Origin of the sequence: Brevibacterium sp. 91QC2O2, assembly GCF_024580695.1 — a bacterium.
GTDB classification, from domain to species: Bacteria; Actinomycetota; Actinomycetes; order Actinomycetales; family Brevibacteriaceae; genus Brevibacterium; species Brevibacterium moorei.
On the sequence record NZ_JANIJY010000003.1, the window covers coordinates 107,192 to 222,534 of the forward strand.

Sequence of the window (115,343 nt, forward strand, 5' to 3'; positions counted from 1 at the left end):
CCGTCCACTGGGAGATCTCCCCCGCGTCCATCCCGTTGAAGTAGATCGCCATGGCCAGGGCCGCCATCTGTTCGTCCGCCACGACCCCGCGGGTGTAGGCGTCGACCACCCAGGCGATCTGCTCGGCCGCCAACCGCCTGCCGTCGCGTTTGGCGGCGATCACATCGACCGCATCGAAGGGTTCGACCATTCTCATTCCTCCCTCAGGTGCGCCGGCCCGAACGCATCGGGCAGGACCGCGTCCATCCGCTGCGGGCCCCGCGGCATATCGAGTACCAGCTCGGGGCCGCCGTGTTCATAGAGCAACTGGCGGCAGCGGCCGCAGGGCACCAGTTTGTTGCCATGGCCGTCCACGCACGCGAAGGCCACCAGGCGGCCTCCGCCGGTGCGGAACAGGTCGGAGACCAGGCCGCATTCGGCGCACAGGCCCACTCCGTATGCGGCGTTCTCGACATTGGCCCCGGAGACTGTGCGACCGTCGTCCACCAGCGCCGCGGCACCCACCGGGTAGTGCGAATAGGGCGCATAGGCCCCCGCCATCGCGGTGCGCGCGGCCTTCCGCAGCCCCTCCCAGACCTCGGCGGGAAAGACCCGGATACTGGTTGCCTCACTGCTTGGCATAGGGCTGCCCCTCCGCCGCGGGTGCGCGCACCCGGCCCACGAAGCCCGCAACGGCGAAGATCGTCACGATGTAGGGCAACATGCTCAGCAGGTCCGAGGGCAGCGGCGAGCCGATGGCCTGCAGCGCATTGCCCAGGTTCGTCACGAAGCCGAACAACAGGGCCGCGAACAGGGCACCCAGTGGGTTCCACTTGCCCAGGATCATCGCCGCCAGGGCGATATAGCCCTGTCCGGCCGACATGTCCTTGGCAAACGCCAGGCCGGAGCCGATCGTCAGGAAGGCCCCGCCGAGGCCGGCGAAGGCGCCGGCGATGAGGGTGTTGATGACCCGCCAGCGGTTGACCTTGATGCCCACGGTGTCCGCGGCCTTGGGGTGTTCGCCGATCGCGCGCATCCGCAGGCCCCACTTGGAGCGGAAGACCAGGATGTGCAGGGCGATGACGACGACGTACATGAGGTAGACCAGCAGGTTCTGATCGAACAGCACGGGACCGAGCACCGGGATCTGCGCCAGACCGGGGATCGGCAGCTTGGGCAGTTCGAAGGCGGTGTTCCAGTGGCTGGAGTCCTTGGCCAGCACGCTGGAGAACAGGAAACTGGTGATACCGGTGACCAGCACGTTGATGACCACGCCGATGATGATCTGATCGACCCAGTACTTGACCGCGAAGAACACCAGGATGACCGCGACGATGATGCCGCCCAGGGGTGCGGCCACGAGGCCCGCGTAGGGATTGCCCGCCAGCGAGGCGGTGACGGCGGCGACGAAGGCCCCGGCCAGCAGTTGGCCCTCGATCGCGATGTTGACGATGCCCGAGCGCTCGCCCACCAGACCGGACATGGCCCCGAAGATCAGCGGGACGCTCAGCGTCAACCCACCGGCCAGCAGGCTGGTGGTGGCGATGACACCATGGTCGGCCCCGGCCCAGGCCAGGAACCCGAAGACGAAGAGCACGCCGAAGACGATCGGCAGCCAAACGCCGGTGCGCACGCGCCGGGCCACGGACCACCAGGAGAAGCCGGCGAGCGCCAGCAGGACGATGCCGACCGACAGCGTCGCGGCCTTGGCCCCGACGACCAGGTCGGGCAGCCGGAGGAAGTCGCCGTCCTTGGAGAAGCGGAAGACGGTGTGTGCGCCCGCCTGGGCGCCCAGGCCGAACCACAGCACTGCCACGAGCGCCAGGATTCCGTAGACCACCGGCATCTTCCAGTTCCGCGGCGCCAGCAGGGCCGCAACGGACGGATCGGGGGTCGTGGGCTGGGTGGAAGGGGTGAGCGCGGTGCTCATGCGGCCTCCTTCTTCGCGGGTGCGGGCAGTCGGAAGATCGCGCGCACCAGGGGCGGTGCCGCGATGAGCAGGACGATGACCGACTGCACGACCAGGACGATCTCGATCGGGGTGCCGGTCTGTGCCTGCATGAGGTAACCGCCGGCCTTGAAGGCGCCGAACAGCAGGCCTGCGAAGAAGGTCCCGACCGGTTTGGAACGGCCCAGCAGGGCCACCGTGATCGCATCGAAGCCGATGGACCCGCCAACGCCCTCGGCCAGGGAGTGTTCGGTACCCAGCGACTGCATCGAACCGCCCAGGCCGGCCAGTGCGCCTGCCATGGCCATCACCAGGATCGTCACCTTGCCCACGGAGATGCCGGCGGTGCGCGCGGCCTGCGGGTTCTCCCCCACCGCGCGGAACTCGAAGCCGATGGTGGAGCGTTCCAGCAGCCACCAGACGGCCCAGGTGACGAGGATCGCCAGGAGGAAGCCCCAGTGCAGCCGGAAGGGCGCCGGCAGAATCGTGGCCAGGGCCGCGTTGTCGTCGATCGAGGTGGTGATGGGCGTGTTCTGCCCGGTCTGGGTGAACCAGCCCTGTTTGAGCAGATAGGTCAGTAGGAAGCCGGAGATCGAGTTGAGCATGATCGTCACGATCACCTCATTGGCCCCGGTGCGCGCTTTCAGGACGCCCGCGATCGAGGCCCACAGTGCGCCGCCGAGCAGGCCGCCGAGCAGCGCCACCAGCACGTGCAGGCCCACCGGCAGGTGCAGTGCGTAGCCGAAGAAGCAGGAGATGATCGCGCCGAGCACGACCTGTCCCTGCCCGCCGATGTTGAACAGGCCGGAGCGGAACGCCAGGGTCATACCCAGGCCGGTGAAGATCAGGGGCGAGGCGTAGACCATTGATTCGGTCAGCGGCCGGATCGAGCGTTCGAAGTTCGAGGCCTTCCAGTCGAACACCGCCCCGCGCAGCAGCGCCATATAGGCATCCCAGACACTGTGCCAGGCAGCTGTGAAGAAGTCGCTGGGGCGGGCGAAGAAGTAGCCCATGGTCGCGCGCACGTCCTCATCGGACAGGGCGATGAGGACGCCGCCGATGATGAGGGCGATGACGATGGCCAGGACGGACACCAGCCAACTGCCACTGAGGATGTCCTTGAGGAGCGCTTCCCGCGCGCCGGGTGTCTCCTCCGCCTCCGGCGCCGGCCTCTTCGGGGCCTCGGTGGTGTTCTGAGTCATCGGCTCTCCTCCCCTGTGTCGGGGTCTGTCTCTTCGACTGCGCTGATCTCCGTGGCGCCGGTCCCGTCGGCGATCCTGTCCAGGGCCTCGGATTCCGGGACGCCGGCCATCATCAGGCCCAGCACGTCGCGTGGGGTGTCGCCGGGGACGATGCCGACCATCGTGCCGCGGTACATCACGGCGATCCGGTCGGCCAGGGCCAGGACCTCGTCGAGTTCGGTCGAGACGATGATGCAGGGGGTTCCGGCATCGCGTTCGGCCACAATGCGGCGGTGGACGAATTCGATCGAGCCGACGTCGAGGCCGCGGGTCGGTTGGCTGGCCACCAGCAGCCGGAGCTTACGGCCCAGCTCACGGGAGAGCACGACCTTCTGCTGATTGCCACCGGAGAGGGTGGAGATGGGATCGTCGATCGAGCCCAGGCGGATGTCGAACTCCTCGACCTTCTCCCGGGCTGCCGATTCGATCACCTGGGGCTGCAGGGCCAGGCCCTTGGCATAGGGCTCCTGGTCGTACCAGTCGAGGATCATGTTCTCGCGGATGGCGAACGGGCCGATGATGCCGTCTTCCGTCCGGTCCTCCGGCACGAAGCCGATGCCGGCCAGCAGGCGCTCCTTGACGCTGAGGTGGCCCAGCTCGTTCCCGTCGAGGGTGATCGTGCCGGCGCGCGGGCGGACCAGCCCGATGATGGCCTCGGCCAGTTCGGACTGACCGTTGCCCTGGACGCCGGCGACGGCCAGGATCTCGCCGCGGCGCACTCCGAAGCTCAGGTCGTCGACCACCGGGAGCCCGGTCGAGTCGAGCACCGTCAGATCGCTGACCGTGAAGGTCTCATCGCCGGGCTGTGCCGGGGCCTTGTCGATTCCCAGGTTGACCTCGCGGCCGACCATCAGCCCGGCGAGTTCGGATTCCGAGGATTCCGGCGAGGCCGTGCCGACGACCCTGCCGCGGCGGATCACGGTGATCGCATCGGCCACAGCGCGGACCTCGCGCAGCTTGTGGGTGATGAAGACGATCGAGGTGCCGCGGGCCTTGAGCTGGCGCATGATCTCGATCAGCTCGTCGGTCTCCTGCGGGGTCAGCACGGCGGTCGGCTCATCGAGGATCAGGACCTCCGCATCCCGGGAGAGCGCTTTGATGATCTCCACGCGCTGCTGCGCGCCGACCGGCAGGTCCTCGATCCGGGCGTCCGGGTCGATCTCGAAGCCGAAGCGCTCGGAGATCTCCCGGACCTTGGCCCTGGCGGTCTTGAGGTCGAGCAGGCCCAGTCCCCGCGTGGGCTCGTAGCCCAATGCCACGGACTCCGCGACGGTGAAGACCGGAATGAGCATGAAGTGCTGGTGGACCATGCCGATGCCGGCGGCCACGGCATCACCGGGACCGGAGAAGGCGACGGGCTTCCCGTCGATCAGGATCCGTCCCTCGGTGGGTTCGTAGAGCCCGTAGATGACGTTCATGAGCGTCGACTTCCCGGCACCGTTCTCACCCAGCAGGGCGTGGATCTGTCCGGGTTCGATGGTCAAGTCGATGGCATCGTTGGCGGTGAAGGACCCGAATCGCTTCGTGATCCCGTCGAGCTGGAGCCTCACGCGGTCGTTCTCCTCGCAGAGTGTGGCGGAAACGCCCGGGCCCGCCGCCGGCCAGGTGGACCGGCCGGCGGCGGGCTCGGGCAGGTGGAATCAGTCCGCCGTGGGGGCGTTCTTGGAGTCGAGCTTGATCGTGCCGTCTGCGACCTGCTTCTTGAGGTCTTCGACCTTCTTCTTCAGATCGTCCGAGAGCTTCGAGTCGAAGTCGTGGTAGGGGGCGATGCCCACCCCGTCATTGGCCAGCGTGCCGATGTAGGCCTCGGACTTGAAGTTGCCGTCCTTGCCCTCCTTGGCCGTGTCGTAGACGGCGTTGGAGATCTCCTTGAGCGTCGAGGTCAGGATGATGTCCTTGTAGTCGGCTGCGGATTCGTAGCCGTCGGAGTCGGTCCACACCACGGCGTTGTCGCCGCCTGCCTTCTTCACCGCTGCGGCGGCGCCCAGGTTGACGGGGCCGGCGACCGGCATGATGACGTCGGCGCCCTGGCTGAGGAACTCCTCGGCCAGCGTCTTGCCCTTGCCCTGGTCGTCGAAGCTGTTGGCGAAGGAGCCCTTCTGCTTGTCCTTGTCCCAGCCCAGCAGTTTGACGGACTTGCCGTTGTCCTTGTTGAACTGCGCGACGCCGTCGGCGTAGCCGTCCATGAACACGGTGACCGAGGGGATCTCCTGGCCGCCGAAGGTCGCGATCTTGCCCGACTTGCTGTAGCCGGCGGCCACGTAGCCGGCCAGGAAGCCCGCTTCGTTCGACTTGAACAGCAGCGGCTTGGCGTTGTTCAGGGTCTGCACCGCGCCCTTGGCATCGGTGAACGGCGAGTCGATCAGCGCGTAGTTCAGATCGGTGTTGTCCTGTGCCGACTTCGTCATCGTGGCGGCCAGGTTGAAGCCGACCCCGTAGGTCAGCTTGCAGCCCTGCTGCACCATCTGGTCGACGTTCGAGGTGTAGTCGGACTGGTCCTTCGACTCCGCGTCCGATTCATCCAGGCCGAATTCCTTGACGGCCTTGTCGAAGCCCTCTTTGCCCGACTGGTTGAACGAGTGGTCGTCCCAGCCGCCGGCGTCGGAGACCATGCAGACCTTGTAGTCGGACTTTTCGCCGCCGGCGCTGTCCTCCGGGGCACTGCCGCAGGCGGTCAGGGTCAGGGCGGACACCGCGGTCAGGGCCGCAGCGGACGAGAGAAGCTTGATATTCACTGGAGAACTCCCGGTTCTAAGTACCTCACGGCCCAAACCACTCACCTTCACAGCGAGCACACGGACCGCGAACATGTCAGTCACAGACTACCCGCCCCATACCAGTTTCACACAGCCGGTACCGTGCGCGTCCGCACTGTGGCGCCCGGCGCGCCCGGATTCACCCGCACGTGAAAGAACTTGGCCCGTTTACCAAATTGCAACCCAATGTCCACGACGGGTAACGTATCAATAACGAAACCCACGAGTGTGAAAAACAATTCACACAGTCACGGCTAAGCCGAGGCCCAGGGATTTTGCGAATTCAATCATTTATGCTTTACACATGGAAACCATAGTTCCCTCAGACTTCCGGAGTGTTATGAGCTCTGCTTCACCAGACGACCAGTACGACGCGGGCGCGGTCCCGCCGCTGTTGGACCTGGTCCACCAGATCGGCCTACTCGGCTCCCAGCAGTGGATCGCCGGTTCCAAGTTCGCCCAGGCGCGCAACCTGAACTTCATCGACTTCTCAGTCCTCAGCCTGACTCTGTCGGCTTCCTCCGAGCTCGACACCCCGCCGACCCCGGGATACCTCAGCGACCGTCTGGCGCTCTCGGCTTCCACCCTGACCTCGATCCTGGAGCGGCTGGCCTCGGCCGACTACATCACGCGCGAACGCGATGCCGCCGACCGCCGCAGAATCTCCATCATGCCCACTCAGAAGGCCAGGGATCTCATCACCGATTACCATGCGGCCATCTTCCAGTCCTTCGAAAAGACCATGGGGGATCTGGGCAATGAGGAGGTCATGCGGATGATCCTGACCCTGCGTGGCCTCATCAAACCCGCCGAAGCCGCTCTCGAGGCCCTCGACGCCCGCCCGCCCCGGCACCGCAAGCGGACTGCCAAGGAGGAGAAGCTCGTGGCCATCGCCCGGCCCAAGAACACCTGAGAGCACTGACCGCACCGGCCGGAGTCGTCTGCTCCGGTCCGCCGCCCCGGAGGGACCAGCGTCCGCCCGGGGCGGTTCGCTGTTCCGGGGCCGATTCAGCCCTCGAGGGCCTCAGAGGCCTCCAACCAGGCCAGTTCCAGTTCGTCCTTCTCCTCCAGCAGGTCCTGTCGCTTGGCGTTGAGCTCCGCCAGGCCACTGAAATCCGACTGGTCGTGGACGGCGAAGGCGCCGTCCAGCTTCGCCAGTTCGACCTCGACCCTGTCGATCTTGCGCTGCAGCGCGTTGACCTCCTTGGTCAGTCGGCGGTGCTCCGCCGGACTCAGCCCCTGCTCCTGCCCGGCCGGCGCCTCATCCCCCGACGCCGCCTCCTTCGCACTCCCGGTTCCGCCGTGGCGACCGGTTGCGGCAGCCGCAGCCAGTTCGAGGTATTCGTCGACCCCGCCCGGCAGGTGCCGCACCCGGTGATCCATCACGGCGTACTGATCGTCGGTCACCCGTTCGACGAAATAGCGATCGTGGGAGATCACGATGAGGGTACCGGGCCATTCGTCGAGCAGGTCCTCCATGGCCGCCAACATGTCGGTGTCCATATCGTTGGTCGGCTCGTCGAGGATGAGCACATTCGGTTCGTCGAGCAGAATGAGCAGGAGTTGGAGCCTGCGCGCCTGTCCGCCGGAGAGGTCGCGCACCCGCGACTGCAGCGCATCACCCAGGCCCAGGCGCTCCAGCAGCTGAGAAGTGCCCAGTTCGCCGCTCGCCGTCTTGACCTCGGTGCGATGGCGCGCCAGGATCTCGTGGAGTTTGAGGTCCAACAGGTCATCGAGTTCGCGCAGCTGCTGGTCCAGCAGGGCGATGCTGATCGTCTTACCCCGTTTGACCCGGCCGGTCGCGGGCTCCACCTCGCCCGTGAGCAGGCCGATCAGGGTCGACTTGCCCGCGCCGTTGGCCCCCAACAGTCCCAGCCGGTCGCCTGGACCCACGATCCAGTCGGTCGGCTCGATGGTCGGTGCCGACGCACCGGGATATGTGGCCGAGGCGCCCTTGAGTTCGAAGACGTCCTTGCCCAGCCGGCTGGTCGCCAGGGCCGTCAGCTCCAGCTTGTTCCGAACCGGCGGCACGTCCGATATGAGTGCATTGGCCGCCTCGATGCGAAATTTCGGCTTCGAGGTCCGCGCCGGCGCACCGCGGCGCAGCCAGGCCAACTCCTTGCGCGCCAGGTTCTGCCTGCGCGCCTCACTGGCCGCGGCCTGCCTGTCACGCTCGACCCGCTGCAGGACGTAGGCGGCATAGCCGCCCTCGAAGGCGTCGACCGTCCCGTCGTGGACCTCCCAGGTCAGGGTGCACACCTCATCGAGGAACCAGCGGTCGTGGGTCACGACCAGCAGCGCGCCCTGACCCGCCGGCCAGCGCTTGCGCAGATGGGCGGCCAGCCAGCGCACGCCGGTCATGTCGAGGTGGTTGGTCGGCTCGTCGAGGATGAGCACGTCCCAGTCCCCTGCCAGCAGTGCCGCCAGGGCGACGCGGCGGCGCTGCCCACCGGACAGGCCACCGACTTCCGCCGAGAGGTCTAGATCGCCGATCAGCCCGCCGACGACGTCGCGGACCTCGGCCCGGGAGGCCCACTCGTGATCGGCCAGGTCGCCCAGCACCGTGTGCCTGACCGTCTGGGCATCGTCCAGATCGTCGGCCTGGCGCAGATAGCCCACCCGAGTGCCACCGCGTTTGGTGACCCGACCGGTGTCCGGTTCGAGGTCACCGGCCAGGATCCGGATGAGGGTGGACTTGCCATCGCCGTTGCGGCCCACGATGCCGATCCGGTCCCCAGCCGAGACCCCGACGGTCAGGTCCTCGATGACCTGGCGGTTCGGATAGGACAGACTGATCGCCTCGGCGCCGAGCAGGTGCACGTGGACTCCTTCTTCGAATGGTTCAGGTGGCCCCGATGGGCCCCGACCAGTCTAGTCGAGCACCCCTGCCGGTCCGGCGGGGCCCGTGGTGCGCAGCACCCGGGCCACGCCCGGGGTGGCCTCGAGCATCACGGCCAGGTCGAGCGCATGGTGCGCATCGCGGACCGGAAAGACCACGGTGGGCCCTGAACCCGAGAGCAGCGCGGCCAGGGCGCCGGCATCGCGCCCGGCCCGCATGATCGGCTCGATCCCCGGTTCCAGGTCGAGCGCGGCCGGCTCCATATCGTTGTGCAGCACCCCGGCCAGCCGTTCCGGGTCGCACCCGGCCAGGGCCTCCAGGACGGCGTCGCGCCTGGCCGCGGTGCGCTCGGCTGAGTCCACTGCGACACCGGCGGCACGCAGTTCGTCGAGTCTGCGGTAGACGGCCGGGGTGCTCAGCCCGGTGCCGGCGGTCGCGACCACCCAGTGGAAGCGCTGCCGGGTCATCACGGGGGTGAGCAGGTCTCCCCGGCCGGTGCCCACCGCGGTGCCGGCCCGCAGGGCGAAGGGGACATCGGCGCCGAGTCCAGCCGCGACCGCGTCGAGGCCGCCGGTGAAACCGCTGAGCCGTTTATAGGCCAGCAGGGCGGCGGCCGCGTCCGCCGAGCCCCCGCCCATCCCGGCGGCCACCGGCACGTTCTTCTCGATCTCGATCAGCACGGGAACTTCCGGTGCTCCCGCGGCGATCAGTGCCCTGATCGCCGCCAGGGCCAGGTTCGATTCGTCCAGCGGCACCGTGGGATCGGCGAACCGACCGCTCAGCCGCACCTCGAACTCCACTGCCGGCGTCAGGGTGATGGTCTCCGCGAGGTTGAGCGACTGGAAGACGCTCGTGAGGTCGTGGTACCCGTCGGAGCGCCGCGCACCGACGGCCAGCAGCAGGTTGACCTTGCCGAAGGCACGCGCGCTCACCGGCGCCGGCACCGCGGCCGGCGCTCCCACCCTGTGCGCCCGGGTCATAACGACTCGGCTCCTCCGGCCGTGGGTCCTACGGCAGGTGCCGGCCCTCCGGCGGGGACGATGGTCCGGCCCGCGGCGGCGATCCGCACGAAGTCGTGGACGTCGAGGCGCTCCCCGCGGGTCAGCGGGTCTATCCCGGCCGCCTGCAGCACCTCGCCCGCGCGGGCACCGGAGCCCACCCAGCCGGACAGGGCCGCGCGCAGCGATTTACGGCGCTGGGCGAAGGCCGCATCGATGAGCGTGAAGACCTCGCGCCGGCTCACCCCGGCCCGACCGGCCTCGCCCGCGGGATCGTCAAGGGCCGTGGGGTGGACCGTGATTCCCACCAGTCCCGAGCCCACATTGGGCGCCGGCCAGAAGACGTTCTTGCCGATGTCCGAACCGCGGTCCACCGTGCCGTACCACTGGGCTTTGACACTGGGAACCCCGTAGACACGGGACCCGGGAACGGCCGCCAGGCGGTCGGCGACCTCGGCCTGGACCATCACGAGCACCCGGCGCAGAGTGGGAAAGGTCTCGAGCATGTGCAGCAGAACGGGCACCGCCACGTTGTACGGCAGGTTCGCGACCAGGGCGCTGGGCGCGCGACCAGGTTCGGCCTCCGGCAGCTCGGCGACCCGCAGCGCGTCCTGTTCGACGAGTGCGAACCGGGCGCCGGGGCCGGCGTGCTCGGCGACGGTGGCCGGCAGGCGCCCCGCCAGCAGCCCGTCGATCTCGACGGCGGTGACCGGGTGCCCGGCGTCCAGCAGGCCCAGCGTCAGGGAGCCCAGGCCCGGGCCCACCTCGACCACGGGCTGCCCGGGTTCCAGGGCGGCCTCGGCGACGATCTTGCGCACCGTATTGGGATCGATGACGAAGTTCTGCCCCCGCTGTTTGGTGGGACGCAGGCCGAGCTCCGCGGCCAGGGCGCGGATGGTGGCGGCGGTCAAGAGTTCACTCACGCCTCAACCCTATGACATCGTGGCCCGGCACGGCTCGGTCGGCGGGGAACGAGGCGCCCGATAAGCTGGGGACATGGAACCGGACACTCTGCGCGCCCTCTTGGATCCCGCCTCCCTGGCCCTGCTGGACGGGGTCGAATACGAGCGGGGGCGGGAACTGCAGATCGCCACCCGATTGCGCTCGGAGCTGGCCGAAAGGGGGCTGCCGGCCGGCCTGGCCGCGGCCCTGGTCACCCAGGCGGAACTGCGGCAGGCCGCACCGGCGAAGTTCGGCCCCTTCGCGGATTCCCTTCTCTTCACCCGGGATGGTCTGGCCCAGGCCACCCGCCTGCCGGTCGCGGCCCACCACGCCGGGCGAATGCGGCAGGCCGCACTGCGCGCCGGCCTGGACTTCGAGTCCGCTCCGATCGCCGATCTGGGCTGCGGCATCGGCGCGGATTCCCTGGCCTTCGGTGGGCTGGGGGCCCCGGTGATCGCCATCGACGCCGATGAGGTCACCGCAGCCCTGGCCGCCTATAATCTGCGCCACCTGGAGAAGGTCACCGTCGAACACGGGCGGGCCGAGGATTTCGACCCCGAGCGCGCCGAACTCCTGTGGCTGGATCCGGCCCGGCGCTCCGGCACCAAGCGCGGCGGGCAGGCCCGCCGGCTCAACGACCCCGAGGACTTCTCCCCCAGCCTGTCCTGGGCCTTCGGCGCGGCGGCGGACTATGCGGGCACCGGAATCAAGCTGGGGCCGGCCCTGGACCACGGGCTGATCCCCGCGGGCTGGGAGGCCCAGTGGGTCTCACACACAGGCGATGTGGTCGAGGTCGCCCTCTACCATGGGGCCGCCGCCCGCGCCCCCGGCCGCACCGCACTGGTGCTGGGCCCGGCCGGCGCCGCCGAGGTGTCCCAGGCCGACCTGCCCGCGACCGCGACCCCGGAGGACGGACTGGGCACCCTGGGCACGTATCTGTTCGAGCCCGATGGCGCGGTGATTCGGGCGGGACTCGTCACCGCCCTGTGCGGCCCGCTGGGCGCCCACCGGCTGCACGAGCAGATCGCCTATCTCACCGGCGAGCGCCCGGCCGGGGGAACCGCCGCCCGCCTGGTGCGCACCTTCCGGATCGTCGACACCCTGCCCACCAAGGTCAAACCGCTGCGCGCCGAACTCATTCGGCGCGGTGTCGGGCGGGTGGTGATCAAGAAGCGGGGCGCCGACATCGTCCCCGACGTTCTGCGCAGACAGCTCCGCCTGCCCGCCGGTGATCCGGCTACCCTGGTATTCACCCGGTTGGGCGATCGGCACATCGCCCTGCTGGTCGAAGAAGTCGTCGAGGAAACGAAGGACCGTCCATGACCCGTCTGCCCACGCTCATCTCACCGGCCGAACTCGACGAGCTGTTCGCCGGGGCCCGTCCCCCTGTCGTCCTCGACGTCAGATGGACTCTGCCGCGCCCGGACGGACGCGAGGACTTCATGCTGGGCCATATCCCCGGCGCCCTCTACGTCTCGCTCGATGACGAACTGGCCGCCCCCGCACATGACGACCCGATGGCCGGCCGACATCCGCTGCCCGATCCACAGGGCTTCCAGGCGACGGTGCGGGCCTGGGGCGTCGACGAGGACTCCACCGTCGTGGTCTACGACGACAACCAGTCCCTGGGCGCGGCCCGCGCCTGGTGGCTGCTGCGCTGGGCGGGCAAGACCGATGTGCACGTGCTCGACGGGGGTCTGGGCGCATGGCAGCAGGCCGGCCTGCCCCTGGCGGGTGGGCCCTTCGTGCGACCGCGGCTGGGGACCTTCACCGTCACCGGTGGACACCGCCCGGTGATCGACGCCGCGGGTGCTGCGGATTTGGGCGCCAGGGGCCGGTTGATCGACTCCCGGGCCCCTGAGCGCTACCGCGGGGAGGTCGAGCCGATGGATCCCCGGGCCGGTCACATCCCGGGAGCCCTGAACCGGCCGACGACGGAGAACATCGATCCGTCCACCGGTAGGTTCAAGGACCCCGCGACCCTGCGCGCCGAGTTCGAGCGGGTCGCCGGCGCCGACACGCTTGCGGGCGCCGCCTCGGCCGCGGCCGCCGCTGCGTCCCCGCAGGAGCCGGCCGGTGAGCTGGGTGTGTACTGCGGCTCCGGGGTGACCGCCTGCCACAATCTGCTGGCCCTCGACACCCTGGGTGTGACCGCCGCCCTCTACCCCGCCAGCTGGTCCGGCTGGTCTGCCGACCCGCAGGCGCCTGCCGCCACCGGCGACTGAGGCCACCCGCCCCGCTCACCGTCCCACCGACTCACCGAACGCTAGGATCTACTCATGGTGACTTTCGCGCGTTCAGCCCGTTCCACCCTCGGCGTCGAATGGGAGCTCGCCCTGCTCGACCGCCACTCGCTCGACCTGGTCCCCGCGGCCGCTGCCGTGCTCGAGCGCACCGCGCAGGTCCCCGCTCTGGAACGCAGTGTGGTCGGCGAGATGCTGACGAACACCGTCGAGGTGGTCTCGGGAGTGCACACGGACGTCTCCGGGGTGATCGGCGACCTGCGCGGGAAGGTTGAGGCTCTGACCCCGCTGACAGATGCCCTGGACATCGACTTGATGTGTGCGGGCACCCACCCCTTCGCCCTCTGGCAGAACCAGACGGTCACCGACAAGGACCGCTACGCCGAACTGATCAACCGGACCCAGTGGTGGGGCCACCATATGCTCATCTACGGGGTCCACACGCATGTGGGAATCGACTCGCGCGAGAAGGTGCTGCCGATCCTGGGCGCGCTGCTGGCCTATGTGCCGCACCTGCAGGCCGTCAGCGCCTCGAGTCCGTTCTGGGAGGCGACCGACACGCGCTACGCCTCGAATCGCGCGATGATGTTCCAGCAGCTGCCGACCGCCGGGCTACCCTTCCAGTTCGAGACCTGGTCGGCCTATGAGAAGTACGTCGCGGACATGATGCACACCGGGGTGATCGACGAGATCAACGAGATCCGCTGGGACATCCGGCCCTCGCCGGGCTGGGGCACGATCGAGGTGCGGGTGTGCGACGGCATCCCCACGCTGGACGAGATCGCCGCGGTCACAGCCTTCGTCCAGTGCCTGGTCGACGATTTCTCCGAACGGCTGGACCGCGGGGAGACCCTGCCGCGGATGCCCGACTGGTTCCATGTGGAGAACAAGTGGCGGGCCGCCAGGTACGGGATGGAGGCGATCATCATCGAGAACGCCGCCGCCGAGGAGCGGCTGGTCACCGAGGTGATCGCCGACGAGGTCGCCCGCCTGGAGCCCGTCGCCGAGCGCCTGGGCTGTGCGGAGGAGCTGGCGGGCATGCTGCGCTTCGCCGAGGTCGGGGCCAGCTACCAGCGCCAGCGCGCGGTGTTCGAGCGCACGGGCGACCTCAAGGAGGTCGCCCGCCTCCTGGTCGAGGAGTTCAAGACCGGCGCCATCTGACCGGACTCCAGCGGTGGCTCCACAAATACATGTGTGGCTCGAAAACTCATGAGTTCGCGAGCCACACGCGTATTTGTGGAGCCACCGTCAGGCTTTTACAGACCGCCCTGGATCTTCGCCGCGTGGCCGGCCCACTCCTTCGCGCGCAGGGCCTGCTTCTGGGTCTTGCCGCCGCCGGACTTCGCCAGCACGGGCACGAACTCGATCTCGCGCGGGTTCTTGTACCGTGCCAGATGACCGCGCAGGTGCTCCAGGATCTCCTCGGCCGTGGTCTGCACACCGTCTTCGAGCACGACGAAGGCCTTGGGGCGTTCGCCCCAGTGTTCGTCGGGCACCCCGATGACGGCAACATCGGTCACGCCCGGGAAGGCGTTGATAGCCTGCTCGACCTCGATGGTGGAGATGTTCTCACCGCCGGAGACGATGATGTCCTTGGCCCGATCGCGCAGTTCGATGTAGCCGTCCGGGTGCATAACCGCCAGGTCGCCGGAGTGGAACCAACCGTGGGCGAACGCCTTGGCGGTGGCCTCGGGGTTCTTGTAGTAGCCCTTCATGACGTTGTTCCCGCGCATCACCACCTCGCCCATCGTCTGGGCGTCGGCGGGCACGTCGACCAATTCGCCGTCCACCGGTTCCCGGTAGACCACGCGCACGGGGTCGAAGGTCACCATGCCAACGCCCTGCCTGGCCTGCTTGGCCGCACGGGCATCGGCGTCCAGGTCCGCCCAGGGGCTCTGCCACTGGTTGTACGTGTAATTGCCATAGGTCTCCGTGAGCCCATAGGAGTGCTGGACCGTGAAGCCCATATCGTGGATCCGCTTGAACATCGTGGGACTCGGCGGAGCGGCGGCGGTGCCGATCACCAGTTCGTAGTCCAGCCGGTGGGCCGCCGGATCGTTCATCAGGGTGGAGACCACAGTGGGCGCACCGTTGAGCCGGTTGATCCCGTGCAAGTCGATCAGCCGCCAGATCTCCGGGCCGCGGACCTCGCGCAAGCACACCTGCTTGCCCCCGACCGAGGCCACGGCCCAGGAATTGCACCAGCCCTGGCAGTGGAACATCGGCAGGGTCCACAGCAGGTTGGTGTCCATCCCGAAGCGCAGGTGGACCACCTGGGACAGGGCGTTGAGGTAGGCGCCGCGGTAGCTGTACTCCACGCCCTTGGGCGCGCCGGTCGTGCCCGAGGTGTAGTTGATGGACAGCAGCTGGTTCTCATCGCGGACCGTCCAGTCCAGTTCGGAGCCGTCCGCCTCCCCAGCGGCCAGGAACTCGGGTGCCCGGACGACCCGCACCCCGGCGGGATCGACTGGGAGCTCCGGCTGGTTCGCATAGAGCTCGTCGCGGGCCAGCACCACCGTGGTGGTGGTTTCCAGGTCTGGCACAATCGCCGCGATGTCCGGCCAGTACTGGGTATCGCACACCAGCAGTTTGGCGCCCGAGTGGTTGAGGATGTAGCGGACCTCATCGGCGGCCAGCCGGGTGTTGATCGGGACCAGGACCGCATCGATCAACGGAACCGTGAAGGTCGAGTAGAAACTCACCGGGGTGTTGGGCACCATATAGGCGATCCGGTCCCCGGGTTCGATCCCGGCGGCCAGGAAGGCGTGTGCCCAGCGTTCGACGTCCTCCCGCACCTGCCGATATGTCCAGGCCGAGTCACCGTACGCCAGCGCGGTGCGCTCGGCGAAGACCGAGGAGGAACGCTCAAGGAAGGAGATCGGGGTGAGCTGGGTGGTCCAGGGGTTCATGCCGGCCTTTCTAAACAGGGATCCGCACAGCTTCTCACGCCGCGGGTTCCCCCTCAGATTAGGCCGGGTGTGCACCGGGCCGGTCATAAACCGTCATGTTGTGTCATGCAGTTCCCATCCCCCGGTCCGCGCGGCTCCCCCGGTCTCAGCCCTTCACGCGCCTCGTGTGGCCGCCCCATTCCCGTTCCCGCAGTGCGTACTTCTGGATCTTGCCCGTCGAGGTCTTCGGCAGGACCGGCACGAACTCCACATCGCGCGGGTTCTTGTAGCCGGCCAACCGCTCGCGCAGGAACTCGCGCACCTCCTCGGCGGTGGCCGCGGATCCCTCGGCCAGCACGATGAAGGCCTTGGGACGCTCGCCCCATGTGTCGTCGGGCACTCCGACAACCGCCACATCGGTCACTCCGGGGAAGCCTGCAATGGCCTGCTCGACCTCGATGGTGGAGATGTTCTCACCGCCGGAGACCACCACGTCCTTGGCCCGATCGCGCAGTTCGATATAGCCGTCCGGGTGCATCACGCCCAGGTCGCCGGAGTGGAACCAGCCGCCGGCGAAGGCAGCCTCGGTCGCCGCCGGGTCGGCGTAGTAGCCCTTCATGACGTTGTTCCCGCGCATCACGACCTCACCCATGGTCGCCGCGTCTGCCGGCACATCGACGAGTTCCTCACCCGGTACCGCCGGAGCCACGACGCGGGCGCGTTCGGCGACGATCATCCCGACCCCCTGCCTGGCCTGCAGGCCGGCCCGGGTCTGCTGATCGAGTTCTGCCCAGGCGTCCTGATACTGGTTGACGGTGTAGGGGCCATAGTTCTCCGTGAGTCCGTAGACGTGGACGACCGAGAAGCCCATGGCCCCCATCCGGGTGAGGATCGTGGGGCTGGGCGGGGCGCCTGCGGTGGTGATGGTCACCGCCGCCGCCAACTCATGGGACTCGGTGGCATCGAGGATCGTCGAGACCACCGTGGGAGCGCCGTTGAGGTGGGTGATGCCGACGGTGTCGATCAACCGCCAGATCTCCGGACCCCGGACTTCGCGCAGACAGTACTGGGTGCCGCCGGAGGCCACCAGCGCCCAGCCCGTGCACCAGCCGTTGCAGTGGAACATCGGCAGGGTCCACAGATACCGCGAGTCGGTGTCGAACCCGGAGTGGACGATCTCCGAGAGCGCATTGAGGTAGGCCCCGCGGTGGGTGTACATCACGCCCTTGGGCTTGCCGGTGGTCCCTGAGGTGTAGTTGATCGACAGGGTCCGGTTCTCGTCGTCGACGCTCCACTCCACTGGACTGGCGTCGCCCGCGGCCCCCGCGAGGAATTCCGCGCGTGTGAGTACCCGGGTGCCCGCCGGGTTGGCCCGTGGCGCCGGGCGTTCGGCGTATTGTTCATCGTCGATGAGCACGATCGTCTCGACCGTACTCAATTCGGCGGCCACCGCGGTCACCGCAGGCCAGTACTGGCTATCGATGACGAGGACCTTCGCACCCGAGTGGTCCGCGATATAGCGGACCTCCGCGGGCGCCAGCCGGGTGTTGACCGGCACCAGCACGGCATCGATCAGCGGCACCGCGTACATCGACATGAGTGTCTCCGGCAGGTTCGGCATCATATAGGCCACCCGGTCCCCGGCCTCGACTCCCAGCGCGCGCAGGGCCCTGGCACGGACCTCGACGGCCTCGCGTAGTTCTGCATAGGTCAGGGATTCCGTTCCGTGGACCAGGGCGGGTTTGGCCGGGAAGACCTCGGCCGAACGGGCGAGATAGGACAGGGGTGTGAGTTGCGTGATCCAGGGTTGCATCATGGCCTCTCTGTCAGTGATGTGCCCTTCAGTGTAATTCGGACCACTTGCCCAGCTTCGGGGAACGACATCTGCGGTCATCTTTCCATATACTCGATTATGACAACCTCCATTGATGGAAAGGCATATCATGGGCCACCGACGACACACAGCCATTGCGGCCGCCGCGCTCATCACAACCCTCGGACTCACCGCTTGCTCGGGCGGACGGGCCGAATCCCAAGACGACGGACAGACCGCTCCCGAGGCCGCACAGGCCCCCAGCGGTTCCGCCGACCAGCCGGTCGACTCCCCGGCCGCGGAGCAGGGCGACGGAGCCGCTGCCCCGGCAGACGACGATGCGGCCGCCGGCGGAGCGGTCCCCGCCTGGGCCAAGGAGCCGACCTCCGGCGGTGAGGAGATCGCCTCAATCGACGCAGGAGACGTCAATGTCAAGGTCTTCCAGATGGGCGTGGAGAAGGCCCCCAAGGAGGGCCGCTGGGTCGACCCCGACACCAAGAAGCCGTTGATCGCCAAGGGCGACGACATCGTTTTCGTCAACTACGTCGTGACCAACAACGGCGATCCGATCGATCTGGGTTCCAGCCTGGTCAAGGTCACCCCCAAGTACGACGACTGGAAATACGCCCAGGGAATGGGTGGGATCACCGACAGCTCACTGTCGAAGAAGGTGGGCATCGAGACGAGTGCGATCGCCAACCGGGCCGATCCGACCGTCTATCCCTTCGCCAAGGGGGAACATTTCAGTTATGGGGAGAACTTCCACTACCAGAAGAATTCGCCCATCACATTCAAGGTCAGCATCACCCCGGTCGACGATGCGGGCAAACTCGTCCACGCTGAGCGGACCGAGCAGGAGGGCAAGGGCACCATCGCCTGAACCCGCCCACAGCGCTGCATGTGCAAGGCTCCCCCTGTAACCTCCAGGGGGAGCCTTGCACATGAGACGGCCCGGGCCCGTGGGCCGCGGCGGCTCAGACAGTCAGACTGCGGCGGAGTTCGGGCCAGGCGGCGGCGAACCCGGGGTGCAGATCGTAGTCGGCCACCTCGTTAAGCGGCACCCAGCGCAGTTCGACGCTCTCGGCGTCGGTGATCGTCTCCTGCAGCCGTGCGGTGGCCCTGGCCACTACGGTCGTATAGGACCAGCCGTGCTTGTCGACCACATGGGTGTCGATGATCTCGATGCCCGTGCCGTCGAGATCCGGCACGCCGGCCTCCTCGTTGGATTCGCGGATCGCGCCCTGCACCGGGGTCTCGCCCTGGTCGATCGCCCCACCTGGCACTCCCCAGGTTCCGCCGTTGGCCGACCACCAGATCCGATGCTGGAGCAGCACGCCGCGCGCGGGATCGTGGATGAGCAGGCCGGCTGCCCCGTACAGACCCCAGAACCTGCCGTCGGGGGTTTCGGTCCAGCCGTCGCCCGACCGGCGGCGCGCCCGCAGACCGGCGTGTGAGGGACGTGGCGGATTTCCCAGGGGGAAGTCTGCGGTGGGCGGGTGATTGTCGGCTGAGAAACGCGACCAATCGGCCTGTGCGAAGCGCTCCTCGATGCCCTGGGACCTATCTGGGGCCGGACCGGCCCCGCGGTACCCCCTCCCGCCGCTTGCGCCGGCGGGGGAAGTGGGCCGGCTGGAATCGGACCGGGTGGGTTCGGCGGGAGAATCAGACACAGACGTCCTCGACTTCCAGAGAGGAATCGACTCCGAAACCGAAGTCGCTGGCGGGCAAACCGCGGGAGACTATCTCGGCGCCCAGCGCCGCGACCATCGCCCCGTTGTCCGTACACAGGTCCAGGGGCGGCACCCGCAGCGTCACCCCGTGCTTGGCGCAGGCCTCGGCCAGGGTTTCGCGCAGGCGGCGGTTGGCGGCTACTCCCCCACCCAGCAGGACGTGGTCGATCCCCGTATCCTCGGCGGCCATGAGCGTCTTCCTCACCAGCACGTCGACGATCGCGGTTTCGAAACTGGCTGCCACATCGGCCAGCCGGGTCCGGTCCCCGCCGGCGTCGACCCTGGCGCGGTCGGCGGTGACATAGCGCAGCGCGGCGGTCTTCAGCCCGGAGAAGGAGAACGAGTACCGGCGCTCGGGCCGGCGCAGATCCTTCGCATTCATCAGACCCCGGGGGAATGCCACCGCAGCGGGGTCGCCCGGCGTGCCGGGACCCGCGGGACCGTCGAACCCGCCCAGGGCGGCCTTGGAGATATTGGGACCGCCCGGATAGTCCAGGCCCAACAGGCGGGCCACCTTGTCGAAGGCCTCTCCTGCGGCATCGTCGATCGTCGAGCCGAGCATGGTCACGCCCGAGACGATATCGGTGATCTTGAGGATCTCCGTATGCCCCCCGGAGACCAGCAGCGCCAGGGTCGGGGTGACCAGTCCGGGCGAGTCCGGGGCGACCAAGTCCACGGCCACGTGGGCGGCCAGATGGTTGACCCCGTACAGGGGCTTGCCGGTGGCAGCGGCCAGGCCCTTGGCCGCGCACACGCCCACCAGCAGGGCACCGGAGAGCCCGGGGCCGGCGGTGACCGCGATCGCGTCGATCTCGTCCAACCCCACCTGGGCCCGGTCCAGGGCCGCCCGGATCACCGGGGTGAAGGATTCCACATGGGCACGGCTGGCGACCTCCGGGACGACCCCGCCGAAGCGGACGTGTTCGTCCATCGAGGATGCCACGGAGTTCGTCAGCAGGGTGTGCCCGCGCACGATGCCCACCCCGGTCTCATCGCAGGAGCTTTCGATGCCCAGGACGAGGGGGCCCTGTGCGCTGTCAGTCATCATCGTCATCTTCTTCGTGTATCGAGATTTTCCCGGGGACGGTTCCCGTCCTCAGGCCAGGGGCTCGCGGGCCAGCTGGGCGTAACGCGCGCTCAGCGCGTCCTCCCCCGGGTCGGCCATTCCGGTGCCCAGGGCCGAGGCCAGCATCCGCAGGTGCGTCTCCCACACCGGGCCGAACTCGGGGGTGGCGGCGCGGGCGGCCGATTCGGTTTCGAAAGTCTGGGCCAGGGAGACCCGGGTGGCGGTGCCGTCCGCCGTGGGTGCCAGAGACAGGCCGACTCGGCCGAGGCCGGCCAGATCGAGTAGTACGTGAACGCCCGCCACACAGCTGAGCACCTGAGCGGCCAGGGTTTCGGCGGGGCCGAAGACGAAGGCGATCCGCTCCGGATCGTCACCGCCGGTACCACCGGTGGCGTCCCCGGTGCGCTGCCAGACCGCGAACCACTCCCCGCAGCGCACGGGGTCCGTGGCCAGCAGCCAAACATGGGCCGGATCGGCCGCGACGTCGACGCGCAGGAGCAGATCGACTCCGTCCTCCCAGGACGACAGTTCGGCGGCGATGTTCACGGTCGTGGGCGCCGGCGGGTCGCCGAGATAGCCGGAGGAGGAGATCATAGCCTTCAATCTATCAGCAGCGCGCGCATCACAAGCGCGTCCGCGTCATGGTAGTAGCCCGGCCGCCGGCCCAGCTCGGCGAAGCCCAGGGAGCGGTAGAGGCCCAGCGCCGGGGAGTTGTCATCGCGCACGTCGAGGTAGACGGCCTCGGCCCCATTCGAACGGGCCAGGTCGATCAGCCCGGTCAACAGCGTGCGCGCAATCCCCCGACCGCGAGCGCTCGGGGCGGTGGCGATGGTGAGAACCTCGGCCTCCCCGCCGGCCACGCTCAGCCCGGCGTAGCCCAGCAGCTCATCGGTACCGGCATCGCGCACCACCCGGAAGTGGTTCCCCGGTCCGGCCAGCTGGGCCAAGAAGAACTCGGTGGTCCAGGTGTCAGGCCCGAAGGCGAGCCGGTCCAGGGCCACGACCTCGTCGACGTCGAACCACCGCATCCGGCGGATGATGGGATCAGGCGTGCAGGGGCTTGGCATCCGGTTCCCGCAGGTACAGGGGAGTCACCGGCAGCAGGTCACGGCCGGCGGCCCGGGCGCGAAGTGCCGCGCGCGCCACATCGGCGGCCAACGGTTCGGCGCACTGCGGGAAGTCCGAGGCTCCCAGCAACTCCGTGTAGAGATCGAAGCCGATACCGGCGTGCAGCACCCCTGCACGCGGGTGGACGGCCGCCAGGTCGGCGGGCTTGGAGACGTCTGGGCCGGAGACCACCACGGGCAGGCCGGCCTCGTCCAGCCCCCGGTACAGGGTCCAGTAGACCTCTTTGCGGCGCGCATCGGTGGCCACCAACAGGGTCCGCCCCGCGGCCTGCGGACGCCCGTAGACGCGCAGCGCCAGACCGTCGTGGCTGGGCCAGCCGGCGATCGGCACGTCACGGCCGACGGCAGCGCCCAGTCCCATGGCGATCCCGGCGCGCAATCCGGTGAAGGGCGCGGGTCCCACGCCCACGATCACCTGATCGATGGAGGGCGCGGCGGCCAGGAGTTCCTGCAGCGCCGGGCCCAGGTGTTCCGCGTGCTTGCGGGCATGGGTCTCGCTCCACTGGGCCACGACGGTTTCGCCGTCGAGGATCGCGGCCGAGGCCGCCCCCGATGAGTCAAGGGCCAGGGTGATCATTTTTCGTCTTCCTTCGTTTCCTTCTGCACGTGCGGTTCGCGCGCGCCCGCATCCTGTGGCGGGGACGCCAGCAGGGTCAGTCGGTGGGCCCACGGGGCACCGCGGCCGGTGAGGACCACCGTTCTGCGTTCGGATTCCGGATCCTCGTCGGGGCGGTCCAGCACGATCTCCAGGCGCTCGTCATCGAGCTGTTCGGCCATCCCCGCGCCCCATTCGACGATGGTGATGGATTCTTCGAGTTCGGAGTCCAGGTCCAGATCGGCCAGCTCCGTCTGTCCGTCCAGCCGGTAGGCGTCAACGTGGACGAGGTTGGGTCCGGTACCGCGGGACTTGTGTTCACGGGCGATGACGAAGGTGGGCGAGGATATCCGCCCTTTGACGTTCAGCCGCGATCCCAGCGCCTGGGTGAACGTCGTCTTGCCCGCGCCCAGATTGCCGGTCAGGATGATGAGGTCGCCTGCGCGCAGGAGTGGGGCCAGGCGCGCCGCGAAGTCCTCCAGCGCCTCGAGGTCGGCGATCTCGAGTGTCACGGTCAGCTGATCGGTCATGCGCCCTCCCCGGATTCCCCTGCCACGCGGGCCACGCGCCCGGAGATGCAGGTGACGAACTCGTAGTTGATCGTCTCCGCCCAGCCGGCCCAGTCGTCGGCGGTTGGGGCACCGGCATCGGGGCCGAACAGCACGGCCTCGTCCCCGGGGGCGACGCCGTGGTCCGCCGGCCCCAGGTCCACGATGAACTGGTCCATCGCGATCCGGCCCACCTGCGGGTAGCGGCGGCCGCCGATGAGCACTTCCGCCCGGCCCGAGACCGTGCGCGGGATGCCGTCGGCATAGCCGCCGGCCACCAGGGCGAAGCGGGTGTCCTGCGGTGCCCTGTACATGTATCCGTACGAGGCCCCGTGACCGGCGGCTACCTCCTTGACCGTCAGGACCCGTGAGCGCAAGCTCATGGCAGGGCGCAGGCCCAGATCCGCCGGGGTCTCCTCGGGGAACGGGCTGAGCCCGTAGATGCCCAGGCCCACCCGGGCCATGGTGCCGGGGAACGGATCCAGCGCCAGCGCGCCAGGGGTGTTCGCAGCGTGGATGTCGAGCTCGTCTGCGGCTCCCAGCCCCGGATGGGCCTCGAGCAGGGAGCGGATCCGGCCGATGAAGGCCTCGAAGACCTCGAGCTGCTCGGCCGTGGCGGGGTCGCCGGGTTCGTCCGCCTTCGCCAGGTGGGTCATGATCCCCACGATCCGCAGGGGCGCGCCGGTCACGTCCGCGCCGGCAGCCGGGGTGCCGGCCGCGGGGGCGGCGTCGAGCGCGCTCAGGGCGGGGAGGAAAGCGGCCAGCTGTTCGGGGGTGAAGCCGTTGCGTCCCAGGCCGGTGTCGCATTTCAGGTGGACCCGCGGGACGACCCCCGCGGTCCGGCCGGCCGCGATGATGGGGTCCAGGGCCCAGGCCCCGGGCAGGGCCAGTTCGATCCCGGCGGCCACGGCCTCGGCCAGGTCGGTGCCGACGTCGTAGAGCCAGGCCAGGATGCGGGCCTCGGCGGCTCCGGGGGTGCCGGCCGCGGCGAGTTCGCCCAGCAGATCGGCCAGCTGCAGGGCCTCGGGCACGGTGGCCACGCCGAAGTCGCGCACTCCCCCGGCCAGCGCCGCCGGCACCACATGGGCGATACCGTGGCCGTAGGCGTCGGCCTTGACCACTGCCATGAGTGTGGCAGGGGCGATCTGGGCGGCCAGCACGCGCACATTGTGGGTGATCGCCGATTGGTCGATCCGGGCTGTGCAGACGGTGGTGGCGTATTCGGTGACGGGTTTCATCGTGTCCTCGATAGATGGGAGGGGATGGTGGGTGCCGGCCGCATCGGATTCGGTGGCAGGCATGTGGCGATGCGCTCGATGAAGGCCCGTGCATGGGTGGGCGTGGGCCCGGCCGCGGGCCGCGTGCCTATCCGGTTGTGCAGCAGCACGCCAGCGGCGGCCAGCAGGGCCGAGGTCTGGTTCCCACGGTGGGCGCCGGTGGCCAGCAGGGCGCCGAGGATGCCGGCGAGCACATCGCCCGAGCCGGCAGTCGCCAGGTTCGCGGGTCCCGGGGTCGGAGCGTAGACGGCGCCGGCCGGGGTTGCGATGAGGGTCTGGTGGCCCTTGAGCAGGACGACGGCTCCCACGGCCGCGGCGATCCCCCGGAGCGCGGCGAGGCGCTGCTCGGGGTCGTCCAGGTCCGGTCCGGTGGGCGCGTGGTCGGTGCCCGGGCCCTCGGCTCCGCCCGGTGCCGAACTCCGATCCTGGTCTGCGGCCGCTTCCGGGACGGGGGACGGCTCCAGCAGGCCGGCGCGGGCCAGTCCCGTGTACAGGGTGCGGAACTCCCCCACATGCGGGGTCAGAATGGATCCGGCGGGCAGGGCCGCTCCGGCGCCCAGCAGTGCAGGAACCTGGAGCAGGGCACCGGCGTCGAGCACGAGAGGAGCATTGGCCTCGATGGCGGTGGACAGAAGTTGGGCGACCTGCACCTCGTCCGGGGCGCCGGGGCCGGTCAAAAAGGCCCGACAGCGGCCGGGGGCGTCCAGCTCACCCGGCACGGCCTCGGGCACCGTGTCGATGATGGCACGGCGCAGCTTCTTCGCACCGAACACCCGCACCATTCCCAGGCCGCATGCCACGGCTGCGCCGGTGGCCAGCCGTCCCGCGCCCGGGTATTCGGGGGAACCTGCCAGCACACCCAACACCCCGCGCGAATACTTGTGGTCAGCGGGTCCCGGATAGGGCAGGAGTCCGGCCAGGTCCGCATCCTTGACTTCGGCGATGGTCCGGGACTCGGGCACCCGGCTCAAGTCCAGTCCGATGTCGATGACCTCCGTGGGCAGGCCGGCCAGCACCAGGCCGGCTTTCTGCGCGCCGAAGGTCACGGTCAGATCGGCCGGCACGTGGACCGTTGCCCGGCGACCGGTGGACGCGTCCACGCCGGTGGGCACGTCCACGGCAACGATCAGGGGCAGGGGCCCGCAGCGGTGCGCCGGATCGTCCCACGTCTTTAGCCAGGCGGTGATGAGGTCTGCGATGGGGCCGGTCGGCTCCCCGGTGGCCCCGGTGCCCAGGATTCCGTCGATGACCAGATCCGCACAGGCCAGCGGGCCACGGGCCAGGGCTTCCCAGGGCGCGGTTGCCGACTCCGTGGAATCGGCATCGGTGAGGGCCGCGGTGGACGCCCGGTCCCCGGTCAGAGCGGGGGTCTCCGGTGCGGAGTAGAGCAGGGCACCGGCCGAGCGTGCCGCGGCCAGACCCGCGGGGTGGACGGTACCGAGCACCGGCACGATCGTCACCTGGGCCCCGCGCGCGGCCAGATTCGCAGCGACGTACAGGGCGTCTCCACCGTTGTTACCCTTGCCGGCCAGGACGACCACGCGGGCGCCGGTGACCGCCCCGCGGTGGGCGATGAGCAGTCTGCGGCAGGCACTGGCCAGTCCCGCTGCGGCCCGACGCATCAGGGCCCCACCCAGCCCGGCGTCCAACAGGGGACGTTCCGCGGCGCGCACCTGGGTCGCGGTGTAGGCAATCTGCATACTTCCCAGGGTAGTACGTGCCGCGCGCCACAGCAGGGTTGGCCGTGTCCCGGTCCCGGCACGCCGCAGCGTCTTCCAGTGTCGACACAGTCAGGACCGTGCGGACACAAGCCGGGTTCGGTGGTGTCGCAAAAGTAGGAAGGTGTCATAAAAGGGTGATTCGCACTCCGATTCACCAGAACTTTGTGACACCTTCCTACGTTTGCGCCTGTGGACTGATCTGCGACCACGGCTTCGGGGGCTGGGGATACTCAGGCCGTTTTCCACAACCCGGCCTACATGCCTTGGAGCGCAGTTGCGATTCGACCATGCTGACCAGATGACCGAATCCCAGGAAGAACTCCGAAGGAAGTTCCCACCGCGCTACTGGGCGCCGGGCGTGCGCCGCTTCAATGCGCCCTTCCTCATCACAACGGAGCAGGCCCGAGACTTCGGCGTCACTTCGCACCAAATGAAAACTCGGCAGGCCGCACCCGTGCTCCACGGCGTCCGGTCGGTTCCGGGACGTTTCGAAGAACTCCAGGTGCCCGACTGGGCCGATGCCCGATGGGAGGAACTGCATACCAGGGCCCGGGCCTTCCAGCTCCTTCATCCGCGGTCCGTTGCAGGTGGATTGTCCGCGGCGTTCCTCTACGGCTATCCGCTCCCCCTGAGCGCAGATCTGGACAACCTGCACGTCACCGTACCGGGTAGTGCCGAACGCCACCGGATCACCGGGGTGACCAGTTCCCGGTCCAAGCTGTTTTGGCCGGTCGAACGTTATGGCATTCGACTCAATGCGGGTCCGTACATGTTGATGGAACTGGTCGACGAACTCGCAGAAGACGAGCTGATAACGGTCATCGAAGCCGTGGTCGGGGGCTGGCGGGGCCCGCCAGAGCTATCCGTGGCCGATCTGCGCGAGCGCATCGTGTCCGCGCCACACGACCGTCGCACATCCCGGTTGCTCACGACCGTCGACCGTGCCAGAGACGGGGTCCGGTCGCCGAAGGAGACCGAATATAGATTGGCCTGCGTCGCAGCTGGGCTGCCCGAGCCCATACCCAACTTCCTGGTCAGGATCGCTTCGGGCAGAGTCCGCGAGGTAGACCTGGCATTCGAGGACTACCGGGTCGGTTTCGAGTACCACGGACGTGATCACTTCAACGATCGAGCTGCCCGCACCCTTGATGCGAACAGGGCGGACGATCTGCGAAACGTCGGATGGCACATGATCGACGGCTATGGCGGAACCCCTGTATCCGACTACCTCGCACGAATCGAACGTGCGCTGAGACAGCGGGGGTGGCCGGGCCCACCGCACCTCCCCGGTTCGGTGGTGTCGCAAAAGTAGGAAGGTGTCGTAAAAGGGTGGTTCGCACTCCGATTCACCAGAACTTTGTGACACCTTCCTACGTTTGCGCCACCGTCCTATCGCTAGACCAGCAGCCTGCGGCGGGCGAGCTCCGCCAGGAACAGCGCATGGTCGGCCAGTGCCGTATCCGTATGGCGGGCCCTGGGCGAATGATTCGCCTGCCAGTCCTGCGGGTCCACATCCGCCAAAGCCGCCCCGAAATGGCCATAGGATCCGGGGACGGCCTGCAGCACACGGGAGAAGTCCTCGCTGGCGGTGCGCGGATGCTCCATCGTGTGCACCCGCTGCGCCCCGAACAGCTCCCCTGCGCACTCCAGGTAGAAGTCGGCCTCCGCATCGTCATTGATGGTCGCGGGCACCACGGTTGCGAAGTCGACCTCGGCGCGCAGTCCATGTGCCGCGGCCGCCCCTTCGATCAGCCGGGGCAGTTCCCGTGCACAGTATTCGGTCGTCTCCTGGGAGAAGGTCCGCACCCCGGCGATGAAGGTCGCCTCGTCGGGGATGATGTTCGGCGCGGTCCCGGCGTTGAACTGACCGACGGTCAGCACGATCGGGTCGAAGGGGTCGATCCGGCGGGTCACCCAGACCTGCAGCTGCCCGATGATGTCGGCGGCCGCCTGGATCGGGTCGAGCGCGGCATAGGGCCGGGCGGCATGTCCTCCGCGCCCATGCACCGTGACGTTCAACCGGTTGAAGGCCGCCATATACGACCCGCGGCGCGAATACACGTTCCCGGCCGGCTGATCGGCGGACACATGCACTCCGTAGGCCGCGATGACGGGGACCCCCACCACGTCCAGCAGGCCCTCGGCCAGCATCCTGCCCGCTCCGTCCTGGCCCTCCTCGCCCGGCTGGAACATGAACAGGACGTCGCCGGCCAATTCCCCGCGGATCGCGTGGAGCAGATGGACCGCGCCCACCAGCCCGGTGGTGTGCAGATCGTGGCCGCAGGCGTGCATTGCCCCGTTGGTCGAGGCGAAGTCGAAACCGGTCGCCTCCGTCACCGGCAGGGCGTCCATATCGGCGCGCAACAGCACGGCCCGAGGGTGTTCCGGATCCCGCCGGCCGCCGCGCAGCACGATCGCCAGCGAGTTCAGCCCGGTGCCGCGGGTGATCTCCAGTCCGTCGAGGCCGGCCAGCGCGTCGAGCACCGTCTGCTGAGTCCGCGGCAGCTCCAGGCCGATCTCCGGATGGCCGTGGATGTCGCGGCGCAACTCCACCAGCCGGGGCTGTAGTTCGGTTGCGCGGGCGCGCTGTTCGGCACATGTGTCAGACGTCATGTTCACGACTCTAGTGCAGCCGGTGCCCGCACCGCCGACCGGCTCCCGACCAACATCCCGTTGTGCGGTCCCCGGGTCAGTCGGTCTTCCCGCGAGCGACGTCACGAGCGGCCCGGAGCTCGGCCTTGGCGGCCCGCGCCCCGGCGCGGAATTCGGCCAGCCGGGCCAGGGCCTCGGGCGAACCGGGGAGCAGTGGCTCCGGCTGGTCGACCGGCGGATGGCCGGCCAACAGCTGGGAGTCGCCGGTGCCCTCGGCCACGACGAAGGTCATGGTGCGATCCGCATCGTGGGTGATCGACAGGTGCAGGCGCTGCCCGCCCATCGTCCGGAAGTGCTCGAGGACCCAGCCGGTAAGCCGGAAACTGGGCGCGCCGGAAAAGGCGGAGACGACCTCGGCCTCGTGCCACGGGATGATCTGCGGCAACCGCAGCGCCTTGACCAGGGCCTCCTTGGCGGAGAACCGTGCGGCCAGGGACTCCGCGGTGCGCAGCTTCCCGTTCTTCTTCAACTGCTCGGCCGGCGTCAGCAGCCTGTCGAGCAGTTCGGGCACCCGCTCGATGTGCTCGGCGAACCGGGGCACATCGGCGATGTCGACGCCCACTCCGATGATCGGCATTATTCGACGGTGACCGACTTGGCCAGGTTGCGGGGCTGGTCGACGTCCAGGCCCTTGGCCGTGGCCAGTTCCATCGCGAAGATCTGCAGGGGCACGGTGGTCAGCAGCGGGGCCAGCAGGGTCGCCGTGGCCGGCACGTAGATGACCTCGGAGGCGAACTGCTCCACATCCGTGTCGCCCTCCTCCGCAATGACGATCGCGTTCGCCCCGCGGGCGCGCACCTCCTGAATATTGGAGATGACCTTGTCGTGCAGGTTGTCCCGGCCGGAGCGGTTGGGCACGATGATGAAGACCAGCTGGCCCTCGTCGATCAGGGCGATCGGACCGTGTTTGAGTTCGCCGGCGGCGAAGCCCTCCGCGTGGATATAGGCCAGTTCCTTCAGTTTCAGCGCGCCCTCGAGGGCGACGGGGAAGCCCACGTGCCGACCCAGGTAGAGCACCGATTCGGTGTCCTTGAGGCGGCGCGCCAGATCCAACACCTGGTCCTTGTGGTCGTCGAGCAACGACTGGATCTTCGCGGGGATCTTCTGCAGTTCGCCCAGGATCAGCCCGATCTCGTCGCGGTACTTGTTCCCGCGCAGCTGCGCTAAGTACAGGCCCAGCAGGTAGCAGGCGACGATCTGGGACAGGAACGCCTTGGTGGACGCCACCGCGATCTCCGGGCCAGCGTGGGTGTAGAGGGCGGCATCGGATTCACGCGGAATGGTCGACCCGAAGGTGTTGCAGATGGCGATGACCTTGGCGCCCTGCTGGCGGGCGTGGCGCACGGCCATGATCGTGTCCATGGTCTCGCCGGACTGGCTGATCGCCACGACCAGGGTCTTCTCGTTGACCACGGGATCGCGGTAGCGGAATTCGTGGGCCAGTTCGACCTCGGTGGGGATACGGCACCAGTGTTCGATCGCGTAGCGGGCGACCTGGCCGGCGTAGGCCGCGGTACCGCAGGCGATGACGACGATCTTGTCGATCGATTTCAGGATCGACTCGTCGATGCGCATTTCGTCCAGGGTCAGCCGGCCCTCGGTGTCCATCCGGCCCAGCAGGGTGTCCGCGACGGCCTGCGGCTGATCGTGGATCTCCTTGTCCATGAACGAGGCGAAGCCACCCTTCTCCGCGGTCGCCGGATCCCAGTCGATCTCGAAGGACTCGCCCTCGACCGGCGCGCCGGATTGGTCGATGATCGCAACGCTATCGGGGGTGATCGTGACGACCTCGTCCTGACCGATCTCCACCGCCGAACGGGTGTAGTCGATGAACGCGGCGACATCGGAGCCCAGGAAGTTCTCGCCCTCGCCCAGGCCGATGACCAGCGGGGAGTTGCGACGCGCGGCGACCACGGTGCCGGGCAGGTCCGCGTGGACTGCCAGCAGCGTGAAGGCGCCTTCGAGCTGCGTGGTGGTGATGCGCATGGCCTCGGTCAGGTCACCGGTGGCACGGTAGTTCTTGGCCAGCTGGTGGGCGGCGACCTCGGTGTCGGTCTCCGAGGTGAACTCGACACCCTCTGCGAGCAGACGCTCCTTCAGGCTGGCGAAGTTCTCGATGATGCCATTGTGGATGACCGCGAGCTTGCCGCCATCGGCCAGGTGGGGATGGGCGTTGACGTCGGTGGGCCCACCATGGGTGGCCCAACGGGTGTGACCGATTCCGGTCTGGCTGGCGGTGACCGGCTGTGCTTCGAGCAGTTCGGCCAGATTGCTCAGCTTGCCGGCCTTCTTCCGGCTCTCCAGGGCCCCGTCTTCGGTGACCACGGCGATACCGGCGGAGTCGTAGCCCCGGTACTCCAATCGTTTGAGACCGCCCATCAGGACGTCGACGGCGGTGTGCTGGGCATTCGCCAAGGGCACACCGGACACATAACCAACAATTCCACACATGGGTCCAATGGTATCGGTAGTGGCGGACCTCCGCGGCCGAACCCGCGCCCCACCCTGTGTGAACAGCGCGGATGATGGAATAATCGATTGCGGAAAGTGTGTGCGCCACCACCGGGCGGCGCCTCGACCCGAGCGTGCCGAACGCGGCACAGACAGGATCATCATGACCATTCCGAACGTAGAACTCAACGACGGCAATGTGATCCCCCAGCTGGGATTCGGCGTCTGGCAGGTGTCCGACGAAGAAGTCGTGCCCGCCGTGGCCAAGGCCCTCGAGGTCGGCTACCGCCATATCGACACTGCCGCGATCTACCGCAATGAGAAGGGCGTGGGGCAGGCCATCGCGGACTCCGGCATCGCGCGCGAGGACCTGTGGGTGACCACCAAGTTGTGGAACGACCGCCACACCGACGCCCGCGCCGCGCTGGAGGAGAGCCTGGAGAAGCTGGGCCTGGACTATGTCGACCTGTACCTCATCCACTGGCCGGTGCCCGGGCAGGACAAGCGCCTGGAGGCCTGGGAGGCGATGGAGCAGGCCAAGGCGGACGGCCTGGTGAAGTCGATCGGCGTGTCGAACTTCCTGCCGCACTTTGTCCGCGAGGTCCTCGACGCCGGTTCCACCGTGCCCGCGGTCAACCAGGTCGAACTGCACCCGACTTTCCAGCAGCGCGATGTGCAGTCGATCGACGCGAATCACAGGATCGTCACCGAAGCGTATTCGCCCCTGGGCACCGGTGCCGACCTGAGCAACGGCACGATCGGCGAGATCGCCGCGCGCCACGGCAAGACCCCCGCCCAGGTCATCATCCGCTGGCACCTGCAGGCCGGCCGGATCGTCATTCCGAAGTCGGTCACGCCCGAACGCATCGCCCAGAACTTCGACGTCACGGACTTCGCACTGTCCGCCACGGATCTCGAAGCGATCGACGCACTGGACTCCGGCAACCGCGTCAACGCGAACCCGGACGAGTTCGGTCCGCAGTAAACAGCTGCGACCCGCAGCATCCCGCACGGCCGAGGCCGCACCCGGGTGACACGATTCGTCACCGGAGTGCGGCCTCGGCGTTCGATGCGGTGTGCGCGATGGCACATGAGCCGTGGCAGAATTGTCTTCCGTGACTGATGACGCTCATGATTTCGGACTCGAACCCGCCCGCCGGCTGGCAGGCCTGCTGCCCAAGCGCAGGGCGACCGCCACCCATACGCTGAGCCCCTTCTGGCAGTTCGATCGCGAATCGTGGGCCGAGCTGGCCCAGGCCATCTCCCAGCCGCTGACCGACACGGACGTCGAACGGCTGCGCGGCCTCGGCGACCGGATCGACATGGCCGAGGTCGCGCAGATCTACCGGCCCCTGTCGCGCCTGCTGAGCATGCACGTGGCCGCCCGCGCGCACGAGCACCAGATGACCCGCGACTTCTTCTCCCCCTTGACCAAGACGGGGAAGAACCCGGTACCCGAGCGCACCCCCTACGTCATCGGGGTGGCGGGCTCCGTGGCAGTGGGGAAATCGACCACCGCGCGCGTGCTGCGCGAGATGATGGCGCGCTGGGAGAACACCCCGCGGGTCGAACTCATCACCACCGACGGCTTCCTGTTCCCCAACGGGGAACTCGAGCGCCGGGGGCTGGCCGACCGCAAGGGGTTCCCCGAATCCTACGATCGGCGGGCGCTGCTGCGCTTCCTCCAGGAGGTCAAGTCCGGCGCCCCCGAGGTCCGCGCGCCGATCTACTCGCACCACACCTACGACATCGTGCCCGGTGCGCAGGTCACGGTGCGCCGGCCCGATGTGCTCATCGTCGAGGGCCTCAACGTGCTCCAGCCGCCCACGCCCGGCTATGACGGGAAGCTGGGCCTGTCGGTCAGCGACTACTTCGACTTCTCCATCTACGTCCACGCCAAGACCCAGTACATCCGGCAGTGGTACATCGAGCGCTTCATGCATCTGAAGGAGGGCGCGTTCACCAAACCGGATTCCTACTTCCACCGGTTCTCCGCCCTGGATGCCGCCGAGGCGACAGCGTTGGCCGGAGAGATCTGGGATTCGATCAACGCGCCGAACCTGCGGGAGAACGTCCTGCCCAGCCGGGGTCGGGCGGATCTGATCCTGCACAAGGGAATAGATCATTCGGTCAAACGCGTTCAGTTGAGGAAACTGTAAAGGCACTCGATAAGACAATCGAATAACGGGAGGCCCATGTCCACGCCTTCACCACAGATGATCCTGCGCCGCACCGTGAAAGCGGAGGACTTGCGCGGGACCCAGGTCACCTTCAATCGCGCGACGCTGGCCCGGATCTGGGGCTTCGTCGCAGGCCAGAAACGGCCGTTCGTCCTCTTCATCCTCGTCTCGATCGCAGCCGCGGGGATCGGCGTTATCACGCCGGTGCTGGCCGGCGACATCGTCAATGCGATCAACGCCCGCGGCCCGCTTCGCACGGTCGTGTGGCTGTCCATCATCATCGGCGTGATCGCCCTGGTCGACGCCGGCCTGTCCCTGGCCAGCCGGTACTTCTCGTCCCGCGTGGGCGAAGGACTCATCTACTCCCTGCGCACCGCCGTGTTCGACCATGTGCTCAGCCTGCCGGTGGCGTTCTTCTCCCGGACCCGCACCGGCGCCCTGGTCTCACGCCTGTCCACCGACGTCATCGGCGCCCAGCGCGCCTTCTCATCGACCCTGTCATCGGTCGTCTCGAACCTGGTGACACTGCTGTTGACCCTGGCCGTCATGTTCTCCATCTCGTGGACGATCACCCTGGCCTCGCTGGTGCTGCTGCCCGTCTTCCTCATCCCCGCCCGCTTCGTCGCGCGCCGTTTGGGCGCCCTGCAGACGCGGGCGGCGAACCTCAACGCGGACATGTCGACCCGGATGACCGAACGCTTCTCCGCCGGCGGCGCCACGCTGATCAAGTTGTTCGGCAGGCCCACCGCGGAGTCCGAGGAGTTCTCCCTGCGGGCCGGCCGGGTGCGCGACATCGGCGTGCGCACGGCAGTGCTGCAGGGGACCTTCGTCGCAGCCCTCACCCTGGTGTCGGCCCTCGCGGTGGCCGTGGTCTACGGGATCGGCGGTTGGCAGGCCGTCGTCGGCAATCTCAGTGCCGGCGCCGTGGTCACCCTGGCGATGCTGCTGACCAAGCTCTACACGCCGCTGACGATGCTGGCCAACGCCCACCTGGATGTGGTCGCGGCACTGGTCAGCTTCAACCGCGTGTTCGAGGTCCTCGACCTCAAGCCGCTGATCTGCGAAGCGGAGAATCCGCGGGAGCTGCCCGCCGGGCCCAAGGGACTGCGGTTTACGCACGTGGACTTCACCTATCCGACCGCCGCACAGACTTCCCTTCCGTCCTTGGAAGAGGGCGAGGGCCGGGTCGCCCAGCACGAGGGTGGTCAGGTGCTCCACGATATCGACTTCGAGGTCCCCGCCGGTGGGACCGTGGCCCTGGTCGGCTCGTCCGGTGCGGGCAAGTCGACGATCGCCTCGCTCATCCCCCGTCTCTACGACGTGGATTCCGGGCGGGTGTCGATCGGCGGGGTCGATGTGCGGGAACTGAGTTTCCGCACACTCAAGGACGCCGTCGGCATGGTCACGCAGGATGGTCACCTGTTCCACGACACGATCCGCGGGAACCTGCTGCTGGCCCGGCCCGATGCCGGCGATGAGGACCTGGCCGATGCGCTGGAGCGCGCACAGCTGTCCCGCCTGGTGGCGGCCCTGCCCGACGGAGTGGACACGATGATCGGCGAGCGCGGCTACCGCCTGTCCGGCGGCGAGCGCCAGCGCCTGACGATCGCCCGGCTGCTCCTGGCCGAACCCGAGGTCATCGTCATGGACGAGGCCACCTCGGCCTTGGACAACACCTCCGAGGCCGCGGTGCAGGCGGCACTGGACGAGGCGATGGCCGGCCGGACCTCGGTCGTCATCGCCCACCGGCTGTCGACCGTGGTGGGGGCGGACCTGATCCTGGTGGTCGAGGATGGCCGGATCCTCGAACGCGGGGACCACTCCTCCCTGATGGCCACCGACGGACGTTACGCCGAGCTCTACCGCACCCAGTTCGCCCACCTGCCGAGCTGAGACCGGGGTTTGAGAGTGGCCCGGGCCCGTCCCCGGGCCCTCAGCGCACGGTGGTGCGGGAGACCGCGACGAAGGCCAGGGCCGCGGGCACGCAGATTAACAGCAGGCACAGCCCGATCGTCATTGCGGAGTTCAGCCAGAAGGACACCAGCACGTAGACGATGATCGGGGCGGTCAGCGCCAGGAAGGCAGCGGTCAGCCAGCGCCAGGCGCCCACCGATCCCCCGGCGGTCCGACCCTGCCCGTTCACCCCAGTACCCGGAAAGTGGATCCGGCCCCGGGTGAAGCCGACGACGTAGTTGATCACGGTGGCCAGCGCCCCCAGGACCAGCATGGACCAGGCCAGGGATGCCATATTCTGCCAGAACACCGGCAGGCCGCCGGCAGCGCGCAGGCACAGCAGGACGATCCACCAGATGATCGTGACACCGGCGGTCAGACCGCCGGAGGTCAGTCCGGAGCGCAGCGCCAGTTCGGTTCCGGCGTTGCTCTTGCCGGACCCGGCGGAGCCCCGGCCGGCGCTGCTCTTGCCGGCGTTCACACTGCTCCCATGTTCACTGCACCCTCACATCTCCGCGCCCGCGCGATCACAGTGCCAGGAGGCGTTCGACGTGACCTGCCAGGCGTTCGGCCTGGGCGCGGGCGACCTCGGCGGTCTTCGCCTCGACCATCACGCGGATGACCGGTTCGGTGCCGGAGGCACGCAGCAGCACGCGACCGGTGTCGCCGAGTTCGGCCTCGACCGCGGCGATCTCCACGGCCAGTTCCGCATCATCGGTGCGGGCCTTGTCGACCCCGCGCACATTGATCAGCGTCTGCGGCAGCTTGGGGATCTGCGCTGCCAGATCCGCCAGGGTCCGCTTCGAGGTCGCCACGCGGTGCAGCAGGTGCAGCGCGGTCTGCACGCCGTCACCGGTGGTGCCGTGGTCGAGCATGAGCACGTGGCCGGACTGTTCACCGCCCAGGTTGTAGCCCGAGGCCAGCATCTCCTCGAGCACATAGCGGTCGCCCACCGCGGTCTGCACGGTCTTGATGCCGTGCTTCTCCATTGCCAGGCGCAGGCCCAGATTGCTCATCACCGTGGTCACCAGGGTGTCCTGGGCGAGCTTGCCCTCTTCGTGCAGGGCCAGGGCCAGGATGCCCATGACCTGGTCACCGTTGACCTCGCGGCCCACGGCGTCGACGGCCAGGCAACGGTCCGCGTCGCCGTCGAAGGCCACGCCGGCGTCGGCCTGGTGTTCGACGACGGCCTGCTGCAGATGCTCGATGTGGGTCGATCCGACCCCGTCGTTGATGTTCTCGCCATTGGGCTCCGCGCCGATCACGACGACCTCGGCCCCGGCCTGGCGCAGTGCAGCGGGCCCCACCACGGACGATGCGCCGTTGGCGCAGTCGATGACGACCTTGAGTCCTGCCAGGGGCAGCTGGTCGGCTACGTCGCCAGCGCCGGGGATGACGCCCACGCCGGACACCAGGTGCTCGGTGAAGTTATCGCTGGCCGCAGGGTAGCGGGAGATCCGGCCCACCGCGGCGCCGGTGGGGCGGTCCCATTCGGCGTCGAGCAGTTCGAGGATCTGGTCCTCGACCGCATCGTCGAGTTTGGTTCCGCCGAAGGCGAAGAACTTGATGCCGTTGTCGGGCATCGGGTTGTGGCTGGCCGAGAGCACCACGCCGAAGGCCGCGCCGGTGGCCTTGACCGCTTGGGCCACACCGGGGGTCGGGATGACTCCGGCGTCGCGCACGTCGACCCCGGTCGAGGCGATGCCAGCGGCGATCGCCGAGGACAGGAAGTCGCCGCTGATCCGGGTATCGCGCCCGACGATCGCGAAGGGCTTCTTCTGACCCGCCGTGCGGTCCTCCGGCTTGCCCAGCACGCGGGCGCCGGCGACTCCCAGCTGCAGCGCCAGGCGCGCCGTCACGTCGCGGTTCGCCAGTCCCCGCACTCCATCGGTTCCGAATAGCCTGCCCATGTCCACTTCTCTCCACGCTGCTGCGGGACCGCTGCTTCGCACACGTACGGTCCCCTGCCAATCCGGAACAAGTTTATCCGTTCACAACCAGTGGAGTGCCCACCGCGTTCCCAGATTGAGGCAAGGGCACCGCGAGGTCGACGGTGAGTACCCCGGAATCCACTCGCGCGCACAGTTCGGCACCGCGTACGTCGGCGCGGGCGCGCAGGCTTTTGACCTCCGCTGCCCCGGCCGAGGCCGCACGCAGACTGTTGCGGGTGCGCAGTCCCAGCCGGCCGGCTCGGGTCTCGACGAACAGTGCGGGGACGGGTGCGGGACCTGCGTGTTTGAGGATGTTCGTGGCCAGTTCGATGATGAAGAAGTTCAGGTCCGCCGCCAGGTCGGGGGTGATCCGGGTCCGGCTCGAGTCCCGGTCGATGTCCGTATGGATTTCCAGCGGGCGGCCGGCGGCGTAGAAGGTCGCCTCGAGGTCGTCGATCGTCGTCTCGAGCACCTCGTGCAGGGGACGGTCGACGGCCACGGGGGTCGAGCCCAGGCCGGCCAACAGTTCGCGCAGCCGCTGTTGGGTACCGCGGTTGTGCAGTGTCAGCTGAGCCAGGCGTTCACGCTGTTGCGGATCCTCGGCCTCGGCGAGCAAAGAGGTGATCATGAAGTACTCGGCGGTCAGCCCGTGGGACACGGTGTCGTGGGCGTCGATGGCGAAGCGCTCCCGCTGTTTCTGCCGTTCGCGTTCGGCCACGACCGCCTCGGCTGCGGATTTCGCGATGAGGAACTGAATACGACCCTCGGCCATATGCGAGGCCAGACCCAGCCCGCCCAGGAGGATCACGTCCGCGCTCATATAGAGCACGCCCTGCCACGTCAGGTCCCCCGCAGGACCGACGGCGGTGACAAGTGCGAGTCCTGCGAAGGTGAACGCGCCCAGGACCGCGCTCCGGACCCGGCCGTAGGACATGAGCATGGCGATCGCAGCCGCCACCGGAATGTCATAGGAGACGACACTGGGTTCGAAGACCGCGGTGACCACCGTGGCCAGAGCAAGCAGCCCTACCAGAGAAACGCCGGGAGCGAAGCCGGCGAGGCAGACCAGCAGGCCAGCGGCGAAGTCCAGCGCCCCATGCAGTCCGCCGAGCAGTTCGGGAAGGGCCACCGCCGACAGGTACAGGCCGTAGCCGATCAGCAGGCTGCGCGCATAGGGATCGATGAAACGGCTGCCGCGCAGCATCGCGCGCATGTGCATGCGGGGACTCTCCTGTGATGGGAAGGGCACTGTTTGGAAAGGAGGGGCGCTGAAATGGGCGCTGAGAAGAATGTACGCCATTCAGCGTATACGGTGGCCGCTGAACCCGACATAGGTTGGAGCCACAGGCCGGAAGCCGTACCCACTCCCGGCGCCGGCCCCTTTGAGAATCAAGGAGTACCAACCCATGCGCACCACCGTCGTCAATCTGGCTTTGGCTACCAGCATCCTCAGCCTCACCGGGTGCACGATGATCCCCAGCCGCCATTTCGACATCGTCGATCGGGAAGCTCTGCACCTTGATACAGGGGACGTCTACTCCGTGTTCATCAGCCCGCCGAACCGGAGCATGGACCGAGGACCGGGCACCAATACCTCTTATCTGACCCTCATCGACGAACAGGGACATATAAGGGCTATACGCACGAGTCCGATGGACCGCGGGACGCCATTGTGGAATTCGTCCGGCCTCTATATGTCCGACCGTGACCAGGACTTCTCCTTGACACCGCAGATGCAGGTGTCGAAAAACAAGAAACCCGAGCTCTTGGAGTCCACCGGTTTCAGCGACGACGGACAGTCCATCCTGTCGCTGTACAACGAGGGTTGGGAGGACGACGGTCATTACAGCATGATCGCCGAATTCCGGTCTTCATCCACTTTCGCCCGGGGCAGAGCAGACGGCTTGTACTTCACGAACAGCATCTGTGGCGATGCCATGTACGGAGTCGGCGAGTCATTTGCCGAAGGTCACGACCCGGAAGTGGGGAGTCCGATCGCTTTTTCCACAGTAGTGGAAAAGGATCAGACGAACGAGAAGATCATCAAGACGTATGCCCCGGATGACGATGTCAGCGAAGGCGGACTCCTGCAGTCACCATGCCATGAAAACACCATCTACACATTGGCCGACTTTCCCGAAACAGATGCACGAGACCACCACGGAACGGCTCGAACATGGAATGTGGAAACCGGACAGAGGTCGGACGCACGACTCGTTGCCGAAGACGGCTCCCGATTCCCCCTCCCCACTCTCGACTACTTGGACCGCTCACATTACAACAAGCACACCTACGCAGACGGTCGGCTCCAGTGGCTGGCCCCTGACAGCATCATGTGGGAGACCGATATGAGCACGGACAGGACCCACCGGCTGTACAGCATCGACGTCGACACGGACATGGGCAGTGATGGTGACACTTCCTTCGACATCAGCCCCCATCACATATTCGTCTTGGCCTCCAAGGGGTCGAAGTCCACGATCAAGACCTTCAGCCGGACCGACGGGCATCTGGAGTCCGAACTCAAGATACCCGGCCTGGGTCGTCTGACAGGCGAGTACCGCTGGGCACAGGGCTTCGCCTACAACCCGGCCATAGGATGATCGCATGAGCACCGTGATCATCGTCGATGACGATCCCTATGCCGTGCTAGGAATTCGCGCCACGCTGGAGGCGGCCGACGATTTCGAAGTCGTGGGAACAGCGAACACCGGCACCGATGCCGTGACATTGGCAGCCGAGTTCGCGCCCGATTTGGTGCTGATGGATCTGTCCATGCCCGGTGGGATCTCCGGCATCGAGGCCACCGCCCGGATCATCGCCGCCCGGCCCCGGGCACTGGTGGTCGTGCTCTCCAGTTCTTCACCGGGCCCCGGCCTGGCGCGCGCCCTGGAGGCCGGGGCCAGGGCGACGGTGCGCAAGACCGCTCCCCCGCCCAAACTCGTCCGCACTCTGCGCCAGATTCTGGCCGGCGATGAGATCCCCACCATGTCCTATCTGGCCCACGACATCCTGGTTGCAGGGGATCTACCGGAGTCGGACCTGCCTGAAAGCCCACCGACGGAGCGGGAACTCGACGTCCTGAGCTGCGTCTGCCAGGGTATGGGTCCGGCCCAGATCGCCACTGAGCTCTTCCTGTCACCGGCCACCGTGCGCACGCACATCGGCCGGCTGCATCGGAAACTGCATGCGGGTACCGCCGCCCAGCTGATCGTGCGCGCCCTGCAGTTCAAGTACTTCACGCCCGCTTGACTCCGCATCCGGATAAGGAGACAGCCATGTCAACACCCACCGTCGCCCGCCCACCCACGTCCCCGAGTCCAAGCGATGGCCGAAGCACACCTGCACACGACGGGCTCTCCGCGGTCGGCTACAACCGCCTACTGACAGGATCCCTCCTCATCACCGCCGGCACGGCGCTGATCACTTCGGTCTTCGCAAATATGACGGCTGAAGCAGACGACACGGGTTTCACCGGTGACCCCCTCTTAACGGGTGCGATCACCCTGTTCCCGGGTATCGTGGCCGTGCTCCCGTGCATCCTGCCCGCCGGGCGCCACCCGAATCGTATCCGCCAGCTCTGTGCGTGGATGGCCTTCGCCTGCACTGTGGGCTTATTCGCCCTGTACCCACTGACCGCGCCAGATGCCGACGCCTGGCTTCCCCTGCCCGCTATGCTGCTCGCGTTCGCCTTCCTGGCCGTCAGCGGGTCTGTGGCGAACCTTCTATCGTCCAAGCCACTGGACTCCAGCCGCGGCATCCGGATCACCGGGCGAATTGCGGGCGGAATCCTCATCGGCCTGCCTGCAATCGGCTTGGTGTCGATGATGGACGGGTCTTCGACGATCGGCGAGGTCGTGGAGACCGGGCTCATATGCCTGGTCCTGCTGGCTGTGGGTTTGGCCGTCGCCTGCGATGTACGGCCCTGGGGCCTGCCCATCGGAATCCTGCTCACCGGTCTGCTGGGACTGGTGATCATGGGAATGGGGCTTTCCAACCTGTCCATCGTCACCTGGCCGTTCTGGCTGTTGGGCTCCTTCTACCTGTGCCTGAGCCTGTTCGCTCTGGCCGTCACTCCCAAAGAGGCGCCGAGCCTTCAGCGCCTCTGACTCACGGGAGCCGCACCGCTGGCCGCCCGGCACGAACTGAGATCCTACGGGTTTGAGGGTGTGGGAAGCGTGTCCGACCGGGGCGCTCTTCCCGTGTTTCAGAAGGGTGGGACGTCGGTATCATCGGGGTCGGTGTCCGCATCCGAGGCGTAGGAACCATGAGTGCCCCACGGCGCGACGGGACCTGGAGGGTCGGTGCCCAGAGTACTGGATAGTCCTGAGGAGTTCAGTGAGTCTGGTGGATCGGGTGGGTCGCTCAGGTCTGATGCTGTGTCCCAGTCAGGTGGGGAGAAATCCTCCGGCACCCACACCGGCGGCAAACCCGCAGCGTTCCGCGCAGCACTCACATCCACCAGAGCAGCCGCGAACCGGGAATGAAACACCGGCCGCTGCTCCAGATCCACATGCCGGGGAGGAATCCAGGCAGGCAAACCACCAATCAGTTCGGCCCGCCACCCATGCTGGTCATGCCACGTGTGATGGAACCGGCACGCCAAGGTCAGATTCGCCACCGTCGTGGGTCCACCAGAGGACCAGGGGATCATATGGTGGGCATCGCACCACCCCACCGGCATATCACACCCCGGGAACGTGCACCCCCGATCCCTGGCCGCAATCAACTCAACCTGCCGCCGCGTAGCAAACCTGCCCGCACTCCTGACAGTGACTTCCCGGGTACCCGGCTGGTGGGCCTGGAAATACACGAGCGCGCCCGGAGACAGGGATTCCAGATCTTTGATCTGGATGGGACCGGCAGTGGATTCGACCTCCGCCTTCCCCTGCGCGTACTCTTCAGCAGTCGCCGTGACCACCAGGGCCATCCCCGCACCCTGCGGACCCGAACCCGCAGCCCGGTCAATCAAGGTCGCGAACATGTCATGACGACGTGCCCCATCGGGCCGCTCCCGATACCCAAACGGATGATCCGCTTTCGTCGTGGGCTGCCCATCAACCGTCACCGCGCTAGCCGGCAGGTCCTGAGGTGGCAGATCACCGGGCGGCACATCAGCTGTAACGGATTCCGCACCGTCGGGCACACCGGTGCCGACTCGCTGAGCCTCCCCGGAGTTCACTTCAGTCGTGTCCTGTCCGGGTTCCTGCCGATTCGTCAAGAGTCCATGCAACTTCCCACCCGTCACCGGATCCAACAACCCCGTCAGATTCCACGCACCATTCCTCCGCGGCGTCACGGTCACATGAAACTCATCAACCAACGGTGGGATCTCCGCGAAGCGCCCATCAGGATCCAGGTAGGCTCGAATCCGAGAACCCAGCACACGGACCTGGTCCACGTCAACACTCGGCACCGTCTGAACCAACAGTCTCTCCGCCGTGGCGTGATGGACGTGTCGCACCTGGCGGGGGATCTTCTCGATCTCCCGGATCACCGCCTGCGCCTGATCCACCGACACACCCCCGTCCGCCAGGGCGAGGGCAACATGGGGGTAGGCCGGTTCCAGACGCGCACCCGTTAGAGACCGGCCGGCACCGATCGCGTGTGCGAACCGCACCCGCCGCCTCGCGGCCGCCCCATCAATCCTCAACAGGCGAGTCAACAAGACGGGAAGAGTCTTCGCACCATAATCAACAGTGGGCACCTCGTATTCGGCCCGCGCCAGAACAACAGCCTCCGTCGAGGCGGTCACGCGGGACAGGTGTTCGATTCCCTTGAGCACCAGGAGCAGGTCGGAAGCGTCGAGACTGGGATCCGTGCCCACACCGGCACCCAGACCAGTGAGAGCCTCAGCCGCAACAGCGAGTTCCGGAGCGATCTCCTGCAAACGCTCCCAATCTTCAGAAGTCAAAAAGGGGTCAGCTGGACGGGCGAAGACCCCGGCACTCTTGTCATCATCGGGGGAACCAGCACGTGGGAGGGTGGAATCGATGGTCATGATCTCTCCCCTCCTCCTGTACCGGACCCGGGTCCGGACGCTGCTGTCAGAAGCCGCACTGAGTATTCAGCACACGCGTGTTGTGACTGTGTCGGGGAAGACGAGCCGTAAAACCTGACGGGACTTTGCTGTCCGATTCGGGTTTCCTGACCTACCTCAAGTGTAGCGCGAGTCACTTATGAAGGGAAGGGTTTATTCGAAACTGGTTTCCGATGTTTGCCGAGTAACGACTGTCTGCTTCGGTGGCAGCAAACGCGCTGGGTGGCACCAGATGCGCGCGCATCCGGTGCCACCGAATGCAAGTGGTACCACTGAAAAGGCGCGGGCACCCCACCCCACCTGCACCCACCCGGCGAGTACCGCCGACAAGGCCGGGTTAGAGGCCGGAGGCATCCCAACCACCAGACACAAAACGCTTCGGCCCCGCCTGGAGAAATCCAGACGGGGCCGAAGCGTAAGACGCGCAGTGAAGGCTGAGGATCAGCGCTTCGAGAACTGCGGAGCCTTGCGGGCCTTCTTCAGGCCGGCCTTCTTGCGTTCCGGGACGCGAGCGTCGCGCGTGAGGAATCCGGCCTTCTTCAGTTCGGCGCGGTTGTTCTCACGATCGATCTCGTTCAGCGACCGGGCGATGCCCAAGCGCACGGCACCGGCCTGGCCCGAGGGGCCACCACCCTTGATGCGCACGTGCACGTCGAAACGGCCTTCCAGGTCCAGCAGGCGGAAGGGCTCGTTGACCAGCTGCTGGTGCAGCTTGTTCGGGAAGTAGGTCTCCAGGTCACGGCCGTTGATGGTCCATTCGCCGGTGCCGGGCACCAGGCGCACGCGGGCGATGGCCTGCTTGCGACGGCCCACGCCGGAACCCGGAGCGGTCAGCGACTGGCCACGGCCACCCGCCACTTCCTGACCGAGTCCGGCGCCGGCCGGGGTCTCGGTGTGATATTCGTTCAGTTCGACTTCTTCGATGATGTCAGCCACGGTTCTCCTCGGTTTCTGTTCTGCCCGGCGCTTTACTGCGCGACCTGGCTGATCTCGTACGGCTGCGGGTTCTGAGCGGCGTGCGGGTGCTGTTCACCCGCGTAGACCTTCAGGTTCTTGATCTGGGCGCGGCCCAGACGGCCCTTGGGCAGCATGCCCGCAATGGCCTTCTCCACAGCGCGCTCCGGGGACTTCGAGAGAAGTTCCGCGTAGTTGACGCTCTTCAGACCACCCGGGTAGTTCGAGTGGCGGTAGGCGCGCTTCTGAATCAGCTTGTTGCCGGTCAGAGCGACCTTGTCGGCGTTGATGATGATCACGGAATCACCCGAGTCGACGTTCGGGGTAAAAGTCACCTTGTGCTTGCCGCGCAGCAGGCGGGCGGCCTGCGATGCGAGGCGGCCGAGGACGACGTCGGTGGCGTCGATGACGTGCCACTGGCGCTGAACATCGCCGGGCTTTTGGGTGTAGGTACGCAAAAGTAGCCTTCTTCTCGTTTACTTTCGGTAGGCCGTCGGAACACTTATGTCGTGATCTTCGTGTAACGGCAGCCCGTGCTTACGCGTTGTACGCCTGACACCTGCACCTACACCTGCAACGCGAATTCGGCTCTTAGGCATGATGTTGAACGTACGCAACGACTCTCAACTCTACATGGGCCGGGCCCGGCACCGCAAGTGCGATACCGGGCCCGGCCCATGTGATTCACGTCGAACGCTCAGTGCCGTGTGGCCTTGCGCCGACCGATCAGCACAGCGGCGGCACCGACGGCCAGGAGTACTGCGCCCGCGCCCGCGGCCAGGCCGATCTGCGCACCGGTCATCGGCAGATCTCCGGCCTCGTCGTTCGATCCATCGTCGTTTCCACCGTTTCCATCGGCGTCGGCGGATCCGCCCGAGGCCGAGGTGGCGCTGGGCTGTGCGCTGGGCTCGTCACCCGACCCGTCCGTGGGCTCCGAGCCCGGCTGCGTCGGCTTCTCGCTGGGCGAAGAGCTCGGCGAGGAGCTGGGACCGGTGCCGGCAGCGTCGACCACGCTGACCTCAACCTTCCCCGAAGCCGGCAGTGGGAGCGGGTTGTCGTCCCACCAGGCCGCTGCGGGATCGGCCTGGAACCGACCGGTCACGGTCTGCTGCCCGGTCTGCGCATCATCGGCAGCGTGCAGGGTCACCGGGACGTCGGTCTTGCCCTCCGGGATCTGCGCCACGCGCAGAGCGGAGTCGTCGGCCGTCAGCGACTTCTTCGCGGCATCGTCGTCGATCGTGGCGGTAACACCCTTGGGCAGATTCAGCTGCAACGTGAACGGGCCCTTGATGTCCTTCTGCGCCTGAAGGTGCAGGGCCGCATTGGCGCTGCCCCCGCGCTCGACGCGGATGTCCGTGGCGCCGTCCGGCAGGCCCAGGGCGACCTTGAGGTCCCCGGAATCCAACACGCTCAGCGCGTTGTCGGCCTGGCGTTCGTGCTTGTCCGGACTGATCTGCTGCTTCTTCTCCGCGCGCTTCTCGAAGTAGGTCTGCCATACGTCGAAGTCGGTCAGGCCGGACTGTTCGAACCCGCCCTTGGTGAACGAGGTGAAGTTGTCACCGCCGGCCGCCAGGAAGGACAGGGTCGCGACCCGGTACTCCTTGTCGTCCTTGATCGGCTTCCCATTGACGAGCACCTGCTTGACGTGCTCACCCGACTTCGCCTTGGAGTCGTAGACGACGTGCAGCTGCTTCGAGATGCCCAGATGCAGGAAGGGACGACTGGCCCCGTCTGGTTGCCACTGTTCCTCGAACAGCCCCTTGACGTCCTTGCCCTTCATCGTCACGACTCCGTGGTCGTTGGCAAACGGCAGGACCTGGTTGAGTTCGGCGACGGTGACCTCGCCGGGGGCTTCCTTGTTGAAGATATCGTCGACCTTCAGGTCAGTACGCAGCCCGCCGGGATTCGTGATTGCGAAGTCGGAGTCCTTCAGCGGGGAGTCCGCGGTCCCCTCGTCCAGGGCGTCGGCCACCAGGTTGCCCAGGGTGGATTCGCCGCCCCGGTCCTCCGAACCGTTCTTGAAGGCCCTGGTGATGTCCGCATCGATCGTGCCCGCGACCTCGGAGCCGATCTCCTTGGACTTCGTCACCGCGCGGTCGACGATATCGTCGACCTTGCCGACGACCTCCGAGTCGTAGTCGTGCTGTTTCCCCTCGGAGTCGACTGCGTCGATCAACCCCTGGGAGTCGATCTTCCAGCTGCCGTCGCCGGTCGATTCGAGCACGGCCTGGCCCACGGCCTCGCCGTACTTCTTGGCCTGGATCACGGGGCGGTCGCCGTTGTGCAGGTCGACCGGCAGGTGAGTGTGGCCGATGAAGAAGGCGTCGACGGAATCGTCCGCATCGTCCATCAGCTTGCGGAACTCCGCGTTCGAGGCCTTGGCCGAGTCGAGATCCTCTGTCTCGGACGGTCCGGTGTGCGCCTCGACGACGGTGACGTCGGGCTTCTCCCCCGCCGGCAGCGCCTCGAGGTCCTTGGCCGCCGTGTTCACCGCATCGGTGACATCGCCGAATTCGATGTCGGAGATGCCAGCAGGACTGACCATGTTCGCGGTGTCCCGGGTGACAGCGCCGATCACCGCAACCCGGATCGGCTTACCGCCGGCCGGGTTGACCAGGTCGATGAGTTTATAGGGTTCGAGTCCGTCGGCGACGTCCTTGGTGCCCTTCTTGTACACGTTCGCGCCCAGGTAGGGGAAGTTCGCCGATGAGTCGACCCGGTCCCGCAGGTCCGCGTATCCGCGATCGAATTCGTGGTTGCCCACGGCAGAGGCGTCCAGGCCGATCGTGTCCAACACACTCAGCGTCGGTTCGTCCTTCTGCGACGACGAGGCGTAGGTCGAGGCTCCGATGTTGTCACCGGCCGACAGCGCCATGGTGGGGATTCCCCGGTCCTTGGCCTTGGCCCGCTCCTCCTCAATGACCGATGCCACGCCGTGGCCGGCTTCGGCGATGCGGCCGTGGAAGTCGGTGATGTTGAGCAGTTGGACCTTGGTTCCGGCGGGTGCGTCGGCCTGGACGGGCAGGGCCGTCAATGGCAGGGAGAGAAGTCCCAGCGTGGCGGCACCCGCGAGGACGCCCGAATATTTACGCATGCTGCTCCTTTTGAGAGGCTCAGGGTCGGGAAGGCATCAGTGAACCTTGCGGATACACTCAGGCATCCTATACCGGAATCCGACCGGAATCAGTCCAGCCGCCGTTTGGCCCTGGCCCGCTCCCCCTGCGCCGCCCACGCCGATTCCTCCGGATACCCGACGGCTTCGAGCACCAACCCGTGCGGCTCCATCACGTACATGGGCTCGCCGGCCGGGACCCCCGCCTCGGCCAGAGCCAGGAGTTCGGCCGGGCGGGTGACGGGCCAGGCTCCCGAACCGACCTTGACCAGTCCCCCGATCAGCGCGCGGACCATGTGGTGGCAGAACGCGTCGGCGCGCAGCCGGGTGACGATGACACCAGAGGCGTCCCTGCCGACCTCGAGGCCGCGCAGGGTGCGGATCGTGGTGGCATCGGGACGGGGCTTGCAGAACGGCAGGAAGTCGTGCAGGCCGAGGAGTTCGCCTGCCGCCGAGGCCATCGCCGCAGCGTCCAGCCGACCGCGCACCACGGTGGTGCACGGTACCAGCAGCGGATCGAGGAAACTGTCCTCATCGGCCAGGCGATACGTATACGACCGCCAGATCGCGGCGAACCGGGCGTCGAAGCTCGAGGGGACTTCGGCGGCGGAGTGGATGACGATATCGCGGGCGTCCCTGGCGCGCAGCACCCCGCGCAGTCGGGCCAAGAGGCCTTCGGCGGGAGTCCGCTCGGCGCGGCTGCCGACCAGCCGCCGCGCCTCACCCGGCACCAGGTCCAGGTGGATGGTCTGCCGCCGGGCGTGCACCCCGGCATCCGTGCGCCCGGCCACCGTGACCCGGACCGGCCGGCGCAGGATCAGGGCGAGCGCCGCCTCGAGTTCGCCCTGTACAGTGCGCAGGCCCGGCTGAGTGGCCCAACCGTGGAAGTCCGTTCCGCGGTAGCCCAGATCCACGCGGAGGCGCCCGGTCTCCTCGGTGCCCCCGTTGGGCTCAGACATACCGTTCCCCTTCCTCCGGCGCCCGCGGCACCTCCGCCGCCCCCTGTCGTCCTTGCAACCCCGGCGAGGCGCCGGGACAGGGGCGGAACAGCCAGCGCACCGGGCCGGCCGAGGGCCGGGCCCGCATCGCCCGGTAGGCGTCGACATTGTGTTGGCGGTAGCGCATGGCCGAGGCGATGCGGATCTCGTAGCGCACCAGTTGGGAGTACAGGTCGTCGACCCGCCAGGCGTCTGCACCGCCGGTCAGAACCCGGGTGTGGGCGCGTTCGATCGCCCGGCTCAGTTCCGCTTCATCGGCCCCGGCCTGGGCCGCGCGCAATTCGGCCACCGAAACCCCCGCCTGGTCGACGACGGTGAGGAAGAGCGGCAGCAGGTCGCGTCGTTCCCGGATCGCCGCGCTCAGTTGGCGGCCGGATTCCGCCGCCAGGCCGCGTGCCATACTCAACTGGTTGTAGCGCAGGATGCTCACGACGAGCAACAGGACCACGGCCAGGCCGAGGAGCAGTAACCCGCCCAACAGCAGCCAGTCGCCCATGCCCGTCCTCCTCTGGGCGCGGGCCGGTGGCCGGCCCACATCCGAAATTGTCAGCCGCACCAGTCTACCCGGATCCGAGGACGTGCCCGCCCGGCTCGGTTCAGTCGACCAGCCCGCGCGCATCCAGTGCCCGGCCGGTGTCATAGGCGTACTGGACGCTGCGCAGGAAGACCGGCACGGTGCGGGCACGGATATCGCCCTCGAGACCGCGGGCGGCCGCCGCCCGGCCGGTCATCGCGAACAGATCCGCCAAATACGGGATGCTGCGCACCATCAGGGCGGCGGCCAGGGCGACCCGCTCCGGGTTCACGCCCACCAGGCGCAGGGGCCGGGCCAGCACGGTGAAGGCCGCCAGCAGTTCCGCGATCGTGTTCGTCAGCAACAGCAGACCGCCCGCCAACAGGCAGGTGAGCAGGGTCGTGGCGACCTGGAGGCCGACGTACCAGCCCTGGAAGACCAATTGCACGGCGACCAGGGCCACCAACAGCAACCAGACCCGACTCAGCGGCGCCACCAGACGCGACAACGGCAGCCGGGCGCTGAGCCCACAGGCGACCACGACCACCGCCAGCCCCACGTTGACCACGGGATCGCGCAGGATCATCACGACGATGCTCAGGGCGAACACGATCCCCAGCATGGCCAGGGTGGGGATGGCATGCAGCCAGCCCCGACGCTGCACATAGCCACCCAGAAACTCCGGACGCCGCCTCACCGGCCCCGCTCCTCGCGGATCCGGGCGACGTCCCGGGTGACGGAATCCACATAGCCGGCCACCACCTCGGCGGCGGGCCCGTGCGCGGCGATCCGTCCGTCGGCCACGTGTACCGCCTCATCGGCACGGCGGGCGAAGTCCAGATTGTGGGTCGTGGCGATCACCCGCACACCCCTGGCCAGCAGGCCTTCCACGGTGTCGAGCAGCAGCCGTTCGTTGACCAGGTCCAGCAGCGTAGTCGGCTCGTCGAGGATCAGTACCGCGGGGTCGACCGCCAAGACACTGGCCAGGGCGACCAGTTGCCGCTGTCCACCGGAGAGCTCATAGACGCTGCGCCCGGCCAGGTCGTCAAGGCCGAGGCCGGCGAGCACCTCCATGGCGCGCTCATGGCGTTCGGCCCGGCGCTTGACGCTGCGTTTGAGGGAGAGTTCCACGTCCTCGATGACGGTGGGCATGACCAGTTGGGTAGCGGGGTCGGTGAACACGAAGCCCACGCGCCGCCGCACCTCTTTGACTTGGCGTTCGGCATCGAGGCCGTCGACCAGGACCCGGCCCGTGTCCGGGCGCACCAGGCCGTTGCACAGCTGGAGCAGCGTGGACTTGCCAGATCCGTTCTGGCCGACGACGGTGGTGAAGTCGGCCGTCAGCTCCAGGTCGATATCGTCAAGGATCGTCCGGATCACGGGCCCGGCCTCGGTCACGTCCTGGGAGACAACGCCGACCCGGTCGAAGCGGATGCTCCGGTCCCTGTGCTCGCGTCCGCGCTTGAGGGCTTCGTGTCCGCGCATCAGCGGCGGGCCAACAGCCGTGGGAAGGCGCGGTGGATGGCCAGGGCGACGGCCACGGCCGCCACCGTTTTAAGCGCATCGCCGGGCCAGAAGGCCAGGTCGGCGGTGAAGGCCGCGCCCAGGGGCAGGTGCGCATTGAGCATCATCCCGGCGATGCCCAGAGTCCGCGTGGTGATCCAGCCGGCGACCAGGGCGCCCGCCAGCAGCACGCCGAACCGCTTGCCCGCGGTGAACCTCCGCAGGGCGAAGTTCGCGGCGAAGCCGGCCAGCCAGGCGGCCAGGGGGAAGGCGATGAGATATCCGGCACTGGGGCCGGCGAGCCAGGCGGGGCCACCGCGTCCGCCGGACAGGATCGGCAGGCCGACGGTGGCCAGGATCAGGTAGAGCAGCACCGCCAGCAGGCCGCGGGTCGGGCCCAGGCACAGCCCGGCCAGCAGCACGACCAGGGTCTGGATGGTGATCGGCACGCCGACGCTCAGGGGAATCGCGGGAACGAATCCGCTGGCGGCGACCAGGGCGGCGAACACGGCGATCAGGGCGATGCCGGTGCCGGCGGATTCGCGTGCGGCTCGCGGGGCGACACCTGCAGCAGTCATGGGGACTCCTTCGAGGGGATGGTTGAACACCGTTCAAGTGAACACTGTTCAGTGTGGCTCAGGCGCCCGCGGAATGCAAACCACGCATGCCCGGGCCGGGCGCAGCCGCACACAGGGTGGCCGGGCACAGTTCCTGCGACCGGGCCCGGCCCCACGAAAAAGAGCAGTCGTTTCGGTCTGAGTCTCTACAGAATTCTCAGACCAAAACGACTGCTCTTCGCAGGGGTGAGCGGGACTGCAACGCCCGCACCTCACGCCCGGAGGATCACTCCCATTCGATCGTGCCCGGGGGCTTGGAGGTGATGTCCAAGACCACGCGGTTGATCTCGTCGACCTCATTGGTGATGCGGTTGGAGATCTTGGAGAGCACATCGTAGGGCACGCGGGTCCAGTCGGCCGTCATGGCGTCCTCACTGGAGACCGGGCGCAGCACGATCGGGTGACCATAGGTGCGACCATCGCCCTGCACACCAACCGAGTGGACGTCGGCCAGCAGCACCACGGGGCACTGCCAGATCTCATCGTCCAGGCCGGCGGCGGTCAGTTCCTCGCGCACGATCGCATCGGCCTCGCGCAGGATCGACAGCCGGTGTTCGTCCACGGAGCCCACGATGCGGATCGCCAGGCCGGGGCCGGGGAAGGGCTGACGGCCCACGATGACCTCGGGCAGGCCCAATTCGCGGCCGATCGCGCGGACCTCGTCCTTGAACAGGGCGCGCAGGGGCTCGATGAGCTTGAACTCCACATCGTCGGGCAGACCGCCCACATTGTGGTGGCTCTTGATGTTCGCAGTACCGGTGCCGCCACCGGACTCGACCACGTCCGGGTACAGGGTGCCCTGGACCAGGAACTCGATCGGCTGGCCGGTTCCGGTCTCCACCGATTCCGCCAGCAGCTTGGCCGCGGCGCGTTCGAAGGACCGGATGAATTCGCGGCCGATCGTCTTGCGCTTGGTCTCCGGATCGGACACACCCTCGAGTTCCTTGAGGAACACATCGGAGTCGTCGACGGTCACCAGGCGCACACCGGTGGACTGGACGTAGTCCTCCTCCACCTGGCGGCGTTCGTCCTTGCGCAGCAAACCGTGGTCGACGAAGATGCAGGTCAGCTGATCGCCGATCGCCTTGTGCACCAGGGCAGCGGCCACGGCGGAGTCGACACCGCCGGACAGGCCACAGATGACCTGCTTGTCGCCCACCTGTTCGCGGATCCGGGCGACCTGTTCGTCGATGACCGAACCAGAGGTCCAGTCCGGGGTCAGGCCCGCGACGTTGTACAGGAAGTTCTCCAGGACCTTCTGGCCGTATTCGCTGTGCAGCACCTCCGGGTGCCACTGCACGCCGGCCAGGTTCTTCGCCGCGCATTCGAACGCGGCCACCGGGGTGTCCGGGGTCGAGGCCAGCACGTCGAAGCCGGCGGGCGCCTGGGCGACGGAATCGCCGTGGCTCATCCACACGGTCTGCGCGGCAGGCTGCCCGTCAAGCAGGGTGCCCGAGGCGCTGACCTCGAGCGGTGTGGAGCCGTATTCGCGGTTGCCGGTCTTCGCCACGGAGCCGCCCAGGGCATTCGCCATGACCTGGAAGCCATAGCAGATGCCGAACATGGGCACGTCCAGGTCGAAGACCGCTGCGTCGAGCTGCGGGGCCCCGGCCTCGTACACCGACGACGGTCCGCCGGAGAGCACGATGGCCACAGGATTGCGCTTGGCGAACTGCGCGGCCGAGGCCGTCGACGGAATGAGTTCCGAATACAGTCCCGCTTCACGCACGCGCCGTGCGATCAGCTGCGCGTACTGCGCCCCGAAGTCCACGACGAGCACGGGGCGCGCTGCGGTCCCCGTTTCGGGAGTGGAGTTTTCAGTCATGACGTCTATCCTATCCGTCTTCTATCTCAGCCCTGAACGGGGGCGACGACCACTGCGGCGTCAAGTTCACGCGCCACCCGGTGGCTGGTCTTGCGCTCCAGGATGAAGGACATGACGGGAATCACGCCGGCCAGGGCCAACAGGAGCAGACGGCCGATCGACCAGCGCATCTGCTGATTGAGCCAGAAGCAGGAGATGAGGTAGACGACATAGCACCAGCCATGGCAGATCGCGATGGCCTCACCCAGGTCGAAGCCGCCGATCGCCAGAGCCTCGCCGGACAGCCCGGCCAGCGGGAAGACGACGTATTTCACGATCATCTCAACCGTCAGGGCCAACAGCATGATGCCGGTGATGATCGCCATCACCCGGTAGAAGCGCAGGGCATTGCGGGCGGAGGTGAAGCGTTTGATCGTCCAGACGTTGTTCTCGTCGAAATCAGGCCTGGCGTCCATCGGGTCAGCGGCCACGGGGTTCATCCTTCGTTTGTGCGTCGGTGGGTTTGAGTGTGTGTTCTGGCGTGGGAACCGGGACGGGAGTCGCCGTGGTGCGCAGCTCATGTTCGCCCGCGCCCTTGACGATGACGTATTCGACGCCGGCGGCCCGGGCCTCGGACATATCGGGCAGGCCGATCCCCTGTTTGTTCTGATAGGCGTCACGCAACAGCGAGTACCACATGTAGAGGGCGAAGCCGGCGAAGAACAGCCATTCGAGGGTGTAGACGCCCGACTGCAGGTCGAATCCGCCGGTGTCCTTGGCCCCGATCGACACGTGGCCCAGTTCCCCGCCGGCGACCTTCGCCTGCTGATCGGCATCGACCATGAGCATGGCCGAATACGAATAGACGTCGAAGAGGTTGACCAGCTCGGAGGTCGACACGCTGCCGTAGGTACCGGGTTCGGACTTGTCCGTGCCCGTCGGTGCCTCGATCGGATTGATGCGCGCGTGCAGTTCGACGACGCTATCGGGCGCCCGCGAGTCCCGCGCGGTGGCCAGGTCAGCGGTCCAGCCGCGGACCACCGGAATGGCGATCGGCAGTTTGGCGTCACCGGTGATCTTCGCCTCGGCGCCCAGCCGCGCGCCTTCGGGGACGAACATGGTCACAACCCAGTAGCCGGACTTGCCCTCATCGCCCGCGCGGTCGGAGACCACGATCTGGTCAGCCGGCAGGAACTTTCCCCTCAGCTCGACCCGTTGATGGGCCAGCAGGCCCGAAGTGGGAACCTGCGCAGCGATGACCTCGTTGAATGGCTTGAGCTCGTCGATGCCCTGGGCCGCCACCGCGTCGTTCTTGTGCTCGGCACGGTAAGCCTGCCAGCCGGCCAGTCCCACGAAGACCGTGCACAGGGCCAGCACCAGCACCAAAAAGCCCAGCCACCGGGGGGTGAGAGCCAGGCGCAGCAAGTCAGAGGCCTCGGCCGGGGTGCGGGGAGACGACGACGTCCACGCGCTGGAACTCCTTGAGGTCCAGGTAGCCGGTGGTGGCCATGGCACGGCGCAGCGCGCCGGCCAGGTTGACCTCGCCCACGGCCGAATGTCCCGGACCGAACAACAGGCGCTCAAGCGGTGCGACGGTGTTCATCTTCACCCGGCGGCCACGCGGCAGCTGCGGGTGGTGGGCCTCGGCACCCCAGTGGTAGCCCTTACCGGGGGCCTCCTCCGAGCGGGCCAGTGCAGAGCCGAGCATGACGGCGTCGGCGCCCATCGCGAAGGCCTTGACGATATCGCCCGAGGTCCCCAGGCCACCGTCGGCGATGACGTGGACGTAGCGGCCGCCGGATTCGTCCATGTAGTCCCGCCGGGCTGCGTGGACATCGGCCAGGCTGGTGGCCATCGGGACCTGGATGCCCAGGGCCCGGTGGGTGGTGGTAGCCGAACCGCCACCGAAGCCCACGAGGACGCCTGCGGCACCGGTGCGCATCAGGTGCAGGGCCGCGGTATAGGTGGCCGCGCCCCCGACGATCACGGGCACGTCGAGTTCGTAGATGAACTTCTTGAGGTTGAGCGATTCGGTCGTCGACGATACGTGTTCGGCCGAAACGGTGGTGCCGCGGATGACGAACAGGTCCACGCCGGCGGCGATCACCGTCTCGTAGAATTCCTGGGTCCGCTGCGGGGTCAGGGCACCGGCCACGGTGACACCGGATTCGCGGATCTGGTTGAGCCGGGCCGTGATGAGTTCGGCCTTGATCGGTTCGGCGTAGATCTCCTGCATCCGGGTGGTGGCCTGGTCGTCCGGCAGGGTGGCGATCTCGTCGAGGTAGGGCTGAGGGTCCTCATAACGGGTCCACAGGCCCTCCAGGTCGAGCACGCCCAGGCCGCCCAGCTTGCCCAGGGCGATCACTGTGTCCGGCGAGGAGATGGAGTCCATCGGCGCGGAGATGAAGGGCAGTTCGAACTTATAGGCGTCGATCTGCCAGTCGAGGCTGACATCCTTGGGGTCGCGCGTGCGCCGCGCGGGGATGACCGCGATGTCGTCCAGGGAAAATGCCCGGTTGCCTCGTTTGCCGCTGCCGATTTCAATCTCAGTGCTCACGGGTGCTAAGCCTACCAGCGGTCTACCACCGGTAGAACTCCGGGAGAACCGCATCGACGGTCACAACCGCTCACCCCGACGCCCGGGTAGGACCCAGCACAGCAGCACGATGAGCAAACCGGCAACCGGAACGCACACCAGGCCGGCGCGCAGGCCGGTCGCGGCGTGGTCGGAGATGAAACCGACCACCGGGGCCAGGCACAGCGAGCCCAGGCGCATCAGCCAGGACACCAGTGCCAGGCCCGTACCGGGTTTCAGGCCCGAGAGTTCGTCGGCGCGGGCCAGCACATTCGGGATGCAGGTTCCCACGCCCAGGCCGGCCAGGGCGTAGCCGGCAAAAGTCAGGGGCAGGCCGGGCAGTGTCAACGCCAGGCCCATTCCGAAACACACCAGAAGGCCGCCGACCCCGGTGACAGCGCGCGGTCCCAGCCGATCGCCCAAGGGGTCGCCCAGCAGCCGGCCGATGAACTGGCTGCCGGCGATCACGGTGAACCCCCAGGCCGCGAGCTGGGCCGAGGCGCCCAGGGTTCCCAGATAGACGCCCGACCAGGTGCTGCCCAGGTCCTCGACCCCGGCACCGGCGACCCCCAGCACGCCCAGCGCCAGGACTAATACCCACACCGGCAGAACCCGGGCGCCCGCGCCTTCTCGGCGGTACTCGCCAGTCCGGTGCCCCTGCTCAGGGGCGGGGTCCGATCCCGGTGCCCACACTCCGTCCGTGACGACGGTGCGGGTGCGCTCCGGGGGCAGGCACAGCCGGAACGCCAGCAGTGCGACCGTGCCGACCAACAGCGCCGAGGCCGCGAAGTGCACCGGCAGTGGCAGGCCCCAGGCCAGGGCCCCGGCGGCCATCAGCCCACCGGTCACGGCGCCGACCGACCACACCGCGTGCATGCTGCCGACGATCGACTTGCCGTAGCGGCGCTGGACCTGCAGGCCCTGGGAATTCTCCGCCACATCGGTCAGTGCGTCCATCGCCCCCGAGGCCAGCAGGCCGAACACGAACAGTCCCGGTGCCAGCAGTCCGGGAAGCGCTGGGGAGAATCCCACGAGCAGGATCGCCAGGCCCGCGAACACCGTGCCCGCCGTGGCCATCCGGGCCGAACCGATCCGGCGCAACAGACGCGCTGCGAAGGGGCCCACCAGGATCGCGCCCACGGTCGAGGCCGCCACGGCCATGCCGTAGGCGCCACCGCCCAGACCCAGGGCGGCCTTGAGCTCGGGCAGGCGCGGGGCCAGATTGGCGATGATCGCCCCATTGGTGAAGAACAACAGCGAGGCGCCCAACCGAGCGCGGCGCAGGGAGCGGGCACGGGACGCAGCGGGAGACGGAAAAGGGTGGGAGGACATCGCCTCCCACCCTATCGGTCGGGCCGTGGAGCCCCGTGCTTTTACTTACCCACGCGGCCGTATGCCGAATCGTCCGGGTTGTCGATCGTGGAGTGCTTGCGGTTGTCGTGCATGTACAGCACCGCGATCAGGCCGACCACTGCGACGATGACGACGTAGATCGGGAACCAGCTACCGTGCCCGGCGTTCTGGAACCACAGGCCCACGGACTCGGCCGAACCGCCGAACAGCGAATTGCCGATGCCATAGGTGAAGCCCACGCCGATGCCGCGGATGTGCGCCGGGAACATCTCGGCCTTCACGATGCCCGAGATCGACGTGTACATGGCCACGAAGGCCATGGCGATGACGACCCAGATACCCGCACCGACCAGGCTCGTGGAGTTGCCGATGAAGTGCAGCACGGGGATCGGGATGATGATCATGCCGATGACGAAGATCAGCATGTTGTTCTTGCGCCCGATCTTGTCCGAGACCCAACCGGCGATCGGCTGCATGATGATGAAGATCAGCAGCACGATCGTCATGAGGTCGGCGATATGGCCCTTCGAGAAGGTCTCCGCCGAAGGAGTCTTCTGGTGCACCACCAGCAGGTACTTCTGCATATACGTGGTGAAGATGTAGAACACCAGCGAACCGATGGCGGTGATGCCCAGCACCACGAAGAAGGACCGCGGGTGGCGCAGCACCTCGAGGAAGCTGCCGGCGTGTTCGTGCTTGCGCACCTCTTCGCTGGTCGTCTCCTCCAGACCCGACCGCAGCCACAGGGACACCAGGGCCGCGACGGCGCCGATCACGAACGGCAGGCGCCACCAACCGGCGGTGATCTGCTCATCGCCCAGGGTGTGCGTCATGATGACGGCCAGCAGACTGGCCAACAGCTGCCCGCCGACCAGCGTGACGTACTGGAAGGAGGAGAAGAAGCCGCGCTTGCCCTCGGTGGCGACCTCGGACATGTAGGTGGCGGTCGCACCGTACTCACCGCCGACGGCCAGACCCTGGATCATGCGCACGATCAGCAGCAGGAAGGCCGCCCAGCCGCCGATCAGATCGGAGGTCGGCAGGCAGGCCAGCAGCAGCGAACCCGCACACATGACCAGGATGGAGATCAGCATCGAGTTCTTCCGGCCCAGCTTGTCCGAGGCCCGGCCGAAGATATAGCCGCCGATGGGTCGCATCAGGAAGCCGACGAAGAACACCAGGGCCGCCTGCAGCAGCGACAGCACCTCGTTGTCCTTGACGAAGAACTGCGTTGCGAAGTAGACGGAGAAGAAGGAGTAGATATAGAAGTCGAACCATTCGACCAGATTGCCCGAGGACGCGGCCAGAATGGCCTTGACCGTCTGCCAGGTGGTCTTCTGGTTCGGACCGGGGGCGCTGCCGCTGCTAGCAGCGTCAGGAGTCGTGCTCGTCGCCATTGTGCGAACTCTTTTCCTTGAAATGCCATCGGCGGTCCGGACCGGGGATATGGGTGCGGACCGCCGACAGCGTTGTCAACTTGGTTATATTCCGAGGACAGCATACTCCTTTCACAGCGTTCTAGCAGAAATAGATCAGGGCCCCGGTCCCGTTCCGTGGTATTGGGAACGGTGCCGGGGCCCTGGAATCGGCCGGGCTCGGAAGCTCAGTCGAACAGGATGACCTGACGGATCGCCTTACCGTCGGCCAGGGTGTCCATGGCCTCGTTGATCTGGTCCAGGCGCATCGTCGAGGACACGAGTTCCTTCACCGGCAGCCGGTCCTCCCGCCACAGCTGGGCGTACTTCGGGATGTCCCTGGCGGGTACGGCCGAGCCCAGGTAGGAGCCGATCACGGTGCGCGCCTCACTGGTCAGGACCACCGGGTGGATCGAGGAGGTGGCGTCGGGCGCCGGCAGGCCCACGGTCACGGTCGTGCCGCCCACCGCCGTCGCCTCGAAGGCGGTTTCGAAGGCCGCGGGATGCCCGGCCGCCTCGACGACCACCGGTGCCTTGACTCCCTGTTCGGCCACCTGTGCCGGGGTGAAGGCCGCGGCAGCACCCAGCTCCTTGGCCCGCACCAGCTTGTCCGGGTTCGCATCCACCGCGATCACGCGCACCCCATCGAGGCCCAGCGCGGTGATGAGGGCGGCCATGCCGACACCGCCGAGGCCCACGATCATCACGTCCTGGCCCGGCTGCGGCTTGCCGGCGTTGATGACGGCGCCGCCGCCGGTGAGCACGGCGCAGCCCAGGGGCGCTGCGACCTCGGGCGGGACGTCGGCGCCGACCTTGACGACCGAGGCCTGGTTGACCACCGCGTGATCGGCGAACACCGAAACGCCCAGGTGGTGGTAGAGGTCCCCCGTGACATTGCCGGCTGCGTCGATCTCATGGAGCCGGGTCAGCTGCGCGATCCCGTTGCCATCGCGGGGCACGTCCGCATCGGCAGCGGTGTCGAAGCCGGGCAGATAGCCGGCGTTGTTGCTGGCGCTGCCGGGAATGCACGGCAGCTTGCCGTCTGTCAGGCAGTTCTCGCACTTCCCACAACGCGGCAGGAAGACGGTGACCACGTGGTCGCCGACGGCCAGGTCGCTCACACCGGGGCCCACCTGTTCGACGATGCCGGCGCCCTCATGGCCCAGCAGCATCGGCAGCGGGCGGGGGCGGTTGCCGTTGACCACGGACAGATCGGAGTGGCACAGGCCGGCCGCCGTCATCTTCAGCAGGACCTCGCCGGGGCCGGGGGCGTCGAGTTCGACTTCGACGACGTCCAGGGGCTTCGATTCGGCGTAGGGCCGGGGAGCCTCCATGGTGCGCAGCACTGCTCCGCGAATCTTCATCGATCTGCCTTTCTTCGGGGTTTCGTTCGTCCCCACATTACCGCGCACGCATATCTCCACGGCACGCGCCCGGGGCCGCTCCGGCACACGTCCCGACGCGCTCTCTCGGGTCCGGGCACTGCGGGGTCCCGGCCCCGCCGGCCCTCATCCCCGCGGGGTGCGGTGATTCGGCTCCTGCCAGTCCTGGCCCACATGGGCCGCCGCCCAGAAGTGCAGTTCGTACAGGCACGCCTGGCGGAACGTCTGGACCATGCGCGTGAGCTCGGCCTTCGGCGCGGCTTCCAGCAGGCCCTCGAGGATGCCCACGGCCCCCACCACCGATGCGTCGAAGTCGGGGCTGTCGTAGGCCTCGATCCAGGTCGCGAAGGGATGCCCCGCCAGATCGCGGGACCCCGCCCGCACCCGCTGAACCAGGACCTTGCCGATGTGCGCGTACACCCAGAAGCACGGCAGGATCGCGGCGACTCCCACTGCATAGGGTGCGCTCGCCGCCTGGCTGAGCAGATAGGAGGTGTAGCCCAGTGTCGTGGGGTTGGCCCCGCCGGCGGGCCAGGCCGCCCCGATCACACCGGCCGCGGTCGAAAGCCGGTCGGCGATCGCTGAGAACCCGGGGTCCGCCAGCAATTCGGCGTGCATCGACTGTTCATCGGCGATCGCCTCGCCTGCGGCCAAGACCCAGAAGCGGGTCTGGTCGCTGCTGGGTGCGGCCGCCCCCAGCAGGCTCATGGCCCGGGCATAGCCGTCCAGGTACAGCTCGTCCTGCAACAGGTAGTTCACGAAGGCCTCGTGGCCGAGTGTGCCGTCGGCCAGTTGGCCCAGGAAGTCGAGTTCCTCGATCCGGGTGATGACGTCGTGTACGGAATTCCACAGCTCGCGCGTGCGCGGGCCCTGGCTGAACAGGTGGTAGTCGACCATGGTGTATCCCTCCTCGGGTTTCGGGTGCTCAGGCTCGTGCGCGCACGGGGCGCAGATCGACCAGGTGGTCGACCGGCCCGTGGGCGCCGGCCGGGTCCAGCGACAGGTTCCAGCCCGCCGCCGCGGCCAGGGCCCGGCCCAGGTACTCCAGGCCCTCGAAGACCGCGGGCTCCAGCTGTGCCCCGCGGGCCAGTTCCGCGGTGATGGCGGCGGACAGGGTGCAGCCGGTGCCGTGGGTATTGGCCGAGGCGACCCGTGGGTGCGTGTACACGTGCACCGAGGCCGCCCCGGGGCCATCCGCGACGGCGAGCACGTCGAAGACAGTGCCGCCGGTGCCGTGGCCGCCCTTGACCAGGGCCGCCCCGGCCCCGCGCGCCACGAGTTCGCGGGCCTGGGCCGTCATCTGGGACTCGTCGCGGGCCTCGGCGACGTCATCGCCGAGCAGCAGGGCCGCTTCCGGCAGGTTCGGGGTGATGACCGAGGCGACCGGCAGCAGGCGCGCGCGCACCGCGCCGATCGCGTCGGCGTCGAGCAGCCGGTGTCCCGAGGTCGAGACCATGACGGGGTCGACGACCAGGTGGGGCACGGGGGTCTCTGCGAGTTTGTCCACGGTCAGGTCGACCAGCTCTCGGGTGCCCAACATCCCGGTCTTCGCCGCGTCCACGGGCATGTCCCCGAGCACCGAGTCGAACTGGTCGGCAACGAAGTCCGCATCGATCCCGTAGACGCGGGACACACCATGGGTGTTCTGGGCGACCAGGGCGGTGATGACGGAGGTGCCGTAGGCTCCACGGGCGGCGAAGCTCTTGAGGTCGGCGTGGATGCCGGCGCCCCCCGACGGATCGGTGCCGGCGATCGTCAGGGCGATCGGGGGCCTGTTCACTGTATTCAACGGCGTGGGGTTCGGCACGGTGTTCGTCGGCGCAGTGCTCATCGGTTCTCCCCCTGCGCGCCGAGGTAGGCCGCGCGGATCGACCGCGCTGCGGCCTCGGGATCGGCTGCAGTGCAGATATCGGAGACCACGCACACGCCCAGGGCGCCGGCGCCGGCGAGTTCGTGGACGTTGTGGCCCTTGATCCCGCCGATCGCCACGGCGAGGATCCCGAGTTCCAGTGCCTCCCGGTTCAGTTCGGTCCAGTGCTCGACGCCCAGTGCTGGGCGCTGCACGTCCTTCGTCCGGGTGGCCCAGACGGGGCCGACTCCGAACAGGTCCACTCCCCCGGCCTTGGCGGCGACGGCGAACTGTTCGGCGGTGTGGGCGGACAGGCCCAGCAGGGGTTCGGCGCCCAGGCGGGCGCGGACCTGGGCCGGCGGCATGTCCGTCTGGCCCACGTGGATGTGGGCGGGCAGGCCGCGCCGACGCAGTTCGGCGACGACTTCGACGCGGTCGTCGAGGAACACGGGGACGTTCTCGGCCGCCGTCCCGGCCGGTGCGGGGATGCCGCGCAGGGCGGCGAACACGTCCAGGGTCAGGGCCAGGACCTCGGCGTCGGAGGCGTGTTTCTCGCGCACCTGCACGACCGAGGCGCCGCCGGTGACAGCGGCTGCGACGGTGTCGGCCACGCCGCGCCCGGCGGCGGTGCACATCGCGGTGTCGGTCACCAAATACAGGCTGAAATCGTAGGGGATCAGGCGGGGGTTGAGCACAGCGGGGTCAATCATGACCATCCCTTCGCAGGAGTTATCCAGACAGGTTCGACGGGTGTGTTCTCAGCCCTGGCCGGCCGGCGGCGGCACGAACCCGCGCCGGTGCGACTACCTGGGCACCCCGTGTCATCGGCTCCACACTAACATCCACGGCAGTCTAGAGTTGGGGTATCCCCGCATAGCCCGAACCTTGGAGGAACCGTGACCGAAGCACCCGGCAGCCTGCTCAATCTTCTGCAGTTGGAGAAGATCGACCTCAACATCTACCGCGCCGGCTTCGTCTTCGACGAACCCTTCGCGCTCTACGGCGGCCAGGTCGCCACCCAATCCCTGCTGGCCGCGGCCCTGACCGTGGACTCCGGGCGCCTGCCGCACTCTCTGCACGGATACTTCCTGCGGCCCGGCGACGCCTCGAAGCCCACGGTCTTCCAGGTCTTCCGCGACCGCGACGGTGGTTCCTATTCGGCCCGGCGCGTGGTGGCACTGCAGAACGGACGGGTCATCTTCAATATGTCGGCGTCCTTCGCACTGCCGGGGAAGTCCCCCGATGTGCAGGGCGATACGGCGCTGAACGACCACGAGTTGCCGATGAACGAGTTCTACCCGATCCCCCGGCTGTTCAGCTTCGAGGGCCGGAGGACCGAACCGGGTTTCCCCGAACCCGACTATCCGCAGCGCTTCTGGGCCCGCTGCACGGCCGATCTCAGCCGCACCGGGGTGGGGGCTGCGACGATCAGCCGCGACCTCATGAACATCCTGGCGGTGACCTATCTTTCCGACATCTCGTCGGGCATCGGCACGTACAACACCGAAGAGTTCCAATCGCAGTCGAGCCTGGACCACACTCTGTGGTTCCACCGCCCGATGGACGCCGAGGAGTGGATGCTGATGGACCTGCGGCCCCGCTCCGTGGCCTACGGGCGCGGGCTCTACCACGGGGACATCACCGACTCCTCCGGCGTCCTGCTGGCCTCGATCAGCCAGCAGGTCCTGTTCCGCAAGCGCCGTGCCGGCGGTGGCGCCGCGCCTCGGCCGGCCTGAACCTCGGCCGTTCCCAGCGGCCGGATCACGGTCGGTCCCGGGGAATCCGGCCGGGGTCGAGCCGAACTCAGTATTCGGCGATGATGATCTTCTTCTGGCCCATCATCGTCTGATAGGCCCCCGGCCTGGTGCTCAGCTCCGGCCAGGTGCGCGGGACGATCTGCCAGCTCAGGCCGAAGCGATCCTTGCACCAGCCGCAGGCCTCGGCCTCCGGGACATGCGACAGTGCCTCCCACAGTGCGTCGATCTGCGCCTGGTCCTGCGCGTAGACGATGAGCGAGACACCCTCCGTGAAGGTGAAGTCCTGGCCTGCCCCTGGGTCCATCGCCGTGCACCACTGCCCGGCGAGCCGGAAGTCCGCGTGGATCACGGATTCGGCGGTAACCGGCGATTCGACCCCCGGGCCCAGGTCCGGGACCCCGCCGAACTCGCCATAGGTGTACAGGTGTCCCAGTCCGCTGGGGAGGTCGGGGCCGAAGATCCGGGTGAAGGTCTGCAGATAGTAGTCGACGGCCTCGGCCGCCCGGTTCTGCTGGGGACCGCCGAAGCTCAGCGAGGGCAGCAGGAACGGTCGGGGCTGCCCGTCCGGGTTCGTCACCATCAGCTGCCAGCTCACCCCGAAGCGGTCCTCAACCCAGGCGTAGTGCGGGCTGAACGGATAGGCGTCCAGCGGCATCAGTTCGCGGCCACCCTCCATCAGCACCGCGTGGACCCGGTCCAGATAGGCACGGGCATCGGTGTGCCGGGCCGGATCGAAGTTGACGGTCAGGTTGAGCGACGGAGTGGGCCGGAAGGTGTCATCGGCGTTGATGAAGGTGAAGTCCAGGTCCTCGATCCGCAGGTCGAGCGCCAGGAGTTCGCCGGCCAAATCGCGTTGGAAGTCAGGGAGCTCTGCGGGATCGGCCGGGTAGTTCTCGGCGCGTTCGACGGTGACGGAGCGAAACGCCCTGGTGTAGTGCTCAACGGCATCCTGTGCGCACCTGTCGAACCACAGGGAGACGGCCAGCGGGGTCCGTTCGGTTTCGTCGGTGGGCGGTCTGGGGTCTAGAACGGGGTTCGGTGTCATGCCACAAGTGTGCGACCGCCGGAGCGATATGTCACCCCTTTGCCCGCCCATCTGCGAAAACGCCGCGTGGCCGGAACCCGCCGGACCCCTGGATGGGTCCATGGCGGGTCCCGGCCACGCGGCACCGCGACTCAGACGATGGGACTCAGTGCGAGTGGTAGTTCGGCGCCTCGACCGTCATCTGGATGTCGTGCGGGTGGCTTTCCTTCAGACCCGCCGTGGTCAGGCGGACGAAACGGCCGTTTGCCCGCAGCTCCGGGATCGTGCGCGCGCCCACGTAGAACATGGTCTGGCGCAGGCCGCCGGTCAGCTGGTAGGCGACGTTCTTGAGCTGCCCGCGGTAGGCCACGCGGCCCTCGATGCCCTCCGGGATGAGTTCCGTATCGGTGGCGACATCGGCCTGGAAGTAGCGGTCCTTAGAGTACGACTTGCCCTTGCGCGGGGCCATAGCACCCAGCGACCCCATGCCGCGGTAGGACTTGTACTGCTTGCCGTTGACCAGGATGAGTTCGCCGGGGGCCTCACGAGTGCCGGCGAACAGGGACCCCAGCATGACCGATTCTGCACCGGCGACCAGGGCCTTGCCGATATCGCCGGAGTACTGCAGGCCGCCATCGGCGATGACCGGAACGCCGGCCGCCTTGGCCGCCTGATAGGCCAGGTGGACCGCCGTGACCTGGGGAACGCCGACGCCGGCGACGATCCGGGTCGTGCAGATGGAGCCCGGGCCCACGCCCACCTTGATGGCGTCCGCACCCGCGTCGATGAGCGCCTGCGCACCCTCACGCGTGGCGACGTTGCCGCCGATGATCTGCACCCCGGCAAAGGCCTTGTCCGACTTGAGGCGCTTGATCATGTCGGTCACGCCGCGGGCGTGGCCGTTGGCGGTGTCCACGACCAGCACGTCCACACCGGCGTCGGCCAGCAGGCCGGCGCGCTCATAGGAGTCACCGTAGAAGCCGATCGCGGCGCCCACCAGCAGCCGTCCCTCGCCGTCGCGGCAGGCATCGGGGTATTCCTCGGTCTTGACGAAGTCCTTGACCGTGATGAGGCCCTGGAGCACATTGTGCTCATCGACCAGCGGCAGCTTCTCGATCTTGTGTTCGGCCAGCAGGGCGTAGGCGTCATTGGGCGCAACGCCGACCTGAGCAGTGATCAGCGGCGACTTGGTCATGATCTGGGCGACCGTGGTTGTCTCGTACTTCGAATGCGATACGAAGCGCAGATCGCGGTTGGTCACGATGCCCACCAGGACGCCGGACTCGTCGACCACGGGCAGGCCGGAGATGCGGTACTGCGCGCAGACCTCGTCCAGTTCGGCCAGTGTCTTATCCGCCGTGATCGTCACCGGATCGGAGATCATCCCCGATTCACTGCGCTTGACGTAGTCGACCTGGGCCGCCTGGTCCTCCTTGCTCAGGTTGCGGTGGATGATGCCGATGCCGCCGATGCGGGCCATCGCGATCGCCATGCGGGATTCCGTCACGGTGTCCATCGCAGCCGATACCAGGGGGATGTTGATGTCGAGTTCACGGGTCAGGCGCGTCCGGGTCGAGGCCTCGGACGGGATGACGTCCGTGTCGCCGGGCAGCAGCAGGACGTCGTCGTACGTCAGACCTGTCAGTGCGAATGGATCGTTGTCTACTGCGGAATTGCCGCTGCCCATGGGTGCCCTCTCAAAGATTGGTAGGTCGTTCGTCGTCTGTCCCTACCCTCCGGGCCGGGCCACCGGCTGGTTCGCCGGCTCCGGGCCAGAAGATGTGCAGTTCAAACTTTGATTTCGTCAATCATATTCCCCGCCCGGTGGCGCCGGGCAGCCGAATCCAGCCGAACGTGTCGAGTCTCACGCCGGTGACGTCCCGCGAAGCGTCAGCCTCGATTCGAACGCCCGCTCCCGGCCGGTCAGCGGATCAGTGAAGGCGAGGCGGTGGGCCAGCAGCTGCAGGGGGCTGGAGAAGTCGTAGGGGTCCGGCGCCAGATCCCGTGGGTAGACGGGGTCGCCCAGGATCGGCAGGCCCAGGGCGTTCATGTGCACGCGCAGCTGGTGGGTCCGGCCCGTATGCGGATGCAGTCGGAACAGGCCGGTGCGGGCCTCCCCCTGGGCAGAGGCGACCTCCCGGACGAACTCCAGCGTCGTATGCGCGTTCGCGGGCCCTGGCACCTCGAGCATCTGCCTGGTGCCCGGCTCCTTGTCCAGCCGGCTGTGGCGCTCCAGTGGGAATCCCCCGGCGAAGGTCTCCGGGTCGAAACCGCGGGGCAGGCGGGCCAGGGCCAGGTACTGCTTGTGCACGCGGCGGGCCTGGAACAGGCTCTGGTAGGCGCCCCGGGTCTGCGGGCGGCGGGAGAGAACGAGCAGGCCGGCGGTCACCCGGTCCAGCCGGTGGATGGCCACCAAGTCCGGCTCATCGCGTTCGACGCGTGCCCGGGTGACCACGCATTCGCGCACGAAACGGCCATTGGGCGTCGAGGCCAGGAAATGGGGCTTGTCGACGACCAGCAGGTCCGCGTCCTCGTAGACGGTGGTCACTTCGAAGGGAATCCGGGCTTCGGGCGGGACGGGCCGGTGGAAGAAGTAGAAGCCGCCGGGGTGCGGCGGGTCCCCGGCTTCGACCGGGGCGCCGGACTCATCGCGCATATCGCCGGCAGCTGGGTCGAGCAGGGCTGTTAGTTCGGAGGGTGCGGCGGCGGGGAAGAGCCCGGCCAGCCACTGGTCCACGGTCGCGGGCACCGGCAGATGTGCGCCGGCGTGTGTCTGCAGGCCGCCGGGTGCGCGCAGCCGGTTGGCGCTGATGCCCTCGCGCGGGGGCAGGGGTGATTTCACGAGGCGCCAGCCTATCAGCCCCGACCGGCCGGGTGATCAGCCGCGGCTCAGCCGGCGTCGTCCGGCGGATTGACCAGGATCGACTTCTCGGCCTCGGCGATCTCCTCGGGGGTCCGCTTGTCCCAGCCGGGTTTGCGGAAGTGGTAGAAGAGCAGCGGGGGTGCCGCCAGCACCACCACGACGATTCCCACCACAACCGGGTATATGCCCGCCGGCATCGCGGTGAATCCCGATGGCGCGATGAAGCTGAGCACGAAGGCCGCGAGGCAGGCGACGAATCCGACGCCGGCGATGACGTCCATCCCGCGCACACGGTACGTACGCTCCACATCCGGCCGGGTTCGGCGCAACCTGATCGCCGCTGCGAACATGAGCATGTACATGATCAGGTAGAGGGCGGCGGCCATGTCCACGAGCGCGATGAACGCCGTATTCACATTGGGAATGACGATGAACAGCGCCGCGAGGATCGTGACGATGATGCCCTGCACGGTCAGGATCCCGGACTGGACCCCGGCCTTGTTCCGCTTCTGCAGCGCCGGCGGAAGCAGTCCGTTGCGGGCCGCCGCCAACAAGCCGCGCGAGGGGCCCGCGATCCAGGTGACGACCGAGGCGAAGGCACCCAGAGCGATCAGCGCCGATATCACCGGAGTGCCCCAGCCCATGTGCCAGGCGTCGAAGAAAGTCTGGAACGCCAGGTTGATGCCATTGGTCAGCCCCAGTTGGGCCTTGGGTACGGCCACGGCGATCGCCAGCACCGGCAGGATGAACACCGCCAGGATCAACACCGAGGCGATGAGGATTGAGCGCGGGTAACCCTTGCCGGGATTGCGCAGATCGTTCGCGTGCACTGCGTTGACCTCCATGCCCGCATAGGCGAGCACATTGGACACGATCAACACGATCGCGGACAGTCCCGTATGCGGCGGGATCAGCGCCGTGGGTTCCAGCGAGGTCTGCGAGGACTGTCCCGACCCCAGCCAGATCACACCGAAGACGATCAGCAGGATGCCGGGCAGGATCGTGCCGAACAGGCCGCTCCACGTGCCCACATTGGCGAACAGCTTCCCGCCGCGCAGGGTGATCAGGGTCGAACCCCAGTAGAGGACGAGGATCACGATCGCGGTGAACAGGCCCGAATCCGCCAGGCCGGTGTGTCCGACAACGAAGGACAGGCTGGCGGCGATGAAGGCGATCTGGGTGGGATACCAGACGACGTTCTGGATCCACTGCAGCCAGATTGCCTCGAAGCCCCAGCGATCGCCGAAGGCCTCGCGGATCCAGACGAACACGCCTCCCTTCCATCCGGTGGCCAGTTCCGCGGCGACCAGCGCCGTGGGCACCAGGAACAGGATGGCGGGGATGACGAACAACGCCACCGAGGCCAGCCCGTATCCGGCCATGGCAGGCAGGCTGCGCAGGCTGGCGACGGTCACGACCGTCATGATCGCCAGCTGGAAGACACTGAGGAACTTGGTCGCACTGGTGGCCGGGGCGCCGACTGCGGGCCCGGCGTGCGAGGCCGGGAACGGGTGTGGGCGGACGTGTTCGGGCGACGGGGCGACCGTTCCGTCGGCACGGCGAGGCGCGGCCGAAGGTTGGGAACCGGCGGGCTTCGGGCCGGTGGGCTGGGGATTCTGAGACGCGGACATCAGTGGTGGAATCCCGCGCTCCGGCTGCGCGCATGACTGCCGCCGAACTTGTCGAGGTATCCGGCCTCGCGCTGGATGTCCTTGACCAGGAACCCCGCAAGATCACGGCTGAGGCCGTTGCGGACCACGACCCGCTGCACCGTCAGATCGCTCAGGTCGTCCGGCATCGGATAGGCGGGGACCAGCCAGCCCTTCATCCGCAGCCTTTCGGAGAGATCGTAGAGGTCCCAGTCCGCTTTGTGTTCGGGGTTCATCCGCCAGGCGAACACGGGGATGTCCTCGGCGGCGTTCCACAGGGAGAACTGTGGCATTTTGGCGACTTCACCCGCAATGTAGCGGGCGACGTCGATCGTGGCCTGTCCCACCCGCGTGTAGCCGTCGATCCCCAGCCGCAGGAACAGATAGTACTGCAGCAGCACCTGGGCGCCGGGGCGGGAGAAGTTCAGCGCGAAGGTCGGCATGTCCCCGCCCAGATAGCTGACCCGGAAGATCAAATCCTCCGGCAGGTCCTCCAGCTCGCGCCAGACGACCCAGCCCAGGCCGGGGTAGACGAGTCCGTACTTGTGACCGGAGACGTTGATCGAGGCCACCCGCTCCAGTCGGAAGTCCCATTCGAGGTCCGGCTGCAGGAACGGGGCGATCATGCCGCCGGAAGCTGCATCGACATGGATCCGGATGTCCAGCCCGCGGGCCTCTTCGATCCGGTCCAGGGCGGCGGCGATGTCCTTGACCGGTTCGTACATCCCGGTGTAGGTCACGCCCATGATCGCCACGACCCCGATCGTGTTCTCGTCGACGTAGGAGTCCAGATCGTGGCCGTCGAGAACCTTATGCTCTTCGCTGATCGGAACATACCGCGGCTCGACGTCGAAGTAGTTGCAGAACTTCTCCCAGCACACCTGGACTGCCGAGGACAGCACGATGTTCGGTGAGGTCGTGGGCTTGCCCTCCTGCTTGCGCCTGTGCTGCCAACGGCGTTTCAGCGCCAGCCCGCCGAGCATGCAGGCCTCCGACGATCCGATGGTGGATGTCCCGATCGTATTGTCGGGATCAGGTGCGTTCCACAGCGCCGCGATCATCCGCCAGCACCGGGTCTCGATATCCGCGGTCGCCGGATACTCGTCCTTGTCGATCATGTTCTTGTCGGCGGATTCCTCGTAGATCCGCCTAGCGTAGTCGTCCATCCAGGTGCCGACGAACGTGGCCAGGTTCAGCCGGGCGTTGCCATCGAGCATGGATTCGTCGTGGACGATTTGATATGCCGTCTCCGGCAGGGACTCACCCTCCGGCACCCGATTGCGGGGCAGTGAGGTGGCCTCCCCCGGGCGGGTGAACATCGGGTTGAGCTCGACGTCCGTCTGGCTGGCGAGGCGGTCGTTGATATTGGGCGACTGTGCCATGGTGCTCCCTTTCCGTGCTCGCACCCGGACGGGGAGGAAAACCGGTGAGGGGATACTCTGTCGCGTCCTCGGATGTGGCTGCTGACTGTGATTTCGACTTCCGTTTTCACTATACAACTCCGCCGGGCGCCTCACAACGATGTCCTCACCGGCCCGATTCCGGCCCAGTGGCCGGGCGGATTGCATGCGCGCGGGGTTCCGGAAATGAGGGCCGGATCAGCGCAGGATCAGCCGGCGGCGCGGGAGTTCGTCGCGATCGTCTGGGCGGCGCTGGACACCTGCGCGACGTACTCCGGCGAATTGTTGTAGCTCAGGATCGCCTGGCGCCAAGCCGCCCCTGCCGCCAGGTTCTTCCCACCGGCGCACAGGTACTGCGCCGCGGTGAAGGCCGCATCGTCGATGTTCTGCGGGTCCTTCTTACCGTCGCCATTGCCGTCCACGGCCGATTTCCTCCAGGTCCCGGGGATGAACTGCATGGGGCCCACAGCCCGGTCGTAGCGGGCGTCGCCGTCGTATTCGCCACCGTCGCTGTCTGCGATGTGCGCGGTCTTCACCCCGTCGAGCTGCACGCCGACGATCTTGGGTCTGGTCACCCCGTCGGCTTCGACCTGACCGGAGTAGATGGTGCCGTGGTGGGATTCGACATAGCCGATGCCGGCCAGGGTCGACCAGTCCAGATTGCACCCGGCCGAGCGCTGATCGATCCAGTTCGCCGCGGTCACATAGCCCAGCAGCACCCGGTGCGGGATTCCGGTCACTCCGGCCTGGCGGCTCAACCAGGAGGCGTTTATCGACTCCGCCCCGATCGGCACCAGGTCACTGGCCACGTCCGCAGCCGCGTTCTGCTTGGCCCGAACGCCCGCGGCCGTGCCGGAGGAGTCCCGCGCGGTGGTACCGGAGCCGTCCTCCCCCGAGCCTGCGGCGCCCGGCGCCGGGGCCTCGGCGTCCGAAGCCGCAGCACCGTTCGCCCGCCCCTCGGCGGCAGCGGGCTGCGACTGGGCCGCTGTGGTGCGCTGCATGGGGAGCACGATGAGGGTGAAGACCGCGATCAGACCGCCGACGCAGGCGAAGGCGATGATGCCCACCGCGATCCTGCCCCGTGTCCAGACCACAGCCCACCCCACCCACTCGATTTCACAGGTTTACCTACCCATCCTAACCGCCCACCGCTTCCCCACCGGCCAACGGGGCGGGTGGGTGGGGGCGGGTTAGGAGAGGGTGACGTCCTCGCCGGCTTCGGCTAGGAGTTCGGCCAGGGTCTGCTGGGCGCGCACCAGGGTCCACTCGACCTCCAACTCCTCGCCCGCTCCGGCTGCCGCGGCCTCGGCTCCCTGCGCCGAGGCCTCTGCGACTCCTGCAACTCCCGCGGCTACTGGGCGGGTGCGGTAGGCGTAGACGGCCGGGCGCGGCAGCGCGTTGTAGGCGAACGGCGTGGAGAAGTAGTAAGCGCCGGTGTCGTGGACCACCGCGATGTCACCGGGGGCGAATTCCGGCACGTCGTAGTCGCGGCCGATCATGTCCCCGGTGAAGCAACAGGGGCCGGCCAGATCCTGCACGGTGTGCGGCGCCTGGCTGGGCGATCCGTCTGCCGTATAGGCGCTGATGCGCAGCGGCCAGTGCTCGGGCACGAACACGGTCCGGGTCGCGGTCTGGGCGCCGGCGTGGCCGATCGCGAAGCGGCGCGGGCCCACGTCCTTGGTGTATTCGATGAGCGTGGCGATATCGCCGGCCTTGGCCAGGACGGACCTGCCGAACTCGGTGACGATCTGGAAGTCGCCGTTGAACAGTTCTGGGACCTCGCGCTTGAGCACGTCGGCGTAGTCGTGGAAGGTCGGCAGCACGTCCTCGGAGGTGAAGTTCACGCTCAGGCCACCACCCACGTCGAGGCGTTCGATCTGATCCCGGCCGGCGCGGGTGTTGATCTCGTTCGCCAGGCCCACCACGGTCTTGATTCCGGCGGCTGCCAGTTCCAGCGGGATGCCCTGGGAGCCGGTGTGCACGTGCAGCTGTCGGATCCACGGGCGCGCCACGATCGCCGCGACCAGCCGCTCGCGCGAGTCCTCGTCGTACAGGGCGATGCCGAACTTCGTGGTGGTCGTCGCCGTGGACATCTGGCCGATCGACCCGGCCCCCACCACGGGGTTGACGCGCACGCCGATGTGGCTGGTCGTCGGCCCCACCCCGGATTCGGCCAGTTCATCGCGCAGAGCCGCGACCCGGCCCATTTCCTGGTACGAGTCGATGTTGAGCGAGGCGCCCAATTCCAGGGCCTCGCGCAGTTCCGCCCGGGTCTTCGCCGGGGAGTCCACCACGATCTTCTCCGGGGCGAAACCGGCGGCCTTGGCCATGGCGAATTCGCCGGGGCTCGCGACCTCGCAGCCCATCCCCCGCTCGGCCAGGAAGCGCAGCACGGGGATGATGGTCACGGCCTTGCACGCCACGGTGTGCAGAGCGGAGTCAACGCCTGCGAACGCATTGTTCAGATCGGCGATCCTGGCCTCGATCACATCCAGATTGAGAATGCCGGCCAGCTGCTGGTCCTGGCCGAGCATCGAGTTGTCCGCCAACGATTTGATCGCCGCATTGCGTGCGTGAAGTGCCGTGGCCATATCAGGTGATTCCCCCGGAGGTGTGCGAGCGTATATGAAGGTCTGTTCACCAGACCTTTCGTGACGCTCACATGATATACGCCGAGGCCGCGAACGGCCGAACGGGGTTCAGAGGCTACGACTCACTTGTCGTCCTCTTCCTCCTTCTTCTCCACGACCAGCGTCTCGGTCGTCAGCACCAGGGCCGCGATCGAGGACGCGTTGCGCAGAGCCGAACGCGTCACCTTCACCGGGTCGATGATGCCCTGGGCGATCAGATCGCCATAGGTGTCGGTAGCGGCGTTGTAGCCCTGTCCCAGGTCGAGTTCGGCGACCTTGGACACGACGACCGAACCGTCCTGTCCGGCGTTGGCCGCGATCTGGCGCAGCGGCTGGACCACGGCGCGGCGGACGATGTCGACACCTGTCGCAGCGTCGCCGGTCAGGCCCAGGTCGTCACCGGCCAGAACCTGTGCGGCCTGCACCAGAGCGGAACCGCCGCCTGCCACGATGCCCTCTTCGATCGCAGCGCGGGTGGCGGACACTGCGTCCTCCACACGGTGCTTGCGTTCCTTGAGCTCGACCTCGGTCGCGGCGCCGACCTTGATGACGGCGACACCGCCGGAGAGCTTGGCCAGGCGCTCCTGGAGCTTCTCCTTGTCCCATTCGGAGTCGGTGTTCTCGACCTCGGCGCGGATCTGCGCCACCCGGCCGGCCACTGCGGACTCGTCACCGGCGCCGTCGACGACGGTGGTGTTGTCCTTCGTGATCGTCACGGTGCGGGCGGTGCCCAGCTGGTCGACCGTCACCTGATCGAGCTTCATGCCCATATCCGCGGTGATGACCTCGCCACCGGTCAGGACGGCCAGGTCCTCCAGGATCGCCTTGCGGCGGTCGCCGAAGCCCGGTGCCTTGACGGCTGCGACATTGAGGATGCCGCGGATCTTGTTGACCACCAGGGTCGACAGGGCCTCACCCTCGACGTCCTCGGCGATGATCAGCAGCGGCTTGCCGGCCTGCTGGACCTTCTCCAGGACGGGCAGCAGCTCCTGGATGTTGGAGATCTTGCCCTGGTTGATCAGGATCAGCGGATCGCTCAGGACTGCTTCCTGGCGGTCGGCGTCGGTCACGAAGTACGGCGACAGGTAGCCCTTGTCGAACTGCATGCCCTCGGTGACTTCGAGTTCGGTCGTCGAGGCCTGGGACTCGTCGATCGTGATGACGCCGTCCTTGCCGACGACGTCGAAGGCCTTGGCGATGAGTTCGCCGATTTCGGCCGACTGGGCGGACAGGGCCGCCACGTGGGCGATCTCCTGCGAGCCGTTGACGTCCCGGGCGTTCTCGCGCAGGCGGGCCTCGACCGCGTCCACGGCCTTCTCGATCCCGGCCTTGAGCTGGCCGGGTGCGCCGCCTGCGGTGACGTTGCGCAGGCCCTCGTGGACCAGTGCCTGGGCCAGCACGGTGGCCGTCGTGGTGCCGTCGCCTGCGACATCATTGGTCTTGGTGGCGACTTCCTTGGCCAGCTGCGCGCCCAGGTTCTCGTACGGGTCGTCCAGTTCGACCTCGCGGGCGATGGTCACACCGTCGTTGGTGATCGTGGGTGCGCCCCACGCCTTGTCCAGGACGACGTTGCGGCCCTTGGGGCCCAGCGTGACCTTGACGGTGTTCGCCAGGACATCGACGCCCCGTTCCAGTGCGGCGCGGGCTGCGTCGTCAAACTGCAGAGTCTTCGGCATTGCCTAACTTCCTCTTCTGCTTGTCGTTTACGTCGTTAAACGTAGGTCAGTGGAAGCGGGCTCAGCCGATGACCGCGAGCACATCGCGGGCCGAGAGCACCAGGTACTCCTCGCCACCGAACTTGACCTCGGTGCCGCCGTACTTCGAGTAGATGACCTTGTCGCCCTCGGCGACGTCCAGGGCGATGCGGTTGCCATTGTCGGCGACGCGGCCGGGGCCCACTGCCACGACCTCGCCCTCCTGGGGCTTTTCCTTGGCGGTGTCGGGGATGACCAGACCGGAGGCTGTGGTCTGCTCGGCCTCGAGCTGGCGGATGACGATCCGATCCTCGAGCGGCTTGATGTTAACCGACATGTTCGGACACTCCTTCATGTTCATAAGGTGGTGGGCCGCCTGGGCGGCCGTGGTTCGACGCGGGACCCGGAGTCGGACGCCGAGGCCTCCGCGCCGCGGGTCCGTTCGTCGTCGCGGGTGCCGAACGGTGCGATTGTGCGGGTGCCGACGGGTCCGATGTGCTGTGGAATCCCACTTAGCACTCACGGAGCTCGTGTGCTAACTCCGACTTTATGACTGACTTGGCACTCATGCAACTCGAGTGCCAGATCTCGACACGATTCGTCTTGCGCCCACAGCTGACGGGCAGCCGACTCTCAGGCCAGGGCCCAGCCACCCAGGGCGCGTTCGGCGTTGGCGGTCACCAGGTTCGCCACCTCGGCCTCCTTGGCCACGTTCTCCGGGGTCGCGGTAGGACCGGGTTGACCGGGCTGCGCCGGCTTGCGCGCCGGCTTGCGCGCCGGCGGCGGGAACTCCGCGCCCAACCGGACCTCGGCCAGCTTGCGCACCGTCAAGGGGACCAGGTACGAACCGCCCGGCTTGCCGCGGTGCGGATGCGGGGTGAGGAATGGCGCGTCGGTCTCGGTCAGCAGCAGCTCATCGGGCACGGCGGCCGCAGCCGCCCGCAAATCGTGTGCGTTCTTGAACGTGATGTTGCCAGAGAACGACATGAGGTAGCCGCGCCGCGCGCACTCCCTGGCCATCGCCTCGTCGCCGGAGAAGCAGTGGAAGATCGTCACGTCCGGGGCCCCGGCATCGGCCAGTATCCGCAGCACGTCCGCATGGGAGTTCCGGTCGTGGATCTGCAGGGCCAGACCCAGGCGCTTGGCGATCTCGATGTGGGCGCGGAAGGACTCCTCCTGGATCCGCCGGCCGGCCGCATCCTCCGTCTGGAAGAAGTCCATGCCGGTCTCCCCCACCACGCGCATCCGCGGGTGCGAGGCCAGCAGCGCCTCGATCTCCGCCAGCGAGTCGTCGAGCAGCCCGACCGCGGCCAGGCGCGGGGCCTCGTTCGGGTGGATCGCCACCCCGCCGAGCATCCAGTCCGGGCGCACCCCCGGCTCATCGCCCGCAGCGACCCTGGCCACCAGGTCAGCGGTGAAGCGGGCCGATGACATCTCACAGCCGATCTGCACGATCCGCGTGATCCCCGCCGTCTGCGCGGCGTCGTGGAAGAAGCTCAGCTGCGGGAAGCCCGTGCCCTCCTGCCCGGGGCCCTCGGCGCCGTCATCGGCCGGATCGACCTCGGGGGCCGGCTCCCCGGCCTTGATCGGCCCGCGCACCCCCAGGCCCAGATCCAGGTGGGTGTGCGTGTCGACTGCGGGAGCTGCCAGGGGGACGGGAATCGGCGGGTAGACGCCGGCGCCTCGTGATGCCACCGCGGCTCAGGCCCCCTGCTTCTGACCGCCGGCCGAACCGGCCGCGGCGTCGTCCTTGGGCGCCTCGTAGCGCGGGAACACGCCCGTGGGCTTGGGCAGTTCGACGCCCGCGGCCAGCGGCGTGGCCAGTGCGGCGAAGCTGCGCACATGGGTGGCCTCGTTGTCATCGCGGCCACCGGCCGAACCGACGGCGGGCACGCCCAGCAGGTCCAGGACCTTGCCCGCGGACTCCGGCATCACCGGCTGGACCAGGATGGAGACCTGCCGCACGACCTCGATCGTGGTGTAGAGGACCGTGGCCATCCGGGCCGGATCGGTCTTCTTGAACTTCCAGGGCTCCTGCGCGCTGAAGTAGCGGTTGGCCTCCTCGAGCACCTTCCACAGGACCTCGACATAGCGGTTGAGCTCCTGGGTTGCGACGAAGCCGCGGGCGGCCTCGTGCGCGGCGGCGGCCTGGTCGAGCAGCGCCCGGTCCGCCTCGGTGAAGTCCGCTTCGGCGATATCCGGCACGATGCCGCCCAGGTTCTTATTCACCATGGACAGCGAGCGTTGGGCCAGGTTGCCGTACTCATTGGCCAGGTCCGAGTTCTTGCGCCCGATGATCGATTCGGCGGAGTAGGAGCCGTCGTTGCCGTAGGAGATCTCGCGCAGCAGGAAGAAGCGCATGGCGTCCAGGCCGAAGGAGTCGACCAGATCGTAGGGGTCGACGACGTTGCCGATCGACTTCGACATCTTCTCGCCCTTGTTGAACAGGAAGCCGTGGGCATGGACGCGCTTGGGCAGTTCGATCCCGGCGCTCATCAGGAAGGCCGGCCAGTACACGGCGTGGAAGCGCACGATGTCCTTGCCGATGATGTGGACGTCGGCCGGCCAGAACTTCTTGAAGGCCTCGCCGTCGACGTTCGGGTAGCCCACGCCGGTCAGGTAGTTCGTCAGGGCGTCGACCCACACGTACATCACGTGCTTCTCATCGCCGGGCACGGGGATGCCCCAGTCGAAGGTGGTGCGCGAGATCGACAGGTCGTTCAGGCCGCCCGAGACGAAGGAGGCGACCTCGTTGCGGCGCACATCGGGGCCGACGAACTCGGGGTGTTCCGCATAGAGCGCCAGCAGTTTGTCCTGGTATGCCGACAGGCGGAAGAAGTAGGATTCCTCCTCCGTCCAGGTCACCTCGGTGCCGGTGGCGGTGGCGTAGCGCTGACCGTCCTCGCGGACTTCGGTTTCGTCCTCGTTGTAATAGGCCTCATCGCGCACCGAGTACCAGCCGGCGTAGCTGTCGAGGTAGATGTCGCCGTTTTCCTCCATCCGCTGCCAGATCGCCTGGCAGCTGGCCACGTGGTCGGCGTCGGTGGTGCGGATGAAGCGGTTGTAGCTGGAGCCCAGGGTGTCCTGCAGGGTGCGGAAGGCCGCGGCGTTGGCGGTGGCCAGTTCCATCGCCGTCACGCCCTGCTTCTGCGCGGTCTGTTGCATCTTCAGGCCGTGTTCGTCCGTGCCCGTCATGAAGAAGACATCCTCACCGTCGAGCCGGTGGAACCGGGCGATCGTGTCGGCCGCGACGTATTCGTAGGCATGGCCGATGTGCGGGGTGCCATTGGGATAGGCGATGGCGGTGGTGATGTAGAAGCTCATGGGGAAAGTCTACTTCGCGGCCGCCTGCCGGTTCGCGCGGCCGGGCGGGCGCAGCCCGCCGGTTGTCCGAGGCCCGCGCCCTGTCCTCATGCTTTGTCAGCCAAGTAGGCCTCGTAGACCTCGCGGGTCTTCAGGCCGGCGTCCTTGGCGATGCGGGCCGCCGCGTCCTTGGCGCGCAGTCCGGCCTCGACCAGCTCGGCCACGGCCGCCACATGGTCCTCCGGCGCCGAGGTCCGCCCCACGAAGCCGGTCACGACCAGGGTGAGTTCGCCGCGCAGACCGTCTGCGGCCTCGGCGGCCAGATCGGCGATCGTCCCGCGCAGCACTTCCTCGTAGGTCTTCGTCAGCTCCCGGCTGATCGTCATGGCCCGCTCCGGACCGAACGCCTGCGCCAGGTCGTCGAGGGTCGCTGCGATCCGGTGCGGGCTTTCGAAGAACACCATCGTGCGCCGCTCATGGGCGAGTTCGGCGAACAGCCGCGAGCGCTCCCCGGACTTGCGCGGCACGAAACCCTCGAAGGTGAAGCGGTCGCTGGGCAGGCCGGACAGGGCCAGGGCCGTGAAGACCGCCGACGGCCCCGGCGCCGAGGTTACCGGCAGTCCGGCGCCCGCGACCGCCTTGACGACGTGGTAGCCGGGGTCGGAGACCGCGGGCATTCCCGCATCGGTCAGCAGCACCACGCGTTTGCCGTGCTGGATCGCCGCCACCACGTCCACGGCCTTGGTCTGTTCATTGTGGTCGAAAACGCTGACCACGTTCTTGGTGTGGGCCAGGCCCAGGCGCTGGGCCAGGCCCAGGAACCGGCGGGTGTCCTCGGCTGCGATCAGATCCGCGCCCTCGATCTCAGCTCGCATCCGCGGGGAGGCATCGGCCAGATTGCCGATCGGGGTGCCGACCAGGACAAGTGCGGCACGAGGTGCTGCAGAGCTGGGCGAATCCGGTTCGAAGGCTGCGGAGGAACTCATGAACCCATCCTCCCACGCCCGTGCCGCCGCGCGACCCGTAGACTGGCGAGGTGTCCGACCTGAGCGAACAGCAGACCCAGCACGCACCCGGCGCCCAGTCCGCCGCAACCGAGTCCGGCGGCCCGAGAGCCGGCGGTTCACGCGGTGGTTCCAGCGGGGTTGCGGCCAGACTCCACGCTGCGCTGCTCAAGCCGGGCGTGGCGTTCTACGCCTGGTTCATCCCCGTGATGCTGACCGTCCTGGGCGGGGCTCTGCGCCTGTACCGGCTGGGCTTCCCCCATTCCCTGGTGTTCGACGAGACCTACTATGTCAAGGACGGCTACGCCCTGTGGCAGTCTGGTTATGAGCGCAATTGGACGAAGGAGGCCAATGACGCCTTCAACCAGGGCGACCCCTCGGGCATCCTGGACACCGGCGAATACGTGGTCCACCCGCCCCTGGGCAAATGGCTGATCGGCGCCGGCGAGCAGATCTTCGGTGTGCAGTCGTCCTTCGGCTGGCGCTTCGCCGCGGCCTTCTTCGGCGCCCTGTCGATCTTCATCCTGGCGCGCCTGGCGATCCGCCTGTTCAAGTCCGTGTGGCTGGGATCCCTGGCGGGCCTGCTGTTGGCCGTCGACGGCGAGCACTTCGTCCATTCGCGCACCAGTCTGCTGGACCTGTTCGTCATGTTCTTCGTCCTGCTGGGCTTCGCCTTCCTGCTCATCGACAAGGAATGGGCGGATCTGACCCTGGCGCGCAGGCTGGGCCTGGAGCCGGCCGACCCGGGGGCCCGGCCGGGTGCCGTGAGCAGGTTCCGGGCCCTGGCCTCGGGCCTGTATCGCACGGCCTTCCTGCCCGGACCGCAGGACCTGGGCAGCGGACCCGGTCTAGGGTGGCGGCCGTGGCGGATCGCCGCCGGACTGAGCCTGGGGTGTGCGATGGGAGTGAAGTGGTCGGGCATCTATGTGCTGGCCGTCTTCGGCATCCTCACGGTGCTGTGGGATCTGGGGCGCAGACGGCGCGCCGGCCTGCTGGGCAGGTGGCGCGGTTGGTTCTTCAAGGACGCGATTCCGGCGTTCGTGTCACTGGTGCCCGTGGCGTTGATCGTCTACGTGCTGTGCTGGTCGGGCTGGATCTTCACCTCCGGCGGTTACGGCCGCGACTGGGCGGAACAGAACTCCGGCTGGTGGTCCGGGTTGCCGGACTGGTTGGTCAGCCTGGCGCACTACCACTACACCGCCTACAAGTTCCACGTCGGGTTGGATTCCGAACACCCCTATATGTCCAATCCCTGGGGTTGGATCGTGCAATGGCGGCCCACCTCCTTCTACTACAAGTCCCCCGAACTGGGTGAAGCCGGGTGTGCGGTCGACCATTGTTCGGCGGCGATCACCTCAGTGGGCAATCCCGTCATCTGGGGCCCGGCGCCCATTGCCGTGCTGGGCATGCTCTTCGTCTGGATCGTCCGGCGTGATTGGCGCACTGGGGCGATCCTGGCGGGCCTGCTGGCGGCCTGGGGCCCGTGGTTCACCTACCAGCACAGGACGATCTTCACCTTCTACACGATCGTCATGGTCCCCTTCGTGGTCCTGGCGGTGGTCTACCTGCTGGGCGTGATCTGGGGCGATGCGGACCGTGTGAGCACAGGCCGCAGGGGCTTCGGCAGCGGTTTCAGCGGTAGCAGTCTGGGCAGTGGGGCCCGGTTCGCGGTCAGCCCTCGCGCCCTGTTCTGGCGCAGGATGGCGGTGGGGCTGATCGTGGCCCTGGCGGTCCTGGCCTTCGCCTTCTTCTACCCCGTGTACACCGGCGAGACCATCCCCTACGAGGACTGGCGCCACCGCATGTTCAACGCCAGCTGGATTTAGCCCGCCTTCCGCATTTTCTAGTTCCAGTCCTATAACACCGCTGAATCCGTAGGTGCTATAGGACTGGAACTAGAAAATGCAGCGGGCCGCCCCTACCCCAGGTGGATTCCGACTTCCCTGGCCTTGCGGACCATGCCATAGCCGGAGGGCCCGGGAATGACATCGCGCCATTCGACCCGGATGAGGTTGTGATGGGCCCGCAGCCGTTCCTCGCGCCGTTTCTCCCGTTTGATGTCGTCTGGGCCCGAGTACTTCGACCAACCGTCCGCTTCGACGATGAGGTTGAGGTGTGGAATGAAGAAGTCAACCCGGTCCTGGAAGCGCCCGTCGCGGGAAATGAAGACCACCTGCTGGTAGACATCGGTGATGCCCAGGTGCTTGAGGGCCAATAGCGTCAGGCTTTCCAAAGGGGATTCGGACAACCCCGTGGTCCACGACGTCAGGCGCCTGGCCCGGCGCATCCCCTTGCGGGAGTTGAGTTTCTCCAATTCGTCGAGCACTGCGCCGAGGATCTGCCTGCGCCTGCTCAGAGCTTCCATGGTCTGGGCGTCGGCAGCCTGGATTCCCCGCTCCGTTCCGCGGCCTGCATCGAACGGTGGGCGCCAGAACCTGAATCGATCGGGGTAGGCGTTGAGGCGGACGTCCTACATGTCGACCACCCCACCGACGAAGGCGTCCGCGGCGATGAAACCGTGCATCTCGTCCTTGTCGCGGAGGATATCCGCCACGGTCCAGATCGGACTGGTCATGAGGACGCCGGGAAGTGCCGAGGCAGAACCGGACAGATGTTCCACTGGCACTGTGCGACGGTGCCGCCGGATGACGGCCGTGGTCTGCGACGACCGGTCAGGGTCGGAGATGGAGATACGGGGGAACTCAGTTACGAACAGCGGGATCCCCTGGGCCGCTGCGGCGGATTGGTGGCTGATGAACTGTCCGGGCGCCAGACCATACGCTCGGATGTGACCCAGGTGGATTGCGATCCTACGGCGGAACATCGACACCTCGGACCTTCCCGGAGTTCCGGTGTCAGGCGGTTCGAGCAACTCAGGACAGTCGATCCACCGGCTAAGGGCAGCGTGTGCGGAGCACCGGCAGACCCGCACGATGAGGTAGATCCCACGGCTGAGAGTTTGGAGACAACACCGAAGACATGAGGCTATTACCGCCTTGCCAATACCAGAGTTTATAAGCGTTTGATGCGTTACAACGTTATACATGCATAGATCATGGCACACAAATGCATGACACGGTAGACACGCCACTTACCTGCATATAAGGGTCTGTTGCATTTTCTACTTTCAGTCCTATAGCACCCCCGGATTCAGCGGTGCTATAGGACTGAAAGTAGAAAATGCGGAGGCTTCACCCAGGCTGCACATCAATGTGGCCGCACGTTCACCTTCGGTTCACGGTCCCCGGCCTACGATGGCGCCCTGTGAATGAGTCAATCGATACCCCAGACATCGCCCGCGCGGCATCTCAACCGCCCGTCGCGGCATCCCCTGCAACACGCGGTTCCACCGCTCCGACGCCGAGGCCGCACACCGTTGCGATCATCCCGGCCAGGGGCGGCTCCAAGGGCATCCCGCTGAAGAACCTGCAGAAGATCTCCGGCGTCACGCTGGTGGGCAGAGCAGTCGACGCGGCGCGCGGCTCCCGGCTGATCGACCAGGTGATCGTATCGACCGATCACGACCAGATCGCGGACGAGGCCCTGGCCCACGGCGCCTCCGTGGTCCGGCGCCCCGCCGATATCTCAAGCGATACCGCCAGCAGTGAATCCGCACTGCTGTACACACTGGACCGGCTGCGCCCACAGCACGAGGGGGACCCGGCCATCACCGTGTTCATCCAGTGCACCTCCCCCTTCATCAACCCCGATGACATCGACCAGGCGATCGGCCGAGTGCTCGCCGACGAGGCTGACTGCGTGTTCTCCGCGACCGAGGACCACAGCTTCCTGTGGACCCTGAAGCCTGCCCAGACCCCGGCCCACGCCCAGACACCTCCCACGGCGATTCCCGTCGGCCACGAGGCATCGTTCCGCCCACGCCGGCAGGACCGGAAGAAGCACTTCAATGAGACCGGCGCCTTCTACGTCATGCGCACCACGGGCCTGCGCGAACACGGCCACAGGTTCTTCGGCCGGATCGCGATCCAGGAGGTGCCCCCGGAGGACGCCCGCGAGATCGACACCCTGGCCGACCTGACCGCCCTGCGGATCGCGGCGCAGACCCGCACACCGGCCTCGGCACTGGACGTCGACGCTATCGTCACGGACTTCGACGGGGTCCACACGGACGACTCGGCCTTCGTCGACGAGTCGGGCCGTGAACATGTGCGGGTCCACCGCGGGGACGGCTTGGGGATCGCGGCGGCCCGAGCCGCGGGCCTGCCGTTCCTCATCCTGTCCAAGGAACGCAATCCGGTGGTCGGCGCCAGGGCCGAGAAGCTGCGCGTCGAGGTCATGCAGGGGGTGGACGACAAGGCTGCCGCACTGCGGACGTGGATGGCGGATCGGAACCTGAACCCGGCACGCGTCGCCTACATCGGCAACGACGTCAACGATCTGCCCGCCTTCAACCAGGTGGGCTGGCCGATTGCCGTGGCCGACGCCCACCCCTCGGTGCTCACCGCCGCCCGGCTGAAGTTGAAGAACCGGGGCGGGCACGGGGCCGTCCGGGAACTGTGCGATCTGGCGGTCGGCCAACCAGCACCGATCGCGGTCCAACCCGAGGCTCCGCCCGCGGTGACATCCGCGGCCTTGCCCGAGGCCCCGCCCGAGCCCCGCCTGCACAGCGTGGCCGGATGACCCACCCCGCTGTGCAGACGGACCCGAATCAGACTTTCCAGACGCCCCAGACAACCCAGACGAACACAGGAGAAACGATCATGACGATCATCGAGAACACCACCATCGCCCGCCCCAACACGACCAACCCCGGCATCCAGGTCGGCGAACACTTCATCGGCCCGGGCCAGCCGGTCTACCTGATCGGCGAGATCGGCATCAACCACAACGGGGACGTCGAACTGGCCAAGCGGATGATGGACGTCGCCGCAGCAGCCGGCGCGCAGGCCGTGAAGTTCCAGAAGCGCAATCCGGACATGGCGGTGCCCGAGGCCCAGAAGTCCAAGCCCAAATCCACTCCGTGGGGCGAAATGACCTACCTGGAGTACAAGTACCGGGTGGAGTTCGAGGAGGCCGAGTACGCGCAGATCGACGAGTACGCCAAGCAGCTGGGTTTGCAGTGGTTCGCCAGCCCCTGGGACACGGATTCCGTGGCCTTCCTGCAGAAGTTCGACGCGGTCGTCTACAAGATCGCGAGCGCCTCGATCACGGATCTCGAGCTGCTGCGGGCGATCCGCGCTACCGGCAAGCCGATCCTCATGTCCACCGGCATGTCGGACTTCGAGCTGATCGACCGGGCGGTTGAGACGGTGGGCACGGACAATCTGGTGCTCATGCACGCGACCTCGACCTATCCGCTGCCGGCCGAGGAGGTCAACCTGCTGGCGATTCCGGCACTGCGGGAGCGCTACGGCGTGCCGGTGGGCTATTCGGGCCACGAGACGGGCACGGCGATCTCGGTCGCGGCAGTGGCTCTGGGCGCGGTGACGGTGGAGCGCCACATCACGCTGAGCAATGAGATGTGGGGCTCCGACCAGTCCGCCTCGATGGAGCCCGATGAGTTCATCCGCCTGGCCGAGGACATCCGCCGGGTCTCCATCGCCCTGGGCGACGGCGTCAAGCGCGTGATGCCGGGCGAGGAGTCGAAGATCGAGTCCCTGCGCGTGAAGAAGTAAGCCGGTGGGCTCGACTTCCCCTGTCAGTACTCCTCCGGTCGGCACTCCCCTGGTCGGCACTCCCCTGGTCAGCGTCGTCATCCCCGCGCACAACGCCCAGGACTACCTGGGCGATGCACTGGGCTGCCTGGCCTGGCAGGGCATCGATCCCGCCCTGGTGCAGCCGGTGGTCATCGACGATGGATCACAGGATCGCACTGCCGAGGTCGCAGCCGCGGCCCTGGCCCCGTTCCCCACCGCTGTGCTCACCCGCGTGCCTGCCGCGCGCGGGGTGTCGGCGGCGCGGAATCTGGGGCTGCGCGAGGCGACCGGGCGGTTCGTGACCTTTTTGGATGCCGATGACTGGTTCGCCGGCGGCTACCTGGCCCATATGGTCGATGTCCTCGAAGAGTTGGATGTGGATTTCGTGCGCACTGACCTGGTCCGCGCGGCAGGCAAGGCGCGCAGGCTGTGGCGGGCCCCGGTGGCGCTGCGCGGGAAAGCCCTGGCCACCCGGGATTTCATCGACTCACCGGTGGGATTCCAAGCCACGATGGTGGATTTCCCAAGCACGCTGGCCGGTCTCTACCGACGGGAATTGGCCGAACACGCCGAGCAGGCGGCCGCCGGATGCCCCGGTGTCCTGTACTTCGATGAGTCCCTGCGCACAGCGGAGGACAGGGAGTGGAACTGGCGGTTGTTCCTGGCAGATCTGCGCTTCGCAGTGGTCGACTCGCACGCGCCGGTATACCGCAGAAAGGTGTCCACGTCCCTGACTGCGACCTATGACGAAAGGCAGATGGACATCGTGCCCAGTTGCCTGGGGATCATCGAACGCTGTCGGGCGGACCCGGATCTGGACCGTTTCGCCCTCAAAGCGGGGCACAATCTGCTGGCGCTGGTCGACATCCACTTGAAACGCGACGACCTGCCCGCGCATCTGCGCACCACCCTGGTCGAACGCACCGCGGGGGCGCTGACCGCTCTGCGCCCGGCCGAGTTGGACCGGCTCGCCTCCGGGCTGGGTTCCCAGCGGTCCAGACGCCTGGCACCCGTGTTGACCCGAGTGGCCGGGGAGCGCCAGAGCATCGACAGAAATAAGGATGCCGGAGCCTCCTCCGAGTACCACCGAAAGGCAGCATGAAACAGATCTTCGAGGTCTCCAGCCTGTTCCAGCTGGCCAATCTGCACGCAGCACTGTCCGCCGGACTGATCGGTCCGGCGGACGAACGGATCCTGCTGATCAGCGACAACCGGGTGATCAACGACTTCGGCGCACCGTTCCACTCATCCCCGATCGGCCAGACTCTGACTCCGGTCTTCGACCGGGTCATCGAGTTCAACCGACTGATCTGGCCCAACCATCCGGCCACCTGGCGCCCGCGCGCGGACGATCTCCCGCTCCTCGAACGCCTGCTGCGCCGCGAATGGAATCTGGGAACCGCGGACCTGGAACTGTACGTCGAATCGATCCAGAGCCCACCGGCGACGGCCCTGGCCGAGGTCTTCGGCACCTCGGCCGTGTTCGTCCACGCCGACGGCCTGATGAGCTATGGGCCCACCCGCAATGTGCTGCCGGTCCAGCTGTCCCAGCGCTTGGCCGGGCTCATCATCGCCGAGCTGGTACCGGGCCTCGACCCCGTCCTGCTGGCCGAGTACCGGGTGCCGGTCCTGCGCGTGCCCGCGGCCGCGCTGCGGGCGACCTTCGAGCTCATGAGTCGCGCGGCCGATCCTGCACTCGCCGCCTTCGCCGCGGACACCACCGCGCACACAGAGCACACCGGGCCCACTGCCATCATCGTGGGCCAGTACCTGGCGGACATCGACCTGCTCACGACAGAGGAGGAACAGGGACTCTATGCCTCGATGCTGCGCACCGCGGTGGACGAGGCCACTGCGGTGGGTTCCGGGGCCGCTCGCATCCTGTTCAAACCGCATCCGGCCGCCGGGGCCATGGTGACGGCGCTGCTGCACGAACAGGCCACTGCACTGGGCGTCCAGTTGGAGGTCCTGCCCGCCCAGGTGCCTGTCGAGCTGTGCATCCACCGGCTGTGCCCCGACCTGATCGTCGGCTGTTTCTCCACCGCCCTGGCCACCGCCTCCGGGCTCTACGGGGTGCGGGCCTACGCTGTGGGCACCGAATTGGCGCTGGAGCGCTTCACACCCTACGAGAACAGCAATCGGATACCCGTGACAATCTGCGACTTCCTATGGGCACAGGGCGGGCCGGGCGGCGAACCGTCCCCGACCTCGGATCTGGCGGCTGTGGCCGAGGCCCCCGCCGGCCGGGCCCGCGCGGCCGAGCAGGTGCCCGGGCTCCAGCGGCTGGTTCACGCCGTTGCCTACTGCATGCAGCCACAGATCCTGCCCGGACTGCGTGAGGAGGCGGCCTCACTCTTAGCCGACGCGTATCCGGCACACGCCCGGTACTTCAAACGACGCCGGCTGACCAAGCTCGACCTGCCCGGCCGGCTACCCCCGAAACCACAGCCGGAAGCCTCGGGGTCCTCGGTGCTGATCCGAAAGCTGCGGCGCAGGGCCGGGCGATTCTCCGGGCGCATCGTCCGGCGGGTGCGACGGCTACGACGTACCCGGGGAGTTCAGTCTTGAGCTGCGCGCCAGGCGGCCGCGGCGACCGCGGACTTCGCGATATCGGCCAACCCGTACTCGGCCTTCCACCCCAGTTCGGTGGAGATTGCCGTGACATCGGCGATCAACCGCGGCGGGTCCCCCGCCCGACGATCACCGATCTCCGGAGTCAACGGCCGACCCAGCGCATCGGAGAGCGCATCGATGACCTCGCGCACACTGGCACCCTGCCCCGTGCCCACGTTGAACGTCGAGACCCGCGGCCGGCCCGCCGCCAAAGCATCCAGGGCGTACACGTGTGCCAGTGCCAGGTCCTTGACATGCACATAGTCACGGATACAGGTGCCGTCATCGGTGTCGTAGTCATCACCGAAGATCACCGGGGCCAGGTCCCGGGCCTCACGGTCCAACACGATCGGGAACAGGTTCATCACCGCAGTATCGGCCAGGTCGTTCCAGCCGGTGCCGGCGACGTTGAAGTACCGCAGCTTGATCGCGTTGAGCCCGGTCGCCGCCATCACATCGTCGATCATCCATTCGCCGATCAGCTTCGTCTGCCCGTAGGGGTTGATCGGGCGGCAGTCGATGTCCTCTTCGACCATCAGCCGGTCGGGCATCCCGTAGACCGCCGCCGACGAGCTGAACACGAGGCGGTCCACGCCGGTGCGCTCCAGGGCGGCCAGCAGGTTGGCCAGGCCGGTGACGTTCTGCTGGTAGTACCACAGGGGCCGCTGAACACTTTCCCCGACCTGTTTCTTCGCGGCGAAGTGGACGACGGAGTCGACGCCGTAGCGTTCGATGACCTCGACCAGGCGATCGGTGGCATCGGCGTGGGACAGGTCGATCTGCTCCAGCGGCAGCTCGCCGATCCGGGAGGCGATGCCATTTGACATATTGTCCACGATCACCACATCGTCGCCGCGCTGTTCCAACAGCCGCACGACATGCGATCCGATATAGCCGGCACCACCGGTCACCAAGACAGTCACAAGTCCCCCTCCAAGGATTGAATACCTTACGTATCATGGCATATCACGCACAGACGGTGCCCGGCGGCACCCCGGATCCGGCCACAGCATCGCACGCCTTTGTAGAGTCCCCCCTGCAATTCCTCTCCGTGCTCGAGGCCCGGCTGATCGACGAGGCGCTTATCGTCCACGCCAGGACCCAGGCGGCGGGCATGACGGGCTTTCTGGCGCAGTTCCCCATCGACCGGCTGCCCTCCGGCGTGGTCGTCGAGGCCGAGGCGCCCGGCCAGGACGTCTCACCCGCCCGCCTGCCGCGCACCTCGGGTCGGGTGTTGGTGGGCGATGTGCTTTCCGGGAGCTTCCAGCGCCGGCTGCTGGGATCGCTGCCCGCCGTGCCCCGCGAGCTGGTGATGGTCGACGACGGCCTGGCCACGATCGGAGCCGCGCGCAGCCTGACTCGGCGCCGGCCGGCGCCCCTGGTGCGCTCCCGGCTCGATGCCTCCCCGGCCAGGCGTGCCCTGGGCCTGGCCACCGCGGTAGTGCTGCGCAGGCTCATGCGGGCCGGCCGACTGCGCTGGGTCAGCGCGATGAAGGTCGACAAGCGGCTGGCCCGGGACTTCACGGGTGCAGGCGGCAGGCTGGCACGCCACCGATTCGAATGGGCGCGCGGACTGAACCTGGGCGATGACACATCAGAGGACGCCGCGGAACCGCCGACGGTCATCCTGGGTTCGGCCCTGGCCGCCGACGGACTGATCGACCAGGACGCCTACGCCTCCTGGGTCGCGGACCAGGTCCGAACCGCGGACCAGAGGACTGTGGACCAGAGCACCACTGACCAGAGCACCACTGACCAGACGACCGAGCCCCAGGCGGGCCAGTGCGTCTACTATCCGCACCGGCGTCAGAGCCCTGAGCTCCTGGACCGACTGGCCCACATCCCCGGCCTGACGATCGCAGCCCCCGGCCTGCCCGTGGAGCTGCGGTTGGCCCACTCCCCCAAACACACCCGGGTGTGTTCCCTGCCTTCGACCGCGGTGACCACCCTGCCGCTGGTCATGCGGGCTCCGAGGGTCGAAGTCGATCCGATCCCTGCGGCCTGGTGGACCGGACGCGGGCCCGACTCCACCCGGCGCGAACTCAACGAGCTGACCCACAACCGGCTGCCGGTGAAGAAACCCCGGACGGCGTTGGTGAACATCCTGGCGATCGCCGACAGCGAATCGTATCTGAAGTGGGCCGCACGACTGGTGGACTCCCTGGCCGCGGCGCATCCGGGGATCCGGGTGGAGGTGGTGCTGATGGATACGCCGATCCGTCCCACCGGCACGCAAATCGCCCACGCCGTATCCGGCACCAGGTGGGAGGACCTGGACGTGCGCATCGTGCCCCGGACCAAGCTGCGCGCACTGCTCACGGCGGTGCGCCCCACCGTCGTCCTGGCAGCCGCCACCGGCCCCGTCGCAGCCCAGGTGTTCGCCGTGGCCGCGTCGCTGAAGAACCGGCCGGGGCTGGTCTCCGGCCTGCCCGGCATGGGACTACCCGCGACCCTGCGCGGGCAACGCTACCGACGGCTCGGCGATGTGTTCATCACGCATTCGGCTGCCGAACGCACCGCCTATGATGAGGCGATCAGGCGCACCAGGGCCCGGGCCCGTGCAGTGGTCACGACCCTGCCGATGCTGGGCAGCGCCGGGCGGATCCCACCGGCTGTGACCGACCCCGTGGATACGGTGGTCTTCGCCCCACAGGCCAAGGTGCCACAGCGCTGGGACCAGCGGGCCGCCCTGCTTGAGGCGCTGGCAGCCTGGCAGCGGGCGGGCACCGGGCAGGCGCCTCGGCGGGCGATCCTGAAGGTCCGCAGCCTGCCGGGCGAACAGGAGACGCACGCGGAGCGGCACAGTTATCTGCAGATCCGGCGGGAATTGGTGACCGCGGGTGCGCTCGCCGAAGCCGAGGTCGAGGTGGCCGTGGGGCCTATGTCCGAGTTTCTGCGGCCGGGCTGCGCGCTGGTGACGGTCAGCTCGACTGCGATGCTCGAGGCCCTGGACCGGGGGCTGCCGGGTCTGGTGGTCTCGGATTTCGGGGTGGACCGCGCAATGCTCAACGAGGTCTTCGCCGGGTCCGGGCTGGAGGGCACGCTAGCAGACCTGGCCCGTGGCCGGTTCCAGCACGCCGAGCGCAGCTGGTTGGAGGCGAATTACTTCCAGCCCGCCACTTCACAACTGTGGGACGAGATCGAGGAGCTGGCACAGCAGGCCGCGGCCGGGGAGTTGGAACGGCAGCGCACCGCTATGCTGCACCTGGGCTACCGGCGCCTCCGGGCCGAGGTCCGTAGCGTGATGCCGCGGCAAGTGGTCACCGCGTACCGACGGACGCGTCGTCGTCTACTGGGATGGTTTCCCGGTCCGGATGGGCGGGTTCTTCCTTGAACACCCAGTGCCGGTAGGCGAAAAAGCGGAACACCATGCCCAGGGCGATGCCCACGATGTTCATGGAGATGTTGTAGCTGATGGGGTCGCGCAAGCCCAGGATGTAGACCGTAAACCAGCCGGGGACCAGGACGACGCCCATGCCCACCAGGTTGACGATTGCGAAGCGGACCATGCCGCGGATATTGGATCCGGTCTGCCGTTTGCCGTAGGTCCACAGGCGGTTACCCAGCCAGGACACCGCGACGCTGACGACGGTGGAGATGATCTTGGCCTTGAGCGGGCTGTCGTGCATGAGCGCCGGCATGATCCACAGGCCGAAGACCAACAGATTCGACAGGCCCACGTCCACGATGTAACTGATACCGCCGACGGTCAGAAACTGGAATACCTCAATGGCAAGCTGCTTGGCGCGGGGCGGCATCCAGTTCAGCATGGGCGTGGGATGAACCTAACGACTCGAATCGGGTAAGCGGGACCTAACAGGCCCACTGTACCGCCCCAGGCTGTGTTCTCCGGAAGACTCCGCTGCGATCCGCATCACAGGGCTAGGGCGGTTGTGCGCAGTCGCACTTCAGAACAGACCCGTGATCTGACCCTGTTCGTCGACGTCGATGCTCAGCGCAGCCGGCTGCTTGGACAGGCCCGGCATGGTCATGATGTCCCCGCACACCGCGACGACGAATCCAGCGCCGGCGGCCAGGCGCACATCGCGGACCTCGAGGGTGTGTCCGGTCGGCGCACCCAGCAGGGACGCATCGGTGGAGAACGAGTACTGGGTCTTCGCGATACACACGGGCAGGCCCGCGAACCCGTCGGCGGCGAACAGTGCCAGCTTCTTGGCCACGCGCTTGGGGAAGACGACTTCGCCGGCCCCGTAAATGCGCCGGGCCACCGCGGTGATCTTGTCTTCGAGCTTCTCATCCAGGTCATAGGCGAACCGCGGCTCGCCCGGCTTGAGTCCTTCGTCCTCCGACGCCGAGGCCGACTCCGTCTGCTCGATCGCGGCGACGACTGCGCGGGCCAGGTCCAGGGCACCGGCACCCCCGTTGGCCCAGTGGGTGGCTTCGCATGCGGTGATGCCGCGTTCGGCGAGTTCCGCGATCAGAGCGGCGACTTCCGCGTCTGTGTCGCTGGGGAACCGGTTGATGCTCACTACCGTTGGCAGGCCGTAGACCCCACCCAGGTTCTCCAGGTGCCGCAGCAGATTGGGCAGGCCCGCGCGCATCGCATCGAGGTCCTCCGTCTCCAGGTCCGCTTTCGCGACTCCCCCGTGGTACTTCAGCGCCCGCACTGTCGCCACCACGACCGCGGCGGACGGCCACAGGCCGGCCTGGCGGCATTTGATGTCGAGGAACTTCTCCGCGCCCAGATCCGCGCCGAAACCCGCTTCGGTGACCGCGTACATACCGTGGGCCAGGGCGGCCCGGGTGGCCAGGACACTGTTGCAGCCATGGGCGATGTTGGCGAAGGGGCCGCCGTGGACGAAGGCCGGCGTGCCCTCGATGCTCTGGACCAGGTTGGGGTCGATCGCGTTCTTCAGCAGGGCGGCCATAGCGCCGGCCACGCCCAGGTCGCCCACCGTCACCGGCAGGTTGGCCCGGGTCCGAGCGACGACGATGCGGGATAGGCGTTCTTTGAGGTCGGCCAGGTCGGCGGCCAGGCAGAACACCGCCATGACCTCGCTGGCGACGACGATGTCGAAGTGGTCCTCGCGTGGGATCCCACCGGTGATCCCACCCATGCCGATCGCAATGTTGCGCAGTGCCCTGTCGTTGAGATCCACGACTCGGCGGATCTCCACGCGGCGCGGATCGATGTCCAGGGTGTTGCCCTGGTGCATATGGTTGTCCAGGACTGCCGCGGCCAGGTTATTGGCCAGGGCGATGGCGTTGAAGTCCCCGGTGAAGTGGAGGTTGATGTCCTCCATCGGCAGGATCTGCGCATGGCCGCCACCTGCGGCGCCGCCCTTCATACCGAAGACCGGGCCCAGGCTGGGCTCGCGCAGAGCCAGGGTTGCCGGCACCGTCCCCGCTGGGACGTCCCAGGAGTCGACCTGAGCCAGTTGGTTCAGTCCATCGGCCAGGCCGATGCTGGTAGTGGTCTTGCCCTCGCCGGCGGGAGTGGGGCTCATCGCGGTGACCAGGATCAGTTTGCCCTGTCCGCGGTCCTCCCCCGCTTTGAGCACCTTAACCAAAATCTTCGCCTTGTCGTGTCCGAACGGGATGATGTCCTCCGGGGTCAGCCCCACGGAGGCGGCGATGTCTCCGATGGGCTTGAGGACGGCGGCTTGGGCGATCTCAAGGTCAATGCTCATAGGACCATTGTGCCGTACGACCCACTTCACACTCACGCTGCTCAGCGCAAAGCGCGTTCAAACTCCTCAGACCACCGTCCCACCACAGCGTCCGGCATGAACCGATTCGAAGCAATGCCTGCCTGTTCACCCATGCGAATCCTCGCCGAGTCGTCGGAAATCATACGCCGCAACCCAGCCACCAGGCCCAAAACCGAGCCCCGCGGTGTAACGATACCCGAACGGCCATCATCGATTAGAGTACGTATGCCAGGACAGCAGTCGACAGCCACAGTCGGCACGCCTTTACGCGCAGCCTCAACGATGCTGAATGGTAAACCCTCACTATCACTCGACACCACATTAACCGCCGAATTAGCCAAAACATCACCTGGGCTATCAGTGCGGCCCATGAGCCGTACGCACGACTGCAACCCGTACTCGTCTATTCGTGCACGTAACGTTTCACGCTCTGGGCCGTCCCCCCAAAGCTCGACACACCAATCCGGAAATTCACGAGACAATACAGACCACGCGGCTACCAGCCTGTCCAGTCTTTTGATCTCTGCATACCTCGCCAAAGCAACAATGGTCTTTGACGACCTATCAGCAGTACCAAACTGCATACTCACTGGATTAGGAATAGAGGTTACAGCGGGGATTCCGTCCTCTAGAAACAGTCGTGCATCCTCATCGGTAAGTGCAGCGAATTTGTCAGCCTCAGCGAAAGCCTTACGGATGCGCGGAACATATCCTCCAGCCTGAGCTTGCTCATGCGATGCATGGTGTTGACCAAAGACTATAGGTCCCATGCGATCTGCTGGGTGAAATCCAGCATCGACAAGGTTCTCCATCGCCCACACCTGTGCCACAATCACAGCCGTAGAGCGGTCGAAAGCGTCGATGAACGGCCGGGCATTACGTCCAGCAGCAGCCCTGACGCTCAAATACTTGCGCAACTTCTTCTTATATCTTGGGTCATCATTCCCCAAAACATAATTCTCAGATTTTGGCTTACCGGGGTTAGGTTCATCATACATAGTGTGATGCTCAAGACCACCGAAATTACCATGCTGCGAGACACGATCGAACCCCAGCAGCTGCACATCATAGCCAGAGTCTTGAAACGCTTCTCCCATGACCCGCATATATGTACCTACGCCACCAAGCTCACCAACGTTATTCGCAACCAGAACAATTCGTCGGATACCGTTACCAGAAACCATCACTCACCAACCTTTGCAAGCAGGTAATCTACAGCGCGCCTCGATGCCAGACCGTCATCATTACCGCAATACCGTGAGACGAATCTTTCATACGCCTCACCTACTTCCATACCTCCGGCGAGAGACTCTTCTACCGACTCCAGCAGGCTATCAAAAGACTTAACAACTGGTCCAGGAGCTTCATCCTTCAACGAAAAGTAGGTTCCCCTCTCGACGCTCACATATGAATCATAATCATACGCGAAGAATATCATCGGCCTCTTTAAAAGCGCATAATCAAACATTACAGACGAATAATCAGTAATCAACAGATCCGACGCAAGGTAGAGGTCATTAACGTTGACATTGCGCGGTGCAGCCATGACGAACGGCGCCAGGGCCTTCGGTATTGGGAACCGGTCAAGGTAATGAGGGTGAACCACTAAATAGGTGTCGGTGCCCAGCCGGTCAGCCCAGTCCTTAAGACGGAAGACATCTCGCGGGCGTTCCATCGCCCCACCCCCAAACGACTGTCGAAATGTGGGCGCATATAAGACCACTTTCCTATCCCGAGGTAAGCCTAATTTATCTTTGTATTTTCCTCGGCTATTACCATCCTGAATCAGGATATCATTTCTCGGCGACCCGTTGCTCACCAAATCGCCGTGGTATGAATATCCTTTCACAAAGGTTTCACGAAAGTAGTCGCTTGGACAGATCAACGCATCCCATTCAGCGCCCCGCTCAACTAGTGATTCCCGCATCGGTCTACTGGCGAACTGGAACTCCGGGGAGTCGAGCCCCATCTTTTTTAATGGGGTTCCATGCCAGGTCTGTAGATATACCTGGCCTGCACGTTTGCGGAAAAAATTCGCTAGAGTCTGGTTGTCAATGATAATTTTTGCCGTTGCTGCACGTCGCAAATATTCGGGCGACCACCGACGGACACCAACGAATCCGTGAGGTAGATCCGGCGCAGTCTGACCAGAATACACCCAGTACACAGTGTACTTCGATGATCGCTTCATCAGTTCTTCCGCTACATACCGAGGGCTGTCCCAAGCACTCCGCCCGCTCATCGACTCACAAAGTACTGCGTCGTTATCTATCGGCAGATGGCGCATTACAGAGTATGCATATTCCAGCGAGTAGCGGTCGTTTCGTTTTTGCATACCCTCTTTAAATTGCATTGCACGACTACTAGACTTAGCTACAATACCGTCTAGCTTACCTCTTCTGCCGACAGCCTTAAGAAGTCGTATACCGAGGTGTTTATTTTCTGTAACATACGTTCGATACTTCCGACGCAATGCGTTGGGCACCTTACCGTGCTGCCAGATATTAAACTTGTACTTAGCCAGGCTTTTTGAAAGTCTGAGTGGAGACCTTATCTCGGTTTCTTCAAAGATAAAATGAATAGAGAAAATCCAACGCTGAGGACGTGATTTAGTGACATAATCCGGGACCACAATTTTTGCTGACCAGTCAACACCGCCGTCCGGCGATTCTTCATAATCATATATTGGGGTCTCGAATGTCTCATGTCCGTCCTTTAGTTTTCCTCGTAATATTGCCCGAGCACCAGTCAAGCAGCCGAGAAGGTCATCCGTGTGCCCTTTTAAGAGCAATGTCTCGCCATCGCTCTTTGCTATCTGTGTAACCACAGTCCGCGGTCTTACAGTCGACCTCGGCATTTCCAGGACGGGGTGGTCAGTAATATCCAGGAGATTAGCCCCGAGAGTTCCTGGAATTATGGTCACTCTATTGGTGCCACCTGGCTGCCAATAAGTACGTCCCTCAACTTCGACCTGACGCCCCGAAAGCATCCCCCGATCTCTGCTGAACAGAATAGCTTGGCGTATACCTTCCAAATCTCGGTTCAAAACCGATCCATAAATCCACCGCGCGAAGACATCGATTAAACCCCAGTCAGCTCGTTCAAAGGTCTCTAGCTTTGGAATAAGGATGTCGCAAAGCCCGTAGAGCCATTCGTCTGTAGAGTCATTGGCCAGGTTAAGGTAGAGCTTCGCGTCATGCCATAAAAACTTGTATTTTGATCTCTCGATGAGTGACTGCTTACCCGACGCCTGCAGTGCAGAGTCAACCATTTGCAGAGCTGAACGGCGGTCAATGACATTCTTCAAGGTGTCATTCTGAGCGGTAATAGATATGCGTTCATCTTCAGGATACACATACCAATAGTAAGTTGTACTGGGTACGATCGTGATCTTGTCGGCTTCGGCATATGCTCTTGCCGTGAATATAAGATCTTCAAAATGGACACCGTTTAGCAACCAATTATCATTGGCGACTGTAAATGCACGCTTATACAGCTTTCCGGCCGCGATTGAATCACTCAGAAGTTCCGGCATCTGCTCAGCATCTATCGCCTCGCGCAACTCGACAAATAGTTGGCTGTACCAAGCGGTGGTTCGGCCCGTCTTGACATGATAGCGTTCGGTCCTGCCTACCACTAAATCCGCGTCAGATGACTCGGCGTACTCGAGCATCGTTTTGCAAGCGTGCAGTTCCAGGACGTCGTCACCATCAAGGAAAGTGAAGTACTTGGAGCGGGACTCCTCAATACCTATATTTCTTGGTTCACCGGGTCCGCCTGAGTTCTTTTTAGTTCTCAGAATCCGTACTCGATTGTCCTTCTCGGCCAGTTCAACAGCTAATCGTAGCGTTTGATCGGTCGAATGGTCATCGACAATCAGGACCTCTAAGTTTCTCAGTGTTTGATTAAGGACCGATTCGACGGCGCGCATAAGATACGGACCGACGTTGTATGCAGCTATTACTACGCTTACTTGCGGAGACGGGGTACGTGCCTCCAGTCTTGACACTCTTTCAAGAAGGGCTTCTTCTTGTTTCGGCGTCATCTGGCCAGACGACTGCGGTTCGGCTCCCAAGATGGCGTTGGCTGCAGACATAGATTTACGTCACTCCTCGGTTACTTCCCAGTGTTTCTATATTCGCAGTCAGTCGGCCCTCAAGCCGTGACACGCGGACGCGTCTTGTTGATATCGGCAGAGAATCGCCTACTGCGGAAGGACGTGGTTGTTAGCGCGGCCTGATGATTCCTGGAATCACTTGCCCAGGTCGTTCTTGATCTGAGTCGTAGAGATCTCTGGTGTGCGGGGCAGGTAGATGACCTCGCACAGGTCCTGCAGATCATCGAACTTGCCTGCCCAGTCGTCACCCATGACGAAGGCGTCGATCTGGTAGTTCTTGATGTCCTCGCGCTTTTGCTCCCAGGTGTTCTCGGGGATCACCAGGTCTACATAGCGGATCGCCTCTAGCATGTGCTTGCGGTCTTCCCAGCTGAAGTACGATTTCTTGCCCTTGCCGGCGTTGAACTCGTCGGTCGACAGGGCCACTACCAGGTAGTCACCCTGCGCTTTGCAACGCTGCAGCAGGCGGATGTGCCCGTAGTGAAGGAGGTCGAACGTCCCGTAGGTGATAACACGGCGCATGGATCAGATCCTTTCAAGCCGGAGCCCAGGCAAGTCGTAGCCCAGGTTCGGCAACAGGTTGACAACTGGGTTAATGGTAGCTGACCGCTTGAGGCAGTACGTACCCGGTAGACTTGAGGGCGAAGTAGTAGGATCCAATCCTTACCCCAACTCTAAGGATGGTCAGGTGCCGAACCCGATCAAGTATGTAGCTAAGCAGGCCATGCGTTCGTCCGCTTGGAAGTTCACCAGCAGGTGGCTTCGCGGACAGCAGGACTACAGGGGCATCGGCGAACGCTTCAGGGGCGACTACATCAACGCGGAAGTCATGGTTTACTTCGGTGACACCGTATCCAAGACCTATCAGTTGGTGCAATGGCTGCCTGTCCTCGAGGAACTGCACAAACAGCACCGTGTGGCCCTTATGTTCCGCCGGCCCAGTGCTGCCGATACGATCGCCGGACTGACGCGGCTACCCATAGTGTTCAAGCGGCGCTTTCAGCCGATGATGGACTTCATCCATGCTTCCGATTTCAGGTTGGCGATCTATGTCAACAACGGCGTGATGAACTTCCAGCCGTTGGGTTATGCTCCGATGGTCCACGTGCACGTCAACCACGGGGAGAGCGACAAGATCTCTATGGTCTCCAATCAGGCCAAAGCCTATGATCGTGTATTCGTCGCAGGCCAGGCTGCTGTCGACCGACACCATCGCGCACTCTTCGACTTCGACTACGCCAAGCTCGTCCCGGTCGGCAGGCCACAACTGGATATTCCACATACCAGCGATCTGCCGGACAGTGATCTGCGCACCGTCATGTATGCCCCCACTTGGGAGGGTGAGAACGAGGCGAATAACTACACCTCAGTCGACGTCTTCGGACCTCAGATCGTCAAGGCTGTGCTGGAACAACCCGGCGTTCGGATGATCTACAAACCGCATCCCAGAGTGGAGAACAGCAAGTGCGATGCCGTGAGCAACGCCAACGCTCAGATCCTCGCTCTCATCGAACAGGCCAATCGTGCCGGTGGAGAACACCTGGTCGCGATGCAGGGCGACATCCTCGGAATGTTCAACGATGTCAGCTTGATGATCACGGACATTTCCAGCGTCGGACTGGACTTCCTGTACCTGAAGCCTGGCACTCCCCTGCTGATCACCGATCGCCGCAACGACCGCGCACAGCTCAACGACGAATCACCCATCACCCGGGCTACGCCAATCATCGACGATGATTCCGTCGCAGATGTCGCCGATATGATCTGCAGGGCACTGGACCATGACGAAGCCAAGTCACAGCGCGAGCGGATGCGCAGCTACTACTTTGGCGACGGTCCGCTAGGGAATTCCATGTCCGCCTTCCTCAGCGCCGTTGACACTCTCATCAGCCAGCGCAACACCGATATCGACACGCACGGGCTGCCGCGTTCGGGCGATGGTGCGGAAGCCGATCAAGGCGATGATACAGACGAAAATTGACTGCCAGCGCCGCTTTTCGCGAACGCAAACGGCGTCTGAACTATCTAGGATTGTGTGATGTTCGTATTTAACGTATCTAGCAAGATCAAGAAGGAGGCTTCGTGTCCCATGGTGTGATCTCGCGGCACAGCCCGCGGGTCGTACGAAAGGCCTCCCGTTCGATCAGGCGCCTGGCCGAACGCACGTTCCTGCGCAAACGGGATACCGAATACGTCGCCGATGGACACATCGACGTTCTCATCAACTTCCCCGATCGCAGAATCAACCTGTACCAGATCAGACAATGGTACGGGCCCTTGGAGTGGCTATCCCAGCACTATTCCGTCGCCATCTTCTGCTACAACCCGATGACTGCCAAAGTCATTCGTGAGGAAACCTCCCTCCGGGTTCTGCTGACTCCCACGTTCTCAGACATCAGTGAAGTGGCAACCAGCATCCGCCCGGATGTCGTCCTCTATCCCAATCAGAATTACCAGAACTATCGCATCCTGGGCTACAACGACGCCGTTCATGCATTCATCTGCCACGGTGAGAGCGACAAGATCTACATGGCATCGAACTGGCTCAAGGGGTTCGACTATTTTCTCATCGCCGGCGAGGCATCCCGCCAGCGCCTGTCGCATCACCTGCTGAACTATGACGTGGACACCCGGACGCTGCCCATTGGCAGGCCTCAGATCGATATTCCAGCAGAACCGTTCATCGACAAGGACCCGAACCGAATTACCGTGCTCTACGCGCCCACGTGGGAAGGCGGACGGACTTCTATGTCCTATGGCTCAGTCCTGAGCCATGGTGAGCAGATCATCGACGCGCTACTGTCGGACAGTCGTTTCCGCATCATCTATCGACCCCACCCTCGCACCGGCGTCAGGTCCGGCGAAGAGCGCCGTGCCAACCGTGATATCAAGCAACGCTTGTACGACATCATCGAGGCGGACCCTGATTCCGGCCACCTGGTCGACACGACTCCCTTCGGCTGGCAACTGGACGTAGCCGACGTCATGATCACAGACATATCGGCCGTTGCCTACGACTGGCTTACCACTGCGAAACCGCTCATCATGACCAGGCCCGTGGAGCCCACGGTACCGGTAGCCGAAGACGGCCTGGTGGGTTCGCTGGATCTTCTGCCGGCCGATCAGGCCAGCAATATCGTGTCTCTAATCGACGAACAACTGACCGATGAGACACAACAGGTCAAACGACAGGAACTCGCCGACTATTACTACGGCGATCGCGCCCCCGGAAAGTCCCTGAACCGGTTCCTGGCTGCGATCACTCACATGGTGGAGCAGTCCCGCACCTGGAAGAGCACACACGCGCCACAAGCCGAAGACTCATTCGCACCGCCCGCCACTCTGGGGAGCACCGCCAGAAACTTCAACACCACGCTGGCCCGGCAATTCCGCCGGGCCCCCCGCAGGGACGCCGCCCGGCAGGCCGTCAATGCCAGCCTCTACCAGCGTCACGCACAGGTCGTGTTCAGTGTCATGGGTAATTTGGAGGAAGCCCTTTACTCCTTCGCTTGGCTGCCCGCCTTGGAACAGCTGGACCTCAAACGTCCCACGGCCGTCGTCTGCGGCGATTTCAAGGTCTATCAGAAGATGCGAGAGACCACTGGCCTACGTGTCTTCTACGTCGCCAATACGGTCAAAGCCGAACAGGTCATGGATTCTCTGGACCCTCTACTGACTCTGCACGCAACGCAGACCCGGCTGACTCTACGGGAGACCACCTACCGGTCGACCCTTCACGCCTACCTTGCCGATTCCGAATCCCAACAGTGGATCAACAATCGCCTACGAGACTTCGATGCACTCATCGTGGGTAGCCCCGAACAGGAGTCGAGGATCCGCACGGAGCTCCGACCACTGGCTGCACAGACGCGGTTGTACCGTCTAGAACCTGACGAAGACCATTCCAGGCAGCTGCACCGCACCATCGCAGAATTAGTCGGCCTTGCCAAAGCCGAACGTGCCAAACGCGAGCAGCGCAGGGCCCACTGACAATCAACGAACGATATCCGGCCGGATCCTTAAGAATAGCCCAGATCGGCGTTCCGTTGACCGATCACAGTTAGCACTGCGTCCTCGAAACGACGCTGCTGGGCACCTGCTGTTGTGTCACCGAAGTACCACTGCGAAACTTCAGTCCACTGACTGACGTTCTCAGAACCGGGTCTGGCTGTAGCCGCATCGGCGATGGCCCCGATCAAGGCCGTCACCTGGTCGGCTCTGAAGCTCGGCACCTGTTCAAGCAGGCCGCCCGGCAAGATCTCTGCCCGTGGATTCGATGGTTTCACCATGAACAAGGGCTTGGTGGTTGGCAACCAGTCATATGCGATTGAAGAGACCTCTGCCACACATACGTCTGCGGCATGGAACTGCCAATCCGCATGAGGTCCTTTGTCCACCATGGACCCCGGCGCTGCTGACAGCAATTCCTCAATATCCCTATCGGCCTTGGCGAAGACCGAACTTATACTTCCTGCGCGCGGGTGCGGTCGATAGAGGACGTCGAGGCCCTGGTTCAGAAGCCGTTTTGCTAATGGAATCCCGTACTCGGGCACACCAGAATAGGCCATGGCACTGGACTCGCCTTCCCACGTCGGTGCGAAGAAGACCACGGGATTCCGGCGCCCAGTCCGCATTTTCGTCCATGCCTCCGGCACGCTGTAGGGTGCGTCCAGTTGTGGCCGCCCTACGTCGATCATCCGTTCCTCGCCGAAGTTAATCAACGTCTTCCGCAACCGGCTACGTGCCGCAGGACCGGCAGTAAAGACATAGTCGTACGCCTTGAGTTGGTTCGAGATCATTGAGATCTTCTCGCTCTCACCATGGCTCAGGTGCACATGCGCCGGACGAGCAAACCGCAGCGACTGGAAGTTCTGTGTGGCTTGGTTCGGGTACAGGACAACACGTAGGCTCGGGCTTCCCAGAAAGAACCCTTCAAGGTCCCCCACCGATTTTCGAAGATATATCGGCAAGTCAGTTAGACCGTGAAGCAGACTGGCGTTGCTAGCAGAACGGACAAGAATAACAACAGGCGCTTCCTCATGCAGTTCCATACGCAAGCGGTCACGCAACTGCTCCAAGGACCAAACCCATTGCTGGGCCTGATAGATGTTGCGAGCTTCACCCGCGAAATAGAACACCACGACGGAATCAGTACCGGTACCGGCGCCCGTCCCCACGGGAAGAGATCGCTCCGCACACGCTTCTACTATTGACCGCCCTATGGCATGTGACCCACGTAGCAATACCCGACGTATACTACTAGCAAGGAATTTGCTCATGACCAATGACTCTACCGATTTTTCCTGTGTGACAGAAGTACCTGGTCTGTATTGATCGTCAGCCCGTCACACACCCCATTTACAATACAGCTCGCCACGAGACCTATCACAGAATCACGACACCGACCGTTCCTACTAGCGACCATTACGGGTCAGCTTCCTTAGGCCCCGCCCTAATTTTGACATCACGTTTTTTTCATTCGCTTCAGAGCTTTTGACATTCAAACTAAGATTATGCCACTTCGTTGAGTAGTATTCCATCTGACATGCTCCATTGATAGACTTTAAGAATCCTTCAGACGGAGATGATACCCGAACCTCAGCCGAAACCGCTTCTTCGCCGGCTCCACTGCGGAGGTCAGCAAAGAAGTCATAAATTGTTGAAGAATCAGTTTTGGGCAAGACATCATCAGGAACTTCCACAATTCTATTGCGATAACTATCCAAAGACGCAGGGACTCGAGCCACGATTCGACCTTCCGATCTATCCTTTATAATCAAATCAATTGAACTAAGGCAATCAGCAATAGAATCAGCAAGTATAAAAACTAGGCTGGTCCTGTCCTTATGACGGACCGGGGCAGCAGAGATTCTCGCATCAGCAAGCCGACTCCACTGAATTAGATCACTTGCGCTGCCAGCCATGGCAAGCTCCACTTGACTGCGCGAAGTTTTATCTAGCGCACCCAACCTCTCTGGGGCGGACAGAAATCTATGAATGAATCCGCGCTGGGCAACCATCCATTCATCCAAGTATTCCTGGGTAGACTTGCGAACCTTTTGGGGCTGAGTTCCTGAAAGAACCTTTCGTTTCGTAAGTTCTGCAATTATTAGATCAACCAGTCCCGAGTCAGCACATAGCGATTCGACATTTTCACAGATTTCCCAAACAGAATTGATATACTCACTGGGCACAATCCTTCTGCGGGAAAGATGATCACCCGACTCATGATGAATGAGACGATAATATATTTGATCAGCTACAATTGAGACCCTCGATGCGAGCAGGTAAGCCCGGGAAAGAAAAATACCGTCCTCCAGCCGAACCTTACCCTCTGGGAATCTTATATTATTCCTGCTTAAGAAGTCTCTATTAAATAGCTTTTGTGGAGTAAGTGTCGTGAACGCGGTGACAAGGTTGGCATCAACCTGCGTCGTTTTATAACGCCACTGCGCATAGGCGCGCCCTGCAGATGCAACCATCTTGGGAATTACAACTTCAGATCCGTGGTTGTCAGCAAAATCAACCAATCTACTCAGAGAATTATGGTCTCCTAATTCATCGTCAGGATCCGCAAAGAATACATATCGTCCCACTGCATGGCTAAGACCAAGGTTGCGTGGCTTCCCTGCCCAACCAGAGTTTTCTTGATGATAGGCTTTTACATTTTCCATACGAGCAGCCATGCTGTCGACGAATTCCGGGGTCTGGTCGGTAGACCCATCATCGACCAAAATCAATTCCCAGCTGCATCCAACCTGACTTACAACAGTCTCCGAAAATCGTTCAATCCATTCTGCACAGTTGTAGCATGGAACTATTACAGAAACGTCCACTTGAGATTCTTTAGCCAAGAATTTTATCCCTACACTTATAAGTGATATTTGATTATTACAGCGTCAATACGAAATATTTCACCGCTTCAGCAATCAGACAAACTGTCAGACTAGCTGTTTCCGGTTCTGTACGTTACCAGATTTCCGGGTGTTGCAAGGTGGTTCACACGATTCGACCCGATACTGTATCTCTCCTTCAGCCGCGGAGCTGAAGAATTGTCGACAATCATACGAGAAAGTTTCGTCGACTCACCTTGTGAACCCGTTCATTATACCATGTTTCAAGCTCGCATTTCCGTTCTGGGTCCTGTACAACTCGTATCGACCGATTTCGAGGTCATCGTCTCGGTCGAGGCCGCCCACCCTGACCCTGTTCACTTCTCCCCCGCCGAACAGGTCAACGAACAGGTCGAGCACCCCGGGCCGGATACCGGCCAGGCGTTCCAACTGCACCCGGCAGACGAGCTGAGAGCCCAGCACCAGTCCTCGCTGGCGACCGAATATCGTTGGCTTACCCCTGTGCTGCCAGACCAGCAGTGCGTCGCCGACATAACCGGCAGCGGTGTCTAGATGCACCCTGAACTCGAGAGCATTCTCGGCCAGGAATAAACCGGTCAGTTTGGCGGTCACCGCTTGACGCTTTCCACGCGGTTTTTTCGGTCCGAACTCCCGCATGGTCCGACCCCACAGTTCGACGTTGGGCCGTTCGTAGAATTCCGCGACACGTGTGCGGGCTGCCCGGCGCATAGCACGTAGCTCTTCCGTGCTCAGCTCGGAGACTCAGCGGATCGCAGCGGCTAGAGCGTCGATGTCACCGGCCGGAACCAGGAACCCATCGCGCCCGTCCGTGATGATGTCGGCCGGACCGTATTTGAAGTCGTAGGCTATCGGGATGCAGCCGGCGGACATCGCCTCCGACACGACCAGGCCCTGCCCCTCAAACCTGCTGGCCAGGACCAGGAAGCTCGCGTCCTGCAGGAACCTCTTCGCGTGGTCCACGTGCCCGTGCAAGGTGACACGATCACGCACGCCCAGATCATCGATCAATCCCATGATCCCGTTCCGCTCCGGTCCCTCACCGTATACGTCGAGATGCACGGAAGAATCAGACGGGCACTGTGCCAAAGCTCGAACTACGTGGTCGACGCGCTTCTCCGGTGAAAGCCTGGCGATAATTGCCCCGTGGCTGGGATCCCGTGGAGTATCCGGATCTCCATGGGTGTCGTGGGCGAAGTTGGGAACCGTGCGAATGGCACCGGCGCTGACCTGCGATTCCAGCATGTCGGTTCGTTGTCGGTCGGTCAGGGTTACGGCGAAATCGAAGAAGTCCAGGTGGCTGACGATCTCGAGCTTCCCCTTGTTGAGCCGCCCGAATATGCTTCCGGCGGGATCGGTAAAGTACGGCGTGTGCATGACCTGACAGGTGACCACATTGTCCCTGCGGTAGTCATAGACGAACGAGCCCGCGAACTTCGAATCGGAGATGAGATATGCCTGTCGGCCGGCGATCACCGCGTCGAGCCAGGCCTGGTAGAAGGAGTGTATCGATTTCCACCGCCCGATAGGCGCGCCCCGGCTGTCGTAGAGGGTGATCCGCCTGGCGTCCTTGCGTTTGGCCCCCGGCACCGGACGTTCGGTGACCAGCAGCCCGCCTTCCGGCCGGTAATGGTCGACCTGCCAACCGCCTTCTGCCTTCGCGCGGACCCGCTGCCTGCCCGCAGGACGTTCCAAGAGTTCGTCCGGGTCGATCAGCGCACCCGGATTGCCTGAGCGTAGGCCACGGAGCTGTTCGTCGGACCACGTCCGCAGGTCCTGCCACAGGTTCCTCAAGTGGGCATCGGCACCAAGTCTGCCGGAGTCTCTCAGTTCGGCTTCTTTGGCCTGGACGTCCAGGTCCGGCGACAGTGTGAGGATCGTGACCAGGCGGTCGTCCAGCGCAGAAAAGGATGTGCTGCGCTGGAGGACGACTGTCGTCATTCCGCCGTACGTCTTCCCGATACTCCAGATCAGACTGTAGTGGTCGCCCGGCGGCAGCAGCCCGTTTCCCGCCGGACCGGCAGGGGCGCCGGGTCGTTTGTCCGTCCCTGCCGTGCTGAGACGGACAAGGTCTTCCTAACGCCGCGCTCAACCTTGCGCGCGATGCGTTTCATGAATCCCACATGTGAAGGCCGCCTTGAGGGTAAGGGAACTATGTGATGTACGTACCATGGTCACATTACAGTCCTCGCTGCACCGTTTTACGAAAGAATCCTCACAGCCCTCTGAATACACCTGTGACTTGCAACTCGTTATCGAGGAGTTGACCGGCCCCAGCAGCTCACCGCACAACGGTTGAATGCCGCAGAGCCGCCCCACCCACCGCGCTGACCTGGCACAATGGGATGTGGCAGACGCAACACGACGACGAAGGAGACACAGTGGAGTTCCGCTATCTGGGCAATTCCGGTTTGAAGATCTCGGAGATCACCTACGGCAACTGGCTCACCCATGGTTCGCAGGTGGAGAACGAAACCGCAGCACGCACCATCCACGCCGCGCTGGACGCCGGCATCACGACCTTCGACACGGCCGATGTCTACGCCAACACCAAGGCCGAATCCGTGCTGGGCGAGGCGCTGAAGGACCAGCGCCGCGAATCCTTGGAGATCTTCACCAAGGTCTACAACCCGACCGGACCCAAGGGCCACAACGATTGCGGCCTGTCCCGCAAGCACATGATGGAGTCGATCAACGCCTCCCTGACCCGCCTGCAGACCGACTACGTCGATCTCTACCAGGCCCACCGCTACGATTACGAGACCCCGCTGGAAGAAACGATGCAGGCCTTCGCCGACATCGTGCACTCCGGCAAGGCCCTCTACATCGGGGTCAGCGAATGGACGGCCGACCAGATCCGCCGCGGCCACGCCCTGGCCCGGGAACTGGGCATCCAGCTGATCTCATCCCAGCCGCAGTACAACATGCTGTGGCGAGTCATCGAAGGCGAAGTCGTCCCGACCTGCAAGGAACTGGGGATCAGCCAGATCGTCTGGTCGCCCATCGCCCAGGGCGTGCTCACCGGCAAGTACAAGCCGGGTCAGCCGCTGCCGGCCGGCACCCGCGCCACCGACGAACACGGCGGCAACAACGCGATCAAACGCTATCTGGACGAGGAGACCCTAGCCGGCGTCGCCAAGCTGGAACCCATCGCGAAGGACCTGGGCCTGACCATGGCGCAACTGGCGATCGCCTGGGTGCTCAGCAATGACAATGTCGCCGCCGCCCTGGTGGGCGCCTCGCGACCCGAACAGATCCAGGCCAATGCCGAGGCCTCGGGCGTGAAGCTCAGCGCCGACGTTCTGGCCGAAATCGACAAGGCCGTGGGCCACCTGGCGAAGACGGATCCCCTGCTGACCTTCAAGTCCAGCCCCAAGACCCGTCCGGCCTGAGTCCATCGAGCATTTGGTCAGGCACAGGAAATAACACCCGGGAACATCCCATCTGCCCTCAGCGTTAGTCAGGCAGATGGGATGTTCCCATATACTCCTCGTGGGGCTCGCATAGAATTGGGCAGAGATACCCTCGACCCGCATTCGAAAGGCGGTGACGACAATGACACGTGCAACCTCTGTTCTCGCATACATCAAGGCACGCCTGCCTGCGGTGCAGAAAACCAAGGCATTCAAGCTCTTGTACTATGCGGAGGCTTGGAACTTGACGTGGACAGGCCGGCCGCTTTTCGATGAACCCATCGAAGCGTGGCAGTTCGGCCCAGTCGAACGCTCCTCTTATCAGGCGTTCGATACCACACCGCCTAATCTCGATGGCTTGACCCCGGAGCAGGCTTCTATCGTCGATGCCGTCTTGGCATATTACGGGTCGAAGTCACGCCAGGATCTAGTCGATCTCAGCCACTCTGAGACGCCCTGGCGTTCAGCCTTCTACTCTCGGGATGGTGGTCATGAGAATGGCAAGACGATCGACGCAGGAGCGATGATTAGAGAGTACTCAAGCCAGTCGGTGCGCGGCGTAGGCCCGACAAAGCCCGCTCTACCAGGCGAACCGGCTGACCAGACTGCTGTCGATGACATAGCCAGAGCAGCCATACAGAAGTGGGCAGGAGCCCTGAACCTCCTCGCCCAACGATGACGAGTTACTTATCGGTGGCCCAGGTCATCGGCCTGCACGATACGCTCCAGAGCGCCCCGGTTATGAACCGGGGCGCTCTGGAGTCAGCAGTCGCTCAGCCGCAAGCCGGATTCGGGGAGACAGAGTTCTACCCAAGCACGTTGGAAAAAGCAGCCGTACTGCTACGCGGCGTGGCCAATGCCCATGCCTTCGTCGACGGTAACAAGCGCACAGCTTGGGTCACTACCGTGATCTTTCTTCAGCTGAACGGAATCTTGGTCATGGGCCCGACGGACACCCAGGTCGCAGATTTCGTTGATCTGACGGTTGTGCAGGGCAACGCCTCGGTCGGCGAAATCGTCGATTGGCTGCTTGCATATTGCGTTAGAACATAGCCTCAGTGCCGCGGGGCACCCGGCTCGCCGCGGGAGTCGGAGGCTGCGGTGACCTCGGCGAATCCGCGTTTGAGGGTACTGCGCAGCCGGCGCCGCAGCGGCCGCTCGACCCACCGTTCCACGATGATGGCCAGCGCCACGCACACGGCCGTGGCCACGGCTACGACCAGCCATTTGTTCAGCGTCGGGCTCAGCGTCCTGATCACGGTCCAGCCCCAGTACTGATGGAACAGGTAGAGCGGATAGGTCAGCGCACCCGCATAGGTCATCCAGCCCCATCCCTTGTGCCGCAGGGGTGTCACCGTGACCAATGCGACCAGGGCGAAGCACAGGATGACAAGGGCGGCACAGACGGTGTCCGACATGTCCCGGCCCACGTACTTCTGCACCATCGGGTGGAAGTTCACCGCGATCGTCTGTGGCACGGCGAAGCACACGGAGTAGACCACCAGTAGCCAGCGGAGCAGCGAATGCCCGTACTGGTGGATGAGGAACAGCGCCATCCCACCGGTGAACAGTCCGGCGTAACCCGGCTGCAGCAGTTCGACGACCAATCCCGCGTCCCCCTGCTGGGCCATGGCCCCCACAAGCGGCCAGACGATGATGAATGCCATAATCCGCGTCTGCGTCATCCCCACGACCAAGAAGATCGCGATCATCACATAGAACAGCAGCTCGATCCACAGGGTCCAGTAGACACCGTCGACGTCCTTCTGCCCCAGGGCGTTCTGCATCATCGTCAGGTTCGCCAGTGTCTTGACCGCCGAGGGGTTCTTGAAGACTTCGGGAGCCAGCAGCGGCCCCAGCAACGACCCCAGGAGCACCGACACCCAGTAGGCGGGATAGAGCCGGGAGATCCGCCCGGCGATGAAGCTCTGGACGCTGCGGCCCTGGGCCGACATCAGGATGACGAAGCCGGAGATGATGAAGAACAGCTGCACGCCCAGCGCGCCGTAGGCCGTCACATGGGACAGGGCGCCGAATGTCTGTTCTGTGCTGGCCTGCCAGTTCTTGTGGTTGCGGCCGGTGTAGTGATAGGCCAGAACGGATGCCGCGGCGCACAGGCGCAGCAGGTCGAGCAGGTAGAAGCGCGGCGGTGCTGCGGCTGGTGAGGACAAGCTGCCTTCCTGTGCTGATCGGGGTGATTCGCATACGGAACCACTCCTCACGCTAGCAGGTCGCCTTAGCTCCACCGGTGGAGGGAATATTCAGCGGCCTCACACGTTGCAACTACTGTAAGTTTTAACTATCTGGAAAGAAGCAACGATCATGGGGTTCTTCACCGGTGAGAAGTCACCGGGAATGATCGACTGGGCCACGATGCCCACGTACAACACCATCATGTCGACCGCAGCCGGCGTTGGACTGCTGCTGACGGTATGGTTCTTCATCGAATTGCGCCGGGCGTCCAAGCAGCCCGTCGCCCAACCCGACGCTGACCCGACCCTGGGATCCGAGACCCGGCATCTGAACACCACGGGCTGGGCCCTGGCGTTCCTGATCCCCGGGGCGATCCTGTTCATCATGGGCCTGCACATGGCATTGACCTGGCCGCTGGCCGCAGGCGGGTTCCCGTTCGACAATGTGATCTTCGGCGAGCCCAGCATCGCCTTCGGCGCACTGTTGATCGCCGCTGCCGTGTTCCTGTTCCGCCGCGGTGCACGTCTGAACACCGTTGCGAACCCGCTGCGCTACGCCGCGCAGACGGCCCGGCCCGTGTCCCTGTTCATCGCGGCGATCGGGCTGGCACTGATTGCGATCGCCTTCGCCGGAGTGACGTTCCAGCTGTTCGCCGCTCCCCCGCAGGAGCCGATCAGCGGTAACTTCGCCGCCTGGCCGTGGCTGGAGGCGAGCTTCATCTCGCTGGTCTACGCACTGATCGGCATCGGGGCGATCCTGTTCCCCTTCTCCGTCACCAAGGTCGCCAGGGCCGAGGACGCGGCTGCAGCATCGGGCGCGCTGTTGAAGTGGAACGGCGTCCTGTGGATCATCCCGGGGATCGTCTGGGTGCTGTTCGGCGCCCTGAACTTCTACACGCACATCGGTCTGATCGTCAACACGATGTGAGTGCGGGCGGGCGCGTGATCGCCCGATCTATCCGCGGTAGCGCTGCGGCAGGTTGGGGATCACGAAGTCCCGGGTCAGCGGGGCGAATTGGCGTTCCGCGGTATCGGCCGGCAGGTTCTCGATGGAGAACCAGCCGGCCTCTTCTATCTCCTCATGCACATGGGGCTCGGCCACGTCGAGCCCCGCCGGCACCCCCTCGAAGGTGAACACGGTCCCCGTGACCGAATGCCCTGCCTCGTTCGCGGCGACCGTCGTCCAGGTGCCCAGTTCGGCCAGCCCCGGCACGTCGATGTCCAGCCGCAGTTCCTCGGAGATCTCCCGGACCACCGCATCACGGGCGGACTCACCGCCTTCCGGCTTGCCACCGGGCAGCATGAAGCTGGTGGTTCCGCGCTTGCGGACCATGAGCAGTTCGGCCCGCTGCGGGTGGCACAGGGCAAGAGCCGATACGACGATGTTCTTGGCGCCGGCCGTACTCGGGGCAGGGGTCGCAGGTGCGGTCACGGTCGCCTCGGCTGAAGAATCATTCACCGGGCCATCCTACGCGCCAGGCCGGGCACGGCGCGGGCGCTGCCGCCGGCTCCTGGGACGGCGTGGCTTGTTCAGCCAGCCGGCGAACAGCTTGGTCGTGAACAGCGGCAGCACGAAGTAGACCATGATCGGCATGACCAGCACGGTGGTCGCCAGGACCCGCAGGACCAGGGGCGTGGCTGCGGGCAGGAGCAGGCCGATGACGACATTGCCCAACAGACTCATCGGGAAGAAGCCCAAGAAGATCACGATCATCTGCTTCCAGCGCGGTGGGGCGGAATCGTCCGCCGCCTGTTCGTGGAAGGGCTTGGTGTCGAACCAGCCCTCGATCCCGGTGCGGCGCTCGGAGCGTTCGGACTGCACGTGGTCGGCCAGTTCGCTGGCCCAGGCGCGCCGCTGGGGCGAGGCCTCCCAGGACTTCAGCGTCCGGGTATCGGCGAAGCGGTAGAGCATATGCCAGATATGCGATTCGGAGTCATTGCGCACCCAGCCCGAACCCAGATAACCGGGCCAATACCGCAGCATCGCCTGGCCGCGGGAGACCCACTGTTCGACCTCGCCGGATGCTTCGGGGTCGACTTCACGGGTGATCTGCACTGTGATCGGCTGTTTCCGGCCGGTTTGGGAGCCCGCTTGTTTCCGGGGTTCGGACCGCATCCGGTCGATGGTCTGATTCCGCGGCTGCACGGGGGTCGTGGTCTGAGGATCGCTCATGCACCCATTATCCTCATCTCAGATTACGGACTGGTTACGCGGGGTGCCGACTCCTGTGCTTACAGCCCCGCCCAGGGGATGAGGACCAGGCCCAGGACCACGAACAGGGCTCCCAGGAACGTGTCGATTGCCGTCTGGGCACGCTCATAGGCGCGAATCACCAGGGGCCGGGAGCTCAGCAAGGCGACCAGGGTGAAGAACGCCAGAGCGATACCCGTCATCACGGCCCCCGCCAGCAGGGACTCCCCCAGCGTGATCGCCTGCGGCAGGACGCTGACGAAAAGCGCCCCGAAGAACACCACCGCCTTGGGATTGCCGACTGTGTTCGTCAGATAGCCCAGCCGCACATCGGCGAAGCGCTGCCGCGCCCCGGTGCCGGTTTTCATCCCAACGGCGTTCGGCGAATGGCTGCTCGCCGTCGGCTCTGCCGGCGGTTCAGCCGCAGACTCCGGCACAGTGGAGCCGCACGGCGAATCCTCAGGGGCCGGCGTGTCCGAGTCGCTCGACACGATGTCCCTTTCCCGGACCTGATCCCGGGACCGTTCCCGGTGGGCGCGCCACAGGGCCCGCAGGATGGACAGGCCGTAGAACACCAGGAATACGGCGCCCGCGATTCGCACGGCGAAGAACAGCACGTGGTGCCGGGCGATGAGCCCCACGATCCCGAACAGTGCCAGGCACAACCAGGTCGCGATACCCGCCGCCACCCCGGCGGCTGTACGCATTCCAGAGTGCAGGCCCCGTTCCAAGGTCCGGCGCAACACCGCCAGGAAGTCCGGTCCCGGCGATGCGACGGCCACCGTGAAGGTGCCCAGCAGGACGATCCAGGCACTGATACTCATCGCACTGCCCCCGCCCTGTCGTGGGCCGCGCCCGAGGTCGACCCCAGCGCCACCAGGGCCTGACAGCCGGTGGGGCCCGCCGTATAGGTGTGGGGTTGGTCCCCGTCGAACTCGATGAGGTCCCCGGGGCCAAGGTCCGCCTGCCCGGCGTCGGCTTCCTGGCCGCCGCCGGCCTCGGCGCCGAGATCCGGCCCCGCCGTCATCATCCCGGTGATGACCACGAAGATCTCCACGGTCCCCGGGGTGTGGTGGACTCCTACGAAGTGCTCACCCGGGGCCATCCGCAGGCGCCAGAATTCGAAGGACCTGCCACCGGGGATGCGCACCAGCAGATCCTCGACGATCGAATCGCCTTCGATGCGGCTCAGCTCGTCGAGCGCCGTCTGCGGTGCCCGCCGCACGGTGGTCCCCGGGTCCTCCCGCGACAGGAGGTCGCCCACCGGGATGGCCAGGGCCACGGCCAGGCGTTCGACCGTGTCCAGGGTCGGATTGCCCCTGCCGGATTCGATCCCCGACAGAGTCGCCTTGGACACTCCGGCACGGGCGGCCAAAGCGGACAAGGACATGCCCCGGTGTCTGCGGATCGCCGCCACCCGGGCGCTCACCTGTTCCTGCCAATCACTCATGTGTGCACAGTAAAACAAACGCCTTGTTCAGTACACTGAACAAGGCGTTTGTTTCATCATGCGGGAGCAGCAACCCCCGCACCCGGACCTCAGACCCGCCACCCGGATCTCGGCCGGCGCACAGCCGACCGAGTTCCAAGGTGACTACCGGGCTCAGTTCTGCTTGTAGTACAGCTGCTTATTGCAGAACTCGTCCATGGCCAGCGGGCCCAGTTCGCGGCCGATGCCCGAACGCTTCACACCGCCGAAGGGCAGGTATTCGCGTGTGCCCTCCGGAGCGTTGATGTAGACCATGCCTGCGTCGATCTGCTTGGCCACGCGCTCCGCAGCCTCCAGATCCGGGCCGAAGACGGCCGAACCCAGACCGAACGGCGTGTCATTGGCCAGGGCCACAGCTTCCTCTTCGCTGGCGACCTTGAACAGCATGAATGCCGGTCCGAAGAGCTCCTCGTGGAAGCCGCGCTTGCCGGGCTTCACATCGGTGAAGATGACCGGTTCGACGTAGGCACCGGGCGTGTCATAGGACTTGCCACCGGTCAGCACGGTCGCGCCGTCGGCGATCGTCGCCTCGACCTGCTCCATGAAGCGCTCGCGGGCGGCCTGGCTGGACAGCGGGGCCAGCGCGGAGCCCTCGGCGGTCGGATCCGCCGGGGTCATCTCCTTGGCCTTCGCGGTGATCTTCGCCGCGAAGTCGTCGTAGATGTCCTCCATGACGATCATGCGCTTGGGGCTGTTGCAGGCCTGGCCGTTGTTGCCCATGCGGGTGGCGAAGAGCGTGTCGACTGTCTGATCGAGGTCGTCGGCGCCCAGCACGATGTAGGGGTCGGACCCGCCCAGTTCCAGCACGACCTTCTTCAGGTTCGCACCGGCTGCCGCGGCCACGGCCTTGCCCGCACGCTCCGAACCCGTCACGGACACGCCCTGGTTGCGGGGGTCGGGCAGGATGATGTCGGAGACCTGCTCATTGGTCGCGTACACGTTGATGTAGGCGTCCTTGGGAATGCCGGCCTCGTGGAAGATCTCCTCCATCACGGCGGCCGAGCGCGGGTCCTGCGGGGCGTGCTTGAGGATCACGGTGTTGCCCAGTGCCAGGTTGGGGGCTGCGAACCGGGCCACCTGGTAGTACGGGAAGTTCCAGGGCATGATGCCCAGGATCGAGCCGACCGGGCGGCGGCGCAGGTAGGCCTCCGCGTCCTTGGGCCCGCGCAGCTGCTCGTGCTTGATGAAGTCCTCGGCGTTTTCCGCGAAGTACTTGTAGATCAGACCGCACAGCTGGGCTTCGCCCACGCCTTCGGGAACGGGCTTGCCCATTTCGATGTTGATGTAGCCGGCCAGTTCCTCCGCCCGGGCGAAGTAGATCTCCGATACCTTCGCCAGCGCCGCGGTGCGTTCTGCGATCGGAGTGTCACGCCAGGACAGATAGGCGTTGTGCGACCGGTCCAGAGCATCCTTGATCTGGTCATCGGTGGCGGTGGGGAACTCTTCGACGAGTTCGCCCGTTGCAGGGTTTACTACCTGGTACTGCGACATCCCATACCTTCCTTTTCCATGCCCCGCGATGCTGCGACGGGCACGTATATGTGCGACATGTGTCGTGTGGCGCGCGATACATTGCGTGCTACTCCAACCGTATGGGAACCCGTTCCCGGATACAAGACGGATGAGTGCCCACCCGGCGGAGATTGTTAGAGTTCTAAGCCAGCGCCCACGGTAACCGCCGCGGGCCGCCACTCGAACACGATCCGAGGAGATTCCCATGTCAGATATCCGCGCCCTGGCGCTGAAGTACTATGCGACCGTCGACGCCGGCGATCCCGGGGCCACCACCGCCCTGTTCGCCGCCGACGCCACCTACGACCGCCCCGGCTACGACACCTTCGCGGGCCCCGCCATCGGCGAGTTCTACTGCGGCGACCGGATCATCGTCTCCGGCGCCCACACCGTGACCGAGGTCGTCGTCGACGGCAACCGTGCCGCCACCCGCGGCGAGTTCAACGGCAAACTCAAGGACGGTTCGGACGCCCACGAGGGTTTCGCCGACTTCTTCGAGTTCGACGCCGCCGGCCTCATCGCCAAGCGCACCACGTACTTCTACCGCGCCGCGGTCTGAGTCCGCTCGGCCTCCAGATCCCGATCCGCCGGCCTCACGCGCAGCCCCACCGCGCGGCACAGCGCCAGGGCCCGCTCCACGCTCTCCGAGCTGCTCCCCCGCCCGGCGATCACCTCGGCGGCGGTGGCATCCGGTGCCAGCCACACCGCCACCAGCCGGGCCGCGGCGATATCGTCGAGACCGCGGGCCAGGGCCGCGACCTCGGCACCGCCGGATGAGTCCGCCACCGGTTCCGGAGCCGCGGTGACCAGCAGGGACCCGGCGGGGGCCGCCAGCGCGATATCGACCAGTGCCTGTTGTTTGGCCCCCGCCCGGTCCGGCCCGCACTCGAAGACCACATCGGCGCCGATCACCGCATCGTCGAGTCCTGCGGTGGGCTGCACCCGTCCGGCGTCGATGACCGCCGCGGCCTCCCGGATACCCTGTGCGACCCCTTCGATATCCGGTGTCGGATCGAACAGCCGCACGTGCAGTCCGGCCGCGGCGCAGATCCGCGCCCATTCCCGCCCGATCCCATCCACGCCGATGACGGCGACCGCCCGCTGTGAAGTCATGGACCCAGGGTATCCGGATCGCTGGGTGAAACAGCCCGGCCCCGCAGCCCGGGCAGTGGCAGAATTGGCACCATGACACCCGTTCCTCAAACAGTAGTTCCCCCGCAGACACTCCATCAGGCGAAACAGGAGGCCTCGGCCGCCGCGAGCCGGGCGGGCGTCGACATCCGCCTGCTGCACAGCT

General features: G+C 65.8%; 102 protein-coding genes and 1 riboswitch (2 of these 103 running past the window's edge). Of the genes, 27 read left to right on the forward strand and 75 right to left on the reverse strand.

Going from position 1 to position 115,343, the window contains the following annotated elements:
- The 6 genes from NQ036_RS03980 to NQ036_RS04005 form a co-directional block, all read right to left on the reverse strand.
- A protein-coding gene (locus NQ036_RS03980) for a thymidine phosphorylase (protein WP_257047013.1) crosses the window boundary here: on the reverse strand, window positions 1-190 show its 5' end (the start). It extends 1,103 nt beyond the left edge of the window; the window shows 190 of its 1,293 coding nt (coding positions 1-190); it begins with the start codon at window positions 188-190; its stop codon lies off the left edge, out of view.
- Between the two features lie 2 nt (window positions 191-192).
- Window positions 193-621, reverse strand: a complete 429-nt coding sequence (locus tag NQ036_RS03985; protein WP_257047011.1) for a cytidine deaminase — start codon at window positions 619-621, stop codon at window positions 193-195.
- Complete coding sequence (locus NQ036_RS03990) at window positions 608-1,909, reverse strand: ABC transporter permease (protein ID WP_257047010.1); 1,302 nt, start codon at window positions 1,907-1,909, stop codon at window positions 608-610. Before NQ036_RS03990 ends, NQ036_RS03985 begins: the two co-directional genes overlap by 14 nt.
- Window positions 1,906-3,129 (reverse strand): ABC transporter permease, encoded by a 1,224-nt coding sequence (locus tag NQ036_RS03995; RefSeq protein WP_257047009.1) that lies wholly within the window; start codon window positions 3,127-3,129, stop codon window positions 1,906-1,908. The genes NQ036_RS03990 and NQ036_RS03995 overlap by 4 nt, the downstream gene beginning before the upstream one ends.
- Window positions 3,126-4,718 (reverse strand): ABC transporter ATP-binding protein, encoded by a 1,593-nt coding sequence (locus NQ036_RS04000; RefSeq protein ID WP_257057180.1) that lies wholly within the window; start codon window positions 4,716-4,718, stop codon window positions 3,126-3,128. The genes NQ036_RS03995 and NQ036_RS04000 overlap by 4 nt, the downstream gene beginning before the upstream one ends.
- 90 nt (window positions 4,719-4,808) lie before the next feature.
- Window positions 4,809-5,903: a BMP family ABC transporter substrate-binding protein gene (locus NQ036_RS04005; protein ID WP_257047007.1), complete on the reverse strand. Its 1,095-nt coding sequence runs from the start codon at window positions 5,901-5,903 to the stop codon at window positions 4,809-4,811.
- A gap of 361 nt (window positions 5,904-6,264) precedes the next feature.
- Here NQ036_RS04005 and NQ036_RS04010 point away from each other — a divergent pair, with 361 nt between their 5' ends.
- Window positions 6,265-6,837, forward strand: a complete 573-nt coding sequence (locus NQ036_RS04010; RefSeq protein ID WP_257057181.1) for a MarR family winged helix-turn-helix transcriptional regulator — start codon at window positions 6,265-6,267, stop codon at window positions 6,835-6,837.
- A 95-nt stretch (window positions 6,838-6,932) separates the two neighbouring features.
- Here the strand turns inward: NQ036_RS04010 and NQ036_RS04015 are convergent, their stop codons facing one another.
- Genes NQ036_RS04015 through rsmA form a run of 3 tightly spaced genes read right to left on the reverse strand, consistent with a single transcriptional unit; the run spans window position 6,933 to window position 10,684 of the window.
- The gene (locus NQ036_RS04015; RefSeq protein ID WP_257057183.1) at window positions 6,933-8,744 is read right to left on the reverse strand and encodes an ABC-F family ATP-binding cassette domain-containing protein; all 1,812 of its coding nucleotides are present in this window, start codon (window positions 8,742-8,744) and stop codon (window positions 6,933-6,935) included.
- A gap of 51 nt (window positions 8,745-8,795) precedes the next feature.
- The gene (locus tag NQ036_RS04020; RefSeq protein WP_257057184.1) at window positions 8,796-9,743 is read right to left on the reverse strand and encodes a 4-(cytidine 5'-diphospho)-2-C-methyl-D-erythritol kinase; all 948 of its coding nucleotides are present in this window, start codon (window positions 9,741-9,743) and stop codon (window positions 8,796-8,798) included.
- Entirely contained in the window at window positions 9,740-10,684 is a 945-nt protein-coding gene (rsmA, locus tag NQ036_RS04025; RefSeq protein ID WP_257057186.1) for a 16S rRNA (adenine(1518)-N(6)/adenine(1519)-N(6))-dimethyltransferase RsmA, read from the reverse strand. The genes NQ036_RS04020 and rsmA overlap by 4 nt, the downstream gene beginning before the upstream one ends.
- A 73-nt stretch (window positions 10,685-10,757) precedes the next feature.
- Here rsmA and NQ036_RS04030 point away from each other — a divergent pair, with 73 nt between their 5' ends.
- The 3 genes from NQ036_RS04030 to NQ036_RS04040 are packed head-to-tail and all read left to right on the forward strand — an operon-like array spanning window position 10,758 to window position 14,107.
- Window positions 10,758-12,026, forward strand: coding sequence for a class I SAM-dependent methyltransferase (locus NQ036_RS04030; RefSeq protein ID WP_257057188.1), 1,269 nt, complete (start codon window positions 10,758-10,760; stop codon window positions 12,024-12,026).
- Window positions 12,023-12,928 carry a sulfurtransferase gene (locus tag NQ036_RS04035; RefSeq protein ID WP_257057189.1) on the forward strand — a complete coding sequence of 302 codons (906 nt, stop codon included), beginning with the start codon at window positions 12,023-12,025 and terminating at the stop codon, window positions 12,926-12,928. Before NQ036_RS04030 ends, NQ036_RS04035 begins: the two co-directional genes overlap by 4 nt.
- A gap of 54 nt (window positions 12,929-12,982) precedes the next feature.
- On the forward strand, window positions 12,983-14,107 hold the full coding sequence (locus NQ036_RS04040; RefSeq protein WP_257057190.1) for a glutamate--cysteine ligase: 1,125 nt from the start codon (window positions 12,983-12,985) through the stop codon (window positions 14,105-14,107).
- Between the two features lie 95 nt (window positions 14,108-14,202).
- Here the strand turns inward: NQ036_RS04040 and NQ036_RS04045 are convergent, their stop codons facing one another.
- Both NQ036_RS04045 and NQ036_RS04050 read right to left on the reverse strand, forming a co-directional pair.
- Complete coding sequence (locus NQ036_RS04045; protein ID WP_257057191.1) at window positions 14,203-15,855, reverse strand: AMP-binding protein; 1,653 nt, start codon at window positions 15,853-15,855, stop codon at window positions 14,203-14,205.
- A 145-nt stretch (window positions 15,856-16,000) separates the two neighbouring features.
- Window positions 16,001-17,650, reverse strand: coding sequence for an AMP-binding protein (locus NQ036_RS04050; protein ID WP_306439919.1), 1,650 nt, complete (start codon window positions 17,648-17,650; stop codon window positions 16,001-16,003).
- 112 nt (window positions 17,651-17,762) lie between these two features.
- Between NQ036_RS04050 and NQ036_RS04055 the strand changes: the two genes are divergently transcribed.
- Window positions 17,763-18,527, forward strand: coding sequence for a hypothetical protein (locus NQ036_RS04055; protein ID WP_257046998.1), 765 nt, complete (start codon window positions 17,763-17,765; stop codon window positions 18,525-18,527).
- 94 nt (window positions 18,528-18,621) lie between these two features.
- Here the strand turns inward: NQ036_RS04055 and NQ036_RS04060 are convergent, their stop codons facing one another.
- The 8 genes from NQ036_RS04060 to NQ036_RS04095 are packed head-to-tail and all read right to left on the reverse strand — an operon-like array spanning window position 18,622 to window position 25,690.
- Window positions 18,622-19,317 carry an NUDIX hydrolase gene (locus tag NQ036_RS04060; RefSeq protein ID WP_257057192.1) on the reverse strand — a complete coding sequence of 232 codons (696 nt, stop codon included), beginning with the start codon at window positions 19,315-19,317 and terminating at the stop codon, window positions 18,622-18,624.
- The gene (tsaD, locus tag NQ036_RS04065; protein WP_373456778.1) at window positions 19,310-20,425 is read right to left on the reverse strand and encodes a tRNA (adenosine(37)-N6)-threonylcarbamoyltransferase complex transferase subunit TsaD; all 1,116 of its coding nucleotides are present in this window, start codon (window positions 20,423-20,425) and stop codon (window positions 19,310-19,312) included. Before tsaD ends, NQ036_RS04060 begins: the two co-directional genes overlap by 8 nt.
- 48 nt (window positions 20,426-20,473) lie before the next feature.
- Window positions 20,474-21,037, reverse strand: a complete 564-nt coding sequence (locus NQ036_RS04070; RefSeq protein WP_257046996.1) for a hypothetical protein — start codon at window positions 21,035-21,037, stop codon at window positions 20,474-20,476.
- Window positions 21,038-21,042: 5 nt separating this feature from the next.
- Window positions 21,043-21,471 carry a ribosomal protein S18-alanine N-acetyltransferase gene (gene rimI / locus NQ036_RS04075; RefSeq protein WP_257057193.1) on the reverse strand — a complete coding sequence of 143 codons (429 nt, stop codon included), beginning with the start codon at window positions 21,469-21,471 and terminating at the stop codon, window positions 21,043-21,045.
- A 16-nt stretch (window positions 21,472-21,487) separates the two neighbouring features.
- Window positions 21,488-22,147, reverse strand: coding sequence for a tRNA (adenosine(37)-N6)-threonylcarbamoyltransferase complex dimerization subunit type 1 TsaB (tsaB, locus tag NQ036_RS04080; RefSeq protein ID WP_257057195.1), 660 nt, complete (start codon window positions 22,145-22,147; stop codon window positions 21,488-21,490).
- Entirely contained in the window at window positions 22,144-22,695 is a 552-nt protein-coding gene (tsaE, locus tag NQ036_RS04085) for a tRNA (adenosine(37)-N6)-threonylcarbamoyltransferase complex ATPase subunit type 1 TsaE (RefSeq protein ID WP_257046993.1), read from the reverse strand. The genes tsaB and tsaE overlap by 4 nt, the downstream gene beginning before the upstream one ends.
- Entirely contained in the window at window positions 22,692-23,951 is a 1,260-nt protein-coding gene (gene alr, locus NQ036_RS04090; RefSeq protein WP_257046992.1) for an alanine racemase, read from the reverse strand. Before alr ends, tsaE begins: the two co-directional genes overlap by 4 nt.
- Window positions 23,948-25,690, reverse strand: coding sequence for a bifunctional ADP-dependent NAD(P)H-hydrate dehydratase/NAD(P)H-hydrate epimerase (locus tag NQ036_RS04095; protein WP_257057197.1), 1,743 nt, complete (start codon window positions 25,688-25,690; stop codon window positions 23,948-23,950). The genes alr and NQ036_RS04095 overlap by 4 nt, the downstream gene beginning before the upstream one ends.
- Before the next feature lie 319 nt (window positions 25,691-26,009).
- Between NQ036_RS04095 and NQ036_RS04100 the strand changes: the two genes are divergently transcribed.
- Window positions 26,010-27,023, forward strand: coding sequence for a hypothetical protein (locus tag NQ036_RS04100; protein WP_257057198.1), 1,014 nt, complete (start codon window positions 26,010-26,012; stop codon window positions 27,021-27,023).
- A gap of 83 nt (window positions 27,024-27,106) precedes the next feature.
- Here NQ036_RS04100 and NQ036_RS04105 read toward each other — a convergent pair whose 3' ends face one another.
- From NQ036_RS04105 to glmS, 3 genes are all read right to left on the reverse strand, one after another.
- Window positions 27,107-28,324 (reverse strand): M20 family metallopeptidase, encoded by a 1,218-nt coding sequence (locus tag NQ036_RS04105; RefSeq protein ID WP_257057199.1) that lies wholly within the window; start codon window positions 28,322-28,324, stop codon window positions 27,107-27,109.
- A 76-nt stretch (window positions 28,325-28,400) separates the two neighbouring features.
- Window positions 28,401-28,940 carry a holo-ACP synthase gene (locus NQ036_RS04110; protein ID WP_257057201.1) on the reverse strand — a complete coding sequence of 180 codons (540 nt, stop codon included), beginning with the start codon at window positions 28,938-28,940 and terminating at the stop codon, window positions 28,401-28,403.
- Window positions 28,940-30,814, reverse strand: a complete 1,875-nt coding sequence (glmS, locus tag NQ036_RS04115; RefSeq protein ID WP_257057203.1) for a glutamine--fructose-6-phosphate transaminase (isomerizing) — start codon at window positions 30,812-30,814, stop codon at window positions 28,940-28,942. Before glmS ends, NQ036_RS04110 begins: the two co-directional genes overlap by 1 nt.
- A 163-nt stretch (window positions 30,815-30,977) precedes the next feature.
- Between glmS and NQ036_RS04120 the strand changes: the two genes are divergently transcribed.
- The 3 genes from NQ036_RS04120 (at window position 30,978) to NQ036_RS04130 (ending at window position 34,887) form a co-directional block, all read left to right on the forward strand.
- On the forward strand, window positions 30,978-31,799 hold the full coding sequence (locus NQ036_RS04120) for an aldo/keto reductase (protein WP_257057204.1): 822 nt from the start codon (window positions 30,978-30,980) through the stop codon (window positions 31,797-31,799).
- A 175-nt stretch (window positions 31,800-31,974) separates the two neighbouring features.
- Complete coding sequence (gene coaA, locus NQ036_RS04125; RefSeq protein WP_257047126.1) at window positions 31,975-32,973, forward strand: type I pantothenate kinase; 999 nt, start codon at window positions 31,975-31,977, stop codon at window positions 32,971-32,973.
- Window positions 32,974-33,009: 36 nt separating this feature from the next.
- Complete coding sequence (locus NQ036_RS04130) at window positions 33,010-34,887, forward strand: ABC transporter ATP-binding protein (RefSeq protein ID WP_257046985.1); 1,878 nt, start codon at window positions 33,010-33,012, stop codon at window positions 34,885-34,887.
- Window positions 34,888-34,927: 40 nt separating this feature from the next.
- Here NQ036_RS04130 and NQ036_RS04135 read toward each other — a convergent pair whose 3' ends face one another.
- From NQ036_RS04135 to NQ036_RS04145, 3 genes are all read right to left on the reverse strand, one after another.
- On the reverse strand, window positions 34,928-35,428 hold the full coding sequence (locus NQ036_RS04135) for a hypothetical protein (RefSeq protein ID WP_257046984.1): 501 nt from the start codon (window positions 35,426-35,428) through the stop codon (window positions 34,928-34,930).
- A gap of 46 nt (window positions 35,429-35,474) precedes the next feature.
- A complete protein-coding gene (glmM, locus tag NQ036_RS04140; RefSeq protein ID WP_257046983.1) occupies window positions 35,475-36,857 on the reverse strand; it encodes a phosphoglucosamine mutase in 1,383 nt (460 codons plus the stop codon).
- 73 nt (window positions 36,858-36,930) lie between these two features.
- The gene (locus NQ036_RS04145; protein ID WP_257046982.1) at window positions 36,931-38,097 is read right to left on the reverse strand and encodes a histidine kinase; all 1,167 of its coding nucleotides are present in this window, start codon (window positions 38,095-38,097) and stop codon (window positions 36,931-36,933) included.
- A 187-nt stretch (window positions 38,098-38,284) separates the two neighbouring features.
- Here NQ036_RS04145 and NQ036_RS04150 point away from each other — a divergent pair, with 187 nt between their 5' ends.
- From NQ036_RS04150 to NQ036_RS04160, 3 genes are read left to right on the forward strand one after another with little or no spacing between them, the layout of a single operon-like run.
- On the forward strand, window positions 38,285-39,481 hold the full coding sequence (locus tag NQ036_RS04150; RefSeq protein ID WP_257046981.1) for a hypothetical protein: 1,197 nt from the start codon (window positions 38,285-38,287) through the stop codon (window positions 39,479-39,481).
- 4 nt (window positions 39,482-39,485) lie between these two features.
- Window positions 39,486-40,130 carry a response regulator transcription factor gene (locus tag NQ036_RS04155; protein ID WP_257046980.1) on the forward strand — a complete coding sequence of 215 codons (645 nt, stop codon included), beginning with the start codon at window positions 39,486-39,488 and terminating at the stop codon, window positions 40,128-40,130.
- Window positions 40,131-40,156: 26 nt separating this feature from the next.
- A complete protein-coding gene (locus tag NQ036_RS04160) occupies window positions 40,157-40,987 on the forward strand; it encodes a hypothetical protein (protein ID WP_257046979.1) in 831 nt (276 codons plus the stop codon).
- 98 nt (window positions 40,988-41,085) lie between these two features.
- Here the strand turns inward: NQ036_RS04160 and NQ036_RS04165 are convergent, their stop codons facing one another.
- The 19 genes from NQ036_RS04165 to thiE form a co-directional block, all read right to left on the reverse strand.
- A complete protein-coding gene (locus NQ036_RS04165; protein WP_257057205.1) occupies window positions 41,086-42,879 on the reverse strand; it encodes an HNH endonuclease signature motif containing protein in 1,794 nt (597 codons plus the stop codon).
- A gap of 480 nt (window positions 42,880-43,359) precedes the next feature.
- The gene (gene rpsI, locus NQ036_RS04170) at window positions 43,360-43,854 is read right to left on the reverse strand and encodes a 30S ribosomal protein S9 (protein ID WP_257046977.1); all 495 of its coding nucleotides are present in this window, start codon (window positions 43,852-43,854) and stop codon (window positions 43,360-43,362) included.
- Between the two features lie 32 nt (window positions 43,855-43,886).
- On the reverse strand, window positions 43,887-44,330 hold the full coding sequence (gene rplM / locus NQ036_RS04175) for a 50S ribosomal protein L13 (protein ID WP_257046976.1): 444 nt from the start codon (window positions 44,328-44,330) through the stop codon (window positions 43,887-43,889).
- A 239-nt stretch (window positions 44,331-44,569) separates the two neighbouring features.
- Window positions 44,570-46,966: a bifunctional UDP-sugar hydrolase/5'-nucleotidase gene (locus NQ036_RS04180; protein WP_257057206.1), complete on the reverse strand. Its 2,397-nt coding sequence runs from the start codon at window positions 46,964-46,966 to the stop codon at window positions 44,570-44,572.
- Between the two features lie 89 nt (window positions 46,967-47,055).
- Window positions 47,056-47,943 carry a tRNA pseudouridine(38-40) synthase TruA gene (gene truA / locus NQ036_RS04185; RefSeq protein WP_257057208.1) on the reverse strand — a complete coding sequence of 296 codons (888 nt, stop codon included), beginning with the start codon at window positions 47,941-47,943 and terminating at the stop codon, window positions 47,056-47,058.
- Window positions 47,936-48,478 carry a hypothetical protein gene (locus NQ036_RS04190; RefSeq protein WP_257057209.1) on the reverse strand — a complete coding sequence of 181 codons (543 nt, stop codon included), beginning with the start codon at window positions 48,476-48,478 and terminating at the stop codon, window positions 47,936-47,938. The genes truA and NQ036_RS04190 overlap by 8 nt, the downstream gene beginning before the upstream one ends.
- Window positions 48,479-48,578: 100 nt before the next feature.
- On the reverse strand, window positions 48,579-49,193 hold the full coding sequence (locus NQ036_RS04195) for a CbiQ family ECF transporter T component (RefSeq protein WP_257057210.1): 615 nt from the start codon (window positions 49,191-49,193) through the stop codon (window positions 48,579-48,581).
- On the reverse strand, window positions 49,190-49,981 hold the full coding sequence (locus NQ036_RS04200) for an energy-coupling factor ABC transporter ATP-binding protein (RefSeq protein ID WP_257057211.1): 792 nt from the start codon (window positions 49,979-49,981) through the stop codon (window positions 49,190-49,192). The genes NQ036_RS04195 and NQ036_RS04200 overlap by 4 nt, the downstream gene beginning before the upstream one ends.
- A complete protein-coding gene (locus NQ036_RS04205) occupies window positions 49,981-50,577 on the reverse strand; it encodes a biotin transporter BioY (protein ID WP_257057212.1) in 597 nt (198 codons plus the stop codon). The genes NQ036_RS04200 and NQ036_RS04205 overlap by 1 nt, the downstream gene beginning before the upstream one ends.
- 265 nt (window positions 50,578-50,842) lie before the next feature.
- Window positions 50,843-52,441 (reverse strand): glutamine-hydrolyzing GMP synthase, encoded by a 1,599-nt coding sequence (gene guaA, locus NQ036_RS04210; RefSeq protein WP_257057213.1) that lies wholly within the window; start codon window positions 52,439-52,441, stop codon window positions 50,843-50,845.
- A gap of 26 nt (window positions 52,442-52,467) precedes the next feature.
- Entirely contained in the window at window positions 52,468-52,920 is a 453-nt protein-coding gene (locus tag NQ036_RS04215; RefSeq protein WP_373566578.1) for a DUF3817 domain-containing protein, read from the reverse strand.
- A complete protein-coding gene (locus tag NQ036_RS04220; protein ID WP_257057217.1) occupies window positions 52,901-53,845 on the reverse strand; it encodes an SURF1 family protein in 945 nt (314 codons plus the stop codon). The genes NQ036_RS04215 and NQ036_RS04220 overlap by 20 nt, the downstream gene beginning before the upstream one ends.
- A gap of 1 nt (window position 53,846) precedes the next feature.
- Window positions 53,847-54,977, reverse strand: a complete 1,131-nt coding sequence (locus tag NQ036_RS04225; protein WP_257046965.1) for a GuaB3 family IMP dehydrogenase-related protein — start codon at window positions 54,975-54,977, stop codon at window positions 53,847-53,849.
- Between the two features lie 60 nt (window positions 54,978-55,037).
- Window positions 55,038-56,327, reverse strand: coding sequence for an MFS transporter (locus NQ036_RS04230; RefSeq protein WP_257057218.1), 1,290 nt, complete (start codon window positions 56,325-56,327; stop codon window positions 55,038-55,040).
- Between the two features lie 41 nt (window positions 56,328-56,368).
- Window positions 56,369-57,745: an MFS transporter gene (locus tag NQ036_RS04235; protein WP_257057219.1), complete on the reverse strand. Its 1,377-nt coding sequence runs from the start codon at window positions 57,743-57,745 to the stop codon at window positions 56,369-56,371.
- Between the two features lie 206 nt (window positions 57,746-57,951).
- Window positions 57,952-59,127, reverse strand: coding sequence for an alcohol dehydrogenase catalytic domain-containing protein (locus NQ036_RS04240; RefSeq protein ID WP_257046962.1), 1,176 nt, complete (start codon window positions 59,125-59,127; stop codon window positions 57,952-57,954).
- Between the two features lie 144 nt (window positions 59,128-59,271).
- On the reverse strand, window positions 59,272-60,042 hold the full coding sequence (locus NQ036_RS04245) for a TenA family protein (RefSeq protein ID WP_257057220.1): 771 nt from the start codon (window positions 60,040-60,042) through the stop codon (window positions 59,272-59,274).
- A gap of 28 nt (window positions 60,043-60,070) precedes the next feature.
- Window positions 60,071-60,976: a bifunctional hydroxymethylpyrimidine kinase/phosphomethylpyrimidine kinase gene (gene thiD, locus NQ036_RS04250; protein WP_257057222.1), complete on the reverse strand. Its 906-nt coding sequence runs from the start codon at window positions 60,974-60,976 to the stop codon at window positions 60,071-60,073.
- On the reverse strand, window positions 60,973-61,704 hold the full coding sequence (gene thiE / locus NQ036_RS04255; protein ID WP_257057223.1) for a thiamine phosphate synthase: 732 nt from the start codon (window positions 61,702-61,704) through the stop codon (window positions 60,973-60,975). Before thiE ends, thiD begins: the two co-directional genes overlap by 4 nt.
- A riboswitch (TPP riboswitch) is annotated at window positions 61,692-61,823 on the reverse strand. Its footprint overlaps the gene before it by 13 nt.
- A gap of 67 nt (window positions 61,824-61,890) precedes the next feature.
- On the opposite strand from thiE, the gene NQ036_RS04260 reads away from it, so the two are divergent.
- Window positions 61,891-62,730: an acyl-CoA thioesterase domain-containing protein gene (locus tag NQ036_RS04260; protein ID WP_257057224.1), complete on the forward strand. Its 840-nt coding sequence runs from the start codon at window positions 61,891-61,893 to the stop codon at window positions 62,728-62,730.
- 67 nt (window positions 62,731-62,797) lie between these two features.
- Here NQ036_RS04260 and NQ036_RS04265 read toward each other — a convergent pair whose 3' ends face one another.
- The 12 genes from NQ036_RS04265 to rsmI all read right to left on the reverse strand — a co-directional run bounded on the left by NQ036_RS04265 (window position 62,798) and on the right by rsmI (window position 78,300).
- Window positions 62,798-63,796: a VOC family protein gene (locus NQ036_RS04265; protein ID WP_257057225.1), complete on the reverse strand. Its 999-nt coding sequence runs from the start codon at window positions 63,794-63,796 to the stop codon at window positions 62,798-62,800.
- Between the two features lie 145 nt (window positions 63,797-63,941).
- Window positions 63,942-65,462 carry an IMP dehydrogenase gene (guaB, locus tag NQ036_RS04270; protein ID WP_257046956.1) on the reverse strand — a complete coding sequence of 507 codons (1,521 nt, stop codon included), beginning with the start codon at window positions 65,460-65,462 and terminating at the stop codon, window positions 63,942-63,944.
- 177 nt (window positions 65,463-65,639) lie between these two features.
- Entirely contained in the window at window positions 65,640-66,617 is a 978-nt protein-coding gene (locus NQ036_RS04275; protein ID WP_257046955.1) for a pseudouridine synthase, read from the reverse strand.
- Between the two features lie 47 nt (window positions 66,618-66,664).
- Window positions 66,665-68,269 (reverse strand): amino acid permease, encoded by a 1,605-nt coding sequence (locus tag NQ036_RS04280; RefSeq protein WP_257046954.1) that lies wholly within the window; start codon window positions 68,267-68,269, stop codon window positions 66,665-66,667.
- The gene (locus NQ036_RS04285; RefSeq protein WP_257046953.1) at window positions 68,269-69,669 is read right to left on the reverse strand and encodes a glutamate decarboxylase; all 1,401 of its coding nucleotides are present in this window, start codon (window positions 69,667-69,669) and stop codon (window positions 68,269-68,271) included. The genes NQ036_RS04280 and NQ036_RS04285 overlap by 1 nt, the downstream gene beginning before the upstream one ends.
- Window positions 69,670-69,896: 227 nt before the next feature.
- Window positions 69,897-70,781, reverse strand: a complete 885-nt coding sequence (locus NQ036_RS04290; protein ID WP_257057226.1) for a lytic transglycosylase domain-containing protein — start codon at window positions 70,779-70,781, stop codon at window positions 69,897-69,899.
- 96 nt (window positions 70,782-70,877) lie between these two features.
- Window positions 70,878-72,278 carry a diaminopimelate decarboxylase gene (locus tag NQ036_RS04295; protein WP_257046948.1) on the reverse strand — a complete coding sequence of 467 codons (1,401 nt, stop codon included), beginning with the start codon at window positions 72,276-72,278 and terminating at the stop codon, window positions 70,878-70,880.
- Window positions 72,279-72,400: 122 nt separating this feature from the next.
- Window positions 72,401-73,993: a chaperonin GroEL gene (groL, locus tag NQ036_RS04300; RefSeq protein ID WP_257057227.1), complete on the reverse strand. Its 1,593-nt coding sequence runs from the start codon at window positions 73,991-73,993 to the stop codon at window positions 72,401-72,403.
- A 61-nt stretch (window positions 73,994-74,054) separates the two neighbouring features.
- Complete coding sequence (gene groES / locus NQ036_RS04305; RefSeq protein WP_257046946.1) at window positions 74,055-74,348, reverse strand: co-chaperone GroES; 294 nt, start codon at window positions 74,346-74,348, stop codon at window positions 74,055-74,057.
- A gap of 296 nt (window positions 74,349-74,644) precedes the next feature.
- Complete coding sequence (locus NQ036_RS04310) at window positions 74,645-75,706, reverse strand: TatD family hydrolase (RefSeq protein ID WP_257057229.1); 1,062 nt, start codon at window positions 75,704-75,706, stop codon at window positions 74,645-74,647.
- 6 nt (window positions 75,707-75,712) lie between these two features.
- Window positions 75,713-77,335, reverse strand: coding sequence for a methionine--tRNA ligase (gene metG / locus NQ036_RS04315; protein WP_257057231.1), 1,623 nt, complete (start codon window positions 77,333-77,335; stop codon window positions 75,713-75,715).
- An 86-nt stretch (window positions 77,336-77,421) separates the two neighbouring features.
- Window positions 77,422-78,300, reverse strand: a complete 879-nt coding sequence (rsmI, locus tag NQ036_RS04320) for a 16S rRNA (cytidine(1402)-2'-O)-methyltransferase (RefSeq protein ID WP_257057233.1) — start codon at window positions 78,298-78,300, stop codon at window positions 77,422-77,424.
- Window positions 78,301-78,350: 50 nt separating this feature from the next.
- Between rsmI and NQ036_RS04325 the strand changes: the two genes are divergently transcribed.
- Window positions 78,351-80,144 carry a phospholipid carrier-dependent glycosyltransferase gene (locus NQ036_RS04325; protein WP_257057235.1) on the forward strand — a complete coding sequence of 598 codons (1,794 nt, stop codon included), beginning with the start codon at window positions 78,351-78,353 and terminating at the stop codon, window positions 80,142-80,144.
- Between the two features lie 92 nt (window positions 80,145-80,236).
- Here NQ036_RS04325 and NQ036_RS04330 read toward each other — a convergent pair whose 3' ends face one another.
- Window positions 80,237-80,683 carry a hypothetical protein gene (locus NQ036_RS04330; RefSeq protein ID WP_257046941.1) on the reverse strand — a complete coding sequence of 149 codons (447 nt, stop codon included), beginning with the start codon at window positions 80,681-80,683 and terminating at the stop codon, window positions 80,237-80,239.
- 105 nt (window positions 80,684-80,788) lie between these two features.
- A complete protein-coding gene (locus NQ036_RS04335) occupies window positions 80,789-81,142 on the reverse strand; it encodes a hypothetical protein (protein WP_257057237.1) in 354 nt (117 codons plus the stop codon).
- A gap of 440 nt (window positions 81,143-81,582) precedes the next feature.
- Between NQ036_RS04335 and NQ036_RS04340 the strand changes: the two genes are divergently transcribed.
- From NQ036_RS04340 to NQ036_RS04355, 4 genes are all read left to right on the forward strand, one after another.
- On the forward strand, window positions 81,583-82,959 hold the full coding sequence (locus NQ036_RS04340) for a cytidylyltransferase domain-containing protein (protein ID WP_373456776.1): 1,377 nt from the start codon (window positions 81,583-81,585) through the stop codon (window positions 82,957-82,959).
- A gap of 80 nt (window positions 82,960-83,039) precedes the next feature.
- Window positions 83,040-83,954, forward strand: coding sequence for an N-acetylneuraminate synthase family protein (locus tag NQ036_RS04345; protein ID WP_257057239.1), 915 nt, complete (start codon window positions 83,040-83,042; stop codon window positions 83,952-83,954).
- A 4-nt stretch (window positions 83,955-83,958) separates the two neighbouring features.
- Window positions 83,959-85,077: a glycosyltransferase family 2 protein gene (locus tag NQ036_RS04350; protein ID WP_257046938.1), complete on the forward strand. Its 1,119-nt coding sequence runs from the start codon at window positions 83,959-83,961 to the stop codon at window positions 85,075-85,077.
- Complete coding sequence (locus NQ036_RS04355) at window positions 85,074-86,543, forward strand: alpha-2,8-polysialyltransferase family protein (protein WP_257046937.1); 1,470 nt, start codon at window positions 85,074-85,076, stop codon at window positions 86,541-86,543. The genes NQ036_RS04350 and NQ036_RS04355 overlap by 4 nt, the downstream gene beginning before the upstream one ends.
- Here NQ036_RS04355 and galE read toward each other — a convergent pair.
- A complete protein-coding gene (galE, locus tag NQ036_RS04360) occupies window positions 86,534-87,511 on the reverse strand; it encodes a UDP-glucose 4-epimerase GalE (protein WP_257046936.1) in 978 nt (325 codons plus the stop codon). The two genes, NQ036_RS04355 and galE, sit on opposite strands and share 10 nt — an antisense overlap.
- Before the next feature lie 35 nt (window positions 87,512-87,546).
- Between galE and NQ036_RS04365 the strand changes: the two genes are divergently transcribed.
- Window positions 87,547-89,922 (forward strand): DUF6716 putative glycosyltransferase, encoded by a 2,376-nt coding sequence (locus NQ036_RS04365; RefSeq protein ID WP_257046935.1) that lies wholly within the window; start codon window positions 87,547-87,549, stop codon window positions 89,920-89,922.
- Here NQ036_RS04365 and NQ036_RS04370 read toward each other — a convergent pair.
- The 5 genes from NQ036_RS04370 to tagD all read right to left on the reverse strand — a co-directional run bounded on the left by NQ036_RS04370 (window position 89,849) and on the right by tagD (window position 96,899).
- On the reverse strand, window positions 89,849-90,358 hold the full coding sequence (locus NQ036_RS04370; protein ID WP_257046934.1) for a GtrA family protein: 510 nt from the start codon (window positions 90,356-90,358) through the stop codon (window positions 89,849-89,851). The two genes, NQ036_RS04365 and NQ036_RS04370, sit on opposite strands and share 74 nt — an antisense overlap.
- A gap of 138 nt (window positions 90,359-90,496) precedes the next feature.
- Window positions 90,497-92,239, reverse strand: a complete 1,743-nt coding sequence (locus NQ036_RS04375) for a formate--tetrahydrofolate ligase (protein ID WP_257057241.1) — start codon at window positions 92,237-92,239, stop codon at window positions 90,497-90,499.
- A gap of 41 nt (window positions 92,240-92,280) precedes the next feature.
- Window positions 92,281-93,444, reverse strand: coding sequence for a glycosyltransferase (locus NQ036_RS04380; RefSeq protein WP_257047124.1), 1,164 nt, complete (start codon window positions 93,442-93,444; stop codon window positions 92,281-92,283).
- Window positions 93,444-96,356, reverse strand: coding sequence for a bifunctional glycosyltransferase family 2 protein/CDP-glycerol:glycerophosphate glycerophosphotransferase (locus NQ036_RS04385; protein WP_257057243.1), 2,913 nt, complete (start codon window positions 96,354-96,356; stop codon window positions 93,444-93,446). The genes NQ036_RS04380 and NQ036_RS04385 overlap by 1 nt, the downstream gene beginning before the upstream one ends.
- Window positions 96,357-96,512: 156 nt before the next feature.
- Window positions 96,513-96,899: a glycerol-3-phosphate cytidylyltransferase gene (gene tagD / locus NQ036_RS04390; protein WP_257046930.1), complete on the reverse strand. Its 387-nt coding sequence runs from the start codon at window positions 96,897-96,899 to the stop codon at window positions 96,513-96,515.
- Between the two features lie 166 nt (window positions 96,900-97,065).
- On the opposite strand from tagD, the gene NQ036_RS04395 reads away from it, so the two are divergent.
- Together NQ036_RS04395 and NQ036_RS04400 are read left to right on the forward strand one after the other, a co-directional pair.
- Window positions 97,066-98,358, forward strand: a complete 1,293-nt coding sequence (locus NQ036_RS04395) for a CDP-glycerol glycerophosphotransferase family protein (protein ID WP_257057244.1) — start codon at window positions 97,066-97,068, stop codon at window positions 98,356-98,358.
- 101 nt (window positions 98,359-98,459) lie between these two features.
- On the forward strand, window positions 98,460-100,367 hold the full coding sequence (locus tag NQ036_RS04400) for a CDP-glycerol glycerophosphotransferase family protein (protein WP_257046928.1): 1,908 nt from the start codon (window positions 98,460-98,462) through the stop codon (window positions 100,365-100,367).
- A 29-nt stretch (window positions 100,368-100,396) separates the two neighbouring features.
- Here NQ036_RS04400 and NQ036_RS04405 read toward each other — a convergent pair whose 3' ends face one another.
- From NQ036_RS04405 to NQ036_RS04420, 4 genes are all read right to left on the reverse strand, one after another.
- Window positions 100,397-101,518, reverse strand: coding sequence for a CDP-glycerol glycerophosphotransferase family protein (locus tag NQ036_RS04405; protein WP_257046927.1), 1,122 nt, complete (start codon window positions 101,516-101,518; stop codon window positions 100,397-100,399).
- A 273-nt stretch (window positions 101,519-101,791) separates the two neighbouring features.
- Window positions 101,792-103,231, reverse strand: coding sequence for a glycosyltransferase family 2 protein (locus tag NQ036_RS04410; protein WP_257057246.1), 1,440 nt, complete (start codon window positions 103,229-103,231; stop codon window positions 101,792-101,794).
- A 231-nt stretch (window positions 103,232-103,462) separates the two neighbouring features.
- Window positions 103,463-103,843 (reverse strand): hypothetical protein, encoded by a 381-nt coding sequence (locus NQ036_RS04415; RefSeq protein ID WP_257057248.1) that lies wholly within the window; start codon window positions 103,841-103,843, stop codon window positions 103,463-103,465.
- A 150-nt stretch (window positions 103,844-103,993) separates the two neighbouring features.
- Window positions 103,994-105,190, reverse strand: coding sequence for a glycosyltransferase (locus NQ036_RS04420; RefSeq protein ID WP_257057249.1), 1,197 nt, complete (start codon window positions 105,188-105,190; stop codon window positions 103,994-103,996).
- A 440-nt stretch (window positions 105,191-105,630) separates the two neighbouring features.
- Between NQ036_RS04420 and NQ036_RS04425 the strand changes: the two genes are divergently transcribed.
- The 3 genes from NQ036_RS04425 to NQ036_RS04435 all read left to right on the forward strand — a co-directional run bounded on the left by NQ036_RS04425 (window position 105,631) and on the right by NQ036_RS04435 (window position 107,715).
- Window positions 105,631-106,641: an aldo/keto reductase family protein gene (locus NQ036_RS04425; protein ID WP_257057250.1), complete on the forward strand. Its 1,011-nt coding sequence runs from the start codon at window positions 105,631-105,633 to the stop codon at window positions 106,639-106,641.
- Window positions 106,642-106,804: 163 nt separating this feature from the next.
- On the forward strand, window positions 106,805-107,341 hold the full coding sequence (locus NQ036_RS04430; protein WP_257057251.1) for a Panacea domain-containing protein: 537 nt from the start codon (window positions 106,805-106,807) through the stop codon (window positions 107,339-107,341).
- A gap of 14 nt (window positions 107,342-107,355) precedes the next feature.
- On the forward strand, window positions 107,356-107,715 hold the full coding sequence (locus tag NQ036_RS04435; RefSeq protein WP_257057252.1) for a type II toxin-antitoxin system death-on-curing family toxin: 360 nt from the start codon (window positions 107,356-107,358) through the stop codon (window positions 107,713-107,715).
- A 2-nt stretch (window positions 107,716-107,717) separates the two neighbouring features.
- Here the strand turns inward: NQ036_RS04435 and NQ036_RS04440 are convergent, their stop codons facing one another.
- Window positions 107,718-108,833, reverse strand: a complete 1,116-nt coding sequence (locus NQ036_RS04440; RefSeq protein ID WP_257057254.1) for an acyltransferase — start codon at window positions 108,831-108,833, stop codon at window positions 107,718-107,720.
- 151 nt (window positions 108,834-108,984) lie between these two features.
- Between NQ036_RS04440 and NQ036_RS04445 the strand changes: the two genes are divergently transcribed.
- Window positions 108,985-109,782: a DUF981 domain-containing protein gene (locus NQ036_RS04445; RefSeq protein WP_257057255.1), complete on the forward strand. Its 798-nt coding sequence runs from the start codon at window positions 108,985-108,987 to the stop codon at window positions 109,780-109,782.
- Between the two features lie 27 nt (window positions 109,783-109,809).
- Here NQ036_RS04445 and NQ036_RS04450 read toward each other — a convergent pair whose 3' ends face one another.
- From NQ036_RS04450 to NQ036_RS04470, 5 genes are all read right to left on the reverse strand, one after another.
- Window positions 109,810-110,313 (reverse strand): NUDIX domain-containing protein, encoded by a 504-nt coding sequence (locus NQ036_RS04450; protein WP_257057257.1) that lies wholly within the window; start codon window positions 110,311-110,313, stop codon window positions 109,810-109,812.
- Window positions 110,314-110,322: 9 nt separating this feature from the next.
- Window positions 110,323-111,027, reverse strand: coding sequence for an antibiotic biosynthesis monooxygenase (locus NQ036_RS04455; RefSeq protein ID WP_257057259.1), 705 nt, complete (start codon window positions 111,025-111,027; stop codon window positions 110,323-110,325).
- Between the two features lie 59 nt (window positions 111,028-111,086).
- Complete coding sequence (locus tag NQ036_RS04460; RefSeq protein ID WP_257057261.1) at window positions 111,087-111,869, reverse strand: LysE family translocator; 783 nt, start codon at window positions 111,867-111,869, stop codon at window positions 111,087-111,089.
- Complete coding sequence (locus tag NQ036_RS04465; RefSeq protein WP_257057263.1) at window positions 111,866-112,495, reverse strand: XRE family transcriptional regulator; 630 nt, start codon at window positions 112,493-112,495, stop codon at window positions 111,866-111,868. Before NQ036_RS04465 ends, NQ036_RS04460 begins: the two co-directional genes overlap by 4 nt.
- Window positions 112,496-112,648: 153 nt before the next feature.
- On the reverse strand, window positions 112,649-114,025 hold the full coding sequence (locus NQ036_RS04470) for an NAD-dependent succinate-semialdehyde dehydrogenase (RefSeq protein WP_257047761.1): 1,377 nt from the start codon (window positions 114,023-114,025) through the stop codon (window positions 112,649-112,651).
- A gap of 226 nt (window positions 114,026-114,251) precedes the next feature.
- Here NQ036_RS04470 and NQ036_RS04475 point away from each other — a divergent pair, with 226 nt between their 5' ends.
- Window positions 114,252-114,605, forward strand: a complete 354-nt coding sequence (locus NQ036_RS04475) for a nuclear transport factor 2 family protein (protein ID WP_257057265.1) — start codon at window positions 114,252-114,254, stop codon at window positions 114,603-114,605.
- Here NQ036_RS04475 and NQ036_RS04480 read toward each other — a convergent pair.
- Window positions 114,587-115,159 carry a 3-hydroxyacyl-CoA dehydrogenase NAD-binding domain-containing protein gene (locus NQ036_RS04480; protein WP_257057268.1) on the reverse strand — a complete coding sequence of 191 codons (573 nt, stop codon included), beginning with the start codon at window positions 115,157-115,159 and terminating at the stop codon, window positions 114,587-114,589. The genes NQ036_RS04475 and NQ036_RS04480 overlap by 19 nt on opposite strands.
- Before the next feature lie 72 nt (window positions 115,160-115,231).
- Here NQ036_RS04480 and NQ036_RS04485 point away from each other — a divergent pair, with 72 nt between their 5' ends.
- Window positions 115,232-115,343, forward strand: the start of a protein-coding gene (locus tag NQ036_RS04485) for a hypothetical protein (protein WP_257057273.1). It continues 863 nt past the right edge of the window; the window shows 112 of its 975 coding nt (coding positions 1-112); its start codon is at window positions 115,232-115,234; its stop codon lies beyond the right edge, outside the window.

What these genes read in the sequence shown, in the direction of transcription:
- NQ036_RS04130 (WP_257046985.1), top strand. Translation starts at nt 33,010, where the DNA reads ATGTCCACGCCTTCACCACAGATGATCCTGCGCCGCACCGTGAAAGCG.
- guaA (WP_257057213.1), bottom strand. Translation starts at nt 52,441, where the DNA reads ATGACTGAAAACTCCACTCCCGAAACGGGGACCGCAGCGCGCCCCGTG.
- rsmI (WP_257057233.1), bottom strand. Translation starts at nt 78,300, where the DNA reads ATGAGTTCCTCCGCAGCCTTCGAACCGGATTCGCCCAGCTCTGCAGCA.
- NQ036_RS04095 (WP_257057197.1), bottom strand. Translation starts at nt 25,690, where the DNA reads ATGCAGATTGCCTACACCGCGACCCAGGTGCGCGCCGCGGAACGTCCC.
- NQ036_RS03985 (WP_257047011.1), bottom strand. Translation starts at nt 621, where the DNA reads ATGCCAAGCAGTGAGGCAACCAGTATCCGGGTCTTTCCCGCCGAGGTC.
- NQ036_RS04200 (WP_257057211.1), bottom strand. Translation starts at nt 49,981, where the DNA reads ATGCGCGGACACGAAGCCCTCAAGCGCGGACGCGAGCACAGGGACCGG.
- NQ036_RS04355 (WP_257046937.1), top strand. Translation starts at nt 85,074, where the DNA reads ATGAAACAGATCTTCGAGGTCTCCAGCCTGTTCCAGCTGGCCAATCTG.
- NQ036_RS04030 (WP_257057188.1), top strand. Translation starts at nt 10,758, where the DNA reads ATGGAACCGGACACTCTGCGCGCCCTCTTGGATCCCGCCTCCCTGGCC.
- NQ036_RS04335 (WP_257057237.1), bottom strand. Translation starts at nt 81,142, where the DNA reads ATGTTCCGCCGTAGGATCGCAATCCACCTGGGTCACATCCGAGCGTAT.
- NQ036_RS04285 (WP_257046953.1), bottom strand. Translation starts at nt 69,669, where the DNA reads ATGGCACAGTCGCCCAATATCAACGACCGCCTCGCCAGCCAGACGGAC.
- glmM (WP_257046983.1), bottom strand. Translation starts at nt 36,857, where the DNA reads ATGGGCAGGCTATTCGGAACCGATGGAGTGCGGGGACTGGCGAACCGC.
- NQ036_RS04280 (WP_257046954.1), bottom strand. Translation starts at nt 68,269, where the DNA reads ATGTCCGCGTCTCAGAATCCCCAGCCCACCGGCCCGAAGCCCGCCGGT.
- NQ036_RS04020 (WP_257057184.1), bottom strand. Translation starts at nt 9,743, where the DNA reads ATGACCCGGGCGCACAGGGTGGGAGCGCCGGCCGCGGTGCCGGCGCCG.
- NQ036_RS04205 (WP_257057212.1), bottom strand. Translation starts at nt 50,577, where the DNA reads ATGACTGCTGCAGGTGTCGCCCCGCGAGCCGCACGCGAATCCGCCGGC.
- NQ036_RS04235 (WP_257057219.1), bottom strand. Translation starts at nt 57,745, where the DNA reads ATGGCGACGAGCACGACTCCTGACGCTGCTAGCAGCGGCAGCGCCCCC.
- NQ036_RS04370 (WP_257046934.1), bottom strand. Translation starts at nt 90,358, where the DNA reads ATGCTGAACTGGATGCCGCCCCGCGCCAAGCAGCTTGCCATTGAGGTA.
- NQ036_RS04040 (WP_257057190.1), top strand. Translation starts at nt 12,983, where the DNA reads ATGGTGACTTTCGCGCGTTCAGCCCGTTCCACCCTCGGCGTCGAATGG.
- guaB (WP_257046956.1), bottom strand. Translation starts at nt 65,462, where the DNA reads ATGGGCAGCGGCAATTCCGCAGTAGACAACGATCCATTCGCACTGACA.
- NQ036_RS03990 (WP_257047010.1), bottom strand. Translation starts at nt 1,909, where the DNA reads ATGAGCACCGCGCTCACCCCTTCCACCCAGCCCACGACCCCCGATCCG.
- thiE (WP_257057223.1), bottom strand. Translation starts at nt 61,704, where the DNA reads ATGATTGACCCCGCTGTGCTCAACCCCCGCCTGATCCCCTACGATTTC.
- NQ036_RS04070 (WP_257046996.1), bottom strand. Translation starts at nt 21,037, where the DNA reads ATGATCTCCTCCTCCGGCTATCTCGGCGACCCGCCGGCGCCCACGACC.
- NQ036_RS04295 (WP_257046948.1), bottom strand. Translation starts at nt 72,278, where the DNA reads ATGGCCACGGCACTTCACGCACGCAATGCGGCGATCAAATCGTTGGCG.
- NQ036_RS04330 (WP_257046941.1), bottom strand. Translation starts at nt 80,683, where the DNA reads ATGGAAGCTCTGAGCAGGCGCAGGCAGATCCTCGGCGCAGTGCTCGAC.
- tsaE (WP_257046993.1), bottom strand. Translation starts at nt 22,695, where the DNA reads ATGACCGATCAGCTGACCGTGACACTCGAGATCGCCGACCTCGAGGCG.
- NQ036_RS04035 (WP_257057189.1), top strand. Translation starts at nt 12,023, where the DNA reads ATGACCCGTCTGCCCACGCTCATCTCACCGGCCGAACTCGACGAGCTG.
- glmS (WP_257057203.1), bottom strand. Translation starts at nt 30,814, where the DNA reads ATGTGTGGAATTGTTGGTTATGTGTCCGGTGTGCCCTTGGCGAATGCC.
- NQ036_RS04010 (WP_257057181.1), top strand. Translation starts at nt 6,265, where the DNA reads ATGAGCTCTGCTTCACCAGACGACCAGTACGACGCGGGCGCGGTCCCG.
- NQ036_RS04375 (WP_257057241.1), bottom strand. Translation starts at nt 92,239, where the DNA reads ATGAGCATTGACCTTGAGATCGCCCAAGCCGCCGTCCTCAAGCCCATC.
- NQ036_RS04265 (WP_257057225.1), bottom strand. Translation starts at nt 63,796, where the DNA reads ATGACACCGAACCCCGTTCTAGACCCCAGACCGCCCACCGACGAAACC.
- NQ036_RS04230 (WP_257057218.1), bottom strand. Translation starts at nt 56,327, where the DNA reads ATGTCCTCCCACCCTTTTCCGTCTCCCGCTGCGTCCCGTGCCCGCTCC.
- NQ036_RS04120 (WP_257057204.1), top strand. Translation starts at nt 30,978, where the DNA reads ATGACCATTCCGAACGTAGAACTCAACGACGGCAATGTGATCCCCCAG.
- NQ036_RS04215 (WP_373566578.1), bottom strand. Translation starts at nt 52,920, where the DNA reads ATGAACCCCGTGGCCGCTGACCCGATGGACGCCAGGCCTGATTTCGAC.
- NQ036_RS04465 (WP_257057263.1), bottom strand. Translation starts at nt 112,495, where the DNA reads ATGAGTGATTGGCAGGAACAGGTGAGCGCCCGGGTGGCGGCGATCCGC.
- NQ036_RS04475 (WP_257057265.1), top strand. Translation starts at nt 114,252, where the DNA reads ATGTCAGATATCCGCGCCCTGGCGCTGAAGTACTATGCGACCGTCGAC.
- NQ036_RS04365 (WP_257046935.1), top strand. Translation starts at nt 87,547, where the DNA reads ATGGCATATCACGCACAGACGGTGCCCGGCGGCACCCCGGATCCGGCC.
- groES (WP_257046946.1), bottom strand. Translation starts at nt 74,348, where the DNA reads ATGTCGGTTAACATCAAGCCGCTCGAGGATCGGATCGTCATCCGCCAG.
- NQ036_RS04155 (WP_257046980.1), top strand. Translation starts at nt 39,486, where the DNA reads ATGAGCACCGTGATCATCGTCGATGACGATCCCTATGCCGTGCTAGGA.
- NQ036_RS04165 (WP_257057205.1), bottom strand. Translation starts at nt 42,879, where the DNA reads ATGACCATCGATTCCACCCTCCCACGTGCTGGTTCCCCCGATGATGAC.
- NQ036_RS04190 (WP_257057209.1), bottom strand. Translation starts at nt 48,478, where the DNA reads ATGGGCGACTGGCTGCTGTTGGGCGGGTTACTGCTCCTCGGCCTGGCC.
- NQ036_RS04055 (WP_257046998.1), top strand. Translation starts at nt 17,763, where the DNA reads ATGGAAAGGCATATCATGGGCCACCGACGACACACAGCCATTGCGGCC.
- NQ036_RS04100 (WP_257057198.1), top strand. Translation starts at nt 26,010, where the DNA reads ATGACCGAATCCCAGGAAGAACTCCGAAGGAAGTTCCCACCGCGCTAC.
- NQ036_RS04460 (WP_257057261.1), bottom strand. Translation starts at nt 111,869, where the DNA reads ATGAGTATCAGTGCCTGGATCGTCCTGCTGGGCACCTTCACGGTGGCC.
- NQ036_RS04150 (WP_257046981.1), top strand. Translation starts at nt 38,285, where the DNA reads ATGCGCACCACCGTCGTCAATCTGGCTTTGGCTACCAGCATCCTCAGC.
- NQ036_RS04240 (WP_257046962.1), bottom strand. Translation starts at nt 59,127, where the DNA reads ATGAAGATTCGCGGAGCAGTGCTGCGCACCATGGAGGCTCCCCGGCCC.
- NQ036_RS04180 (WP_257057206.1), bottom strand. Translation starts at nt 46,966, where the DNA reads ATGCGTAAATATTCGGGCGTCCTCGCGGGTGCCGCCACGCTGGGACTT.
- groL (WP_257057227.1), bottom strand. Translation starts at nt 73,993, where the DNA reads ATGCCGAAGACTCTGCAGTTTGACGACGCAGCCCGCGCCGCACTGGAA.
- NQ036_RS04245 (WP_257057220.1), bottom strand. Translation starts at nt 60,042, where the DNA reads ATGGTCGACTACCACCTGTTCAGCCAGGGCCCGCGCACGCGCGAGCTG.
- NQ036_RS03995 (WP_257047009.1), bottom strand. Translation starts at nt 3,129, where the DNA reads ATGACTCAGAACACCACCGAGGCCCCGAAGAGGCCGGCGCCGGAGGCG.
- NQ036_RS04110 (WP_257057201.1), bottom strand. Translation starts at nt 28,940, where the DNA reads ATGCCGATCATCGGAGTGGGCGTCGACATCGCCGATGTGCCCCGGTTC.
- tsaB (WP_257057195.1), bottom strand. Translation starts at nt 22,147, where the DNA reads ATGATCACCCTGGCCCTTGACTCATCGGGGGCGGCCTCGGCCGCGATC.
- NQ036_RS04445 (WP_257057255.1), top strand. Translation starts at nt 108,985, where the DNA reads ATGGGGTTCTTCACCGGTGAGAAGTCACCGGGAATGATCGACTGGGCC.
- NQ036_RS04380 (WP_257047124.1), bottom strand. Translation starts at nt 93,444, where the DNA reads ATGGTTTCTGGTAACGGTATCCGACGAATTGTTCTGGTTGCGAATAAC.
- NQ036_RS04050 (WP_306439919.1), bottom strand. Translation starts at nt 17,650, where the DNA reads ATGATGCAACCCTGGATCACGCAACTCACACCCCTGTCCTATCTCGCC.
- metG (WP_257057231.1), bottom strand. Translation starts at nt 77,335, where the DNA reads ATGAGCTTCTACATCACCACCGCCATCGCCTATCCCAATGGCACCCCG.
- NQ036_RS04455 (WP_257057259.1), bottom strand. Translation starts at nt 111,027, where the DNA reads ATGAGCGATCCTCAGACCACGACCCCCGTGCAGCCGCGGAATCAGACC.
- NQ036_RS04045 (WP_257057191.1), bottom strand. Translation starts at nt 15,855, where the DNA reads ATGAACCCCTGGACCACCCAGCTCACCCCGATCTCCTTCCTTGAGCGT.
- NQ036_RS04105 (WP_257057199.1), bottom strand. Translation starts at nt 28,324, where the DNA reads ATGACGTCTGACACATGTGCCGAACAGCGCGCCCGCGCAACCGAACTA.
- NQ036_RS04160 (WP_257046979.1), top strand. Translation starts at nt 40,157, where the DNA reads ATGTCAACACCCACCGTCGCCCGCCCACCCACGTCCCCGAGTCCAAGC.
- truA (WP_257057208.1), bottom strand. Translation starts at nt 47,943, where the DNA reads ATGTCTGAGCCCAACGGGGGCACCGAGGAGACCGGGCGCCTCCGCGTG.
- tagD (WP_257046930.1), bottom strand. Translation starts at nt 96,899, where the DNA reads ATGCGCCGTGTTATCACCTACGGGACGTTCGACCTCCTTCACTACGGG.
- NQ036_RS04145 (WP_257046982.1), bottom strand. Translation starts at nt 38,097, where the DNA reads ATGCACATGCGCGCGATGCTGCGCGGCAGCCGTTTCATCGATCCCTAT.
- NQ036_RS04385 (WP_257057243.1), bottom strand. Translation starts at nt 96,356, where the DNA reads ATGTCTGCAGCCAACGCCATCTTGGGAGCCGAACCGCAGTCGTCTGGC.
- NQ036_RS04430 (WP_257057251.1), top strand. Translation starts at nt 106,805, where the DNA reads ATGACACGTGCAACCTCTGTTCTCGCATACATCAAGGCACGCCTGCCT.
- NQ036_RS04470 (WP_257047761.1), bottom strand. Translation starts at nt 114,025, where the DNA reads ATGTCGCAGTACCAGGTAGTAAACCCTGCAACGGGCGAACTCGTCGAA.
- alr (WP_257046992.1), bottom strand. Translation starts at nt 23,951, where the DNA reads ATGAAACCCGTCACCGAATACGCCACCACCGTCTGCACAGCCCGGATC.
- rimI (WP_257057193.1), bottom strand. Translation starts at nt 21,471, where the DNA reads ATGCGGTGGTTCGACGTCGACGAGGTCGTGGCCCTGGACCGGCTCGCC.
- thiD (WP_257057222.1), bottom strand. Translation starts at nt 60,976, where the DNA reads ATGAGCACTGCGCCGACGAACACCGTGCCGAACCCCACGCCGTTGAAT.
- NQ036_RS04480 (WP_257057268.1), bottom strand. Translation starts at nt 115,159, where the DNA reads ATGACTTCACAGCGGGCGGTCGCCGTCATCGGCGTGGATGGGATCGGG.
- tsaD (WP_373456778.1), bottom strand. Translation starts at nt 20,425, where the DNA reads ATGATGACTGACAGCGCACAGGGCCCCCTCGTCCTGGGCATCGAAAGC.
- NQ036_RS04345 (WP_257057239.1), top strand. Translation starts at nt 83,040, where the DNA reads ATGACGATCATCGAGAACACCACCATCGCCCGCCCCAACACGACCAAC.
- NQ036_RS04420 (WP_257057249.1), bottom strand. Translation starts at nt 105,190, where the DNA reads ATGACGACAGTCGTCCTCCAGCGCAGCACATCCTTTTCTGCGCTGGAC.